Here is a 115,343-nt window from a genome sequence, read left to right as displayed (position 1 = left end):
TTGACCGACACGTTATGGGATTTCAAAGGCTCCTCTCATTGTTATTGGTCTGATCGCATCCTTGCCTTACGCGATCTGGGTGAACAAAAGTCAGCCATTTGATCCACCAAACTTGCCTATCTCTATATACGATTTAAAGGCAATATCTTTAAAGGTGAGCAACAACACTATTGCTATGCCGGGCAGCCTTATTCATCGTCTTGCCTATTTTGAGCCTATTCATGTAGGCGTTGTGTTGAGTGGGATATTTGCTGCGCAGGGTTGAGGCTATGAATGGAATGCACTGCCACACCCCAGATTTGCACGTCACCGAAGCAGGCCAGATCCAGCGGTGGGTAATTGGAATGGGCGGCCTCTAGACGCAGTACACCACGGTGGCGGACAAGTTGTTTGAGTGTGAAGGCACCATCAAGAATCGCCACCACGATGTGACCGGGGCGTGCATCTAGGCTGCGGTCGACAACCAAGAGGTCGCCATTGTGGATGCCAACACCTGTCATTGAGTGGCCGCTAACACGCAGGAAGAAGGTGCTAGCCGGATGACGAATCAACTGTTCGTTGAGGTCGATACCGATCTCGATATAGTCCTCAGCAGGGGAGGGGAAGCCTGCCGCCACGTGCTCACTCGCTAATGGCAGGATCTGCTGCTTCCGCTCGGAGCGCAAATGAAGAAGAGGCTCGCTGAACTCCATCGCGACATCGGACGTCAACCCGATAGTACACCCGTTCCAGCAGGGTGATTTTCTGATTTGGCTTGATAGGGGTGTGTCCCCAGGCGGTAGCAACCTCTTTACAGGATCGCTCGTGCCTGATCGAGCTGCTCTGTAGAACCTGCCAGCATTTAAGTTTTAAGCGCTGCCTAGGGAACCTTTCTCAAAGGGCTTTCGTTTTCACCTGAACAGTCCTCGGAAGATGCTTGCTGCCTGCATAAAAAACGAGAACAACAGTGTCTTTTGGACCAAGACTTTTTCCGGTATGAACTGTATTCACTGTCTCAATCAGCGCAGCTCCCTGATTGAAAAGGCGTGTCGTTCCATCTTGAAGAGTTAGCTGAAGCGTGCCTTGAAGGATTACTCCTGCACTGATGACTGGGTGGGTATGCAATGGCAGGGTGACTCCGGCTGGAATCGTGATACGCAGAACTGTGATTTCAGCGTTGCTGGTTGGGTAATCGGGAAGAAAGTTTCCATCCCATTGCTTAGTGCTTTGCACAAGTGTTTCAATCTTAGTACCAAGATCCTTGCCATACTTAGCATTATCATGTGCATTTAAGGACTTTGATGAAATGGTCGAAACCACAATAATTGCCAGTGGTGCAAGCAATAGTCTTTGCATGATCAATTAAAAAAGTGTAGACGCAAGAAGATTAGGGACTTAGCGTCATAGGCTACATCAATGAAACACATTTGACAGTCATTAGCTGGTCAGAGAAAGATTTAGACCGCAGAAGCATTTAGGTCTTGATATTCCTCAGATCATAACTCACTTATCATTCTGTGTATTCACTTAACTGAAACCAATTGAAAAAGATAGGTGTATAAAATAGTATTGATTTAAATCAACTGCGGCGCATCTCTGCCTCAATCTCTTCTGTGCTGAAGTCTCTCTCTGGATGAGCAAGCTTCCAAGACTGAACAGAAAGAGAAATGCCCCATCCAAAAATAGGCCAAATGGGCCAGAAGTAGCCCATGCCAGTTACCAACCAAATCACAATCAGAGCAAGGTTAACAGTGAAATAGGTTTGAGCCTGTCTCTTCAGTACCCTTTTCTTCCTGAGTTGTGATAATGCTTTTCTGCGCAAAATTTCGTCATCAGGCATATCGAAAGACCTCTATTGATCATTTAGTGGACAATGACCAGCTTAAAGTCAACTGTAAGCTTGGTCAGCTTAAAGTAAATATTAGTGACATGAACTTGAACAGCATCCTATTTTGAGGTTCTAATATTAGTTCGTTAACTAAGAATTAACAGACGCCGAGGCTGGCAACTGATAAAGATTGGAAGGATGGTTGGATTTCATTCTGGAGAGAGTGTTGTGGCATATATTGCTGAAGCAATCTGACATTTGAGCATCATCATTATCTTAAACTGATTTCCTTTTCAGTGTGCTCAAGAGTTATCGCATTAATCGAATGCAGCTGTTTTATCAGTGATCGCAATTCAGATCTGCAGAATCGTTAGCTCCTGTGGTATTTACCTCCTTGCGTGATGGTCTGTGCTCGGTAGAGCTGCTCCACAAGCAACAAGCGAGCAAGTTCATGAGGAAGCGTCATCGCAGACAAACTGAGCTGCCATTGGGTTGAGTTTTTCAGCTCTGCTGATAGGCCATCAGCGCCACCAATCACAAAGGCAAGACGTTGAGAGCCATATTTTTCAAGGCGTTTAGCAAAGGACACTGAAGTCAGCGCTTCCCCTTCTTCGCTAAGAGGAACCAGCACTTCGTTGCTATTGAGTGCGGCCCTGATCGCTTCCGCTTCTCGCGGCATAGATGCATCACGAACCTCTGTGATAATCAAGCCTGGTAGGCGTTTTTGATACATCGCTAGGCCGTCTTGGATCCAGCCTTTGCGTACCTTGCCAACGGCGATGATTCTAAACGCACAGTTTCTCAAGAACCGTTGCAGCAACATCACTCTCCATGATGCTCGGTTATAAGCACTGTTCAACAGATCCCCAGAAGAGAATGTTACTTGAAGTGCTTCAGGCGCTATCCCGCAGAGCGAAGCAGCGCATAGAAGGCCGTCAATGGCGCGATCGATTAGGACCAGTCAGAACAGCATATAATGGTTTGCTAAAAGGTCGATATCGTCTACGGGGAGAAGGGTGAGAAAGCTCTGGGTGCAGTGGCAGGAGCTGTATGCGAAGGAGTGGTCACAATGGTTAGCTTGGCCTTTATTTGCACTTGGGATCTGGGTGATGCTCGCCGGAGGCAGCAGTGGCTGGTTTTTGCCTGGTTTTTTAATCTGGTGGGTCGCTTGTGATCACACAGTCCCTCCCTGGAGGAAATGGCGAAAGAAACAACTGGCAAAGAAGGAAAGGAAGTAGACAGCCACATCAAGCGCTCTCCATTCGCAAGCGGAGTATTCCCTGGAGTTAGAGATCGATGAGCTAGGTCACACTTTCATTTGAACGAGATCACCTCCAGAGCGAGTGATCAGCGAGAAGCTAAATGCATCGAAGGCAAACAACCTTCTCAACCAGAGTAAAACAATGTCCATGGAACGCCACGATCAAGAACTAAGCCTTGATCAACTGAAAGCCATCTGTGCAGGCATTATTCTTAATAATTATATTGGCTTAGATATGGATCTACGTGTAGACAGATGCAATATGGGAAGGCCTTCGTGGCATAAGTTGACCAGCACATGGAAGCATCCTCGGTACAATATTCAAGGCAAAGTACATGGGCGATATGAAGAGTGGACGGCAATTAATATGAATTAGCGATTGGTTATTGAGATGATTAAAAAGGATTCATCTTAAGCAAATAAAAAACTAAAGGGAGTAGAGTTCAAAGCAAGTAGCGAGTAAATCCAATTAGATTTAAAAATAAAAGGAGCCAATCCTTAGCAACANTAATTGAATAGATTCATGAAGAATTGATGCACCAATACAGTTGTAAAATACAGACATTTGGGCATAAACGCCTGATATCAATTAAGCTCAACAGACAATTGGATAAAAATTAACATGAATGATTCAACTGTCTCTAAACTAATTATTCTTATTTTAGCTTGATAAGAGTAATATTGATGTCGATAGGCGATGAACTGGTTAGAATCAGCATCGACCAAATTAATTGCCTGCATAAAGATAAAAAAGCTAATGGTAATAGAAGTATTTACAAGCAAGGCCATTCACATAGTTCTCAAACATTTTCTCAACTTCAGTGGTAGAAGCTGTAATCTATTGTCAAGCCAAAAGGCACCTATGACAGCAAGCATCATGAAGCAAGAAGACTTCCTGTTTGACCACTTCAGACTTAGTCAACAACAATTAATCTCTTATAAGATTTTCTGGGTTGATCGTTGGTTAAATTACTGTTGGGATGATGTGCTGGGAAGGATCGGTGGACTTGACCTTCCTTCGATTGGCAGAGCCTATAAATCTCCCCCTCCAGCACAACTACTTCTGTTGTCGAATGGCCAGAAAATAGAACTTTTTGACCGAAATAAAGACTACCTCTTGAGATCTATTCTTGAGGATAGCAGAGGAGATGTTGGCGCTAGTGATTTCAATAGGCAGTGGCTTTCTGAAAACTCTAATAATAAGGAATTGGAAGCGATTGCAAAGCAATGGCATGCTTTTCTAAAAGAAGAGTGTAATGACGTGACAGAAGCACAAGAAAATGAGGGTATCAGACTAATCACATCCTCATTACCTTTAACAGTAAGAAATTTAGAATTTGCCAAGCAAGAAAAAGAACAACACTGGGATTGGGAAATAAGCAACGGAATGATCATGCTTACTTGTAGCGAAGATCATTTTAACAACACAATCAAGCCTTATTTAGATAGTGGTCAGGCAGACTACCTGGATTCTAATTCAGGTCCTGTACTAGGTTGATTCGACTGATCTGGCAAGCAAAACCAACAGCATTAGTATTTATCATTATATCAAGTCAATAAAAAAGCAGGGATCAAAACCAGGAAGCGTTACTGAAAGTCTAAAAGAGTGGTTAAAAGTGAAGATCATCATGCCAAAATAAGGAATGGGTCAACAAAGAAAGGTTTGGCATATGGGTTCAATATGTAGTCGTACCATTAAAAAAGCCTTTTGAATAATTAAAACTGATCTCGTTTGCCAAATTAGACGGGAATAAGAATAAAATTAATATTAAGAGATTCATGTTTATAGTGCCTAAACTTGCCGTGATAGAGTTGATCATCAGGCAGAATAAGACAACTTTAAATTAAAAATTAAATGTTTGAGACTTTTAAGGATAGAGGTGCTAATAAGGCAGGCTGATGTTGTCGTTAAAGCTATTGGATAGTTGCTATTCAGCAAAGCTATATAAGCTTTTATTTAACCTGACCAGACAAAAGAGAGTTATTATTATGAATAATAGATGAAAACAAAAAAGCTATACTTTAATGTTTATCAGCAAAATTATCTTTCGATGAATTTTGGTCTAGTCAAGGCTAGAGTAAGGCCACCAGTCAAACCAAGATTCATAAATAATGCTTTAGGCTGAAAGGGGAATGCATGGAAGATGACTGTCGTAGGCACAAGAAAAATAAGTAATAGTGATGCTCCAAGTTTTTGACTCTTGCCAAATAGAAGAAGTACTGAGCCAACAATAAGGCAGGCAATTGCTGCCAACAACAAGAAGGGTGCTAATGATTCAGGGATCCCTTGCCCTGAGATTGCTTCAACTACTGATGAGAACTTGGTAATCTTTGACGGAACTGCGACAACAAAAACAGCGGATAAACAAAGCCTGCCGATGAAATCAACTAACTTCCATACATGTGGTTGAGGCATTGGTCTGATTGGTTCTTTGCTAATTATCTACGAATGATGTTGTACTGGCCCAATTGGTGTGGATTCCTTACAAAAAGGCATTCATGAAAGCAATCCTGATGGATTGAGAGCTATCTGCAATGAACATGAGCGAGTTCAAGACTAGACGCGTCTACTGATTTGATCATTCAACGCGTTTGGTCATCAGAGACAGCTAAAGGCTTGGATGAAGCACACACTAGATCCAATCTCTGCAATTACAATGGTCTGATAGCAGCCAGAGCAGTGGAAGGAGTACTCTTCAGCAAAAGATGAACAACCTACAGGCTGCTAAGAGGCACAGTAATGTCATGAATATGATCTTCTTAGACTTGACTGTGAGACACTGATATAATTCCCTCTAAGGGTTGGCCATGGTCTCAGTGGTAAACCTTGGTAAGGCAGATTAATAGTGATTGCATTACATCAAACTGCAATACAGGATCATCCGTACCAATGGCGATCAAAGTGGAACGAGATGAACGAAACTCACATCGAAGCCAATCATTTAACAATGAATCAGCCCACTCCAACCCCTATTTCTGCAAAGGATCTGCATCGCTGGTTGAGCGACTCCTCCTCTCTACCAATCTGTGTGGATGTGAGAGAAGACCAGGAGCTTGAGTTAGCCCCATTCCCAGCCGATGTACTGCATTTACCGCTGAGTCGATCTTCTGATTGGATGGAAACTCTGCCTCAACTATTACCAAACGACCGTCCTGTCGTCGTGATTTGCCATGCTGGCATACGCAGTTGGAACTTCGGGACCTGGCTTTTAGAGCAGGAGATTAGTTATCAGGTCTGGAATCTAGAAGGCGGAATCGACGCGTGGAGCATCAATGTCGACTCAAGCGTGCCCCGCTATTAAGCAAGGGTTCAAAACAAATGCAAAGCTCCAGATTGATATAGAACTACGCTGACATTTATTCTAACGGAGGAATTAACTAAAGAATTGTCAGCTTACTCGATCTGTACAGAGGTTGAACAGTTAAAAAAACAGATCTGATCTCTATCTATGCTAAGAATAGCCATGCAAAAAGACGAAATATTATAATAGCTAATCTAGAAAGATGGGCAGTCATCAATTGCAAATGTTGGCAGGTGAAGACCATCTCATATTGACAATCAGGATGGAAAAACCATTTTTGAGCTCAAAGAGAAGTCTAATTTGCGGGTGAAGCGGTTGATTGAACAAGATTTGGGATACAAAAAGGATCCGACCTATTCATAAAAACTTAACCAGAAGAGACTGAAAGGATTATATCTAAATGAAGAGCCTTAGAAAACGATAGGCTGAATCATTCTTGGCATGTCTGCACAAGAAATTATTGATTTATCACACAAAAAATTTGTCATTAGTGATTCAAAGAAAATCTACCTGCCCTCTATAATCTTTATAGGCTAAGATCATAGTTTTAGGAACTTAGTCATCAACATCATGCAGCGACATTATTATTAGTGAATGGGCTTTCAAATCGATCTATTGCATTGTCTGCTTGCCTAGCATTAACAGCAACGGCAAAAGGTGACCGCCTTTCAGATTGGCATCTCCACAGGCAAGTGTTATTGCTTTGACGATGGAAGCAGCTGAAAGACTTAAAGAAACTAGAATGAGTCTTGATTCCAATTCTTAATCAGACTGTCGAAAAACTCCCTTTGGCCTGTAGTGAGTTCAAATTGTTTCTTTACGGGGGTTGCTAGGGACATCCGCATTGATGGAATTACTGTTACCGCTAAAACTGCAGCAAGAAAGACACGAAACAATCCAGTGGAAACGAAAACAATCAAACCAGTCTTTGACTTCATCGGTTAGGGTTCAAATGAAAAGAGGTAAAAGAAAATCTCAAAGCAAAGGTTCTGGAGTTAACAATTTAGATCTAAACCCTTTTCTGCTCTAGATCAACCCTTCAGATGAAGGGTTCTATCGTTGAATGTTGCCTTCTCTCGTTAATGAGACTTTTACCTAAGCCCTCTTTGAAGATGCCCTTTGCATCGATCATTGTCTTAAGAAAAGATATGCAGGCTAAGCACTTTCTTCACGGGACTTGATCAAGCCGGATTGAGTTCTAAGACGATCAAATCTCGTCTTCGTCTTCGTCTTCGAGAAGCAGCTGCCCGAAAGCAACATAAAGACTCTCCTCTGTGCTGCCAGGCGTCAGCGGGGGTGTCTTGGCAACGGTCGTTTTACCTTTTCTGGCGGAGGAGGATCTGTCGAAGGGGTTCATTTCGCCTTGTTGTTGGCGGACTCCTTCAGCCGACTCCTGAGTCTGTCGTTTGGCTTCGGCGGCCTTAAGGCGGGCCATCAAGTGAGGAGGAACTGTGCCATCAGGGCTCACCTGCATCAATTCCTGGAAGAGGGCCTGGGGATCGTCTTCGGTTTCGATGCGATGACGACGTTTGCTTGCTCGAGGCTCTGCTGTACTTGAAGCAACTGGTGTTGGCAAGGGCCGGGGTAACTGGCGACCCAGTTCACGTAGACGTTCAAGACTGCGGGGATCAAAACTCATCGGAGTGGTTGGCGTGGAGTATTTAGCTGCAGCCCAGGGTGTCTGCCGTATTGCGACCTGTGATCGGGTTGGTTCCCTCCGCCACCTCACAAAGCGTTGTGAGAGCATCGCCTCGCAGGGGCACATTGGTGAAGTCGGCACCTGTAATGGTCACGTTTTTGAAGCGGGTGTTGAAGGCGAAGGCGTCCTCAAGCACTGCATTGGTGAGATCAGTTCCATCAAATATGGCGGAATCAAGGGTGGAGTCTCGCAAGTTGGTGTTGCTGAGGTTGGCATCGTGAAGCTTGGCTCCAAAAAGGGTGGATCCTTCTAGATCACTCCCAGATAGATTGGCCTCTCGCAGGTTGGCAAGATTAAATGTGTCACCTCGCAGATCTTGGTTCGAGAAATCTGCATTGACCAACACCTGTTGGGAATGATTCATGATTGCCCAACTGGGTTGCAATGGCAATAGAAGTAGAAGGGCAGCAGCAGAAAAGCCAAGTAGTCGGGCGAACATTGGGTTAGGGGTTAAATAGTTAAACCATAGGTCCATAGGTAGAGGAATGATGGCTCTTGAGAAAGAAGTTTGCTGAGCTACGCATCCGCATCCCCATAAAAGCTTCTACGAGTGCTATCAACATTTACCCATGAATCATCCAAGTAGATAATTTATCAGGTTAATCGAATAAAATAAATCCTATAGCCAATACAAGAAAATAAAAGACTGTTTAAGGATTTACTATTGAGATTATTGCCTACCTACTAATTTACGAGTTGGCTTCCACTCACTCGCAAAGACTGCAAGCGCTAGAATCAACAGAGAAGCATAGGCACTTGCTGAAAGCTTATTCTGCAGGAAAACAACACCTAGAAAAACTCCTACTAAAGGAACTAGATAGTTAACGAAGCCGGCAAATGTAGCTCCAGCAAGACCAACAAGACGAACATACAACACATAAACCAGACCTCCAGCAAAAGCACCCTGAGCAACCATTGCTAGTACCACATTACTCTCTATAGGGTGATGTGTTAAAGGTTGGCCAAGCAAAAGCAGTAAAGCTCCTAACTCGATGGCACCACAAAGAAGTATATCTCTTGCTATTTTTATCGGAGTACCCATCTCTGGCAGGGTTCTAATCAATACAAGACTAATGGAAAAGCTCAGCGCAGCGGTTAAAATTGCTGCACTTCCAAGTAGGCTGTTGCCTTGTTGAGACTGGCTAACCTGAGGCCATAACAACACAACAACACCTGCAAAACCAAGGGCAATACCAATAAACTTTCCTCTCGTAACTGGCTCACTGCGAACAAAAAGAACAACTAAAATAAGAGTAAAGATTGCTACGAGTGACATCAGGATCGCGGCAATAGCACTGTTGACATGTTGCTGACCCCAGGCAACAAGGAAGAAAGGAAGAGTTGCTTCAAAGAAGCCAATCATAATGATTTGACGCCAATAACTTATCTTTGAAACCGGATTATCATGAGCTTCAGGCAAGATCAACAAGAATCCACTCAGTGTTAAGAAGCCAATCGTCGCTCTAAGCCATGAAACTGCTTGAGGAGTAAAGACTTCTAGAGCAAGATCATTAAGTAAGAACTGAGATCCCCAGATTAGAGCAATTAAGATGAGAAGTACATATCGAAATCGAGATCCCTGGATTTGATTTGTCTGTCCCATCGAATTTCTCTCTATCTATTTTATCATTCTACTGCCATAAGAAGCATCCCAGTTCATGTGCTTAAGGCTTCTTAGCTCAATCACTTGAGCATGATCAATAGGGTCATCTGCAAACCATTTCCTTATTAGCCAAAGCTGTAATAACAACAAGCATAAGAATACCATTATTCAACTTATCTTATTTACAAATTTAGCATTGAGGTTCATTCATGCTGCGTTGCATTAGGACTTTACTCTGCACTGTTGCCAGCAAAATCCCTCAATCTCTTCAATTTAGAAATCCCCAAGTGGAGATAACTCTTCAAAAACATATCGTTCAATCAATTCACTGAAAAATATTTTTTTCAAATAGTCTCAAAGATGCAATTCTATCAAACAAGGCAATCACCCGGCGAATCATAAAGTGTATTGAATAGATTTTAAATGCAGCACAATATAAACCTTGTCAGCAATGAAAAATCACTGGTCTTGCCTGTCATATTGAGTTTAGCTTTAAAGCAATGAATCTACCGATCACTTTAATAAGCAATAATTGGGGCATCATTCTCTTGAACTTTTCGCGTTGAATTCATACGTGCTGCTTTGTGTATTGGTACAGCATCGATGCATGGGTGGAATTCTCATGTGAATGCAGCAGCAAATGATGGATTCAACCGGGATGGGGTGTTGGGGCGAAGAGCGGGTGTTACGCCTCCTACAAAAACGCGGATGGCAGTTGGTGAGCCAACGTTGGTCATGTCGCTATGGCGAGTTAGATCTTGTAGTTGAGAAGCAGCAACGGGTGCTGGTTGTGGAAGTGAAGTCTCGTCGTTCTCGTGGATTAGATCATTGGGGATTGTGTGCCTTTAACAAAGGAAAGCAGCTGCGATTGATGCGTGCGATTGGATGTTGGCTGGCAACTCATCCTTACTTCGCTGAACACAGCTTGGAGTTGGTGATGGCTTTGGTGCCCTTACCGCCGAGTCAAAACACACTCGATTGGATTCGAATTGACGACCTTGACATTGATGCTGCTGATTAAAGCAACTGTATTCTTCATCTCTTGAAGACAGATTGCTGACAGTTCCTTAAATTCCTCAACTGTTTGCTATGCGGATAAAATGCATCATAAAACTGGATCAGGCTGTTGTCTGTTTATTGCCAAGTTTTTCATGATTCCTGAGAATGCATTGGTCATACTTTTAAGCTGATCTGGATAATATTCTGTATTAAAGTCACTTTAGGCGCTTGCCATGAAATCATACTAAATGACTTCTTGAGAAAGGACAGCTGATGTCTGATGCTACTAGCCATGAGATAGATCATTTCATGAAAGGTCTGATGAAGAGAAATCCTGGAGAGCCTGAGTTTCATCAAGCCGTCCATGAAGTTGTTGAAACTCTAATACCTTTTATTCTTTCCAACCGTGTTTACAAAGATGCACAGATTCTGGAGCGGATGACGGAACCTGACCGCGTCGTTATCTTCAGAGTCTGCTGGGAAGATGATTCAGGCAATATCCGCACAAATCGAGCATGGCGTGTACAGTTTAATAATTCCATTGGCCCTTATAAAGGTGGAATACGTTTCCATCCCAATGTCACCTTGAGTGTCCTGAAATTTTTAGGTTTTGAACAGACCTTTAAAAACAGTCTTACTGGTCTGCCGATGGGTGGAGGGAAGGGTGGATCTAACTTTAATCCTAAAGGTAAAAGTGACCGGGAGATAATGCGATTTTGTCAATCTCTGATGATTGAACTTCATAGACATATTGGTGAAGACACAGATGTACCTGCAGGTGATATCGGAGTCGGTTCTCGTGAAATTAGTTATATGTTCGGTCAGTACAAGCGCCTTGAAAATCGGTTTAGTGGAATCTTGACTGGCAAGGGGCTGTCATTCGGTGGAAGTCTTGTTCGTACTGAAGCGACGGGTTACGGATGTGCTTATTTCTGTGAAAATATGCTCAATCATATAGAGGACTCTCTCGTTGACAAAATATGTTCCATCTCCGGTTCTGGAAACGTAGCCCTCTACGCAGTTGAAAAGGCCATTGAACTAGGAGCCAAAGTTGTTACTCTTTCTGACTCAGATGGTTTTGTACACGTCCCAAACGGCATTAATCTCGAGATGCTTGCGTTTATCAAAGAGCTAAAGACTGTTCGCCGTGGGCGAATCCATGAATTTGCTAATCACTACAAAGGCGTAGATTTTTACGCAGGAAAGCGTCCATGGAATGTTCCCTGTGATATTGCCTTCCCTTGTGCTACTCAAAATGAGATTAACCGTGCAGATTCACAGGAACTGATCAACAATGGTGTCAAAGCAGTTGTTGAAGGTGCGAACATGCCAACCAATCTTGACGGCATTCATGAATTTCGTCATGCAAAAGTAATACTTGCTCCTGCCAAGGCTGCAAATGCTGGGGGTGTCGCAGTCTCTGGCCTTGAGCAGAGTCAGAATGCATTGCGTCTATCTTGGAGTCGTGAAGAGGTCGATCAACGCTTAAAGTCAATTATGTTGGAAATTCACTCCAAATGTGTTCAGCATAGTCATAAATACGAAGACTACACTGATTACATTACAGGAGCCAATATTGCAGGATTTACGAAAGTTGCTGATGCAATGCTGGCTTATGGAATTGTTTGATTTTATATCAGTGAATACATATGATTATGTTCGGCTGAGATCGAATCAAAAGGGACAAGCAAAGTTTCATGATTTTTACACTCTGTGTATCGGGTTGATGATGATAGAACTTTAATAATCTCTCTTTTTCATTGTGCCTGCATAGATTGCAAAAAACCAATAAAAATACAGATTTCCTTGAAGTCGTTATTAGATTTGACCGTCAATATCGAAACACACTCGATTGGATTCAAATTGACGACCTTGACATTGATGCTGCTAATAAAAGCAACTCAATGGATCAACAGGGTTGTGTTGATTTTTTTAGCTTGAATCAGAATTGGACGGTAAAACCAGCAGAAGCTCTCCAATCGATGTTTCGGTTGGATGAATCCCAGATTTCAACGCCACCCCGTGCATAGACCTTGAATCATGTGGAGCCAATGTTGTTAGTGGTGTAATCGAGCCCGAATTCCAAAAGCACTCCATTTTGATTGTCTTGGTGGGATGAGCAGGAAAGGGTGTTGTCGGTCTATAGATGAAGCCAATTGTTTGAGCTGAGTTGTTTTGATGCCAATCAAGAATCCATGCAGTGCGCAGACTTGGAACAATCAGGGATCTATCGCCGCTTTTGATTGGAACAGCGAGTTTGACTCCGAGTTTTGTCTGCAGCTTTTTTTGATCTTCAATCAATTGCGTCGCCCTCTATACAGATTGGTGCAAAGTTGAGGGATGGCCTTTTCCGGACATCACGCTCGCAAGCGCTTTGCTCAACACTGGCTAATCGATGCCGCTGTGTTGACTCAGATTCTCGATGCAGCTGATGTTCAACCAGATGATCGTCTGCTGGAGGTAGGTCCTGGTCGTGGAGCACTCACTGAAAGGTTGCTGGCCTCTTCTGCCTCTGCTGTTCATGCTGTTGAACTTGATCGCGATCTGGTCTCTGGGTTGAAGCAGCGTTTTGCGGATCAAGCCCGCTTCAGCTTGCAAGAAGGTGATGTGTTGTCTGTTCCATTGACTCTTGCTGATGGCCGTGCTGCGACCAAAGTGGTGGCCAATATTCCCTATAACATCACCGGTCCTCTGCTTGAGCGTCTTCTCGGTCGCTTGGATCGACCTGTTGATCATCCCTATCAACGCCTTGTGCTTCTTTTGCAAAAGGAAGTCGCTCAACGGATTCGTGCCTTGCCCGGGCAGAGCTGTTTTAGTGCTCTAAGCGTGCGCCTGCAGTTGCTCGCTCGTTGCACAACTGTTTGCCCAGTGCCGCCGCGCTCTTTTAAACCGCCGCCGAAAGTTCATTCTGAGGTCATCTTGATTGAACCTCTTGCTCCTGAACAGCGCCTTGAGCCACTGCTCGCCAAACGTGTTGAGTCTTTGCTGCGTCAGGCTTTTTTGGCCAGGCGCAAGATGCTGCGCAACACTCTTGCCAAGGTTCTTCCTGCTGCTGAACTGAATGCTCTTGCTGATGATCTTGGCATCAGCCTTCAGCAACGCCCCCAAGAACTGTCCCCTGCCACTTGGGTGGAATTGGCGAGGGGTTTGAATCGGGCGGATCTAGTAGACCCTGAGCCATGAGCATATCTAACCCTTCAGCTGCTTCAGAGCATCTGGTTAGCGTCTCGGCGCCAGCCAAGATCAATCTCCATCTTGAGGTGCTTGGCCTGAGGTCTGATGGTTTTCATGAGCTAGCGATGGTGATGCAGAGCATCGAACTCGCTGATCAACTTCATTTCCGCAATACGGCTGATGGCAGCATCAGCCTTCGCTGCGATGATTCCAGCCTCAGCACTGCTGGCGACAATTTGATCGTGCGAGCTGCGCATTTATTACGCGAGCGCTCAGGGTTCTCTGACCTTGGTGCCGCGATTGAATTGCAAAAACGCATCCCAATTGGAGCTGGTCTTGCGGGCGGCTCAAGTGATGGTGCAGCAACACTGGTGGGGTTAAACGGTCTCTGGAATCTCAATTTTTCTCAGGGTCAACTTGAAGGTTTTGCGGCTGAGCTTGGCTCCGACATGCCCTTTTGCCTGGCAGGTGGAAGCCAATTGTGTTTCGGCCGTGGGGAAAGGTTGGAATCGCTACAAGCGATGAAAGCATCAATGGCCGTGGTGTTGGTGAAGGATCCATCAGTGAGCGTTTCAACCCCCTGGGCTTATGGACGCTGTAAGGAACTTTTCAGTAGTCGTTATCTTTCAAAGGAATCTGATTTTGAGCAACGTCGTCAGCAGCTCAGAGAATCTTCTTGGCTGAATCCTTTACGGGCTGATGATCCGCCACCTCTGCGCAACGACCTTCAGGAGGTTGTTGCACCCGAAGTTTCGGCTGTGCAAACCACATTGAAGTTGCTCACTGATTTGCCTGGTTCTCTTGCAGTATCGATGAGTGGATCTGGTCCAAGCTGTTTTGCCCTTTTTGCTGACGTTGCTTCAGCTCAGGCTGCACTTCAGCTCCAACAGCCTGCCTTCGCCGCAGCTGGTTTAAGCAGTTGGTGCTGCGCGTTCCGCTGTGAAGGCATCAAACTGGAAGCATGAGCGATTCCAAAAACAGCTCTTTCGAGAAGGCAGATGCAGAGTCATCCAACACCTTGGCAGAGACGCCTGCGACACCACGTAAGGGCCCGCTCAGTTTTCTTTCTGGGGCGATCACCAGTGGACTTTTTGCCTGGCTTTGCCTGATTTTGAGCCAGAAGACAGTGACTTATTTCGCTCTTCATTCGCCTAATTACAGCTCTGCGATTGCCCAAAGCATTGCTTCGGGGTTTAAAACCCTGATCATCGGCATGTGTTTTCTAGCCACATTCAGCTTTGCCTTCATTGGTTTTGGACTAACCCTTGTGTTTATTCGCAGTTTGTTTGCTGGCAAGGAGCCAGATGCTGCCTAGCTTTTGTGGGTTGACAGCCTGATTGCCGATTCAGGACTTCTACAGATGACGCCTCACGATCTTGGTCAGTTGGTGCTGTTGCTCTCTCCTGGTCTGTTGCTGTCCGTTTTGCTGCTTTCAGCATTTGCCGCAGGAGGCTAATGCTGCTCAGGCTGAGATAGCTTGGCCTCTTCCACCGGCATGGCCGGGATTGCAACGAAAACGTGTCAGGGACGCTTCTCTTTAATGCTCTTCGAGATGCCATCGATGAAGAGATGGCCAGAGATTCGCATGTTTGTGTGATGGGAGAGGACGTCGGCCAATACGGCGGCTCCTACAAGGTCACCAAAGATCTCTACGAGAAATATGGCGAGTTGCGGGTGTTGGATACACCGATTGCCGAGAACAGTTTTACGGGTATGGCCGTTGGCGCCGCCATGACTGGCCTACGCCCGATTGTGGAGGGCATGAACATGGGTTTTCTGCTGCTTGCTTTCAACCAGATCTCCAACAACATGGGAATGCTTCGTTACACCAGTGGCGGAAATTTCACAATTCCCACCGTGGTGCGTGGGCCTGGTGGTGTGGGGCGCCAACTCGGTGCTGAACATAGTCAGCGACTTGAGGCCTATTTTCACGCTGTGCCTGGGATCAAAATCGTTGCTTGCAGCACGCCAACCAATGCCAAGGGCTTGATGAAAGCCGCGATCCGAGACAACAATCCAGTTCTCTTTTTCGAGCATGTGCTGCTCTACAACCTGATTGAGGAGCTCCCAGACGGTGATTATGTCTGTGCCCTAGATCAAGCAGATCTGGTTCGTGAGGGTAAAGACGTCACGATCCTCACCTATTCCCGTATGCGTCATCACTGTCTCAAGGCTGTTGAACAGTTGGAGGCAGACGGCATCGATGTGGAATTGATCGATTTGATTAGTCTCAAGCCCTTCGATATGGAGACCATTGTTCGCTCCATCCGTAAAACCCATCGGGTGATTGTGGTTGAAGAGTGTATGAAAACTGGTGGGATTGGTGCTGAGTTGATTGCGCTGATTACTGAGCAGTGTTTTGACGAACTCGATGCTCGCCCAATTCGCCTCTCCAGTCAGGACATTCCCACTCCATATAACGGCAAATTGGAGAATTTCACGATCATTCAGCCTCATCAGATTGTTGAAGCGGCTAAGCAGATTGTTCTTAAGGGGCTTTGATTGATGGCACGTCAACAAGGCTGGTTTGCGCTCATTCTTGCTCTTGCCATTGCGGCAGGTTCTGTCACTGCAAGCTTTCCGCTTGAGTTGGGCCTTGATCTTCGTGGTGGCAGTCAGCTCACTCTTGAAGTGCAGCCCGCTGGTGAGATCACTCGCGTGAAATCGGAGCAGCTAGAGGCGGTCAAAGCTGTTTTGGATCGTCGCGTCAATGGCTTGGGTGTTGCCGAATCCACCCTGCAGACCATTGGTGACAATCAACTGGTGTTGCAGCTTCCAGGAGAACAGGATCCCACCAGGGCTGCCAAGGTGCTTGGCGAGACGGCCTTACTTGAGTTTCGAGCTCAAAAACCTGGCACAGAACAGGAGGTTCGCGGCCTTCAGCGCCTAAAACGACAGGTAGAGAGCATTCTCAAGTCCAAGCAGGAGCGTGCGATATCCGGAGAGTCTCCCTCTGATGATGAACTCGACAAACAGCAACTTGTTGAAGCGCAGCAGGCCTTTGGTTTGCAAGGCAGTGTTGGCAGTGAGGTCGAGCAGCTGGAACAGTTGAATGAGAAAGTCAGCATCAAGATCGCTGAACTCTTCGAGCCCACGTCATTAACCGGGAAGGATCTGGTCACAGCTGGGCGTCAGCAACAGCAGAACGTTCCTGACAGCTGGGAGGTGACACTTAGCTTCAACCGAGAAGGCGGAGATCAATTCGCCGAGCTAACACAATCAATTGCTGGCACAGGTCGTCTACTTGGCATCGTTCTTGATGGAAGGTCGATCAGTGAAGCCAGCGTCGGGGAACAGTTCAGAGCCGCTGGCATTACTGGTGGTGCGGCCACGATCAGCGGTAATTTCAATGCTGAAGATGCCCGCGACCTGGAAGTTCAGTTACGAGGTGGTTCGTTGCCATTACCAGTAGAAATTCTCGAGGTTCGAACCATTGGTCCCACCCTTGGTGCTGAAAACATTCGCCGCAGCTTGATCGCAGCGCTCTCTGGTCTCGCCTTGGTGGCTGTTTTCATGGTGGTTGCTTATCGCCTTGCGGGCTTGGTGGCGGTGTTGGCATTGAGTCTTTATGCCCTGTTCAATCTCGCTATGTATGCTCTGATTCCTGTCATCCTTACCCTGCCTGGGATTGCGGGTTTCATCCTCAGTATTGGCATGGCAGTGGATGCCAATGTGCTGATCTTTGAGCGTGTCAAAGATGAATTGCGGCGTGGAAACACCTTGATTCGCTCGATCGAGACTGGATTTTCCCAGGCTTTGTCGTCGATCGTTGACGGCCATCTCACCACTCTGATTAGTTGCGCAGCGCTCTTTTTTCTGGGTACGGGTTTGGTTAAAGGTTTTGCCGCCACCCTCGGCATCGGTGTTGTGCTCAGTTTGTTTACGGCATTGAGCTGCACTCGCACTCTGCTGCGTTTTTTGATGGGCTATCAGGCTTTGAGGCGACCTACCAACTTTTTGCCTGCCAAACAGTTGCCTTCTTCTCTCGCCTGATCCATGGCTGTTTCATCATCTTCAGGAACTCGTCAACGCCCACTGAGATTTGAACTTTGTCGTCAACGACGACGAGTTTGGGGAATCTCAGGCCTGTTTGTGGTTTTGAGTTTGGTGGGATTGATCCTCTGTTGGCTGAACCCTTCGATTGGTGCTCCCCTTCGTCCAGGACTTGACTTCACTGGTGGAACTCAAATCCAGCTGGAGCGGAGCTGTAGCAAGAGCTGTCAGTCGCTGAAAACCACAAGTGTTGAAGAGCTTTTGGGGGCTCTTGAGTTACCCGCTGACAAAGACAAGGTTGCTCCAAACCTCTCACGAGCCAGGGTTCAGCTTCTTGATGGGGGTCAGTCTCTAGTCTTGAGGTTGCCCTTCCTCTCTGCTGCTCAGGGGCAAGCTGTCATCAAGGCAATGGATCCTGTAGCGGGTCCGTTTCAGAGTGGTGGTCAATCGGTCGACACCATTGGCCCAAGTCTGGGAGGCCAATTGCTGCGCAGCAGCTTGATTTCTCTTTTGGTGGCGTTCACGGGAATCGCTATCTACATCAGCCTCCGTTACGACCGTCGATATGCCCTTCTGGCCCTTGTGGCCCTTGCCCATGACGTGATCATTGTTTGTGGGATATTCGCTTGGCTGGGCCTGTTGATAACGCTTGAGGTGGATAGCCTCTTCGCGGTAGCGCTGCTCACCATTGCCGGCTACTCGGTCAATGACACTGTGGTGGTCTTTGACCGGATTCGTGAGCGCAGTCGTGAAGACAACTCACTGCCACTGACGGAACAGGTTGATCGTGCCGTATCCGCGACCCTCACAAGGACCCTCTACACCAGCGGTACGACCCTGCTGCCTCTGCTCGCTCTGATCCTCTTTGGCGGTGCAACGCTCTACTGGTTTGCGGTTGCACTTGCTCTTGGAGTGGTGGTTGGTAGCTGGTCGAGTATTGCTCTAGCCCCTTCATTGTTGAGCCTCTGGCAAGGCAGTGGTCCTCCGGCAGGGCCTTTATCAGCCCCTGCTGCTGCTCCACAACCGCCGTTGTCTTCCTCCCAGCCTCCGATTGAGGGAGGAGATGTGATTTCAGATGGCTGAAAGGGCCCGCTCCCGTGGCTTATCTGGCGATCGTTGGTTGCCCGTTCTTCTTTTGGGTCTGTCTCTCTGGGATTTACGAACAGAGTTTCTCTTGCTCTGGGAGCATTTCACCTTTACACAGTTGATTTTTGCTGTTCGCCATCACTGCCTTGCTGTGATTGTGCTGTTTTGCAGTCCTTCGCTTTGGCGCCGATATGGGGTCTCGCGGCGGCGTTCAGATGCCGGCGGCAACATTAAAGGGCCAATTGAGTGATGCAAAGATTAAGGCTTGGATGATCTCTTCGCGAGGTTATTGATACTACTTAGAATTCGTGTTGGCGAGTCAAGAAAAGGAATAATGTCCTCAATCAAAAGACTGATTTTGCAACCTTTCATCTCACTATGAAGGCTCCACTGTTGGCAACTGTTTTTCAATCATTATGCTCGTTGTCCAATTGAGTTGGGCCGGCAGTATTACCGCTGAATCAATTGGAGTCGGAACAACGCCATCGAGCGAAACTGGCTGCAAATACATGCAGATGCAACGATCAGTGGGGAGAAGTGCACCACAATCGAAGCCGGGCTTGGCAACACTCGTTATCGCTGCAGAGTGCACTTTACCGATCCTCAATGAAGAGAAACTAATGTTATCTGAAGTCACGGTGATTAGTTCGGGTTGAGATTATTAAGTTGAGCAGGAAGAAGGCATAGATAGCAATGGCATTTTCAGCCTATGCCGCTGCATTCATCGTTGCGCAAGGCAGCTAAAAGGTTCCCTTCGATGATTTCTATTTCGGCTTAGCAGCTCAAGTAGGTTTTGATCCCCAAAGGTATTAGCCAGTCAACTGCCGATCTGACTTGCCAGCTTGATCCATGGGGCCCGTGGGATGCCCCTCTGCAAGAGATGGCCTCTCTCATGAAATCAGCAAGGGGGGCGTCTGCACTGACGGGCTTGTGTAGCCATTCAGATCTGGCTTGAAAGCAAAGTGATGACTGGAGTTGACAAGGCGACACTGGCACGCTAGTACATGTGTACCGCTTTTAATTCATGGCGCCTGTTTCGTCTCCATATGCCACCTTCAAAGCTGAAGATTGGTCGGATGCATCACCTCAGCCAATTTCTCAATGCGCGAGAATGGTTAGCCACAAGATCCACAAGCGCCTAACTGCAAACGTTTCTCATACAACCACCAGAATAGGAAATCAGCCCCAATGGTGTTCTTTCATTCAAGGAGACCTATTTCAGGACAGTCTTCAACATTGAAAAAGGTATGAACTCCACAGAAGCTCAATGAAAGAGCTTCGCAGGAAGCTAAGCAAAGCAGGTTTGCACTATTTCTAAGCACATCGGCCAGCCAAGCAAGATATCAATAGCAAAATTCTCTGTAAACATGAACAACTTATATGATTCTCTTCGAGAGTATTTCCCATTTATAGTAAAATCATTTCTTCTTCATTCATTGATCAGCATGCCAGAGGAGGATCTTAAAGCGTTGCTTTCCAAAGTTGCATCAGATCCGGTGCTTCAGCAGAAGCTTGAAGCACAACGTGTTGACACTCATTGGTTTGTGGTGCTTGCCAAAGAAGCTGGATTCTCTATCACAGTGGACAACCTCAAAAAACAAGCTCAGGCTTTAGAAAGTAAAGACCTTCAGCAGGCTGATGGAGTGCTCAATAATCAAACTGCAGATGAGCGTCCCTGGCTATAAAATTGTGGACGAGTAGCAATTTAAACTGATCTAGCCAAAGAACCTTTCGCGATTTGGCTCATCACTTCATTCCTTCTAATATCAACCGAATGCTCTATATAAGCTTACAAAGCTATTCACTGCAATGCATCACAGACATTATTGATATAGCCTTTGACTTGCATTATTCTTTAATATCAAGACCTGTGCCTTTAAGATGCGTTTAGATCGCCAATCTTCTTTCTAATAGCATCAATCACAAAGGCCAATTGATTAGCAAAAAAAATCAATAGATGCTTCCAATGATTAATACGAAACATCCTTACGATTAGGCCTTTAGCCATTAGTCATTCTTCGTAACTGGATCCTGATCTGTTGGATTAATCAACAAGAAATTAGGCTTAAAGCAATCACAAGCGAAAGCTTCGCGAAGCATTTCATATGCATTGTCATAGATCCTTAATTGAATAGGCAAGGCTTATAATCTGAGATCTCAGCAATTGCAAGGCTGATCCGCTGACATAGAGCACACCCAAATCAGGTTCATGGCGCAGCCAAGCCTCACCAAGTTCGCTTATCAAACCCTGCAGCAGAGCAAGACTCTTGCGGGCCTGGCCCACAAGGAATTGAGCACCAAGCTGATGGAATTGCTGGCACCTGATGCGATGCCAAGCATTGAACCGATTCCGCGAGAATTGCTGATGGAGCTGCGCAGCTCAATGTCAGCTCTCGAGCAACTTGACTGGCATGAAGCTGAACAAGGCATTTATCCAAAAACGCAGCTCTTTGAAGCTCCGTGGTTGGAATGGGCGAGCCGTTACCCCTTGGTCTGGTTAGATCTTCCCTCGACATGGCAGCGGCGCAAGGCACGCAATATTCATGATCTGCCAAACGATGTCGATTCAGAGATCTATCCCGATTACTACCTGCAAAACTTTCATCACCAAACCGATGGCTATCTAAGCGACCACTCTGCAGAACTTTATGACCTGCAGGTAGAGATTCTCTTTAATGGCACTGCAGACTCCATGCGGCGCAGGGTTTTAGCGCCTCTCAAGCGCGGGCTGAAACGCTTCCAAAGCCGCAGCTCCGCCAGTCTTCGGGTGTTGGATGTCGCAACCGGAACCGGTCGAACCCTGCAACAGATTCGCAGCGCCCTACCCAAAGTTGAACTGCTGGGGTTGGATCTATCAGCAGCTTATTTACGTCAGGCCAGCCGCTCGCTCAACAGCCGCAATGGAGAACTCGCGCAACTGGTGCGCGGTAATGCTGAACAGCTGCCGTTTGCTGATCAAAGTGTGCAAGGCATCACGTGCGTTTTCCTGTTTCACGAATTACCGAGCTCGGCCCGGCAAAATGTTCTTGACGAATGCTGGCGCGTGCTCGAACCAGGCGGAGTTTTGGTCCTAGCAGATTCTGTACAAATGGAAGACTCGCCCAAGTTCATCCCTGCCATGGAGAACTTCCGGCGGATATTTCATGAGCCGTACTACCGCGATTACATCTCCGACAACATTGAGGCACGTTTCCAAGCAAGCGGTTTTGAGGGCATTGCTGCCGAGTCTCACTTCATGACACGAGTTTGGACTGCTTTCAAACCGCTCCAAAACAACGCTTAAGCGGGTTTCCTGACACTCGGTAGTTCAATCGAGTCTCACAAATAGGGTGCTCTTGTTAGATGCAAAATCCGGTGTATTTTTTCCTGAAGGGACAACGTGAGTAATCCCTTTCAACTGCGATGGTTACAGGGCTGGACCTTCCAAATTGTCTTAATGGAAGGCAAAGTGCAAGTCGAGGCTCAAGGGTTTGGAATTTGCCTGCGAACGGCATTACTTCACGGTGAAAGCCCATCAGCCGCTGCAGACCGACTGGTCCTTGCAGAAGATCAACGACGGCAATCTCTTCGTAATGCTTGGATGCGCGGTCAACAGACGTCAAACCCTAGCGAGATGCCACTGCCTCCTCTGGAGCATGCCATTCCAGATATCTCTAAGTCACTTGTAGTAGTCGAGCAGGATCTACTAACAGCCGTTTGATCTGAATTTAAACGCAATTACCCGCTCTGGCTGAGCCACCAGCCAAGGGCAACTCCAGGTCCACCCCAACGCAAGGCCCGCCAAATCCACTCGCCAGACCACTTAGGCCGCAACCATTGCTCTGAAGGTATTTCCAGTATCTGACGCGCGAGCTGACTCCTCTGTTTGCTCCGTCTTGCTGCCAGCATCTTGGAAGATCGTTTCAGTCTGTCCTGGCGCTGCCCCAAAAGCACCAACCTTGACAGCCCATGCAGCCAACGGAGTTGAACCTGACGTGGCCGTGTCACCATTCAGACGGCTTTTACTATCACAAGCAAAATAGACCAAGTGAACCGCTGATAAAGATGGGAATCAAACAAGCTGAGTGGCCAATTGAGGTGCAACGCCAGGCCATGGATCTTCATGCTCAATTAAGCCTCAATGATCACAACTGGCATCAACAAAAAGGAGATGCCGACCGCAGAGCTGCAGAGCTTCTTGCTGGAGCCTTAGTCCAGCTGCTTCAAGGTGGAGAACGCTCTGATGTTGAGGCCCTTACCGATCAAAGCCTGCGTTGGCTAAGGCGCGAACTGAAAGCTCCTGGTTGCGGCAGGGATTAAGACGGTTCTTGCAACAGGAATGGCCTTTGCAGCAATGGTTCGGCTTCACCCTCAAACTTTCATCAGCAATTCCCATTCAGGCCGATGGCTGGGCCTGCGGCAATCGAAGCAACCCGCAATCACTCAACCAGGCAAAGCGCGATAGCCATCGCTAGAACAGATGCATCAGCATGGAGCAGGTTGGCGTCGCTAGCGAGGGCCGCAGAAGTAGGACCAGGCTTTTTGCCAGAGGAATCAATCTTCCTTGCAGTTACCTGTGGAGATGTGGTGATTGTTCAAGACAATCAACGGCATGCGCCTGAGAGTTGGTGGATGGGAGAAGTGATTCATATTGTCTCTGGAGCTAGAGGTCCTGACCCGTCTCTATTTCAGGTCGCTTGCATTGATACTGGTGTAATCAAAACCGTCAATGCTGATCAAGTCACGAAGGTGGTCCGATCAGTGAGATCTCAACATCAACAAAACGAATGCATCAGCGAGAGGTGAGCACCTTGATAAAACAGCAGGCATGATGCCTTTATCTCTTTTAAAAAGAAGAAAACAAGATGAAACAAGCTTTGATCAATTTGCTCATGTTATGGAGGGGAACATTTTGATGAACTTTGACAGATTGAATCATGAAGGCCATATTTCATGCTGAATGATAAAAATTTTGCTTAGGCTCTTTTTGCATTCATACGACTCTATGGAAATGATCATAGAAGAGATAATTGCTTTACTTTTTGCCGATTAAGCCTAACAAAAGCAAGGCCTGCTTCAAGTAGCAGTGGTCTATCGATGAATGAAGCTGTTCAAGCGCTGAAATACTGATTAAAAAGCGAGAATCATGTCGACACTACTTTCACTGTCAATTGAAACAATGAATTGATCCGCTTTCTTGTTAAATTAAAAGGCAAATGCACCTCAAAATGCACCTCGCTTCGCTTCTAATCATTAGCTCTTATGATTAATAGTATTCAAGTTTTTACGCTGTCAGCAGTCTCAACTGCTTTTGGGACGTCGACAGGCTAGTTGTAAGCGATTGCCGCGCTGGCTCCAGCGCACATCATCAAAACACTGATAAATCAGAAACATTCCACGTCCACTATTGGCCTCGAGTTGAGCTGGAAGGCAACCAACTCGAGCTTTGAGTGGTACACCGATCCCTTCATCCTGGATCTGCCAAATCATCCAGTTAGGCGTAAAGATTCGACGAACTCGCAGGGATTTGCCTGGATCTCCGCAATTACCATGTTGCACTGCGTTCACCAAGGCCTCCTGCAATCCCAGCTGTAGGCGATAGCTGGTGTCCTGACAGGCAACAGGTTCAAGCAGGATCTCCAGCAAAGGAGTGAGCTGCAAGGTTGAAGGAAGAATGAAATCAGCCCAACGAAACAGCGGGGCCACCCCCTGGGGGCTAACGCTGAATAAAAGCCTAGAAGCTGCCCGTGACCAGGAAGGCATCAGGACCATTCAGACCTGTTTTGACCATAACCGTTCGCGTGCTCTAGGCCGGTGCCTCAAGCTGAAATCTGCTCTAACGGCGGGCTGCAAGTGATGGATGATGCAGCACCGCATCCATTAAGCGCACACCCCGTAACTGATTAATTAAAGGCATATGCCCCTCAGGGGCAGAGAGAGACCAGGTAAAGGAGCCTGGATAACGTGTCCATGTTCCATCCTGTTTCCATCCAATACGAGCCCAAAGGCTGTGATACCTGCCATCGAGAGCGTTCAGCAAGCGCGCTTGGGTCGTAAACCCAAACCTTCCTTGTGAATAGGCAGTCCAGAGACGATCGATTGTGACCAGGTCGAGGCCATTGATCGCATGCACCTCACTGAAGTACACATAACCGCGCTGCTCGGCTCCAGGTCCTGCGAGCTTGCGCAGCGTTGCACTGGTGAAGCGATCAGCCTCCTCAAAGTTTTCGGCTAGTAGGTCACGTTGCAAAGGCTCATAGTCGATCCCCACTGCTGATGGGGTCGAGAACCAGCCACTCGACTCACTGCTCAACAGGCTGGGTAAAACCTGCGGCTGATGACGCTGAAAAACTTGCAGAATCCATCCTGCAGCCCAGTCGTCTCCGTCTGGGTCAAAAGAGGCAAGAGCTGCTTGAGCTAATGCAGCCAGCTCTTCTGCCCGTTCTTCAATCGTTGGCACCAAGCTGAGCCGTTGACGCTTTGAACCACTGGTGAATCGTTCCAGTAGTTCTTCAACGCTCTGGTTGGTGGAGGGGGGGGGACCGGAGATCATGGATCGAAACCGGCTCTTCTGGCTCGCCGCTGGCCCACTATGTCAGGAATGGGTACCCATACTCCTTACTCGATCGAAAGATTCCGTCAGGCCAATGGTCCTGTTGTTGACGTTCGCAGCCCAGCTGAATTCAATAAGGGACATTGGCCAGGTGCGATCAACCTTGCTCTCTTCAGCGATGAGCAACGGGCAGCGGTCGGCATCACTTACAAAAAAAAAGGTCGTCAGCAAGCGATCAAGCTGGGTCTTGAGTTCACAGGCCCAAAACTGTCAGGTCTTGCTGAAGCCCTGGTGAATCTCAGCAGAGATCCAACCACTGAATCAGAAGACACCTCTGCATCTGATCTACGCATTTACTGCTGGCGAGGAGGCATGCGCTCTGCGAGTGTTGCTTGGCTAGCGGGTCTTGTGGATCTCAAGCCTTTGCTTCTGGAGGGTGGATACAAGAGCTATCGGCGATGGGTGCTGCAACAATTTGAGCAAACCTGGCCTTTGCGATTACTCGGTGGACGAACAGGCACGGGCAAGACTGATCTACTCATTGCCATGGCACAACGAGGGGTCGCTGTCGTCAACCTTGAAGGTTTGGCGAACCATCGGGGCAGCAGCTTTGGTGGGTTGGGCTTACCCCCACAACCAAGCACTGAACATTACGAAAATCTCCTTGCCGAATGTTTACAGCGCTGTCAAAACAGTTCTGCAGATGAAATCTGGCTGGAAGCGGAAAGTTCACAGGTGGGTCGCTGCAGAATCCCCCGAGCACTTTTCCATCAGATGCAAATGGCACCAGTGCTGGAGATCAACCGTTCACTTGATGAACGGGTTGCTCAACTGGTTGATGTGTATGGCCAGCATGGCCGTGAGTCTTTGCAGGAAGCGACCCAACGCATCAGCCGCCGTTTAGGCCCACAGCGCACACGACAGGCCCTGGATGCAATCGCTCTTGGGGACTGGGACCAAGCCTGTCGAGCCATGTTGGATTACTACGACCGTTGCTATGACTACGAACTAAGCAGGACCCTTCAAAGACAAAGCGTGGATCTTTGCGGACTGAACACAACCAAAGCCGCTGAGATGTTGATTGAACGAGAGCTTGTGAGATCAAGCCCAAAGCCACAGCTGGTTATGGACTCAACGTAAGATCCATATCTTGTCGTAGAGATCAATGGCTAACGCGAACAAAACTGCGGCAATTCAGTTCACACGTGGTGTTGATGAACCTGTCGTTCCTGACATCAAACTGACACGCAGTAGTGACGGCCGTACCGGCAGAGCTCTTTTTGTCTTTGATCAGCCAGAGATCATGGCCCCGGAAACATGGGCAGGTATCACCGGCATGTTCATGATCGACGAAGAAGGCGAACTCGTGACACGTGAGGTGAATGCACGTTTTGTTAATGGCAAACCAAGCGCACTTGAAGTCACCTACATCTGGAAATCAGAAGCGGATTTTGAACGCTTCATGCGATTTGCTAAACGCTATGCAGCTTGCAACGGTCTGGGCTACTCCCAAAACTAAGGGGAGAATGCAAAGGCTGGCTGCCTGAACACGGGTGAAATTCTCCCAATGGCTCGCTCTGGCTGCACTGATGGCCACGAGTGTGCTGTTTTGGAGCCTTAGAGAGGTGCTGATCCACCTCTTTGCAGGCATTGTTCTTGCCATGGCTCTCTGCACTCTGGTGGGTGAGCTGCGCACAAGGAAACCCATGCCTCGCAGCATGGCTTTACTGATCTGCTTGGTCGCTCTTGCCCTTGTTGTTGGCACTGCCACAGCAATTGTGGTTCCTCCTTTTACAGAGCAATTCCACCAATTGCTTTTACAACTTCCTTCAGCAGCGAAGGAACTCTGGAAGCTGGCCATCGGCGCCATCAACCAAACCTCTGCAATGGTCTACGGAGTTGACAACAACAAGGGTGGCTGGGAAGAACAGCTGTTTGCAAATGGGTTAAACGCATTGCCAGATGGTGCAAGCTTGGCCTCAGGAGTGAGGGAAGGCCTGCAAGGCCTTCTAGGCCTTGCAGGCAACCTCGGCAGCGGCTTGGTGCAACTCCTGTTTGTGTTGGCAATGAGCTTGATGGTGGCGGTGCAACCGACGGCATACAGAGATGTAGCCATCTCGTTATTGCCTTCGTTTTATAGGCGACGAGCCCGCTCGATCCTGAGCCAATGCGGAGATGCGCTGAGCAGCTGGATGGTGGGTGTACTGATCAGTTCCTTTTGTGTGGCCCTGCTTGCCGCAATCGGCCTTTCACTACTTGGGATCAAGCTGGTGATGGCGAATGCCTTGCTTGCTGGGATGCTCAACGTGATCCCAAATGTAGGGCCTACCTTGAGCACGATCTTTCCGATGTCGGTAGCGCTGCTTGATGCACCCTGGAAAGCAGTCGCTGTGCTTGGGCTCTATGTGGTGATTCAGAACCTGGAAAGTTATGTGATCACTCCATCAGTGATGCATCACCAGGTGAAATTGTTGCCCGGGCTGACTCTCACAGCCCAGTTTGTCTTCACAGTGGTGTTTGGTCCTCTTGGCCTGCTGTTGGCGCTGCCACTCGCTGTCGTGCTGCAAGTGTTGATTCGCGAGGTGGTCATCCACGATTTGCTTGATCCCTGGAAGAAAAAGCGATTGGCGCCATGAATGCCCGCACCCTTCTTGTCGCACTCACTCTGGTGGTGCTGGCTTTGCTCACCTGGCAGCTGCGTTGGGTGTTGTTAGTGCTCTTTGGAGCAGTGGTATTAGCAGTAGCACTTGATGTGCTAATTGAGAAACTTCAGGACCGCCTCTCCTGGCCTCGTCCCCTTTCGCTAGCAGTGGTGCTGGTGGTGCTGCTGCTTGGCGGTGCCTTGGTTTTCCAGCTGCTGGTGCCTGAGTTGATCACCCAGGTTCAAGAGTTGGGCAACCTCGTACCCACCCTGGTGAGCAAGCTGAAATCGATGCTGGTCAGCAACCCGCGACTGATGAATCTGGAAGAGTCTTTTGCCGAACAGTTCAGCTGGGATCGGATCCAACCCTTGGGCTCGCAATTGCTTGGCGTGGCAGGCGGGGCCGCCAACAGCCTGATTCAGTTGTTGTTGATGAGCCTGCTGGCTGTCTTGCTAGCGCTAGACCCTGTATCCCATCGCCAAATGGTGATTGCTGCAACGCCTCGGCCTGCGCGACAGGAGATGGCTGAATTGCTTGATCAATGCCGTTTGGCTCTTGGTGGCTGGCTTGCTGGGATGACGATCTCAGCCAGCAGCGTGTTTGTGCTCACTTGGGCAGGGCTTGCACTGCTCAAGGTTCCTCTGGCCCTATTGAGTGCATTGGTCTGTGGCTTGCTGACCTTCGTCCCCACCATTGGGCCAACGGCCGCCTCACTGCTGCCATTGGCCATGGCCCTGCTTGTTTCACCCCTACTAATGCTGCAAGTTCTGCTATTGCGGCTGATTTTGCAGAATCTTGAGGCGTTTTTGCTCACCCCGCTGTTATTGCGGCGTACGGTCAACCTGCTTCCCACCGTGGCGTTAATGGCTCAACTGAGCTTGGGCGCCTTATTGGGTCTACCAGGGGTGTTGTTGGCTTTGCCACTTGTGGTGGTTTTGCAGGTAGGAATGGAGCAGGTGGTTGTTAAACAGATCATGGATCGTTGGGCGTAATCATCCAACAATATTCGCTTGATATGAGGCTGTCATTTATTGATGATTGGCAACAAATCAATCACGACTGCAACTTCATGCTGGACGATTTTATGTCCATGAGCTTTTTGGATTTATAGATGTATTTGGTTTTGCATCTAGAATTAACCACTTGCACATCCCACTTGCACATCCCTGAGCCAGGTAGGTGAATAACAACAACGGACCCTTTCTCTCTTGAATCGAAAAAGTCTTTTTGTTGGATTGCTTCAAGGAAATAGGCGTAAGCAGGCACAGAATAGACATACAACTACCTTTTTAGACTAGGCAGCTTGATACATTTGAAGTTTGAATGTAGCAATTCAAAAGCTCAGCAAAGCCAAAATCTACTTGAAGCCGTAAAGTTGTTCACATAAACAACCGCATACGCAGTATTGGATGATTTATTAGCAGTTTCTGCCATTGACTACGAAGACATTTATTCTGAAGCCTGGCCATTACTTAATGGCTGCAAATCATAAGAGATCATGGTATTCCACTTAGCCGTTTAGCTTGAGCTAAAGGAATGAGCACTCAATCCAATCTTCTACTGCAAGATGCAGTTGATATTAATTTTAGATAGCTTGCTATTTACACACTAATGCTAGCAATTAAGTATCACAATATACTGTTAATACATATCCCACGAATAAACATTCACAGCCATTAGATTCTAATTCCTTTCCATAGTCAAAGCGCCTCGGAGGAAATTTCTATACAACAAGCCATATTTTCCTGAAGGCTAAGTCATTAAAAAGTCCCCGCTTAGGTGCGGGGACTTGAAAATTAGTTTAAATGAATAACTTTCCCTATTTTTTCAAACAGATGGTGATCTTTTCACCCAACCTCATGCGTCGTAATACATGGTGAACTCATGGGGATGAGGCCGTTGACGCAATTGCTGCACCTCTTCGTATTTGATGTCAATCCAGTTGTCAATGAAGTCTTCAGTGAAGACTCCCCCTTCCATGAGGTAGTTCTTGTCTGCATTTAACGCTTCGAGTGCACCATTAAGTGAAGCTGGCACTGTGGGGATGCTGGCAAGGCGTTCTTCTGGTAGTTCAAATAGATCCTCATCGAAACCATCGCCAGGGTCAATTTGGTTTTTAATGCCGTCAACGCCCGCCATCATCATTGCGCTGAAAGCTAGATAAGGATTGGCCAAGGCATCGCCTGGGCGGAATTCAAGACGCTTAGCTTTCGGGTTTGGGCCAGTGAGCGGAATGCGAACAGCTGCAGACCTATTGCCCTGAGAATAAACAAGGTTTACAGGAGCTTCAAAACCTGGCACCAAACGCTTGTAGCTATTGGTTGTGGGGTTTGTGAAAGCCAGGAAGGAGGGAGCATGCTTAAGGATGCCGCCGATATACCAGCGAGCCGTCTGTGACAAGTTGGCGTAGGTGCCTTCTCCAAAGAACAGGGGTTGGCCTCCTTTAAAGAGGCTCTGGTGAACATGCATCCCGGTGCCGTTGTCGTTGAACACCGGCTTGGGCATAAATGTTGCCGTTTTGCCGTATTTACGTGCAACATTCCTGACGATGTACTTGTAAATCATCACGTTGTCCGCAGCTTCAATCAGCTCAGCGAACTTCATCCCCAATTCATGTTGGCCAGCACCTGCAACTTCATGGTGGTGCTTCTCCATCGGGATTCCTAATTGCCCCATCAGCAGCAGCATTTCGGAACGGATGTCCTGGGCGGTGTCGTTGGGTGGAACCGGAAAGTAGCCCTCTTTCAGTTGGATCTTGTAGGCAAGGTTGCCGCCTTCTTCAATGCGACCGCTATTCCAAGGGGCCTCAATCGTGTCAACGCTGTAGAAGCAACCACCTTCGCCAGAGTTGTAGCGGACGTCGTCAAAGATGAAAAACTCTGGCTCAGGGCCGAAAAAAGCAGTATCGGCCAGGCCGGTGCCGGCTAAGTAACCGAGGGCTTTTTGGGCAAGCGCCCTGGGGCATCTGGCATAGGGCTCACCACTACGAGGTTCCCGAATGGAACAGATCAAGCTAAGAGTCTTGTGGCGATAAAAGGGGTCGATCCAGGCCGTACTGGCGTCGGGCACCATATCCATATCTGATTCGTTAATGGCCTTCCATCCACGGATGGAAGATCCATCGAAAGCCAAGCCATTCGCAAAGGCTTCCTCATCAATCAAATCCGAACAAACGGTGAGATGCTGCCACTTGCCGTGCAGATCAGTGAACTTGAGGTCAATCAGTTCAATGCCCTCGTCCTTGATCTGGCGGAGGACGTCTTGGGGTGATTTGCCCATGGCGAAGATGAGGCCGAGCCGGCGATAAGAGAGCGACCGTAATCAGCCGCATGGCCCCCTTTTTGTAGCAACAGGTACCTTCTACTGAAGCCTTGTTTCCTTTCTGGGTGGATTCCGTAACCGTTTCTGTCAGCTTGAGCTGATCTAAGTCTGGGTGAACTTTATGGCTGGATCACTGATTTTGATTGTTTAGTCTTCTATATCCCTCAACTCGTCCAAGTCGTCCATTCGTCCTCAATGGCTGATCTCATCACAGGGTTGATTGGTTGCTACAACCATTTTCTTTCAGCCTTCGCTCGATCTGCATGAACGGTTTTGAAGCCTGCTTTCAGTCAATGGGAATCAGGCTTCAAAGGGACTTTGCCAGACGAGCTAGCGTTTTTTTACTTACTTCCCTTCTGCTGCCAAAAGACGCAAAAAAAATAATCAGTATTTTTTAATTGCCCTCGCTATTGATTGACCTGCTTGGTTGCCGTTGCAATCCCTCAAAAAAGTCCCGGGGATGAAGGGTGACTGCTTAGGCTCTAGATAATTGAACTAACCAAGGGCCTTGGCGACGACGCAAACCCTTCCCCAGGTTGACCAATCTCATAAGACGGTTCTCGAACCGATTGCCACGCCTAGCCGCTTGCTATTTGGGCCTGGACCCTCAAATGCCGATCCCAAGGTGCTTCAGGCACTTGCGCGCTCTCCGATTGGCCATCTTGATCCCCTTTATCTGGAATTGATGGGTGAGGTTCAGGAGTTGCTCCGCTACACCTGGCAGACCGACAACCGTTTCACACTGCCGATGAGCGGTACTGGTAGTGCCGCCATGGAGGCGACCTTGGCCAATACCGTTGAACCTGGTGACACGGTATTGGTTGCTGTAAACGGTTATTTCGGCAATCGCCTTGCCGATATGGCTGCTCGCTATCGAGCCAATGTTCAGTTGATTGAAAAACCCTGGGGAGAAGCCTTTTCCCTTGCAGAGCTAGAAGCAGCTTTGAGCGAGCATCGTCCAGCAATTCTGGCTCTAGTGCATGCAGAAACATCCACTGGCGTTTGTCAGCCAATGGATGGGGTCGGCGATCTTTGCCATAAGCACGATTGCCTCTTACTGCTTGATACGGTCACCTCCTTAGGCGCTGTACCGGTTTTTCTGGATCAATGGAAGGTTGATCTGTCTTACAGCTGCAGCCAGAAGGGGCTCAGCTGCCCTCCTGGTCTTGGCCCTTTCACCATGGGACCCCGCGCCGAAGAGAAGCTTGTGGCCCGTAGTAGCAAGGTGCCCAATTGGTATCTAGACGTGTCGCTGCTGAATCAGTATTGGGGAAGCGACAGGGTTTATCACCACACTGCGCCGGTGAATATGAACTTTGGGATGCGTGAAGCGCTGCGATTACTTGCGGATGAGGGCCTTGAAAACGCTTGGGATCGTCATCGCTGCAATGCCGAAGTGCTCTGGGCAGGGCTCGAGAGTCTTGGTTTGGAGTTGCATGTACCTGAAGCCTTGCGTTTGCCCACACTCACAACTGTTTGCATTCCTAATGGAGTTGATGGCAATGCCTTCCGTCTGCATTTGCTGAATGAGCACGGCATTGAAATCGGCGGCGGCTTAGGAAGCTTGGCTGGCAAGATCTGGAGGATTGGCTTGATGGGATACAACTCCACCCCTAAAAACGTTGAGCTGTTGCTCAATCTGTTCGAGTCAGAGTTACCTCGTTTTCGTGAAAACGTTGCCGTTGCTGCTTGAACCAGGCTTCTAGCTGCTGCCTAGCTTCAACTTCCATCACACCGCCAAGAACACGCATTTTATGATGTGCACTGGGGTGTTCCCCCAGATGGATTGTGCTACCAAGCCCGCCTCGTTTGGGGTCATGTGCAGCAAAGATCACCTGGCCCATGCGCGCTTGTGTTAGTGCTCCTGCGCACATCGGGCAGGGTTCCAGAGTGACAATCAGGGTGCAGTCATTAAATCGCCAATCACTTCTGAGCCAGGCAGCCTGTCGGAGTGCAATCAGTTCTGCATGGCCTAATGGATCACGTCTTCGATGCCTTTGGTTGCTGCCATGTCCGATACAGCGGCCATCGGCATCCAGCACTACGGCACTCACAGGAACTTCTCCAAAATCGCCAAGTTGTTTTGCTCGAGTCAGTAGCCGCAACATCCAACAGCGGCATTGCATGTTGGTTAGTTCAAGAGGTTGCGCTAAAGGCACCGCTAAGTGGCAGCTCCTGATCAAACAATGCCATCAGGAGGGAGAATGGAACTTGTATGACGAGCGTTATTGGCTGGCACTCCCCAGATAAGGCCGACTGCGACCTTGGCGCCCTTTGCCAAGCCTGACCGTTTCGATCCAGAACTGCAGACTTTTCTGGAGCAGGCCAGTGCTCGACTTTGTCAATGGTTCGCAACAGCAAGCAATCGAGGCCCCTTACCAGCGCTTAGTGCTTTGCCTGATGTAGCGCCGCAGCCTCAAGGTCTTTCAGTTGATGCCTTGCTGGACGATTTGCAGTTGGTGATGGAAGGGGCTTATCAGCCTTCCCATCCAGGTGCTTTGGCTCATCTCGATCCGCCTCCTCTAACGGCATCCATCGCTGCCGATTTGATCTGCGCAGGGCTAAACAACAATCTTTTGGCCGAGGAGTTGTCACCCAGTCTTTCGCGTTTAGAGCGAGAGATGTGCCGCTGGTTTGCTGAGCGCTTGGGGCTGCCGTTGACGGCTGGTGGTGTGGCAGCCAGTGGTGGCAGCCTCAGCAACCTCATGGCGATGGTGATAGCTCGCCAACAGGCAGATCTTCAAGATGATCCCAGGGCAGTGGTGCTTGCAAGTGTCGACGCCCATGTGTCACTCGCTAAGGCCATTCGGGTCATGGGATTGGCTAGCGATGCCTTGCAGACGGTGCCTGTCGATCAAAAGGGCTGCATGAATCTCGATGCCCTAGAGCATCAACTGAAAGCTCTCCGCGCAGAAGGGAGACCATGCTTAGCCGTTGTGGCGACAGCAGGCACGACTGTCCAGGGAGCTGTAGATCCCTTGGTAGCGGTAGCAGAGCTATGCAGACGCGAGCAGGTCTGGTTGCATGTCGATGGAGCCATTGGAGGGGTCTTTGCTCTAACAGCAGCCACTGCTTCTGTGGTTGAAGGAATCTCTCTAGCCGATTCGATCACAGTGAATCCTCAAAAGTTGCTTGGGATCACTAAGACATCATCCCTATTGCTAGTCGCGAACCAATCCCATCTTGCTTCAGCCTTCTCGACTGGCTTGCCCTATATGGAACCAGCCTGGGGAGACGGTCATGGAAGTGAAATTGGCCTTCAAGGAACTCGGCCAGCAGAGGTGCTCAAGCTTTGGTTGGGTCTGCGTCAACTCGGGGAGCAGGGAATTCAGTGCTTGCTGGAGGGGGCCATTCAGCGTCGTCAGTCGCTCGCGCGTCAACTCGATGCATCCAGGTTCATTCTTCTCAGCGGACCATTGCATCTGATTGCCTGTACCCCTAAGAACGCCGATGCATATCAAGCATCAGTCTGGTCATTAGCAACTCGGCAAAGCTTGCTGGAACAGCAGTTGATGGTGTCAAGACCCTTGCATCATGGTCGTCATTTCCTCAAGGTGGTCTTGGGCAACCCCCATACGCAATCGATTCATCTCAATCGGTTGGCAACTCTGATGAATCAATCTTTGCTGGGTTTGCGCTAATGGCTTCATCACCCCCACGAGGCCGCTGGGTGGCGATTATCACGACTGTTTTATCAGTAGCGATTGGATTGTTCTACCTGGCTTTGATCACAGTTCTGGATGCTCGTGGTCCGATGCGTCCGCCACCCCCCGAGGCCCTGGGCGTGGCGGGAGCTGTCGCCGTTTCTCCCGCTGAAGAGGCTCAACCACCCGCCGCAGGGCTGTCGTGAGAAAACGTTCCAGCGAAGATTCCCGTCGGTTGAGATCGTAGTGACGTTGCACCACTTCCTGCATACCGCCATCCCCCCAGTCTTGATCCTGCTGGAAGTAGGTAATGAAACTGGCTCCAGCAACGCGTGTGAGCCAAGCAGCAGCGACCCCTTGTACCGCTCGGCCCAGCAACAGGGTGGGCAAGTTGACACTGAGAGCTGTGCCGATGATCGCCACTCCACCTTTAACAATGCCAAGTCCTGCCAAAGTGCGACCTACTGATACCGCCAGTTCTTGTGCTCGGTTGCGAGTGAGTTGAACTCCATAGACCCTGGCCACCTCCATCACCATTTGGGCATTAACCGCTGCCGTCCCCAATAGATCCACTCCTGGGAGGGGGGTTGCAGCGACAACACCACCACTAATCCAGCTGTAACGATCAACACACTGACGCGCTTCATGCTGGCGTTGTCGATCCAGCAGCTGGCGACCGGCATCTCCCAGATGGCGACATTGCAGCAGAATGTTGTCTGCAAGCAGTTCTTCACCATCGGCATGTAGCACTGACGCAAGGCGACGCAGCAGGTTGTCGACCTCAGCAGGAGGCTGCAAAGGTCGTTTACCGGGCCGCGGCAGTGACTGCGGTGCAGCGCTACAGGAGATCACATCCTCAGTTTCAAGCAAGCCCTTGCATCGCCCTCTCAACTGCGCCAAAAGCCGTCGCTCCTCTTCTTCACCACGAAGATCGCATTTATTCAGAACTAGGAGCAATCGTTTGCCGAGATTGGCGAGGTTACTGATGACCTCCAGCTCTGAAGCGCGTAGATCACAATCCACAACCACCACCATCAGATCAGCTCTACTGGCTCGTTGCCTTGCTTCTTTCTCTCGGCTTAAACCGGCTCTGCCTGCTTCAAGAATTCCTGGGGTGTCAGCCAATTGAAGGCCTCGATCAAGTCCCTTTAAACGCAGTCGATAAATCTGGCTACTGGTTGTGGATCCCATGGGTGCACCAACCTCACCCACCATTTCGTTCAGGAGTGCTCGGATCAGAGATGTCTTGCCGCTGGAACCAGTACCGAACACCACCACCATCAGATCACCACGGGCCAGTTCATCAGCCACCCTTTCTCTCTCTTGCTTAAGCCCTTCTCGAGTGACCTCGTCTTTGAGGCGTTCAAGCAGGCGATCAATGTTTTCAAGACTTTGCTTGGCTGCTTGATGACGGCTACTTGGAGGGGAAAGGGGCCGTTGATTGTTTTGAGCAGTTTCTAAGTTCTGACGCTTAAAAGCCTTCCACCAAGGCCATCCAACCTGATAGATCATCAAGATGATGAGGCCTGCTGTTAGTAACAACACCGGGCCTAGCAACCAGGGAGGTAGTAGGTAACTCAAATCCCAGAGCAGGTTCCTCACCACTTGCACTAGAGCTCCGATGACGAGCAAGACCACCAGCGCGCAGGCGGTCCATAGGAGCAGCCGCTGACGGGAGATCATTTGTTTGTCATGCTTCCGCTGGCCTGCAGGTTCAATGATCTTTGACCAGAAAAACAGCGTCTGGGATCTGGAGCTGTTGGCATCATTGCTGAGCCAGAGACCAAGAATTTGTATCCGCAAGGCTCATGGCCGATCATTAGCAGATCTATGGCATTAATGGTTGTGCCGGTCTTGCCATCTTGCATATCGCCAAGAGACCTATTGCACTGGTCCAGTTCATCACCACCATTTAAGGCATGCTCTGAATCTGCCCAGACCAGCAATTTTGATGCTTTCGCTGGCTGTATGCAGGAATGAGGCGAATAGGTCATTCGATCCTTGAGGATCGTGAAATCTTGATTTGATCGGCGTCGCATCATTCCAGCTCTCGCCCCCTCCTCCAACGCCAACAACGTGCATCGGTGGGTTTGAGATCATCTAGAGACCAAATGTTTGTCTTGATGATCAAGTAAGGGCAAACTCCATCCTTACGTTTCCACTAAAGCGGCAGCTATCGCTTTAAAGAACAACTTTTCGATCGGGTTGACTGATCTAATTGATGATCACTCCAGCCATGGCACAAGGCTTAGGTGTGTTGTTGTCCATGGCGTCTTATCAGGGCATCGATTCCGAAGCAGATCACGGCCAAATTGATCGCCACATCGGCTCCATTGAAAATCGGAAAGTCCACCGGTACAAGTTGCAGAAAGTCGGTGACATGCCCTAGACGCCATCGGTCCAAGCCATTGCCGATCGTTCCGCCGAGCAGAAAGGACATTGCAAGGCCTTGCCATATCGGCATCTGTCCTGCTCTCCAAATCCAGACCATCAAACCAATGGTCACAGCCAGGCTGAGCAGCCCTAAGAGGAATGTTGCTCCATTGAAAAGATTAAAAGCTGCGCCTGTATTGCTGATCAGACGCAACTGCAATAGCCCAGGAACAAAAGGGAGCACCAAGCCTGAGCTGAGTTGTTGACGGGCCCAGCTTTTGCTGATCTGATCAATCAGCATCAGCAGGATGCTGATTAGCAGCATTGCCCTACGTGATAGTTGACGTTGCTTCAGTATTTGAGGTTGATTCATTCAACAAACAGCAGATTTCGCAATGGCAAGGCAAGTACGCCAACGCCTGCACAGAGGACTAGTTGAGCGGGTAGGGGCCCAAAGGTATAGCTAAATAGCAGTTCTGGAATGCGATCAGGCCATTGGTATAGGGCAGATCCGATAAGCAGATTGAGTACGCCGCAAAGTTGCAGCATGATCAGCCCCGCGATTGCTGCAATCGTCAGGCTCAGTACATCATTCATGCCTGGTTGCTGGGCCAGACGACCACTGAGCCAAGCAGCTGGAACGAATCCAGCCAGGTAGCCAAAACCTGGTGTCAGCACATAATTGAGGCCTCCACCACCATGAAATACGGGTAGGTCAACGAGGCCAATGGTGAGATAGGCAACTGCAGCGATGACTCCAGCACGCGGACCGCATACGAGTGCACACAGCAATAGAGCTGGCACCTGCCAAGTACTTGGAAGCGTTAACACGTGCGGTTGTAAGTCAAGGCCAGGCAAGAGCAGCGCAGCAGGGATCAACCCTCCTACAAGGATCATCATCAGGCCGGCGAGGGCGCCGCTCCAGGTAGCCAGGGCTCGCAAAAAGGGTTTTCAGCTAGCTCCATCCTGCAGTAGGAGAGAGGCATTGCTCATTTCTGATGGAACCGGTTATTGGTCAACAGGTCCGTTTAAAGGTGCCCTTGCCTTATCTAAAGACCGCGGATCCCATGCCAATGCTACGGCCACCGGATTTGGTCTCCCCAGAAGAGCTTGGCGAGATCGTTGGCCTGCGAGCCAAGGACATGGCTGTTGTGCGATTTCGTCATGGCAGCTTTCTGATCCCACTGGATCGCCTGATCTTTGACCTTTCAGATGTTGATGGCGCAAAGGGGGATTAAGAGCTTTGAACCACTTGCTGTTGCCAATCCTTGGCAAGGATTTGAAGGCTGTTTTCAGGGCCACAGAGACTTAGCAAGGGCATTCTTAGATGTCGTTGAGCTGCCTTTTGCAGAGCGCTTCCATCAAGATTTTTGATTGCCTCCAAGCTGTGCTGGTCATAGTTGGCTGGCAGCCCTAGTCCCCGCAATTGGGCTCGGCGTTCTGCCCGTTGTCCAGTGGTTTGAGCTCCATGGGCGAGTTGACCATGGAATTTTGCGCGTGCCAGTTCAATGTCTTCTTCTGATATCTGTTGCTGGCTGAGTTCCCACCAGCTATCTAGAAGCAATTGAAGGGTGAGTTTTGCCTTGTCTTCGCTTGTTGAGGCATGGAATACAAATGGAGCGGCACACTTACGTACCGGGTGATGAGTGCCTACGTCGTAGGCCACCCCGTGTTGCTCTCGTAGACGCCTGAACAGCAAGCTCGACATGCCTAAACCCAGGTGGCAGTTCAGTAGACGCAGTGCTAGATCGTCTTCATGGCCATGCGCAAGGGTTGGCTGTCCAAGCATCATGACCACCTGACTTGTAGGTTCAGGCTGAAGACAAATGTTGGATTCGAGCTGAATGTTCTCTGTTGAGATCTTGCTCGATCCAGACGTTCTCGCTTGCTGAGGTGGCTGATTGGGCCAGCGCTGGAAAGATTCCATTGCCTCCAGCCGCTGTTCAAGATCCTCTGGAAGGGTCCCAGAGAGAGCAAGCACAGGTGATTGTGCTGTTAGCCCGTCGATTAGCGAAATTAATTGCTGACGACCAAGTTGGTTGAGGTCCTCGCTAAGGCCAAGGGGATCGTGGCCGTAGGGGCCACTGCCGTAAGCCATCTGCCGCCAGCCGTCAAAAGCCACGTGAAATGGGTCTTCTCTTTGTCTTTGCAAGGCCTGAAGACTGAGATCCCTTTCCAGCGTTACTTGACTTGAATCCAGATGCGGATCGATCAGCATCCAGCCAAGTAAATCAAGGAGTCGTTCGGCATCACGATCTGCACATTTGAGGCTAATTAGCAATCCGTCTTCGTGGGTATCGCAGCGCAAACCTGCCCCACAGCCTTCAACGAGATCGGCCAGAGCAAGGTGGTCATAGGGTCCACAGCCCCTGGTCAAGAGGGCTCCGAGCAGTTGATGAACTCCCCGTTGCCCTTTTGGGTCAGCACCACTGCCGCCTCTAACCCAGAGCTTGGCGGCGATAACTCCCGGTGCGGCGATTGGATCTAAAACCACATCGAGAGGATTCATTCTTCTGCTTCCATCGGTCTGGCAACAAGGGTGAAGCTCCTCTCTGGTTGCAGTAATGGAAGCATTTGCTCGAGAAGTCGAGTCGGCGTCCATGCAGACAGGTGATCAAGTGGTGCCAACAAGGATTGAGGACGATTCCAAAGAGCTTGATTCCCTGCCAGGCCGGCTACTTGACTGGGAGCTTCAAGGCTGAAACACAGTCCATTTGAAACCAGTTGGCTAGCTCGTTCGATCTCCTGATTCTTGGGTGTTGATTCGAGGCTCGTCTGCAGTAAATGGTGGATTTCCTTTTCCACCCTGTCCAGCTGCGTCTCGTTGCAGCATGCTTCTAGCAATACAAGGCTGCCTTGTTCCAACACGGTTACATCCATATCGATCGATTCCACGATTTGCATTTCCTCTCTGAGGTGATGCACCAGTCGACTGCGACGTCCTTCCGCAAGCAGGGTGGTCGCCAGGTCAGCTCCCATCACCATCTCTTGGTTTGAGGCAGGGGGCATCGGCCAGGTCATCAATAGCCGGGTGGATTCCAGCCTGGGGACTTGAATTTCTCGTCGCCCTTTTTGAAAGCTGAGCGTTGGAGAAATGGCAGGATCAATGTCCTCCATCGTTTGGTGATTCAACTCAGCCAGACGGCTGTTGTTCAAGATTTCTTCCAGGCCTATCGGAATGGCACCCGCAATTGCTAGGCAACAATTCGGGCCTCGATAGCGGCGGCTGTGGAACTCCCTCATTTGCTCGGGAGTACTTGTTTTTAGGCTTGCTTCACAGCCAAGGATGGCTCGGCCGTAGGGATGATCTTCGCAGCATGCTTCGAGAAGCTGTTGGAGGACTTGATCATCCGGTTGATCTCGATATTGGGCAATTTCCTCCAATACGACGTCTCGCTCCATGGCATAGGCCTCTGAACGCAGAGCTGGAGTCAGAACGAGGTTGAGCAGTAGATCAAGTGCTGCCCTAGCTGCCGTTGGTGGTACAAGAACGTGAAAGTGGACGTCATCGAAACCTGTGGCGGCATTGCTGCTGCCTCCAAGCGCTTCGATTTTGCGATCGAATTCTCCCGCCTCCATCTGTGAGCTTCCCTTGAACACCATGTGTTCAAGAAAGTGGGCTAGTCCTTCCTCTCCTTTTTGTTCGCTTGAACTACCTGCTTTGCACCAGAGGTCTAAACAAGTCAGTGGTGCATCTGGCATGGATGCCAACACGCAGCGGGTCTTGTTCTTTAGAGCCCAGTGTTGAAGACTGGGTTTAGGGGTGGAGCGTGTCAGAGGTGCATGTCAAAGTCCCATTCTGATCCTTCTTGCCATCGTGCTGCCTTTTCCCTCCACAAGCGGCCCGGCAATTCATCCGTTAATCGAGTCTTTGGCAGCGCGGATCAGGCAGCGCAGAGCGCAGTTACCTGAGCTCAGTCCATTTGCACTGGATTCAGTGATGGAGTCAATCAGCGGCCAGCTTGATGGAGAGGAGCTGCTGATTAGCAATGAATTGCATCGTTGTAGGGGGATGCGCAAGTTGCATTTGGAGATAGCAAGGCTGGGAGGGGGACTGCAAGTACTCCATTGCGTCTTCTTTCCCGATCCTCGCTTTGATCTACCAATTTTTGGAGCCGATATTGTTGCTGGTCCTGCCGGTATTTCGGCGGCCATCGTGGATCTTTCGCCTGTAGGCCTAACAATGCCAGAGGCCCTACTCCATGGCCTTGAGTCACTGCCCATTCCTGCGTTTCAACAGGTGAGGGAATTGCCTGAATGGGGATCCATCTTCTCGCCGTTTGTCCAGTTCATCCGTCCAGCTAGTAGCCAAGAGGAAAGCTGGTTCGTGGATTTGGCAGATGGCTATCTCAAAGCTCTTATCTCTAGCGTCATTGACGCGACTCCCGATGCTTCTGATGCGGCATCTACGATCCAAAGGCATAAGAGCCAACTCTCCTATTGCATCCAACAGAAACGCAACGACAAGACACGTGGAGTGCTGGAGAAGGCCTTCAATCCTCAATGGGCGGATCGATACATCGAGGAGATCTTGTTCGAGGATCCACCTCCCCTTTAAGCAGCAAAACCTGGAGATGGTTGATAACCGGAGGAATCTGCCTTGTTGTAGCTATTGGTGTCTGGAGCCTTACGCGTCGGCCTGAGACACCTCAAGAAAGTGCTGTGCTAGTTCCAGCTGCCAGACCAATTGAAGCTGTTGCAGCCTTGGGGCAACTTGAGCCCGCTGGTGATGTCCGTCGCTTGGCCGCCCCTGCTAGCGGGTTTGGTGGCACTCCACGGGTTGCCAAGCTCAGTGTTCGTGAAGGTGATGCGGTTAAGCGTGGTCAGGTTCTAGCAGAGTTCGACAACCGACCTAAAACTTTTGCTGATCTGGCAGCTGTCCAAGCTCGACTGGAGACCCTCGAGGTTCAGTTGCGAATGCAACAGCGGGAGGTCACTCGTTATCAAAAAGCTGCCCTGGTTGGAGCTTCATCTCTGGTGGATTTGGAGGAAAAACAGGAAGAACTCGTCAAAATCGATGGCCAACGTCGGGAGGCTTTGGCTGAAATCAGCGGACTTGAGGCTGATCTCGCTGATAGTCAATTGAAGTCTCCCCTCGATGGTGTGGTGTTAAGGGTGCACACTCGCGTCGGGGAGCGTCCAGGTAGTGATGGCGTGATGGAAGTTGGCGCCAATCAGACCATGGAAGCCTTGATCGAAGTTTATGAGTCAGATGTGAATCGAGTGAATGTTGGACAAGTTGTTCGCTTAACCAGTGAAAACGGTGGATTCGATGGAACTTTGATGGGTCGTGTGGAACGCATTAGCCCCCAGGTTCGTCAGCGCAATGTGCTCTCAACTGATCCAACTGGTGATGCAGATGCCCGCGTAGTTGAAGTTCGGGTCAGTCTTGACCAGAACTCAGCTGCTCGGGTGAGAAGTCTCGCGGGGATGAAGGTGATCGCTCGCTTTCAGCCCTCGTGATGTCTGGCTTTTGGCAACGGCGGAGGATCCCTCTGGCTTGGTTGCTACTGAGTCGTCAACCTTTACGGCTTTTGGTTGCTCTGGCAGGAATCTGCTTCGCCGGAATCCTGATGTTCATGCAATTGGGTTTCCGAGATGGTTTGTTCGATGCCAGTGTCACCGTGCATCGTCTCTTTGATGCTGACCTGGTGTTGATGAGCCCTCGCTCGATGAGCTCGATCAGCATGAGTGGATTCCCAAGGCGTCGGTTGGTGCAATCCATGGCACATCCAGATGTCCAGGGCATCACGCCTGTGAACTGGAATTTTTTGCTTTGGAGAAATCCGCAAACCCTCACGACCCGACAGATTCTTGCCTTAGGTTTTGAACCGGGGGATTCGCTGTTCACAGATCCTGAGCTTGCGGCCAAGGCAAAAGCGCTCACAAGTCGTGGTCGTGTTTTGTTTGATCAGCGTTCTCGAAATGAATTCGGACCTATTGCCAAGTGGTTTGATGAGGGCCGAACTGTTGAGACTGAGCTCGCCGGAAAAAGGGTTCGGGTAGCGGGATTAGTCAGCCTGGGGCCATCGTTTGGAGCTGACGGCAATCTGCTCACCAGCAGGGAAACATTCCTTGAGCTGTTACCCAGCAATCCGCCTGGAAGCATTGAAATCGGTTTGCTAAGGCTGCGACCAGGAGCAGATCCAGATGCTGTGGTTCGATCTCTCACGGCGAGCTTGCCCAACGATGTGAAGGTCTTTACCAAACAGGCTTTCATTGAGTTTGAGAAGAATTACTGGCGAAGCAGTACTTCCATTGGCTTCATTTTCAGCCTCGGTGCAGCAATGGGTTTTGTTGTGGGGTGTGTGATTGTCTATCAAATCCTCTACACCGATGTCAGCGATCATCTGCCTGAGTACGCCACTCTGATGGCGATGGGTTATCGCTTGAAGACTCTTCTAGGCGTGGTAGCTCGCGAAGGGATCTTCCTGGCAGTGATGGGATATGTGCCGGCCTATGCCGCCGGCCAGGCCCTATACGCCTTGGTACGCAGTTCGACAAAACTGCCTGTGGCAATGGATCTTCCGCGTGCCGTGCTTGTTTTCAGCCTGATCCTGGCGATGTGCATGGGCTCAGCGGTGCTGGCGATGCGCCGATTGGTCGATGCCGACCCTGCAGAGATTTTCTGATGGGTCTGTTCTCTTTCAATCATTCGATCAGAAGACATCGCCATGAATGAAAAGCTCATGGTTGAAGTTCAGGGTCTCAGCCACTGGTTTGGCATTGGTGCAATGCGACGTCAGGTGTTGCAGTCCATTTCTCTGCAAATAGCGCCTGGAGAGGTGGTGTTGCTCAGCGGGCCTTCAGGCTGTGGCAAAACCACCCTGCTCACTTTGATCGGAGCGCTCCGCACAGTTCAAGAAGGAGATGTATGCGTGTTCGGCCATCAGTTACGGGGATCAGATCGTCGCCTTCGCCAACAGCTTCGCTGTCATATCGGCATGATTATTCAAGGCCACAATCTTTTGCGGTGTCTCACAGCTGAACAGAACGTGCAGATGGGAGCTGATTTGTTGCCAGGTCTGTCTTATCGGGCTCGCCGTGATCAGGCTCGCTATTGGTTGCGGGCTGTGGGGCTAGACGATCACCTCAGCAAACTGCCCCATGATCTTTCTGGCGGCCAAAAACAACGAGTCGCAATTGCACGTGCGCTGGCGGCTCAACCTCAGCTATTGCTAGCCGATGAACCCACAGCAGCCCTCGATAGCGTCACAGGAAGGGAAGTAGTAGAGCTGCTTCAACGATTGGCCCGAGAACAGTCTTGTGCGGTGTTAATGGTGACCCATGATCCCCGCATTGTTGATATCGCGGATCGATTGGTGCAGATGGAAGATGGTCGCCTGATCTCCTCTCTTGGTTAGGTTGGTTACAGATCTCTAGTTTGGAAGTTTTAACAGCATGGCCAAGCGCAGAAACCTCAAGAAAGAAAAGCAAGAGCGGAATCGCTCCTATGCCCGCAAATTCAAGAAGCGCAAGCTACGCAATGACGGCCGAGGTGAGGGAGCTGGTAATGGTGTAACCGGAACTGCCAACAACGGTGGTGCTGCCGACTAATCCCATCGACAGACTTTTTAAATCAAGAGATGGGGGCATTGATGGGCCCCCTTTTTTCATGTCTCTAGGCTGTTGCTTGCCAGCAGCAGATGTGGTTGCGAATGTTCGCAAGCGTCGTGATACCCACCTACAACCGTCGATCGATCCTTGAGAAGTGTCTGTTGGCTCTCGAGCAACAGATCCTTTTCTCTGAGCTAGATGGTTATGAGGTGGTCGTTGTGGATGACGGCTCCACGGATGGCACACCGAGCTGGCTGAGGGATGAGGCGTCTCGCTTTCCACATGTGCGCGTGGTGGAGCAAGAGCATGGGGGCCCGGCAGAGGGGCGTAATCGCGGGGTAGATAATTCCCGAGGTGATCTAATTGTTTTTATCGATAGTGATCTCGTTGTCACCGAGTCGTTTCTCGCCTGTCATGCGAGAGCTTTGCAAAAAAGTTGGCAGCAACGCGGTGATCGACTTTCTTTCACCTATGGCGCGGTGATCAACACGGCAAATTTCGAGCAGCCCACTACAGAACCTCACAAATTCCAGGACAACTCATGGGCTTACTTCGCGACAGGCAATGTGGCCATTGATCGAGAGGTACTTGAACGTTCTGGACTATTCGATACCAATTTCCGTCTGTATGGCTGGGAGGATCTAGAGCTGGGGGAACGACTTCGACAGATGGGTGTTGAGTTGGTGAAATGTCCCGAAGCAATTGGTTATCACTGGCATCCTGCCCTGCGTCTTGAGCAAGTTCCTGACCTGATCAGAGTTGAGCGGGAGCGGGCCAAAATGGGCCTGATCTTTTATCGCAAGCACCCGACTCGACGGGTGCGTTTCATCATCCAATTCACCTGGCTTCATCGGTTGTTATGGGAGTTGCTTACGCTCGGTGGATTACTTAATGAGCGCAGCCTCAGGCCTTTACTTGGCTGGTTGATTCGCAACGGTCATCAAGGTTTAGCAATGGAGCTCTTGCGTTTACCCCTAAACCGAATCGGGGTACGCGCTCTCTTCAAAGAAGCAGCACTAACAGGGCTGCGCTGAGCTGTCGCTTTGATAAATTTCAATGGTTCTTTCATTCCGCACACCTGTCCGTTTCGGGTGATGAATGAGTCGACCCATGCCTTTTGGCTGAATCGTCTCGCATACCTGGCAGGTGGAGGCGAACCCGAAACCTAAAACCTATGGCTGTTGTCACGCTTTCAGAAATGATGGAGGCGGGCGCCCACTTTGGGCATCAAACCCGTCGCTGGAATCCCAAGATGTCGCGCTACATCTATTGTGCGCGTAATGGAGTCCATATCATTGACCTAGTGCAGACCGCGATCTGCATGAACAATGCCTACAAATGGACTCGTTCTTCCGCCCGAAGTGGAAAGCGATTCCTTTTTGTTGGTACCAAAAAGCAGGCCTCTGAAGTGGTGGCGTTGGAAGCCACTCGCTGCGGAGCTTCCTATGTGAATCAACGTTGGCTTGGTGGCATGCTCACCAACTGGACCACGATGAAGGCTCGAATTGATCGATTGAAGGATCTGGAGCGGATGGAATCCAGTGGTGCTATTGCCATGCGACCCAAGAAAGAAGCTTCCGTTTTGCGTCGCGAACTTGAGCGACTGCAGAAGTACCTCGGTGGTCTCAAAGGGATGAGACGGTTGCCTGATGTCGTGGTGCTAGTTGATCAACGCCGTGAAACCAACGCTGTGCTTGAAGCCCGCAAGTTGGACATTCCCTTGGTGTCCATGCTTGACACCAATTGCGATCCTGACCTTTGCGAGGTCCCGATCCCTTGTAATGACGATGCCGTTCGTTCTGTGCAGCTTGTGCTGGGCCGACTGGCTGATGCCATCAACGAAGGCCGTCATGGCACTAATGACCAAAGAGGTGCTGACGACAGCGACGATTGAGTCCATTTACAGCGCTAAGTTCTCGCCGCCGTCCTCCTCATCTGGTCGGCTGCATCCCTAATACTCCTCACCCCGATTACCAATGGCGGACGTATCAGCCAAAATTGTCAAGGACCTGCGCGACAAGACCGGCGCGGGAATGATGGACTGCAAGAAAGCCCTTGCAGAGAGTGACGGAGATATGGTCAAGGCGAGCGAATGGCTGCGTCAGAAGGGTATTGCCAGTGCAGAGAAGAAATCTTCTCGCATTGCTGCTGAAGGTGCCATTGGTACTTACATCCACACCGGAGCCAGGGTCGGGGTACTTCTTGAGTTGAACTGCGAAACTGATTTTGTTGCTCGTGGTGATTTGTTCCAAGGGCTTTTAAAGGATGTCGCTATGCAAGTGGCGGCCTGCCCGAATGTTGAATACGTGAGCACAGAAGAGATTCCTGTTGATGTCGTTGAAAAGGAAAAATCTATTGAGATGGGTCGCGATGATCTTTCTGGCAAGCCTGAACAGATCAAGGCAAAGATCGTTGAAGGACGAATTGGCAAGCGCCTTAAGGAACTGGTCTTGCTTGAGCAACCCTTTATCCGTGACAGCTCCATGACGGTTGCGGAACTCGTCAAGCAAGTTGCTGGCAAGATTGGAGAGAACATCAAGGTTCGCCGCTTCACCCGCTACACCCTTGGGGAGGGGATTGAAGTCGACCAGACTGATTTCGCTACAGAAGTAGCGTCCATGAAGACTGCTTAATTTTGGCTGCGGAGAAGTAGAGATTGCAACGCTTCGAGCCCGATCAGCAGATTGCCTCACTAAAAAAGCAGAGTCAGCGCTTGTCGCTGACTCTGTACCACGATTTAGCTCTCTACCTGCAATTATTACGGAGGGAACTGCTTAATGTTGTCCGTCAAGCCCTGTTCCTGTTGATAACTGATCGGGATCAGAATCGTCTGAGTGGGCTTTCGGACAAAACAAGGGCAGCTTTTCAAGATCAGGTTGAGCAATTGGTCTGTCATTGCTGTTCCTTATTGACTGTCGAGCAGTTGATGGATCTGGTTCGCCAGATGGAACGTGAACGCCAGAGAAAGAGCGATCAAAACAGGCGTGAGCTGTTGTTGGCTTTTCGTTCTGAACAGGACTCCATGCAAGAAGCTGAGGGGTCCATTCACCTAAGCCTTGATCCTCCACTCGAGCATCCTGATCGTCTCGGCAGCATGTTGACTTTTGATCATGATCCCCAAAACGCAGGCTTAAGCGCAGGGTTGGCTAGTCATGAGGATGTCGTTGAGCCTGATTTAGGCAAGGATGATCAGGCTCAACTTGACTCTCAGGAGTTGGAGTTGGCCTCAGAGGACTCAGAACCGATTGGCGGGCAGAAGGGTGATCTTGATGTGCTTCGCTCTCTCTTTGTCATGGCTGGAGAGACCATGGCTACAGAGAATGTCTTGACTAGTGAATTCAGCGATTTGCAGCCTGGTGACAACACCCTGCTTCACAGTGGTCTTGATGAGGAGCAGGTTTTTTTGCCCGTTAGCCCCCTTGAACTAGCACGTTGGCTGGAATCTCTTGATCGTGCCCTCGCTCGTAGATTGCGCAATCTTTCCCATGCTCTCAACGTGGAAATGTTGCGAGCCGGAATTGTCAACAGCCTCTTACCAATCAGCTTGCTTGATGCTGTGTTGAATGGTCAGTTGGAATCTGAACCTGTGGCATCCAATTTGCTGAGATTACGCGTACCGGTATCAACTAATCCAATGGTCTTAGAGGGCATGGAGATCATTTGCGTTCTTCTGCGCCCATCCGAAATGGAGTTTGACGACCCGCGTTTGCGACGTTGTCGGGCTCAACTCAAGCGACATCGCCATACCTTGCTCAAAATGGTTCGACAACAGCGGCACTGGCAACGTCGCGCCATGGCTCAGGAGGTAAAGCAACAGTGGTGGCAGAGCCCTTCCGCCAATCCTCCAACCAGTCCACCCAAGGTCTGAGTAGGGATCAGTTGCAGCATCTACTCAGCTGGATGCGCATCCTGCAGCAAGCATTAACCCTGGAGGCTGAGAACGGTTTTAAGAATCTTGAGGGGCGTCAGGAGAATTTTCATGCATTCTTGGTGCGTCAGTTAGCAGAACCACCCTCTGGATTGCTGCCGACTAAAAGTCAGGCTCGTCTCAGCCAACTAGCTGAAGCCTTTGCGAGTTATCCAGACAGCTCTGAATCGGCGCGACGTCGATTGGTGACGGACTCAAGACAGCTTCTACATGGCATACGCCAGGGATTGGAACCACCAACGCCAATAGGCCCTCCAAGACTCAAGAAGAGGGGAGCTGAAAGGCAACGACAGATGCCTTTACCTAGTGGGAACCGCTCTCTGACGTTGGAAAGCCCACTGTCAGAGGTGAAAGGAATCGGCCCAAAACTTGCTGAACGCTTGGCCGGGCTTGGATTACTGCTCGTCAAAGATTTGCTGCAGTACTACCCCAGGGACTATGTGGATTATTCCTCGCTGCGGCGTATCCAGGCCCTAGAGGCAGGGGAGGCGGCCACGATTGTGGCCACAGTGAGGCGTTGTCATGGCTTCACCAGTCCACGCAACCCAAATTTGTCCATTCTTGAGCTGCAGCTTCAAGACCCAACTGGTCGGCTCAAAGTGAGGAGATTTTTCGCTGGTCGGCGTTTCAGCAGCCCTGCTTACCTCAAAAGCCAGTCACGCCTTTACCCGCCTGGAGTCACTGTGGCCGTAAGTGGATTGGTCAAAGGGGGGCCTTACGGCATGAGTTTTCAAGACCCTTTGATTGAGGTCATGGAGAGTCCGCATTCGCCGTTGCGATCGCAAAGCATTGGCCGGTTGTTGCCTGTGTATGCCCTCACTGAAGGCCTTACGGCTGACCGTTTTCGTGATCTTGTACTGCAGATTTTACCTTTGGCAGCAAGTTGGCCTGAATCCCTGCCTGAACAACGTCGTCAGGTATTGCGTTTACCCAGAAGAAGCGATGCCTTGGTCGCAATTCATCATCCAGACGATCAGCAGACATTGCAGTCTGCTCGACGTCGATTGGTCTTTGACGAGTTTCTTCTATTGCAGTTGGGGTTGTTGAAACGGCGAGCAGAGCTGCGCAGATGTTCTGCTCCTGTATTGCAGACGGCAGGGCGGCGAGATGGCCTTGTGGCTCGCTTCCTGGAGCTTTTGCCATTCCCTCTCACAGCAGCTCAACAGCGTGTGTTGACGGAGATCGAAGCTGACCTGGTGCTCTCGGAACCAATGGCTCGCCTCATTCAGGGAGATGTTGGTAGTGGCAAGACGGTTGTCGCCATAGCAGCCCTGCTCACAGCAGTAGAGGCCGGCTGGCAAGGCGCTTTCATGGCACCCACTGAGGTCCTTGCCGAGCAGCACTACCGCACATTGTGTTGTTGGTTGCCTCAGTTGCATGTCAGCGTCGAGTTACTTACGGGGGCAACCACTCGTATACGTCGCCGTCAGATCCTTGATGATCTCGTCAATGGATCCTTGAAAATACTGGTAGGCACCCATGCCTTAATCGAAGATCCTGTTGCCTTTTCAAGACTGGGTCTGGTGGTGGTTGACGAACAGCATCGCTTTGGAGTGAAGCAGCGCAACAGATTGTTGAACAAGGGGCTTCAGCCTCATCTTTTGACGATGACAGCAACACCCATTCCTCGCACACTGGCACTTTCGCTGCATGGGGATTTGGATGTGAGTCAGATCGATGAATTACCTCCCGGTCGTACCCCCATTCAAACTCAGATGATTAGGGGCTGCGACCGCGATCAGGCCTATCAACTCATCCGTGATCAAGTGTCTCGTGGCCAGCGCGCTTATGTGGTGTTACCGCTGATCGAGGACTCCGAGAAACTTGATTTGCGTTCAGCAGTTAAGGTTCACGCCCATTTATCAGAGCAAGTGTTTGAGGAGTTCACGGTTGGATTACTGCATGGACGTTTGAGTAGCTCAGAGAAGCAGGGCGTGATTCAATCCTTCGCAGCGGGTGATTGCCAGGTGCTGGTCTCTACCACTGTGGTGGAGGTAGGCGTGGATGTACCTCAAGCAAGTGTGATGGTGATCGACCACGCGGATCGCTTTGGGCTAGCCCAATTGCATCAACTGCGAGGTCGTGTGGGACGTGGCGCAGCGGCGTCCCATTGCGTACTGATCAATGACAGCACAAACCCATTAGCAAGGCAGCGACTTGAAGTCCTTGTGCGCTCCAGTGATGGCTTTGAGATTGCTGAGATTGACTTACGCTTGCGAGGGCCAGGGCAGGTGCTTGGCACCAAACAGTCTGGATTGCCTGATTTGGCCCTGGCCAGCCTGGCGGATGATGGGGCCGTGCTTGAAGAGGCTCGTGATGAGGCTCAAAGACTGCTCAGCGAAGATCCAAACCTGACTGACCACTCTCGGCTCAAGGAGTTGCTGGAGGCACAGTGGCAGCATCTGAGCGGAACAGCCCATCTGAATTGAGTCCATTGATTTTTCCACACACTTGAGACTCGTTTGAGTCTTAATACTCAGAAATCACGAGTCGATGTGCTTTCTGCTACATCGGTTGCCGGCCTAGCTTCTGCTGCAGTCATTGTCGTTAGTGCCTAATTTTTGGGGCTAGTGCCGCAAAGGCACTGTGCTGAAGGCGATCTCACTGAATAGCTGGCAATAATTTTTTTGATTGTTTGATTTTCAACTGTTTGTCAAGGTTTTACTTGCTTGATGTTCGTTCGCTGTACCAATTTCCAATCTCGGAGCATCAACGAGATTTGCTTTGTGGAAAACTAGGTTGTCGCTGTGGAAATGTTGTCGGCGCGAACTTTTTTCCGGCTGCGCCCTTGGAGTGATTGGCCCATTCGTGATTGCGGGGAATCCCTTAATCAAATACCTCTTTCGTTGCCCCGATTGGAGCCACATCCCTATGCATCCTTAGGTGCCCCCTATGGTGTAGATGCTGATCCCTTTCGGCTGCGTCAGGGTGTGATTGATCGGCTGCTGAGGGCTCAAGATGAGCTGCAGCAAGAGCATCCAGAACTTTGTCTTGCCATTTTTGATGCCTGGCGACCGATTCCTGTTCAAGCTTTTATGGTCGAACATGCCATCGCTAAGGAGTGCCGCAAACGCAAACTGAAGCGCGACGACCTTAGTCAGGCCGAGGAGCTGCAAAGGGTCATTGATGATGTTGGCAGGTTTTGGGCTCCGCCCAGCCTCGATCCTTGTACTCCACCTCCTCATAGCACTGGAGCTGCCGTGGATCTCACCCTTGCTGATTGCCACGGAACAGCTCTGAATATGGGTGGCGAGATCGATGCTATTGGCAACATTTCAGAACCGGATCACTACCGCGAAGCTGCGCTCGATCAACCTCAATCAGAGGCTTACCTCTGGCACCACAGGCGCCAATCTTTAGCAGAGGCCATGGGTAAAGCTGGGTTTTCTCAGCACCCGAATGAATGGTGGCATTTCAGCTATGGAGATCAACTCTGGGCGTGGAGAACGGGTGTCGCAGAAGCAATCTATGGAGCCTGTCCATTACCAGACAGCAAACCAAGGACGGCTTGATCGCCAAGTTTGTTGACATGATCTCCGAGGCTGCGTCGACCACCAGCTTGCTTCCAGCTCAGCAATAGGGGCTCAAGCGTGCTCTCGAGTTGATCGAGGGGCATCCGCTGTAAATAGGGTTTGGCAAGACGTTGCAGATTTGGGGTGCCTCCCAGCCAGAGTTGATATTGATCGACACCACTTCCCACTAGAGCAAGCTCAGCCATATAGGGCCGAGCGCATCCATTAGGACAACCTGTCATGCGGATCAGGATTGATTTAGTAATTTCAAGACGTCGCAGCTGAGCATCAATTCGCTCAAGCAAGGCAGGCAGCGTTCTCTCTGCTTCGGTTACCGCCAGACCACATAAGGGCAACGCAGGGCAAGCCATTGCATGCCGTGCCAGCATCGCAGGAGCCTCTGGGGCGCGGATGCCTAGAGCGGCTAGACCTTTGCGCACACTAGATCGTTGTGACGTCCCGATATTGCAGAGCAATAGATCCTGATTCGGTGTTAGCCGAATTTCAAGTTGAAAGGTCTCTACCAGTTGGCGGAGTCCTTTCTTTAGATCTCCTTCCAAGCGACCAGAGAGCAGTGGCAAACCAACAAACCATTGGCCAACGCTTTGCTGATGCCAGCCCAGATAGTCCTCAAGTTTGCTCTTTGGTTCAGGCCTTAACGCTTTGATTGGATGAAGGAAGTATTTGCTCTTGAGTTCCTGTTTAAACCAGCTGATCCCATGATCATTGAGAAGATATTTCATGCGGGCATGACGCCTTGTCTTTCGGTCTCCGTAGTCGCGTTGCAAGGCCAAAATCGACTGCACCAAATCCAATACATGCTCTGCAGCCACATAGCCAAGAGGATCAGCTGTGCGGGCGAATGTCTGTTCATTGTTGTGGGTTCGACCCATGCCGCCACCCACATAGACATTGCAACCCTTGATTTCACCGTTTGCAGCAGTAAAGACAACTAGACCGATGTCATTGGTAAGTAAATCAACTGAGTTATCGCCTGGCACGGTGACGGCGCACTTAAATTTGCGCGGCAAGTAGGTCGTGCCATAGAGAGGTTCCTTGGCATCTCCACTGAAGACGTTGCCCTGATGCTGGCGGGTACGAACTTTTTTCACTCGCCTGGAGGGGCGGATGCGGTAGGTCGCATTTCCATTCACCCATAGGTCCAGATAGGACCCCTCCGCTGCCGTTGGGCTGAGAACATCGGCGATTTCATTGGCAAGTTGTCGGGCAGCTGGATAACCACCTTTCTCATAGGGAGCTGCTGGTGCCATAACGTTGCGAGTGATATCACCACAAGCCGCCAGGGTTGATCCCATTGATCGGATGATTGTGCTGATAACTTCCCGCAGGTCCTCCTTGCGGACCCCATGAATCTGGAACGCCTGGCGGGTAGTGGCCCGCAGGCTCCCATTGCCAAGGCGATTGGACAGATCATCTAAGGCTAAAAACAATGCTGGTGGAATACGTCCGCCAGGGCTGCGCAGACGCAGCATCATTTGCCAGTCCTTACCCGCACCTTTCTGGCGGTTATCTCGGTTGTCCTGTTGATAGCTTCCGTGGAATTTGAGCAGCTGTACGGCGTCGTTGCTGAAGTGATCACTGCTGTTCTCAAGTTCAGCAGCCAGGGGGTCTAGTAAGTAGCAGCTGTCAGCCTTGAATTGTTCAAATTTGCTCTGCTCTGCTCCACTGGCGAGACAAGCTGCGAACTTGAGATCTGCCGCTTGGCCAGATGTTGTCTGCCCTTCGGTCACGGCGTCAAAATTTTCCTAATACACCGTAGCGAAATGCACACGACCTGTTGAGCTGCTCCCTTCAATACAGTTGGGCGGTCTTGATTGCTCGCCTCCGTGTCGACCCTTCTAGTGGAGATTGGGACTGAGGAGCTGCCAGCTGATTTTGCCCGGCTTGCCTTACCCCAACTGGAGCAGATGGTAAGTCGTGACTTGCAAGGTCTACGTCTTAGCTACGGCATGCTCCAATGCACGAGTACGCCAAGGCGACTTGTCGTGCTGGTTGAAAACTTGGCCAGCGCTACTGCTGATCTAGAAGAAGTACGCAAGGGTCCACCGGCTGGCCAAGCTTTCAAAAATGGTGTGCCAACCCAGGCAGCCGCTGGCTTTGCCAAACGCTGTGGGCTGAAAGCAGAGGATCTCGAGATTCGGGAGACCCCGAAGGGACCTTTTGTGTTTGCAACCGTGCTTGAGCATGGGCGTTCTGCAATGGAACTACTAACAGACCAGATCCCTGAGTGGATAGGTAGCCTTCAAGGCCGACGTTTCATGCGCTGGGGCGAAGGTGAAAGGCGTTTCTCTCGTCCGATTCGTTGGCTTGTGGCCCTGCTCGATGAGCAGATCATCCCTGTTTGCCTTGACGGCAGCGACCCAGAGATTTGTGCAGCGAACCTGAGTCGAGGCCATCGACTTCACGATCAAGCTGTCATCATTCCTTCTGCAGAAAGTTACGTACAAACCCTCGCCAAGGTTGGTGTAGAGGTCGATCGGCAAAAACGTGGCACCTTGATCCGTCATGCAATTGATACGGCTGCTGCTGGTCTTGAAGCATGCCCTAATTGTCCTGATGATCTTTTCGAAGAGCTCACCGACCTAGTGGAAGCACCTCTGCTTTTAGAGGGAACCTTCGCCAAGTCATATCTAGATCTACCCGCTGAAGTGCTCAGCACCGTAATGAGAGTGCATCAGCGCTATGTGCCCCTTTACCGTCTTGATGCTGTCAATGACCCTCTTGCTCTCGATGCCAAGAGCAGTCTTCTGCCCAGATTCCTTTGCATCAGCAATGGGCTCGCGAAGGCAAGCGATCCTGTAAGACGAGGCAATGAGCGGGTGCTCAAAGCCAGGCTGGCTGATGCAGAATTCTTTGTCGAAGCCGATCGCTCTTTAGCCAGCATCGAGCGGCGCAAAAAGCTAGCGCATGTGACCTTTGCCGAGGGCCTTGGTTCTCTGCTCGATCGAGTTGAGCGCATGGAATGGCTCACTGATGTGCTTGTTGAGCTGCTGGATCTTTCTGCTGAAATTTCTGTACAAGTGCGTCGAGCCGTCCATCTCTGTAAACACGATCTGGTTAGTCAGATGGTGGGCGAATTTCCAGAGCTACAGGGCGTGATGGGAGCGAAATATTTGTTAGCGGAAGGAGAGCCTCGAGAAGTAGCCCTTGCCGTTTTGGAGCATTACCTGCCACGTGGGGCAGGGGATGCTTTGCCCGAGTCAGAGTCGGGAGCAGTGCTTGCCCTGGCCGATCGCCTGGAATTGCTGCTCAGCATCTATGCCAAGGGTGACCGTCCTAGTGGCTCCTCAGACCCCTATGCCTTGCGCAGGGCCGGCAACGGTCTTTTGCAAATCCTTTGGTCGAAGGGTTGGCGACTGAATCTGCTCGCCTTATTGCAACGAGCGACGAACCATTGGAGCAAGCTCCTACCGCATCTCAATGTCACACCATCCGCCTTGGCGGCAGAGCTTGGTGAGTTTCTTCGCCAGCGGATGCTCAGCCTGCTGGAGGAGGCAGGAACCGATATTGATCTGGCCCAAGCGGTTGCTGGCGAAACAGTTTTGATCGATCGTCTTCTTTCTGACCCTGCAGATGCGCGACTGCGAGTGGATCTGCTCGTGAGGATGCGCCGCACGGGTAAGTTGCTGGCGGTTCAGGCTGTTGTTACCAGAGCAGCACGCTTAGCAGAGAAAGGGGACCTACCAGCAACCGTACTGAGTGCGGCTGAGGTCGTTGATCCTGGTTTGTTTGAAAAGCCTAGTGAGTTGGAGATGTTGAAAGTGCTCAATGCTCTTGAACCAATCACCAAGGATTCCTCAAGTGAACGCTACCGCCATTTAGCAGATGGCCTGATTGCTGGCTCGGAAGCTCTCGCAGCTTTTTTTGATGGTGATCAGAGTGTGATGGTCATGAGTGAAGATCTCGCTGTACGCGCAAACCGTCTCAATCTGCTTAGCCTTTTGCGCAACCAAGCTGGTGTGCTGGCCGATTTCAGCCAAATCAGCGGCTAAAAGTGGTTATTTCAGGCTTAGGATTTGTTTGAAACAGCAGGGTCACGTTCTTCTTGTTCTGATGCCAAATTTTGCTTGGAGGCATCTTTGTTGTTGTCTACCTTGATACCGCCGGTGATGGTTTTGATCTCCAGCATGGCATTCACTTCTTCGTCGCTACGCACAGCACTGGGAACAGGTTTATAGCTTGTTTGATTACGGAAAATTCCCCGTGCGAGTGCATCCACAGTTAGCAGTGTGAGTTTGATCTGTTGCCATGGATTCATCGCAACAACTTTTTTGTAGAGGTAACTATCAAAGGTGAGGCGTTGCACATCCATGTCATCGCACATGGCGACAAAGGCTTCTCTGGCAGTGTCATTCGAGTAAAAGATGGCTTGGAGTATTGACAGAACGATGTAAGTAGAACCGTATTTACGATCCCATTTTTTCAGATATTTCTTGAGATCAGCTTCTGAGGGGATTAATTCACCAGACCGACTCGATTCCACGATCTGTTCAGCACACATGCGGCCACTTTTGGCAGCAAAGTAGATGCCTTCGCCAGAGCTTTTGGTGACGTAGCCCGCTGCATCTCCAACAAGGGCCATGCGGCCAACAACCCTGCGTGGACGAGGATGCTCAGGAATCGGGTGGGCTTCAACTTTGATCACTTCTCCATGAACAAGTCGTTTCTTAGCCCGTTCGCGTACTCCTTTTTGCAAGCTTTTTATTAAGGTCTGATTTTTCTGCATGGTGCCCGTGCCAACGGCAACGTGGTCGTACTTGGGGAACACCCAACCGTAGAAGTCTGGTGACACATCAGTGCCTACATACATTTCAGCAAGATCTTCGTAGTAAGCCATTTCTTCATTTGGCAGCTTGATGCGCTCTTGGAATGCAATGGCCACGTTGTAGTCACCGGCATCCATGGCTGTTGCTACACGGCTGTTGGCTCCATCAGCGCCAATAATGAGGTCAACCTCGAGGCTTTTGGCTTCACCAGTGGATTTACCAGTTGAATAGTCGGAATAGGTGATTGTGTATGGACCTTGACGATTAGAGCCAGTGTCGATTTTGGTAACGAGTCCATTAATCAAGTTAGTTCCGAGGCTGGCGGCGCGATCTCGCATAAAGGCATCCATGACCTCTCTGCGGCACATGCCGATGTATTCACTCTTGTCGTCTGGGCTGTAAACCTTGTCCAGAGTGATATCCACCTCACGGTTTGATGGAGAGATCATTCTCATGTTGCGAACCTTGCGGTCGATGATCGACTCGGGCAGGTCGAATTCATCCACCATGCAAAGAGGAATCGCTCCACCACAAGGCTTGGCGTTATCGAGTTTGCGTTCGAATAGCCAGGTCTGGATACCTGCTTTGGCAAGAACTTCTGCGGCGCAGGATCCACTGGGACCACCACCGACAACGGCAACACGCAGCATGTTCAGATCCGCTCCGCGGAATCACTTAAGTAAAACTTACTTCCCTGAAAGAGATTTTGGGGCCCCCTGGCGCCCCCCCTTACGATCTATATAACTCTGCATCAACTTCGTGGCTCGAGCAATCAACGCTCGACGCATCAGCCGAGATGACATTCCCGTTGCTCGTCGGTCGCGTCCTCAGAGACGGGCAAGGGGTGGTTCATTGGGATTATTGGTGGCTTGTTTGATGGTGTTTGGAGGTTCCATCACAGCTGTGTTGTTCGGCCCGTGGCTATTTGCTGGGCTTATGGGTCCAGCTCCTGTTGAGGGCATCCAGGATCGTCCTACTGCTGACGGACGTCTGCTCGGACATTTCCCTTATCCAGAAGCCTCAGTACAGGATCGAATTCTCATGCAGCCTGGGATTGAGCTTCATCACGAAGCCGCTGATGCATTGAGTTCCATGCGTGCTGCGGCTTCAGCAGATGGTGTTGATTTGAGGCTGTTGAGTGGCTACCGCTCTCACGACCTACAAGAGCGAATCTTTTTTGATATCAAATCAGACCGGAACCAGACAGCAGCCGAACGGGCCAAGGTCTCTGCACCTCCAGGGTATTCCGAACACAGCACTGGCTATGCCATTGATCTTGGTGACGGGACGCTTCCTGAAGCGAATCTGTCTGAAAGCTTCGAAGCCACGAGGGCGTTCCGCTGGCTACAGGATCATGCTGCTAGTTATCACTTTGTCCTTTCCTTTCCCCTTGATAACCCACAGGGTGTGACTTATGAGCCTTGGCATTGGCGATTTGAGGGTTCAGCTTCTGCTCTGAGACTCTTTGAATCGGCTCATCAACTGGAATGAATGAACTGAAGAAGTTTTTTTCGGTCTTAGAAGTTTTGATTAGCTAGCGGAAGGGGCCTAGAAGTTAAGTCGAATCTCAAATTGAGATATCCTTCCGCCACTACGCCTGTGTGCGTTTCCTTTTCCGTTTGAAAGTCTCTGACCCATGAGTGCCCAGGCCAAGGCGATCCGCAACATTGCAATTATCGCTCACGTGGATCACGGCAAAACAACCTTGGTGGATGCCCTGCTCTCTCAGTCCGGGATCTTCCGAGACAACGAGGCTGTACCTACATGTGTCATGGACTCCAATGATTTGGAAAGGGAACGAGGCATTACGATCCTTTCAAAGAACACGGCCGTTACCTACGACGATACGCGGATCAACATTGTTGATACCCCTGGGCATGCCGATTTTGGCGGTGAAGTTGAGCGGGTGCTTGGCATGGTTGATGGCTGTTTGCTGATCGTTGACGCCAACGAGGGGCCTATGCCACAGACGCGTTTCGTGCTCAAGAAGGCGCTTGAGCAGGGATTGCGTCCGATTGTGTTCGTAAACAAGATTGATCGTGCGCGGGTGGATCCTGAAACCGCTGTCAACAAGGTGCTCGATCTGTTTGTTGAACTCGGTGCAGATGATGACCAATGTGATTTCCCGTACTTATTCGGCAGTGGAATGGGTGGTTTTGCCAAGCCGGATATGGCAACTGAAAGTCAAACAATGAAGCCACTATTTGATGCCATCCTGCGTCATGTTCCACCACCTGTTGGAGATGAGAACAAGCCTCTTCAGCTACAGATAACTACTCTCGATTATTCAGACTTCCTGGGCAGGATTGTGATTGGTCGGGTCCATAACGGGGTTATCCGTAATGGTCAGAGTGCTTCGTTGATTAAGGATGATGGCAGCATTAAACGTGGCCGAATTAGCAAACTACTCGGTTTCGAAGGATTGCAACGGATTGAGATACAAGAAGCCGGAGCTGGAGATCTTGTTGCTTTAGCCGGTTTCGATCAAGTCAATATTGGCGAGACCATTGCCTGTCCAGATGAACCAAAGGCTTTACCTCTAATCAAGGTGGATGAACCCACTTTGCAGATGACATTTGTCGTCAATGATTCACCCTTTGCTGGCAAAGAAGGCAAATTCGTCACGAGCCGGCAGCTGCGAGATCGTTTACGCAAGGAATTACTCACCAATGTTGCCCTACGGGTTGAGGACACTGATTCCCCTGACCGTTTTGCGGTTAGCGGACGTGGTGAGCTACACCTGGGCATCCTGATTGAGACCATGCGCCGCGAGGGTTTTGAGTTTCAGGTAACCCAGCCTCAGGTGATCTTCCGAACGATTGACGGCACTCCTTGTGAGCCCGTTGAGACCTTGGTCATGGATGTACCAGAGGCAGCAGTTGGCTCCTGCATTGAGAAGTTGGGTGTGCGTCGGGGTGAAATGCAGAATATGGAAACCGGTAACGACGGTCGCACCCAGCTTGAATTTGTTGTTCCTTCTCGAGGGTTGATCGGTTTTCGTGGTGAGTTTGTACGTGCTACCAGGGGGGAAGGAATTATGAGCCACTCTTTTTTTGAATATCGCCCAATGTTGGGTGAGTTTGATGCTCGTCGGAATGGTGTTCTGATTGCTTTTGAGCAGGGCACTGCGACCTTCTACGCACTCAAGAATGCTGAGGGTCGAGGTCAGTTCTTCATCTCTCCAGGTGTCAAGGTTTATAAGGGGATGATCGTTGGCGAAAACAATCGACCTCAGGATCTGGAGTTAAACGTTTGCAAGGCCAAACAACTCACAAATATGCGCTCTGCTGGTGCAGAAGAACTCGACACCTTGCAGACACCTGTTCAGATGACCCTTGAACGTGCTCTTGAGTACATCGGTCCAGACGAGATGCTTGAGGTCACTCCAGAGTCCATTCGTTTGCGCAAGTTGCCTGCCAAGAAGATGGCCAAACGCTAAAGCCCTTGATGGAGAGATTCCAGCCTACTGATCTGATCAATGATCCACGTTTTCAACTAGCCGTGGAGCTTTTTAATCAGGCCGATTGGTACCCCGCTCATGACGCCTTTGAGGAGCTTTGGCATGAGACATCCGGTCAAGCACGCCAGACCATCCAAGGGGTACTTCAGGTTGCTGTTGCCCAACTTCACTTGCAGCGCGGAAATCGTCGCGGGGCAACCCTTCTTTATGGTGAAGGCCTCGGGCGGCTAAAAGCTCTAGGAACTCCAAACCTGGGTCTTGACCTTGATCAACTCTGCATCTGTGTGGAGAATCGCTTGCAACGGCTTCAGCAGGGACAGGATCCCGACGATTGCACTGTCCCAGGCCTGATCTATGACAGCTCAGTTCCTGAGTAAATTAACTAACAACATTTGAATTGTTCCGCTTTGGCTGCTCTTGTTCAAGTCATGACAAGGAGTTTGCAAGTTCATCTCGCCATAGCGACAGCGGTGGTTGGAATGTCTACCCCTGCGGCTTTAAGCCAGGAGGGCAGCCCTTCTGCTCCGGTAGAAGATGGCGGATTGATCACGATCGAATCAGATATCCAAAACGCAGACAGCGTCACAGGAGTTTTCACCGCCATCGGCAACGTTCGCATCGTTTATCCAGCCCGAGGCATCGTTGCTACCTCTAGACAGGCTCAGTACTTCAGCAAAGAAGATCGTGTGGTCCTTACCGGAGATGTTGATGTGATTCGGGACGGGAAAAATTCCATGCAGGCTGAGCGAGTTGTTTATCTACTCGAAGAGGAGCAAGCGGTAGCAGACCCAAGCACTGGTGCTCAAGTGTTCACTTCTGTGCAACTTAATTCCAACAAACAGGCAGAGGCACCTTTGGCCCAATGAGTCTTTGTTTAGAGCAGGTGGCGCTCACCGTGGCAGGGCGTCACCTGGTAAAAGATGTCTCCTTGCGCCTTGATCCAGGCGAGGTTGTTGGCTTACTCGGTCCCAATGGTGCCGGCAAGACAACAACGTTCAATCTTGTAATCGGTTTGTTGCGTCCTGATTATGGGCAGGTGCAACTTGATGGGCAGCCAGTGGCGGATTTACCGATGCCCAATCGAGTTCGTCTAGGTATCGGTTATCTCCCTCAGGAACCAAGTGTGTTCCGACAGCTCAGCGTGCGACAAAACCTTGAGCTTGCGCTCTCTCAAAGTCATTTAACAACTCATCAGCGTCGGGAGCGTCTCGAGCAATTGGTTGAAGACTTTCATCTCAACTTGTTCTTGGACCGTCGTGGCTATCAGCTTTCCGGTGGCGAACGACGTCGCTGCGAGGTAGCACGTGCCTTGGCGGTAGGTCTAGAAGGTCCTACCTACCTCTTGCTTGATGAACCCTTCGCAGGTGTTGACCCCATGGCAGTGGCGGACCTCCAGCTTTTGATTCATACCCTCCGTGAGCGTGGCATGGGCATCCTGATCACTGATCACAATGTCCGTGAAACCCTTGCCATCACTGACCGCTCCTACATTCTTACGGAAGGCAGCATTCTTGCTTCAGGCCGTTCTGAAGAAGTGGCAAACAACCTCTTGGTGCGGCGTCACTATCTCGGGGAGGGTTTTCAGCTTTGAGCAAATGGCGCCTTGGAAAGTTGAAAGACGTTGATTCTTGGCCTTGGAAGTGGTGGCGCTGGGCTTCATCCAAGTGGAGGCTTATCCCGCTGCTGGATCGATGGCTTTTAGGTGAGTTGATACCCGTATTGCTGTTTGCCATAGCGGCCTTCACGGTGGTTTCCGTCTCAGTGGGGGTGATGTTTGATTTGGTGCGCAAGATTGTTGAGTTTGGATTGCCTCTACATTTTGCATTGCAGGTTTTTAGCTTGAAATTACCTTTCTTTCTGGTGATTTCTTTTCCGATGGCCACATTGTTGGCCACCTTGTTGGCTTATAGCCGTCTTTCTTCTAACAGCGAATTCACGGCTTTGCGCAGCCTCGGTGTAAGCACCAGACGAATCGTTGCTCCAGCATTGGCATTGGCATTATTGATGACAGGGCTAACTTTTATCTTCAATGATGTCATTGTTCCAAGAACAAATAGTAGTGCTGAGGTGACAATAAAGCGTGCTCTTGGCAAAGCTATTGCTACAGAGAAAGGTAAACATGTTGTTTATTCCCGATTTGGAACGATTACTGGTGCAGAAGCTGAAGATTGGAATCAAGGGCTTTCTCAGTTGTTTTATGCAAGGGAATTCCTTAAGGGAGAAATGGAGGATGTCACAGTGCTTGATTTGTCTCGTCTTGGTTTTACTCAGATGTTGAAGGCCGAGCGGGCTATTTGGAATGAGCAGGAGGCGATGTGGGAATTTTTTAACGGAAATATTCTTACTCTCACACCAAGGGGTAGTACCACTTCGGTTGAATTTGATCGCTATCTCTACCCCCTAACATCAGGCCCAATTCGTGTGGCCAAACTCCCTAAAGATGCCAACAACATGACTGTTGCACAGGCCATGGAGGCTGCAAGTATTTATACCGATGCTGGTAACCGTAAAGAGGCAAGGCGTTTGAAGGTGCGTATCCAAGAAAAATTCACTTTCCCGATGTCCTGCCTGGTGTTTGGCCTGATTGGCAGCAGCCTTGGTGCAAAACCTAATTCTCGGACCAGCCGGACCCAGGGATTTGGCATCAGTCTCTTATTAATTCTTGCTTATTACACGCTTAGCTTCAGCTTCAGTTCTCTTGGAGTTACGGGCACTTTGACACCGATGTTGGCCGCGTGGATCCCTGTTTTTATCTCTTTGGCAGGTGGCGGTCTGTTGCTGCGTCAGGCCAGTCGTTGAACTGCAGCGGCAGAATAAGAGAGTTGTCGCAGGGACCTGGTGTTTGGAGTGACGTTGGCTGAGCTTTCCGCCTCGCTAGGGGATCCTGTTTTGGCTCTTGGTTTGGCTGCATTTGCCCTACTTCTGTTGGCCATACCAATCTCTTTTTGGATGGTTTCAGGAGGTAGCAATTCTGCTGTTGTGACACTTCTGGTGGCTCTTGCCAATTTGGTTCTTACCGCTCAATTGGTTTTGCGGTGGTGGCAGTCGGGTCACTTCCCGATCAGCAACCTTTATGAATCCCTCTGTTTTCTGGCCTGGGCTTGCACACTTGCGCAGCTATTGGTGGAGCGTTCCTTGTCTTCTCCGATTGTTTCAGCTGCTGCTACACCAATGGCTTTGCTTTGTGTGGCTTTTGCCAGCTTTGCATTACCAGAAACTCTTCAGGAGGCCTCTCCTCTAGTACCAGCTCTTCGCTCCAGTTGGCTTGTGATGCACGTGAGCGTGATTATGTGCAGTTACGCTGCCCTGCTTGTTGGTTCTTTCTTATCAATGGCGGTTCTATTTACTGATCGCCAGCAAACTTTGGAGCTACGCAGCAGTTCAATTGGAACAGGAGGCTTTCGTCAGGCAAAGCTAGCCACATCTTCTATGGATCAGAGTGATGGCCTGCGCCTGAGTTCAATCAACTTGAGCCGCACTGAACAATTGGACAGTCTTAGTTATCGCACGATTACGGTTGGCTTTTTGTTGCTCACGCTTGGCTTGATCAGTGGTGCCGTTTGGGCCAATGAGGCCTGGGGGAGCTGGTGGAGTTGGGATCCAAAGGAAACCTGGGCTCTAATTTGTTGGATGGTTTATGCGGCCTATCTGCATACACGTTTCAGTCGTGGGTGGAGCGGGAGACGTCCGGCTTTAGTTGCCGTGGCAGGCATCGTTGTGATCGTTGTTTGTTATATCGGTGTGAATCTGTTAGGGATTGGTTTGCACAGCTACGGCTGGTTCTTTGAAGCCTAATCTTGTGATATTGATCTGTTCTTATTAGCAACAATCCCCACAAGACTAATAGGCAATAGATGCAGTTATTGCTGCATCTATTACTTCAGACCACAACACCTTCAGGACGTTTGCTATTACGGATGCCTCGGATAGCTTCGGCGTAGTCGGGCTGATTGAACACGCCAGACCCGCTCACAATCGCATTGGCGCCAGCTTCGATCACTTTCCAGGCATTGTCGGCCTTGATACCTCCATCGACTTCGATCCAGGGATCGAGACCCTGTTCGTCGCAAATACGACGCAGCTCGCGGATCTTTTGCACTTGATTGTCGATGAAGCTTTGCCCACCAAAGCCTGGGTTGACGCTCATAATCAGGACTAGATCACATAGCTCCAGGCAGTACTCAAGGGTGTCCAGAGGTGTGCTTGGGTTGAGTACTGCACCTGCTTTCTTACCGAGATCCTTGATTTGCGCAAGGTTGCGGTGAAGGTGTGGACAGGCTTCAACCTGCACATAGATGTGATCTGCACCTGCTTTTGCGAAATCTCCTACATACCTTTCTGGTTCCACGATCATCAAGTGGACATCTAGGGGCTTACTGGTCACAGGCCTTAGTGCTTCAACGATCAGAGGACCAATCGTGATATTTGGCACGAATCGGCCGTCCATGACATCCACATGAATCCAGTCTGCGCCGGCTTGATCTACAGCCTGCACGTCTTCTCCTAGGCGGGAGAAATCGGCAGAGAGGATCGAGGGGGCGATTACCAGGGGCTTCGTGCTCATCGATCGGGGTTAGGGAGTGGGCGATTCTAGGAATCGGCTGTATGGGCATTCTCGTTGTTGCCGGCACTGATACAGTGAGCAGCGCTTTAGAGCCGAGAACCCCTGCGGCATCGGGTCCTTTCACATGATCAGCGTATAACGCTGACCCGTGAATTCAGTCCAGCCCTGCTCGTTTCTTTGGTCGTCACACCCATCCCCACCGCCGCATACCAGTGGATCGCACTCTTATTCAGGAAATTCTCGAGGTCGTTGAGCAAGCTGCCATTGCGTCGGCACATCTGACTGGTCTCGGCAAGAAAGACGAAGCCGATGCAGCAGCTGTTGAAGCCATGCGCAAGCGGATGGGGCAAATCCAAATGCAGGGTCGCATCGTCATCGGTGAGGGGGAGCGCGACGAAGCCCCGATGCTTTATATCGGCGAAGAGGTTGGCAGCGGCAGCGGCCCAGGCGTTGACTTTGCCGTCGATCCCTGCGAAGGCACCAATCTTTGCGCCAACAACCAGCGAGGTTCGATGGCTGTACTGGCCGCATCTGATCGCGGTGGCCTTTTCAATGCTCCTGACTTTTACATGAAAAAGTTAGCGGCCCCCCCGTCAGCGAAAGGCAAGGTGGACATTCGCAAATCTGCCACCGAGAACATCAACATCCTTAGCCAGTGTCTTGGGCTTGCCGTGAGTGAACTCACCATTGTCGTGATGGATCGAGCTCGTCACAAAGGCCTGATTTCTGAGATACGAGCCACTGGTGCACGTGTTCAACCCATCTCAGATGGAGATGTTCAAGCTGCCATTGCCTGTGGGTTTGCCGGCACCGGCACCCACTGTCTAATGGGCATCGGTGCTGCTCCTGAGGGTGTGATTTCAGCTGCCGCAATGCGTGCTCTCGGTGGTCACTTTCAGGGCCAGCTGGTGTATGACCCCGCCATTGCTCAAACCAGTGAATGGGCCGATTACACAAAGGAAGGCAACATTGCCCGCCTCAATGAGATGGGCATTACTGATGTTGACAAGATCTATGAAGCCGAAGAACTGGCTTCCGGCAAAAATGTTGTTTTTGCGGGTAGTGGGATCACTGATGGACTGTTGTTCCATGGAGTTAAGTTCGAGCCTGACTGCACACGCACTAGCAGCTTGGTGATCAGCACTCTTGACAACACAGCTCGGTTTACCAATACCGTGCATATCAAGGATGGAGCTAAGAGCATCGCTCTGAGCTAACCATCCAAGACAAGATCTAAGGGACGTCTCCATGCACATTGCCGTCGTCGGCTTAAGTCATCGCACGGCGCCGGTGGAAATCCGTGAAAAGCTCAGCATCCCTGAGCAAACCATGGAGACCTCCCTGCAAACTCTTCGCGGCAACGATCAAATCCTTGAGGTTTCGATCCTTAGCACCTGCAATCGGCTTGAGATTTACACCTTGGTTCGTCACCCTGAACGAGGTATCTCCGCCATCAGTGATTTTCTAGGCCAACATTCAGGTTTGGCAACGGAAGATCTTTCCCCCCATCTGTTCAACTTTCATCACGATGAAGCAGTAGCCCACTTGATGAGGGTGGCTGCGGGTCTGGACAGTCTGGTTTTAGGAGAAGGGCAGATCCTTTCCCAGGTGAAGAAGATGGTGCGATTGGGGCAGGAGCACAAATCCATGGGCCCGATTCTTAACCGTCTGCTCACTCAGGCAGTCAGTACTGGCAAACGAGTTCGCAGTGAAACCAATCTGGGTACGGGGGCTGTCTCAATTAGTTCTGCGGCTGTGGAGTTAGCCCAACTGAAACTTGGCCAGGCGCAAGGGGAAGATCAGTTGATGACTCTGGAATCTGAGTTGGTCGCAGTAGTGGGTGCGGGGCGGATGAGCCGACTACTGCTTCAACATCTTCAGGCGAAAGGTTGTTCTGGGGTGATGTTGCTGAACCGCACGCGGCAACGAGCTGAGGATCTATCGGCTGATTTCCCTGAGCTCCCCGTTGAGTGTCGCCCCCTTGATGATTTGAACCATTGTCTAAGTACCTGTTCATTGGTATTTACCAGTACGGCTGCTGACGATCCGATTGTTGATGCATCTCTGCTCAAGCAGCTCAAGCGCCGCAGTTTTCTTCGTCTGATTGACATCGGCGTGCCGCGCAACATCGCCTCAGATGTGGTCGATGTACCCGGTGTTGAGTCCCATGATGTGGATGATTTGCATGAGGTAGTGTCTCGTAATCAGGAGGCCCGCCAACAGATGGCCAAAGAAGCAGAGGTTGTGCTCCAAGAAGAGACGCGTCTGTTTTTAGAGTGGTGGGACAGTCTTGAAGCTGTGCCAACCATTAATCGCTTAAGGGCGACCCTTGAGGCTATTCGTGCAGAGGAATTACAAAAAGCGCTCAGTCGTATGGGGCCTGATTTCTCTGCTCGAGAGCGCAAAGTCGTTGAGGCTTTAAGCAAAGGAATCATTAACAAAATTCTCCATACCCCAGTCACTCAGCTACGGGCTCCTCAGGCTCGTCCAGAGCGGCAACAGGCTCTGCGTGTGGTGGCGAGTTTGTTTGAGTTAGATCCACCACTAGAGAATGGGTAGTTCTATGCCAAATTCTGGTTGCGTCTTGATTTGCAGAAGTCTTGTTGGATCTTCGCAGCAGACAGCTTTAGATGGCCAACCGTCCGGTAAGTTTGCTGCGCAACGCCGATTTGCGGGGGCGGCATGAAGCGTGTTTTGGCCATCATTCTCGGGGGAGGAGCTGGAACGCGCCTCTACCCCCTCACCAAGATGCGGGCCAAGCCGGCCGTACCTCTTGCAGGCAAATATCGTCTGATTGACATCCCAATCAGCAACTGCATTAACTCCAGCATCAACAAGATGTATGTGTTGACGCAGTTCAACAGCGCTTCTCTGAATCGGCACCTTGGACAGAGCTACAACCTCAGTGCTGCCTTTGGTCAAGGTTTTGTAGAAGTTCTTGCCGCACAGCAGACCCCAGAAAGTCCTTCATGGTTTGAGGGGACTGCGGATGCAGTTCGTAAATATCAGTGGTTGTTTCAGGAATGGGATGTCGATGAATATCTGATCCTCTCTGGTGATCAGCTCTACCGTATGGATTACAGCCTTTTTGTGGAGCACCATCGTCGCTCAGGTGCTGATCTCACAGTGGCGGCTCTTCCCGTTGATGCAGAACAGGCTGAGGGATTTGGTCTCATGCGAACGGATAGCGATGGCAACATCCAAGAGTTCCGTGAAAAGCCCAAGGGTGAATCCCTCAAGGCCATGGCCGTCGATACCTCTCGATTTGGCTTGTCAGCTGAGTCAGCAAGGAACAAGCCCTATCTCGCCTCAATGGGGATCTATGTGTTCAGTCGCGCCACTCTCTTCGATTTGCTGCATAAGAACCCTTCTCACAAGGATTTCGGCAAGGAGGTGATTCCTGAGGCCCTAGCTCGAGGTGACCGGCTTCAAAGCTATGTGTTCGATGAGTACTGGGAAGACATCGGCACGATAGGAGCTTTTTATGAGGCAAATTTGGCTCTCACCCAGCAGCCCAATCCACCTTTCAGTTTCTATGACGAGAAGTTCCCGATCTATACAAGACCCCGTTATCTACCGCCAACAAAACTGGTCGATGCGCAAATCACGGAATCAATTATTGGAGAGGGATCCATCCTCAAATCCTGCAGTATTCATCATTGCGTCCTTGGTGTGCGAAGCCGAGTTGAGAGCGATGTGGTCCTGCAAGATTCCCTGGTGATGGGCTCTGATTTCTATGAATCATCCGAGGAACGCACTCTTCTAAGGCAAGGAGGAGGCATCCCGCTCGGCGTTGGCCAAGGCACCACCGTGAAGGGTGCGATCCTCGACAAGAACACACGCATCGGCAACAACGTCACGATCGTCAACAAGGATCACGTTGAGGAAGCCGATCGTGCTGATGAGGGCTTCTACATCCGCAATGGGATCGTGGTAGTGGTCAAAAATGCCACCATTTCTGATGGCACCGTGATTTGATCCTGCCCGAGGCTGAATCAACACAAGATCCAAGTAGTTTTTTGGGAAATTTTGGTAATGATCTCTACGGTTTCTTATCTACAGCGAGGATGGTTCAACCCTGACATAGCCGTACAGATCACAGCAGATTGGAGTTGCTGTGGTCACACTGACGCCAGTTGATCGTTTCACTGGCGATGTCCAAGGCACATTTCGGTTTGATCGGTCTTGGCGTGATGGGCGAAAACCTTGTGCTCAATGCAGAGCGCAATGGTTTTTCTAGTGTCGTTTACAACCGCACCTACGCCAAAACAGAGGAGTTCCTTAAAGGGCTTGGGTCTGATAAAGCCATTCAGGGTGCCAAGGACCTTCAAGATTTCGTCGACAAGCTCGAACGACCCCGTCGAATTCTGATGATGATCAAGGCAGGTTCGGCTATTGATGCTGTTATTGAACAGATCTCCCCTTATCTGCAGGAAGGTGATCTACTCATCGATGGTGGAAATTCCGAATTTCGTGATACCGAGCGACGTGTCGCCGAGTTAGAGAGCAAAAGCTTTGGATATATCGGGATGGGTGTCTCCGGTGGGGCTAAGGGTGCACTTGAAGGGCCGAGCATGATGCCAGGCGGAACAAAAACCTCCTATGAGGCGATTGAGAGCCTTGTTTGCAAGATGGCTGCCCAAGTTGAGGATGGTCCCTGTGTGACCTACATCGGTCCTGGAGGTTCTGGGCATTTCGTTAAAACCGTCCACAACGGGATCGAGTACGGCATTGAGCAGATTCTTGCTGAGGCCTATGACCTGATGAAGCGTGTTGGTGGCATGACCGGTACCCAGATGGCTGATGTCTTGGCGCAATGGAATGCCACAGAAGAGCTCTCTTCTTATCTGGTTGAGATCACCGAAGTATGTTTGCGCACCAAGGATCCTGACGATGGAAGTGACCTTGTTGAGAAAATTATGGATCAGGCAGGCCAGAAGGGAACTGGTCTATGGACCGTTGTCAGTGCCTTGGAGTTAGGAGCTTCAGTGCCAACCATTTACGCCTCTCTAAATGGCCGTGTGATGAGCTCAATGAAGCCTCAAAGAATTACCGCTGAGCAGATTTTGCATGGGTCAGCGATCAAACCATTTGATCTTGGTAGTTCCGCAGATGGCATGGCACCGCTCATGGACGCCGTCGTGTTGTCTTGCATGGCTAGTTACGCGCAGGGCATGGAGCTACTGCGTATAGCTTCTGCTGAATACAACTACAACTTGCATTTGCCCTCCATCGCGCAGATTTGGAAGGGTGGCTGCATCATCAGGTCCCGTCTGCTGAAGCGCATCCAGGATGCCTTTAATGCTGACCCTCAGCTTTCCAACTTGTTGATCGATCCTTGGTTCGCTGAGCAAGTGAACCGTCGCCTGCCGGGCCTAGCAAAGGTGGTAGCCGGCGCAGCTGAAGCCGGTATCCCAGTGCCTTGCTTCAGCAGCACGCTCGATTACATCAATAGCTATCGCACGGCACGATTACCACAGAATTTGGTGCAGGCCATGCGCGATTGCTTCGGCTCACATACCTACCAGCGGGTTGACAAAGAAGGAACCTTCCATACTGAGTGGCTGGACTGAGGAGATCGTGATGACGACCTACAAAGTTGAGCGAGCGAGCGACCCTGAGGATCTGGCACGTCGCGCCGCCCAGAAGCTCGCATCTCATATTGATCTGGTACTTGATCAGCGTGATCGCGTTCAGATCGCTCTCTCGGGAGGGAGCACTCCCGCTATTGCTTATAGGTTGCTTGGTCAGGAGCGACTGCCCTGGGATCGTGTTGATGTTTTTCTGGGGGATGAGCGCTGGGTTGATGCCAGGGATGACGCCAGTAACGCCCGCATGCTTCGTACGACACTTCTTGCTGAAGGCCCAGGATCGCAGGCTGCGTTTCATCCCGTGCCAACGGTGGAGCTGCCAAACCCTGAGGCCAGTGCCGAGGCCTACGCGAAGCTCGTGCAGGAAACCTGTGCAGGTGATCCGCCGGTGTTTGATCTAATGGTTTTAGGACTTGGTGAAGATGGCCATACAGCCTCTCTTTTTCCAGGAACGGATGCCCCCGCCGTTGTTGATCGCTGGGCTACTGTCGGTAAAGGGAAAGGTTTAGAAAGAATCACTCTCACCGCACCGGTGCTCAGCTCTGCACGCGAAGTGATCTTTCTTGTGAGTGGTGTAGGGAAGCAGGTTGCCCTGAAGCGCTTATTAGATTCTGCTGAATCAGCTGAACGCACGCCTGCCCGCTTGGTTCAACCTCGTTCACCGATTTTGGTCTTGGCAGATGAGGCCGCCTTACTCGGATAATGATGCACTCTTGAGAAGTGTTCTTGTTCATTATTGCTTGCATTATCTTCCAATATCTACAAATATAAATTCAGCATTAATTGCAGATCAATGACTTTACTTACATCTAAAAATGTTAAAGACATCAAGGTCAGTATTCTTAAGGCTTTATTGCAACTTGGTTGCAACAATGATTTCTTACAGTTGTAGCTACTTTAGCCAGCCTTTGACTGGCGCAATTGATCCGTGAGCAGGTGAAATATCTCATCTACGCAATCAGTCCAGCCTAGGGTGTTTCGCAAGGAGTTCAACTAAATATTCAACTAAAATAACCACTTAAAGTATTAATTTCATTCTTTAGAGTTATCCTAGATATCGTGATTAACCTCAAAAGAGACAATGAATTTAGATATCGTATGGACCAACTTTTTAGAAATGGTGTGTTTGCTGAAGGAATCAACAACCTCGCTACCACTTGAAACCAATAACAAACAAATTACGAACTCTTGATCAGTTTTCCCAAATTTCTGGAGGCGCAAAAGCAGACCGACCAGCACAGCGTGAAGCCCATAAAGAACGCCGTGCTCAGCGGAAGCACGATCACCAGTGTCCTGATGGGATGTTCTCAGGTCCAGATTGCCCTCTCGGCCCAGACAGTCAAACCGGAGGGGATAATCACGAATTCGATACACAGCCTGGTTGTACATCATTGGGTCCTTGCTATTAAGAAACCTCCGCTAATCAGCCAAAGCCCGCCTTAGAGCAGTTTTTTTAAGAAGTATTTAATGCTCAGGCATTTCATCGATATCTCAATAATGCAATTCTCTCAAGGATCAATGTCTAACCTTAAAGAAATGAATGATGAGCCAAGAGAAAAACTATAAGGTAAATAGATTGTTGGCAAATCATGGATCTAATGCCCGAAGCCTCTGTTCAGGTTCAACTGAACGACTTCAACTCCTGGTCTAGCTTGAACGACACAATTATGGGCGGATCCAGCCAAGCTGCCTGTCGAGTGACCTCCGAGGGCCTGATCCTAGAAGGAGAACTTGTTGAACAGGATGGTGGCTTTGTCAGTTGCCGTTCACCCCTTTTGACCCCCCCTCTTGATCTTTCCAGCTATCGAGCCTTACAGGTGGAGGTGAATGGAGACGGTCGCACCCTAAAGCTTGCACTCGGCTCTCGTAGTGGGCTCTTTGGCCTCACTGAGCGTTTTTATGGTGGTTTGCGATGGGTCGCTCAGTTGCCGACTAAGACTTCTGGTACTACATCCATTGAGATCCCATTCAGCACACTGAAACCTACGGTGCTTGCCCAGCCTTTGGCTATGCCTCTGCGCTTGATTCGCTTTGATGCATCAAGTATCAACCAAGTGCAATTATTGCATTCTAAATTTGGTCAGCCAGGAGAACTAAACCCAGAATTCCGCCCTGGCCCAATTCGAGTTTTACTGCGCTCGATCAAAGCAATTCACTGATTCATTGCAAATTTTTTAGTCTTCAAAATGGCCATATACATTCAGAGGATTTGGTATTTATTTACCTAATCAAATTCAGGCCCTAATCAAATGTATTATTGAATCCATTAGGGATAGATCATCAATTCAGCATAGTGATTGACTTCCTTTCAATCGTCAAATCTTGCTTAGAAATAGCCTAAGATTTTTTCACCTCCTAGATTCAGCTAAGAGCCTTGACAGGCAATGAAATCCAACAGACTGCGCAAAATTGGTCGGTCCTCGTGGCCTCAGCGGCTGATGTCTGTTTAAAGCCCTGGCTTCATGCTGTTGTGCTCACAGATGTTGCTGATGTCGATGATCAGAAGCCTGGATCTACGCTCGATCTAATATCGGCTCAATCTGTTGATCTCATTGTTCGTATTGAATGCCGAAACCGAGAAGGTGACCGCCTTCCAGAGCATGACCTTGAACTTGAGATCTATCGCAGCGGCAACGATCTAAATCTGATGTTGACTTGGTGTGAATTGCCTGACCGTCCAATGCTTTGGCAAGGACAGCATCCCGTGTGGATGGATGGCAACAGTGGCCAACGCTGTCAGCCGCCTGAGGATGGAGCACCATTGGAAGCGTTCGCTCGTAGGTTGAGAGCACTGCTGGTTTTGCCTGAGCAGAGCTAGTTGATCAGAGTTCAGGGCTGGTCGGTGACAGCACCATTGCTGGCGCTACTCACCATTCGGGCGTATTTACCGAGAACTCCTGTTTGATAACGCGGCTGTGTTTTTTCCCATGCGCTGGAGCGACGCTCCAATTCATCCTTCTCGACATTGAGTTGGATCAGCAGTTGATTGGCATCGATGGTGATGCTGTCGCCTTCCTGCACAAGGCCAATCATGCCGCCTACGGCTGCTTCCGGTGCCACATGGCCCACCACCAAACCATAGGTACCTCCGCTGAAGCGTCCATCTGTGATTAAGGCCACCTTGTCGCCAAGGTCTTCACCGACGATGGCAGATGTAGGAGCAAGCATCTCTCGCATTCCAGGCCCGCCAACCGGGCCTTCGTTACGTATGACGACGACATCTCCCGCCTTCACCTTGTTGTTGAGAATGGCAGCAAGGCAGGCCTCCTCGCTTTCAAAAACCCTTGCAGGTCCAGTAAGTACTGGGGTTTTGATCCCGCTTATCTTGGCCACGCATCCTTCGCTGGCCAGATTGCCTTTAAGGATCGCCAGGTGCCCCTTGGCATAGACCGGTTTCGAGAGGGGATGAATGACGTCTTGCTCTGCTGAAGGCTCGGATGGCACATCCTTGAGCAGTTCTCTCAAGGTTTTACCTTCCACATTGCGGCAGTCTCCATGAAGTAAGCCTGCATCAAGCAACTGTTTCATCACTTGGGGAATGCCGCCTGCGTTATGCAAATCAACAGTCACGTAACGGCCGCTGGGTTTTAGATCACAAATCACCGGTACACGCTGGCGGATGCGCTCGAAGTCATCGATGCAAAGGTCTACGCCTGCGCTACGGGCAATCGCAAGCAGATGCAGAACTGCATTGGTGGAGCCGCCCACTGCCATGACAACGCTAATCGCGTTTTCAAATGCGTTCTTGGTGAGTAGATCGCGGGGACAGATATTTGCCTTAATGGCATCCACAAGCACTTCAGCACTACGGGCTGCGCTATTTGCTTTTTCCTCATCCTCTGCAGCCATCGTTGAGCTGTAAGGCAAACTCAATCCCAATGTTTCAATAGCGGCTGACATCGTGTTGGCTGTAAACATGCCACCGCAACTTCCTGCTCCTGGGCAAGCGTTCTTCTCGATAGCGGTGAGTTGCTCCTCATTTATCTTGCCACTGGCATGCTGACCAACAGCTTCAAAGGCGCTGACTACAGTGAGGTCGCGGTCAGCCAATTTTCCTGGTTTGATCGTTCCGCCATAGACAAAGACACCTGGGATGTTCATTCGGGCCAGGGCGATCATCGCTCCAGGCATGTTTTTGTCACAGCCACCGATTGCTAGTACGCCGTCCATGCTTTGGGCGTTGCAGGCTGTCTCGATCGAATCAGCAATCACCTCGCGACTTACCAGGGAATATTTCATCCCTTCGGTGCCCATAGAGATGCCATCACTGACAGTGATGGTGCCGAACATCTGGGGCATTGCACCGGCCTGGCGGGCTGCTTCTTCTGAACGTCGCGCCAGGTCATTAAGACCGATGTTGCAAGGAGTGATCGTGCTGTAGCCGTTGGCTATACCGATGATTGGTTTATTGAAGTCTTCGTCGCCAAAGCCCACTGCGCGAAGCATGGCTCGGTTGGGAGAGCGTTGAGTTCCCTTTGTGATGGCGGCGGATCTGAGCATGGTGGCGACTGGGGCACTCAGTCGCCAACTTACCGAGCTCTTAGGTCCGCGCCCCTAGATCTTCAAGCTGTCTGCGCACATCTGCAATGGCGGCATTGAGTTGTTCGACTCGATGTTCCAGGTGCTGGCTGTTGTTCTGGGGATGCGAGATGGCCTCCAGGGCCTCTGATCCGTCCTGCATGCGAGGAGCGTGAAGCATGGCGCGTTGGTGGCGACTGCGTTGCCGACGCTCTGCCTCAGAAAAAAGCCACCAGGCAAGTCCTGCAGCGCCGAGTACGGCTCCGCTGATCAATGAGGTGAGGCTGCCGGTTGCCGGCTCACGATGCTGGCCCATAGATGCTGGATCAGTTTTGAAAGTCTAGGTCGTACCTGCAGTTCTGGTGTTTAGTCGCAAAACCGGATTACCAATGCCTGGACTGATCTCACCATCTTCTGTGAGGTCGGGGTCAATGCAAGCGGTGTGAATCGTGAGATTGGGCATCATTTCGCCAAGTTGTTTGAGGCCTGGACTTGATGCCAGAACAGTAATCACCCTTAGCCGGCGAGCCTCGATTTCTTGTGTCTGCAGAAGCTTCAGGATGCCTAGTAAACGCTCACCACTAGCAATCTGATCCACAAAAACAATCACCCCAGCATTGGTTTCGATGTTATCGGGCACCCCGCCAAGACATAGCTGTGAACTGGGCAATACCCGTCGTGCTCCTTGCCAAAGATCAAGGCCCCCGGGTAACAAGGGAATGCTCAGCAATGGCACATTGGACTCGACCAGCGTGCCTTCTGTTTCTGCTTGGGATGTGGTTACCATTTCACGGCGGTGGGGCAACCAATCCCGCAGGGCTTCATAGGTAAGCCAGCGACCAAGTTCCTCCAAGCCTGTGGCATAGAGGGCTGGCGGTGTTGTGGTGTTGCGCAGCAATGTGAGCCAGTGGGCAATCAGTGGATGGGGGGGGACCACTACCCTTAGGGTCATTGGCATGACGCGTGAATTGGCCGGCAATTGCCATAACGTGACTGCTCAAACTACTGGCTCATTGCAATTTTCTAGTTTCATGAATCTCTCTCCCTGTTGGTGGAACCGTTGTCGAGCAGTGTTGCTTAGTGGCCTTGTGATTCTTGTGTTGGGTTTAACAGAGTCACCTGTAATGGCAATCATCCCTCCTGAATTCAGAGGAGGCCAGGCCATTGAAGAGATCTCCAAAGACATGCACGGACGTGACCTCAAGGAGCAAAACTTTCTCAAGGCTGACCTGCGCGGCGTTGATCTCAGTGAGGCCGATCTGCGTGGTGCGGTGTTTAACAGCAGCCAGCTGCAAGAAGCTGATCTGCAAGGAGCTGATTTGGAAAATGTGGTGGCTTTTGCTAGTCGTTTCGATGGAGCCGATCTCAGGGGAGCCAACTTCACCAACGCCATGCTGATGCAGAGTCAATTTAAAGATGCCCTGATTGAAGGAGCTGATTTCAGCAATGCTGTGCTTGATCGTCGCCAGCAGAATGAGCTTTGCGCCAGAGCAGACGGCACCAATGCCGCTAGCGGGTCTCAAACTCTTGACAGCCTTGGCTGTCGTTCTTAATTCCCAACCTGCATAAACCTGCCTTGATTTCAAAGCGTCTACCAGTCACTGTTTTGACTGGTTTCCTTGGAGCTGGAAAGACCACCTTGCTACGTCATCTGCTCACTCATGGGGGGCAGCGTTTAGCGGTCATGGTCAATGAATTTGGCACGATTGGTCTTGATGGCGATTTAATCCGTAGCTGTGGCTTTTGTCCGGAGGAGGAATTGGATGGTCGAGTCGTTGAACTCAATAACGGTTGTCTCTGCTGCACGGTGCAGGAAGACTTTTTACCCACCATGGAGACCTTGCTGAAACAGGCGGATAAGTTGGATGGAATTATCGTTGAAACCAGTGGCCTTGCTCTTCCTCGCCCCCTCTTAAAAGCGCTCGACTGGCCTGCCGTACGCACTCGAGTTTATGTGAATGGAGTGGTCACAATGGTGGATGGTGAAGCCCTCGCAGCGGGTAGCCCCGTTGGTGATCCTGCCGGGTTAGAACGGCAGCGACAGGAGGATCCAAGCCTTGATCATCTCAGTGCTGTTGAAGACTTGTTCACTGATCAGTTGGAAGCTGCTGATTTGGTGTTGATCAGTCGAGCGGATGTTGTCTCCAATGTCGACCTCCGCAAGCTCAAAAGCGAACTTGCTGAAAAGGTACGCCTTGGCACGTCAATGATGCCCATCAGTCATGGCCAAGTTGATCCAGCTGTGGTGCTAGGCCTCAGTACGACAGAGAATAGTGACCAACAAAAGAGCTTGCCTAAACAATTTGGCGACGACCTAATCGACGATGCTTCCATTGATGTCGATCATCATGAAGATGATCATCATCATGACCACAACCATGTGGAGATGGTGAGTGGTGTGGTGCGCTTTGAAGGTTCTGTTGATCGGGCTACGGTTGAAGCACTTCTGCCTGAGTTGGCAACACTTCATCAGGTTGTACGCCTAAAAGGTCGCTTATGGCTACCGGGCAAAGCTTTACCCCTTCAGCTGCAGATGGTTGGCCCAAGGCTTAGCAGTTGGTTTGAGGCTGCTCCAAAGAACGCCTGGCATCCTGAGGAGGCGGGCGTTGATCTGGTGGTGCTTAGTTTTGAAAAGCAAGCAGCTGAAGCGATTCGCTTTGATCTTGAAAGCTCCTTGATGTCAGATATTCTCTAAGGGAAGTCAACTGATTAAGCAGCTCAAGAGCTGAGCGGGTGGTTATGGTTTGGCTTCTCTATCTTTCGGCTCTTGCATCGTGCCGTTCATCCAGTAGTCGATTTGATTGCGGTTGTTGGCTATGTAATTATTAACGGCTTCCTCTGTTGAGGTGTTCTGAGCATCCAATAACATGGTGTCCAGCTGACCATCGGAAAGCTTGAAGCGGGTGAAAAAGGCGACCACTTTGGGATGGTCTTTGTCCAGCCCTAGGCGTGCAATGGCATGGATGCCTTCTTGGCCACCAAAGACACTCTTGGGATCCTTCAAAAAGCGGAGTTTATAGCGGGCAAACATCCAGTGAGGGGTCCAACCAGTTACCACGACCCATCGATCGTCATTGATAGCCCGATCGAGAACGGCTGTCATTGCAGCACCACTAGCTGAAATCAGTTTCAGATCCGATAGGTCATAAGCAGTTAGCGCTTGCTCAGATGCCTGCATCAGCCCTGATCCCGGGTCTATCCCTTGAACTGTGTTGTTGAAGTCGTTAGCAATTTTCGGGTCGCTCAGATCGCCAATGGAGCCAATCCGTTGTTTTGGCACATAGTCAGGGACTACCCAGCCAATGCGACCTGAGTACATCGTGCCAAGATCTACAACTCGATCGCTTACTTTTTGCCAGTATTTATCGTGTGTTTTTGGCAGCCATGCCATTAACATCAGATCGAGCTTTCCGCGAGCAACAGAGTCGTACTGAATACCGATATCTGCCATAACTCGTTCGACAGGCTGCTCATAGTGGCTTTCGATTAGTTTTTCAGCCATCAGGCTTACTACGTCAGCATCAGCCCAGGCAGTCCAGCCGATGCGCAATTGATCTGGTTTGGCATTCGAACATCCCGACAACCCAGTCATCAGCACTCCAGCGATAACAAGGCTTAGATTTCGCAACTTGTTAGACATTTTCATGAGGAAGTCCAGAGGTTAATAAAGGCTTTAAAGCGCTGCGGCAATGACTTTCTCGAAAAGTTTGAGGCAGCCAGGCTTTGTGTGAGTCGATCCAGGATTACAGCCAGAATTACCACGGCGAGCCCTCCCTCGAAGCCAAGGCCTACATCAAGTTGTTGGATGCCTCTGAGCACCACATCACCTAGGCCGCCCCCACCAATCATTGATGCGATCACAACCATCGATAGCGCGAGCATGATGGTTTGATTAACACCAGCCATCAAGGTTGGTAAGGCGTTTGGAAGTTGCACTTTCCAGAGCAATTGTCGTTCTGAGCAACCGAAGGCGCGCCCGGCTTCGATTAGATCAACAGGGACTTGTCGTATGCCCAGGTACGTCAGGCGTACTACGGGTGGCATCGAGAAGATCAGCGTTGCGATAGTGGATGGGACAAGCCCTGTGCCGAAAAACATCACTGCCGGAATGAGATAAACGAATGCCGGCATGGTTTGCATCAGATCCAATACTGGGCGGGTAATCGCCCAGATGTGTTGGCGACGGGCAGAAAAAATGCCGATCGGGATGCCAATGATTAGTGCCAGTAATGAGGCTGCAATAACTAGGGCCAGGGTTGAGATCATTGGCGGCCAAAGCCCCATGAACAAAACGAGGTTCAGACCAAGAAGGCTGAGAATGGCGAAGCTAAAACTCACTCGCCAAGCTGCGAGTATGGCGATAAGGGGAGCTAGCAGCCAGGGCGCTGGTACGGAGAGGATCTGTTCGATGGCTCCGGCTAACCCATTAATTGCAGAATCAATTACTAGGAAAATTGGTTGCGCATGATTGAGCAACCAGTCCACGAATCTGCTCATGCCCTCGCCGACAGGGCCGGTACTGACGGTTGCAAAAACTTGGTCGTTCACATCCATCATCTCAGGATCATCGAGCGCAAAAGTCGACGTGGACTCATCACGCCAATGAGGCGCTGATCTGATCCAATCACTGGAACTGGATACGGGGCGTTGGCCACAGATTTCATGGCATCGCGAATGGTGGTCTCGGCGATGAGAGCTGGACCAGTTTCAGCTGGAATGATTTTGCCGTTCTTTTGAAGAACACCTTTGAAGATTTTTCGATCGTCCACGATGTACGTCGGTGCTTCTATTGCTGTAACTCCTTCTATCTGCAGCTGCCGCAAATCTGATTGATTGATTAGGCGAGCGGGTGATTCGGCAACGGTATCAACAGTGATCACAGAGGCAGCATCAACATCTTGGAAGAAATGACGAACTTGCTCATTGGCGGGTTTGCAGAGCAGCTCACGTGGCGTTCCACATTGCAGAACTTTGCCTTCTTTCATTAGAGCGATGCGATCACCAAGCCTTACAGCTTCGTCTAGATCATGGGAAATAAAGACGATCGTGCGGGGACTCTCTGCCTGAAGTTCCAGCAGTTGTTCTTGCATCTCGCGCCGAATCAGAGGATCAAGAGCAGAGAAGGCCTCATCCATGAGCAGGATTGGAGGATCAAGTGCCAGGGCTCTGGCCAGGCCAACTCTCTGTTGCATGCCGCCAGAGAGCTGTTGAGGCAGCCTGTCGAGATCCTTACCAAGACCAACACGCTCAAGTGCTTCCCTGGCCTTTTCCAGCCTTTTTTGTCGAGGAACTCCCGCAACCTCAAGGCCGAAGGCCGCATTCTCAAGTGCGGTTCGCTGGGGGAAGAGCGCAAAAGATTGGAAAACCATGGCCATTTTGTTGCTGCGAAGCTTTTGCAGTTCAGCAGCTGCCAACTGAGTGATCGGCTTGCCGTCAACGGAAACCTGACCGCCAGTTGGAAGGATTAGGCCATTGATCATGCGTAGCAGCGTGGACTTTCCTGAACCCGAAAGGCCCATCACCACAAAAATCTCGCCACTAGAGATCGACAGCGTTACATCGCGTACGGCAGCCTTAAGACCGGTTTGATTATGGAGTTGCTCCGCATCCATGCTTTGACAGTGATCGTCAAACGCACGTTCAGGATGCTCACCAAACACCTTCCAGACTTGGTCGATGCTGATCCGGGGCGTCATGTCTGACATCGACTGTATTTACAGACTATGACTGCTTGCAGGCCGTACCATGGCACCTATGAAGTCAAATGAATTGTCTATCTTGAATCATCGGCTGAAAGCACTTATTGCCAAAGGGATTTGATGAATTTTTAGGCGTTAAGGGAACTGATGTGATGTCAGTAGATTTTGATTAACAGACATCCATAGAATCATTCGCTATGATTGCGAATGGGAATTGCATAAGCTGTAACGCAGCCATGCTCAGACCAATGCCTTTCTAGCTGATTCGGGCCTTTCCCGACCTCAAAGATATGGCGCATCAAAAAAATCTTCGGGAAGTTTGAATCTGCATGACTTTGACTCAACATTCGCAAAAACCCTGCCAAGACGATCTGCAAAACTTTGGTGATAAACCGGAGCAAGTACGTGATACAGACCATTATCAGCAGGAATATGTTGAGGATTTCACAGACAGATGGGATCGACTGATTGATTGGAAGGCGAGGTCCGAAGCTGAAGGGGATTTTTATATTCGAATCCTTCGTGAACATGGCGCACGTTCCGTGCTCGACGTTGCTACCGGAACGGGATTTCATTCGGTTAGTTTGTTGAAGGAAGGGTTTGATGTCATCAGTGCAGACGGAAGCCCTAATATGTTGGCGAGGGCCTTTCAGAATGCTCGTGATCATGGTCAGTTATTACGCACTGCTCAGGCTGATTGGCGCTTTCTAAATAGAGATATTCATGGCGAATTTGATGCTGTCATCTGTCTGGGCAATTCCTTTACCCACCTATTTCGAGAGCATGATCGACGCAAGGCTCTAGCTGAATATTACGCAGTACTTAAGCATAATGGAATCCTGATTCTTGACCACCGAAACTATGACCGACTTCTCGATCAAGGTGTAGCGATACGTTCTGGGAAGGGAAATGTTTATTGCGGGAAGGATGTCAATGTCAGCCCTGAGCATGTTGATGAAGGGTTAGCGCGTTTGCAATATTCCTTCAGTGATGGCAGCACTTATCACTTGAATATGTTCCCCCTAAGGCAAAGCTACGTAAACCGACTTATGACCGAAGTTGGATTCCAGAAGATTACATCTTTTGGAGATTATTTACCTGGCCATCAAGACCCAGATTTTTATGTACATGTCGCTGAGAAGGAATACAAAGCAGACATTAAACAAAACTGATACGTGATATTAAAGACTTCAGCAAAATACAATCCTAATCAATCATGAATTCATCATCATCAACTGTTGCTGCTACTTATTACGACAGCAGCGATGCAGATCGGTTTTATGCCGAGATTTGGGGAGGTGAAGATATCCATATCGGCCTATACGAGACTGCCGACCAAGCCATCGCTTCCGCGAGCGAGAGAACCGTGCAAGCACTTATGGAGCTTGCAACTCAACCTCCAGCTAAAGGTTGCGTCGTTGACCTTGGCTCTGGGTATGGGGGAGCGGCACGACGTATCGCCAAGCAATGGCAGGTCAATGTGCATGCTGTCAATATCTCTGCCGTTGAGAATATGCGCCATCGAGATCTCAACAATGCTGCTGGATTAGCCAAGCTCATCGAAGTACATGATGCATCATTCGAAGAAGTGCCATTGCCCGATGGCATAGCAGATGTGGTTTGGAGTCAAGACGCCATACTTCATTCCGGCAATCGTCTCCAGGTAATGAATGAAGTGTCAAGGCTTCTTAAGCCGGGGGGTGTATTTGTCTTAACAGATCCAATGGCATGCGACGGCATCGAAGCCAACGCCCTTCAACCGATTCTTGATCGTATCCACCTATCAGATTTGGCATCTCCTGATCGTTACCGAACCTGGGCAGAGGCTTCAGGGATGACTAGAGATGTATGGCAAGAACGCACAGAAATGCTTGTGAGGCATTACACGCGGGTTCGAGAGGAACTACGTCGACGTCATCAAGAACTTGCGAGTGTAATTAGTACGGATTATTTGAGTCGCATGGATGCAGGCCTTGGTCATTGGATTGAAGGTGGGAGTCAGGGAAGACTTTGCTGGGGCCTAATGCGTTTTACAAAGCACTAACTTATGACTTAACATCAATTCTTCTTTTGTTTTATAGTGAATCATATCAAGAATCTATCTTGGTGATTAATCGACAGGCAAGACGATCCTCCTCAACTGGCATTAATTCCATCATTGATTTGCCAGAAGTATCCCTTTAAATTGTCCAGATAGTTAAAAATATGTGGATTCAATTTTGTAGTCGGATCAGATCATTATGGGAAGGTCGAAGCGGTCCAGGCGATGAAGCAAGCAGATCTTTTTAAGTAGCAACCTCTTTTTGAGTACCAATCTCGATTGTCGAGCTCGGAGAGTGATGTTAAATGGTTGTTGATCGTCTATGGATCCTTCTCTAGGTCTAGCGATGCATTGGAAGAACTAGATTTTCCTGAATGGGACGACGAGTAATGCCATCCTCTCCACACCCTATCGAGTTGGCCATTGTGGTTGTCAATGGTTTGATAGTGCCCATACAACGCTTCTCGAGGGTTATCAAGCCCTTGCTAATCTTCCTTCGTCCAGCTTGGTTAGGCTTACAACCTCTGCTCTTGATTCTGCACCTACTCCTGGTGTATTCGATGGCTCTGGTTATAGCCCTGGCCGAATGGCTGCTTGGATTTTCATTCACAGTCGAAAGCAGTAATGGTCAAAGCGTTGATTCGACAGCCAAGCAGACAGATAATTCACAATCAATGGTGCTTGGCATTCATCCATCAGAGTTAAAGACAGAAGATGCATCTCAACACGAGATCGATCGGGCTAACTATCCTGATGAAAATGAATTCACATCAAATTCTTTTCAGCCAGAAAGAAAACCCTTCTTCTTAAACCTAGAAATCAAGAGAAGAGAACAAACGGTAATGATTATCAGAAGTTAATTATCACCAGCCGTCAAGCATGGAATCTCCTCTACGCAAGAGTGAGCAGAGAAATGTAACCCCTTAACTAAGAAAAGCAAGTCTCTAAAGCCAGCTTCAGCTCTAGCAAGAAACGAAACTCCAGGCTTCAAACACTTAAAAGGTTAAAACTTTTAAAAGAATAAGACCAGGGCTGTCACAAAAACCTGGCCTGGACTTTAATCGAGCCAGCATCCTGCTGCTCTTTGGTAAAACATCTAGGACATGAGTATTCTATTATTGATTAAATCTTATTCCAAATACCAACAGATTCCCTCTTACTCATTGATCGTTTTAAAAATATCCAACTTCGACCTTCGGGCCAAGTTTGAGTGCGTATTCTGATGATTCTCAATTACTCCTGAAGAATTAGCTTTATATGATTTCTTCAGGTCAGGGCCATGAATCCTAGATATATTGAGTTGACACCAATATGCATACGAACTAGAAGTTAACAATGGAACTTTCAATTAAACAGAGTGGTGTTCTTCATGGAATGCTCACTGGCACAGCAATTTCGATAGGGATCATTATTTTCGGAATTTTGCTAAATCCGTTTAATTTCCATTCCAATCTTACACTCTTAGAAAAAAGTTCTGTTCTGTTTAAATCACTAATCATTCTTGCTCTCTGCCTTACTATTTCGATTGGCCGTCTTGCAAAGCATCGCTTCTTTAGCCCAGACGAGCTAGATGGAAAAGGTCTTAGAACAGATTCTGATCGAGCCATCCTGCTCCAGTCTCTTCTTCAAAATACCCTTGAACAGTCTGTCCTAGCAGCATTCGTTTATGGCACTTGGACATTCGTTATGCCCTCAGCATGGTTGTCTGTCGTACCGCTAGCAGCATTGTCTTTTGCACTAGGGAGAGTTCTCTTCTTTGCAGGCTATCGGCGTGGTGCGGTAGGACGAGCGCTTGGTTTCACGATGGCTTTCTATCCTTCGGTTTTGATGTTGATCTGCACTGTCTGTTTTATTCCCCTCTCTGCCGTTACTGGTGGTTGCTAAGGTGAAACTGTCACTACCTTCAGCCTCGGTAAAATGAACTAGTGTGATTCCGATATGATGCTCTTGATTCGTTAGCCGATAAACATACGTAGCACTTTTATCATTTCTGATTCTGCATCGAGTTACTACATGTAAGAATCTTCTTAAGTTGAATTTCGCCATCTCGTCATTAGAGGAAAGTGAAGCTTTTGACTCAACCCTTAACTCTGGGTTAAAAGTTAAAACTCTTAGTCATTAGAATCGATTGATCTAGCCGACTCCCGGTAGCATCAAAACCTTTCAAAATCAGATCAGCTGATCACTCCCTAGTTGAGTTGGCTTTTTACTCAGTATTGTTAAAGGAGAAGAGAAACTAATGAACAACCAACTTCTGCGATTCTCACGTTTTGGACTTCGGGCATTAGCCATCACCGCAAGCACGCTTGCGCTTATCGACCTGATTAAACAACAATGGATCCCCGCGACCGCTTGCTCCGTTGCATGGGCTTTGATTGTCTGGGTGGAGCGGGATTTCATCAAAAGGTTTTCAGATTCTGCAGAGTTATGAGAATCACGAGAACTCCCAGCAATAATGTTTTTGGATTTACGACCATTCAGAAATGATGCGCACCATCTTGATCAGTGGTGCCAGTCGAGGTATCGGCCGAGCAATTGCCGAACGAATGTTGGCTGATGGCCATCGTCTTAGCCTTGGCCTACGGGACCCTAAATGCCTAATTGGCAGCTCACTTGACCCGGCAATCGCTGGTTCTGAACAAGTGTTCCTACATCCCTATGAAGCTCAGGACGTTAACGCTGCCGAAAGCTGGGTATCGGCAAGCTTGGCTCATTTCAGTGGTTTCGATAGTTTGATTCACTGTGCAGGCATATTTCATCGCACGCCCATACGGTTTAATGATAACCAGCAGCATGAGATTGATCAGCTCTGGCAGGTGAATGTCATGGGCCCATGGATGCTCAGCCGCGCTGCTTGGTCTCAGCTTGAATGTCATGCTGAGGCGCGCATCATTGTGTTGGTGTCAATGAGTGGCAAGCGCTCCAAGGGCCGCTTGGCTGGCTACACCGTTAGTAAGTTTGCTCTGATGGGCCTTTGTCAGACCATGCGTAACGAAGGATGGGAGCAAGGCATCCGCGTGACAGCGATTTGTCCAGGTTGGGTCAATACCGATATGGCTGCCAGGGTTAAGTCTTTGCCCAAAGAGGCGATGACTCAGCCTGATGACATCGCCTCTTTGAGCTCAAATTTGCTACAGCTACCGAACAGTTGTGTACCGTTTGAACTGAGCATGAACTGCACACATGAGATCTAAACCCTTAGTAGAGTTGATGAGACTTTGTTATTGGCAAAGAAATGACGAGCAAAACTTTCCAAACCTCTTAAATAATATGGATTCTTTGCGATAAGAATCGCAGACATAAGGATAAGAACAGGAATATACTCTCACTAATTGGCAACAATCAAAGATAACAAAGTGGGCAAACAAGAAAATCTTTACTTGAGTTTGACTTTTTTATTGATACTAGTCTGTTTCTATTTAAAAATCACTCGTACTGAAGAAGTTCAGGCTGTCGCGGTCTAGATATGGCGGTGAGCGAAAGATCAATGCGACTAACGAACTTTCCTTCATTGGAGATGTCTAGACAGGAGGTTCATGAGGGTGAGGCTTTTGCAGAAGCCCAGACAAATGAAAGCTTGCGTAGAAGTCCTCGTTTTGATTTAAAAAAATTGAACATCAGGCTGATCACCATTCAGAAAGCGACGTAGATTCACTCCGGCTTCCATTGATGCAGCATGAAGCTCAGCTCGCTGCATTGCATCAAGACCATCCCAGAACGCGTTGAACAATTCAATAGAGGCAACACCCATGCCGACCATCCCCATGATTGAGAGTGGGAGGCTCAACCAAGGGAACACCAGTAGCAATACACCCAACAAGACACTGACTGCGGCACCCTGTTTAACGGATTCCCAGACAGTTGTACTTATCATTTGGATTTGTACGGTGCGGCTGATCGCACCCCTCTTGCGCAATGCTTCGGTTCTTAATCCGCTCAGAAGAGTTTGGTAGATGGCATAGACGGCCATCCCGCCGAGCGTTGACTCGGCAACGATTTCGCCACCATTGATGGCTCCTCCATTGAGGTTGATATCAATCGATGTAAGGCCTGCAATCGCCGCGATCTCTAGTCCTGCTCGTGGGATGCGGAAGGGATCTCGTTCGCGGGTCATGGCCGTAGCAATAAGGTAGTTATGCTCATCATCAGTGTAGGTAACTGATGATGCACCCAATCATCATTGGGATTGATTCATCCTGCTCAATATTGTTGTGTAATTGCATTATCTTTAGCATTGAATTCAATAAAATTCCCTAAAACTGGCTGGGGTGAAGGCTGAGGACGATCGTTCAAGACTATTGGCAATTGCCTGGCAATGGTTGCCCTGCATTGAATAGATTCTCTTTTCAATTCTAGATCATTAGAAAAAAACATTGCGAATGATGCTCATATTTACTAGCTAGTACTGGATCATTTAGCAAGTATGCAATCAAATTCTTGACAATCCCTATCCTGATCATGCAATGTAATGTTTTGGCTCAAGCAATACAGAACTTTAAACAAGACTCTTCGTTTCGAATCAGGCTATCAATGAAAAAGAATAAAAAATCACTGGCAATGTATTAGCACAATCCATGGAATTACTCATTTTAGTATAATCAGCAATCGTATTATTAATAAGATAAAACCTCAACTCTATAGACTTATTCAGTCTTCATTCAACCCTAAATGTTACCCCCATAACCGCGGTGATGTCTTTTTTGATTGTGCTGGTGTCGTATGATCCATAACTACTCATTTGTGTAGAGTTAGGCACTGTGATCTGGAATGTGCCGGTATCGGCGTTGGTAATTGCGCCAATACTCGAGCCTGCTTCCTGGGCAATAGCCTTTGCACGTTTCCGTGCATCACGAGTAGCTTTTGCGAGCATGTCAACTCGCTTGGCTGCAAGCTTTGTAAAAGTGTAGGAGGGTCGATTAATTGAAAGAGGTACCCCTTCACCAATTAGGGCACTGATCTTTCCTGAAATCATGTGGATTTTTTTAACATCCCAACTTCCGATCAGAACAGCTTGAGTTGTCGTCCAAGTTGTTGATAGAAGTTCTCCCGTTTTTGGGTTGCGAACTTGATCTTTATTAGACCTAACAGTTCCTAATTCTATCTCATCAGGCTTGACCCCATTAGCTTTTAGAAAGACAATCGTTTTTTCTAACGATGGTTTTAGCAGCTGATAGGAAGTCTGCTGGTTGTACCCAGTTTGTTTAACATTTACAGACCAATCGACATAGTCGCTCGTAATCCGCTCCGTACTGGCTCCGGTGACAGTAATTGTGTCATTACTACTGCGAATTCCTTTCACTAAGATTGAAGATGCCGCGACGATGCCGCAAACGAAAACAGCAGTTGCAAAGACCATTGGTGGAGTGCGTCGCAGCAGCTGCCAAGTATTATCAGTACACTTGCTTAGCAAGCTTCGACTTTGCGGTGAGGTCATGACTGGCTGACTCTATTGAGGAATTCTAGTGATTTTCGTGCCAATGGCTAGTCAATTTTCTGTTAAATTAACCTTGTTAGACTTGCACGAGAATGTTGATAGTCACAACAACCTGATTCGCTTGTTGATATTTTTCTTTCTGTAATCCCATCCACTCCAACGCCCCTCTTCTTTCTTTTGAAATTTGATGCATGAAAAGCGACCGTTAGATCTTTCATTCCATTTTATGGGTGCACAGTTCAGTACTCATTTTTTATTGGTTTGTTCAATTTATTTATACGTTACTATGCTTATGACTCTTGATATTTAGACTTTTGGTAGTCCCAAAACTTGAAAATAAATACCTAACTCAGGGGAATAGTGAATACTGATCAGGATGATCGATACATTCGGCACGTTCGCTTGGTGCCTTGATTACAGCTTCTTCCCCAAGCAGATGCGAAGTTAGCCATGGACGGCGTCCAATCCCCTGGGTCCGGAAACCAAGGGGATTTTTTATTGTGATTCTCAGTTTTTCTCGTCTCATTTAGGAGAGGTGTTCATTAGGACTGAGCTGAATGCCGGCCCGCTGAGGGAGGCCAGCAGAGCCTGCTGCCTTACTGACGATTTCAAGTATTTCTACTGTTGAATCTTGTCACTAATTCTTTGGTTGAAATATGCCCAGTTCTCATTCACTCTGATTAGCTCCCTTTTAAGGACCAACACTCATTCGATCAAGAAATCAATAGCGAAACTTGCTGTAAGTTCTGCAAGGATACTTACCCGCATTCATCCATACCCGTAAAGATTTGTTGCGGCCACGGCCCGATAAAAGTCATGAATGGTCACTTCGGTAACGACAGCTTTAGAGAGAATTCAGACCGAATCTAGATTTCCAGAACAGCTTCACAGTTGTAATCCAAAGCGAAGAGGCGCCATCCATGCACGATTTTGTATCCGCATGAACAACCAACCCTGCCGCGCAGAGTGCATAATTGATTTGTAGCGATAGCTACCAAAACGTTCACCCTGATCATTGCAGGGCGCAGTTCGAGCCAAGCCATGGAACGGGGACTTGGACGTCATTTCGGACTCTGAATCATGACCACGCTTCTTTATCGCGGCCAGCAGTATGCCCAGCACAAAGAAGTTGCACCTAAGCAACTCGTAGAACTGACATACCGCCGCACTGTCTACGCAAACAACAAGCTGAAAGCAGCCCAGACCCATCCTGTGCTCACCTATCGCGGACAGGAGTACCAGAAGTAATTCATTTGGCAATCACTTCTGAAAAACCCTTTGACCTCGCCCCGCTCGTCGGGGCTTTTTTGTGGTCTGAGCTTGTCTAGCGCCTCTCAACTGTTTGCAGCTTTATTGCAAAGCTTTTTCGCGATCATCAAGTCATCTTGTTTCTACTTCTCAGTACGGGACTTATGGATGCCAGGATTGCTTGACTTGGTTTTCCACCAAGTCACTGCGAGTGTCATCAGAACCTGCTATCTCCAGGGGGTGTTCCAACGAAGCCATGAGTCGTCAACTCGCCGCAGGTCTAACCGTCATATTCCTGCTAGCACTACTGGCCACTAACCCCTCATTGAGCGGTATCCCCATCTATGGAGATACGTCTCTGCTTGAGTTCTGGGTGAAGAACATCGCTTTGGCGATGCCCCCAGCATTCACCCTTGGCATGTGCACAGTTCTTCTCTACAAAGGCTTCCGCTACCCCAGAGGAACAGTTTTTACCATCCTTGGTCTGCTTCAGCTTGTATTTGTTGGATGGCTTATTTGGCTAACGTTTCAAGCAGGAGTTGTCTGGGTGTCTTTACCAATCCTTCTTTTAGCTGCCTTTATGGGGCCAAAGTCAGCTAGAGCAACTTGGAAATGGCTCGGCGTTGATCGCTATTACAGAATCAAAGCGGAACCAGATGCCGATTGATTGAGCTTCTTTTTTATCTTGTATGTTGGCAAGCCTCTCCAATTATCACTGGGACCATGCCCAGAGCTGGCCGCCCTCACATATCCCAGTATGCGAGGTTGGTTTCTCGTCCTGCAAACCAGCTGACTCGAGATACAGCAATGAGTATTACTTACGAGAGCGCAAGGCTATTGAGCGCGTTTTGATTTGAATTGAGCAAGGTATGCAGGCCTCCAGACCGACAGCTGGGGGCTCTTTTTTGACTAACCACTACAGCTGGTAGCTAACAGACCGCTTGGTGGGCTATGAATGGTAATGACTAAGGTCTTGTCAAAATGCTGTTTGGCTTTACTAAAAAGCAGCTCTTGGGCTGGTGGCTTTTAACAACTGGAGCCAAGGTCACCTTAGGAATTTGGCTATTTGGTCGAATGGGCTGGGATTTGCCCTGGTGAAAAACCATAGATAGGCCTACCAAGGCTTTTCAGATCTGTTGATTCAACAAGATAGTCCTGAGCTGTATGGATTTAGATTTGTTTGTCAACTTTCTGCATAGTGAATTAATTTCCAGAATCTTTTTTTTTCATTCACATCGACTGAATAAACAAGAATGAAGTAATTAGTTTGTCGCTTAAAACAAAGTGCTGTTTCCGCCTTTCATCAAGCATTTCCCCTTAGTTACTTCTCAGTTTTGATAAGATCAACAAGGAAGATGGGATGCTGAATTTCCTTTCTTGTTTTAGGTAAATACTTCCATTTGAAATAATGATAAGGGGTGGCTTAGGCATCATCCCTTAGCTATTTACCTCAACAATGTCATAGTATTCTCTTTCATCCTCATCGCAACAGCTGAGATCAGCATAATATCTTTCCAAGACAGTATGTGCCTCGTCATAGCTGGAAAAATGCCTACCAGCGATCTCATCTGATTGGCCGTCACTTCGTATTATTTGAAAAGTGTTGGCCAGCTTGTTGTTGTTACCCATCTCGGCCACAAGTGCTCGACATTCAGCATCAACTCCCTTTTTTGTTGCCCACTCTGCAATTGCGCTTTTTTTCTCGTGAAGTTGCAACAATTGCATTGCGATGCCACGTAGGGTGTCAACATCCTGACACTCCTGGATTGTTCTACGCAATTTCTCGGTCTGAAACTGCATCACAGTGCTTGGCTCAATGGGCTTCTCGACTGACAATGCGGGACACCCTGCGCAAAGGAACCTCAGCCATTGTGGCACCTACTTGTACTTGCATGCATAGAAACATCGGCATATAGGCAAGCTCGTAAAAAATCGGCTTTGATTATTACCAACAAAGAATTTACGAGCAAATACACCTAATATTAGAAAATTGCATTTTGCTTTTGCAAATAAAAGCTATCAGCAAACATGGATTAGTAAGTCTTATTAAGGCAATCTCAGTTCCTCGCCTTAACTTCGTTATGCAGTCTTTCAAAGGGAAGGCCTGCAGTATTTGAGTTGGTATTCAACTGCGCATTGACTTCTGCAAAAGCTGATGTGGCAACAGTTGTTACAAAGCCAATCGCAATGCAGAGTGTGATGATCTTTTCGATCTCTAATTCGAATTTATTTGTTGTCATGGGTTTGACCAAATGATGATCATTACTTCATTGATACAATGATTATCCATGACTTTTATCAATTAGTTAGTGACTGTGCTCATGGCGACCTGTGATTTTGATTACAGGGTTAACTGGTCATTCCAGCTTTCACCGCAAATGCCTATGGAACTGATTTCCGCGATTACTCCTTGAGATGATTTGATAGAAGGACTTTTTAGGGAAACAATTTTGTTGATCCTTACTTGGATCTTGATTGTCTTTGCTGCAGGAGCAGCACTCGGCTTATTACTGCTGCTGTTCAGTCTTGTACGTGTGTTCCAAAATGCTCCAACCTTAAATTCCAAGCAGTTTCAGCCTGGGCAGCCACCTACTAGCAAGGGGGAAACCCTCAAGAGAACGGAGCTCACAGTGGTTGTTCCTGCTTATAACGAGGCCACCAACATCAAGGTGTGCCTGAGCAGCATTTTGGCCAGTGATCCACCCTGCAATAACTGGAGAGTGTTGTTGGTTGATGACGGGAGTACTGATGAAACCGTTCAAGTTGCAAGCGCTGTTGCCTCAGTCTTAAAGCTCGAGGAAGGTCGCTTTACAATTTTGAACGCCGGACCAAGACCCTTGGCGCAGCGTTGGGTAGGCAAGAACTGGGCCTGCTCACGTGCAATGGAGCTTGTAAGTAGCACCTGGGTGCTGTTTGTAGATGCAGATGTGGAGCTTCACCCAGAAACCCTCAAGCGTGCACTGAATCAGGCAATTGAGGAAGAAGTAGATCTGCTGAGCCTGGTACCACGTATTAACTGCAGCTGCTCTGCTGAATGGATGGTGCAACCGATCATGGCCTGTCTTTTGGCTGTAGGTTTTCCGATTAAAGCCGCCAATGATCCAGCTGAATCAACAGCATTTGCCGCTGGACCATTTATGTTATTTCGCCGATCAACATATGAGGAGATTGGTGGTCATCGTGCACTGGCTGAGGTGGTGATAGAGGATCTGGCTCTAGCTCGTAGAGTGAAAAGCGGGGGCTTTCGACTGCGTTATCTGCTTGGGTTAGATGCATTGCAATTGCGGATGTACGACAATTTTCCTGCGCTTTGGGAAGGCTGGAGCAAGAATTGGTTTCTTGGCCTAGATAGCAGTGTCGTCAAAGCAATCGGAGCATCAGCACTAGTATTCTGGATGTTCACAGGCCCCTGGCTAGTATTGTTGCTGATCATAGTTTGCCTGCTCTGGATTCCTTTTTATGGGGCACTATTAATTGCCTTTACTTTTTCAGTAATTGGTGTATTACTTCAATTCATTCTACGTCTTTGGACACGTCAAAAATTCGAGGTGCCATTAACGAATTGGTGGTTGATGAGTGCAGGTGGCATCCTTATTGGCTTGCTTGGACCAACTTCAGTTTGGAGAACACTGACTGGACGCGATTGGACCTGGAAAGGCCGTTCCTTGGCTTAAGAAGTGTTAGCTAGACATTAGTCAAGCAAGTCGCATTAACTATTAATTATTACTAGAATTAAATTCATTCATCTTCCAGCAGAACACTTAATAGGCTCATATTTCTATCATTCATTATCTTTGACAATTCCAAGCACTAATGATATTGACAGGCATGTCATTCAACCATCTCCAGCCCTAATCCTGAGCATCATTACTGTAGATACTTTCATTTCAATATATCGTTCATTTAACTAGCTTGTCCTTTTGGGCTTTCGTCTTTTTTGTTTAGTCTTTATAAACTCAGTCTTCTTTACTTCAGCCTGCATGGCTTCTTTCCCAACGGCCGTAGAACATCGAAAACCGGTTAGCTGTAATGCCATGGGCAATCACACTCAAAACAATAGTGACCGTTGTGGTGGTAAGAATCGCTTGTGCGCTTGGAAGCGCCGCGTCTACCACCATCACAACAAACACAATGCTGGCTAAACCTCTTGGCCCAAACCAACCAACGAAGAGTTTCGTCCAGTGATCAAGTCCAAGGCCGCTGGTTACTAAGGCAACGGGAAGAACGCGCACTAGTGTCAGGCTTAAAGCCCCATAGACCACACTTGCGACTGTGATGTGGCTCCAGGCATCGGGCACCATGGCACTGCCAAATAAAACCCAGGTCAGTAGGGCCAACATGTCCCCCATTGCCAGGGAAGCCACCATCTCACCGTCCTTGAGTTCTTTGCGACTGCAGATCCCATAAAAAAGACCAGCGATGAAACAGGAAATGAATCCGCTCCCATGAAGGGTTTGGGCGAGGGTGTAGGCACTCAGGGCCAGGGCCACTGTGATCAAAGGCCTCCAATCCTCAGCAATCCATTTGCGTTGTTCTGCCTGATCCCTTAACCAACTACCCAATAATCCAACAAAGGCTCCTATCACGAGGCCGAGACCTATTTCACTGAAAAGCAGCTGGGCAAAGCTCTGCAATGCATCCTTCGGTCCATTGATCTGGTCAAGATGACCAGTTGATATACCAAGAAAGCACAACAACATAGGAACACAAATTCCGTCATTGAGGCCACTTTCAACATTGAGGTCTTCGCGGATAGCTTCTGGTACTTCGAGGTTGGTGGTCACCGCTTCGCCAAGTGCCGCATCTGTTGGAGCGAGCACCACAGCAAGTAGGGCTGCTTCAATCAGGCTTAGTTCAGGCAATATCAATCGGGCCACCACGAAACCCATCAGAATGCTGAGTGGCAGTCCGAGCAGCAGCAGACGCATTGGCAGGCGGGCACTGTTGCGTAACACTGTCCAGTCCAATGCTGCTGCATCGGTAAACAACACGAGACCCAATGTGATCTCTGCCAGACGCCTTAGCAGTGCTGAATCCAATGAGATGTTGAGCCAGCCCAGGTTGGCAGGGCCAAGAACTAAGCCCAGCGCAACAAAGACCAGTGGTCCAGAGACTGCTGTCCTGGACAATCGTCTTGAAAGCAGGCAATAGGCGAAGATCACTAAACTGATCACTGCCAGGTCAAGGTCGCTGTGGAGCACGGCTAGTGGTGAGTTTGAGTCCCCTTGATGCTGCCCTTAATTCGGGTGTAGATCTCGAAATCCACCATCCATGTTCAGATCTTGTTGATGGAATTTCTGTAAAACCGATTCAGGCCCCTTGAGCGGTTTGCCTCGATGCTTTGCTACTGACCTTCAAAAGAGGTGGTCTGTTTCAACCAATCATTCAATAGGCCTTGATGAGGGCGCTATTGCGAAGGCAAGGAACGACAGAAATGTTGATAGCTATGGGTTTTGTTGAGCTGCAAGCAAGCACAAGACTTTGTACTTTTACATGCAAAATAGGACTATTCCCTAGTCATACCAGGGGGTCTCATGGTGTGGTGTACTTGAAAACAACAGAGTCAGTACCTGAGAACCTCTAAAAACTGAATGAGGCAATATCCCCTGTTCTCCCAGGTTATGCAGCCAGGAAGAACAGTTCAGTATCTTTAGGGGTTGATAGCAGAAACCCCAGCTCTTGAAAAAATCAAGGCAAGCCTCAAGACTGACATTGGCAAAACGGGCGAGGCTTAAGCTTTTTTAGAATCGACTCGTTGGGGCCTGGGCTTCGGTGTTCTTTCCCTCTCTTTGATCAAGTGCTGCAATCTGTTCACAGATTTCAGTAGATTTTACGCACACAGCAGATGTTCCTTCGTTGATTTCTACGTATGGCAGATCAAACCGTAGAACAGGAGATGGTTCCAGCAGTACTGGGGGGTGATAACCCCAAGTATCCAGGAATTCCGGTGACGTGTAATGGCAATCATCTTGTCACCAAGTGGGTAGAAACGCGCATTACAGAAGGAGGTGTCTATTACCCAATTACACCCTCAACAGAGGGGGGTGAAATATATCAACAGTCTTTTGCAGAAGGGGCTCTTGATGTATGGGGAAACCAAAAGTTATCTGTTGAGGCAGAAGGTGAACATGCAGCGCAAGGCGGTGCTACTGCGGTAGCGATGACTGGCAAGCGCACAGTTAACTTCACATCTGGACAGGGAATTGTATATGCAATGGAGCAGTATTACCACGCACCAGGAAAGCTCTCGACGATGGTTTTGGAGGTTGGAGCTCGAGCCCTGACCAAGCATGCACTTAATGTTCACTGTGGCCATGATGATTTCAATGCAGCTCTAGATACTGGATGGACGATGTTAATTGCTAGAGATGCCCAGCAAGCTGCAGATCAGGCAATTATTCTTCGTAAATGCAATGAATTAGCCTTAAATCCAGGAATGAATATTCAAGATGGGATGTTGACCACCCATTCTGAGCGTACTTATCGAGCCCCAGAAGCGGATCTACTACGTGAATATCTGGGTGCACCAGATGACCAAATAGATTGCCCTTCACAAGCACAAAGAGAACTGTTCGGAGTTCGGCGTCGCCGAGTCCCCGAAATGTTGGATTTAAAGAATCCGGTGCTTTTAGGTCCTGTTCAAAATCAAGAGCACCATATGAATGGTGTCATAGCACGTCGTAATAATTTCAATGAACCAATTCTTAAATTCCTTGAGCAATGCTATCTAGAGTTTGCTCAGTTAACAGGCCGCAACTACGGGCTTATTCAAGAATATAAAACCGAGGGAGCGGATACAGTCTTTATTTCTCTTGGTTGTGCAGCTGAAAATATTGAAGCGGCATGCGATTACCTAAGTGAGCACCGCAATGCCAAGGTTGGTTCTATTCATATAAATGTTTTACGTCCCTTCCCTGAAGCGGCATTAATTAATGCTTTGCGTGGCAAAAAGAATGTCATTATTTTAGAACGAACAGATGAAGGCTTGGCTGGTGATAATCCATTAGGTCGAGACATCCGCACTGCTCTAAGTAAAGGACAGGAGTCTGCACAGTATGGAGGCATGATGCCTGCAATAACACTTGAGCAAACACCAAGAATTTTTCGCGGAAGTTATGGGCTTGGCTCTAGAGATTTTCGACCAGAACATATCATCGGAGCTTTTGAATATGCCACTGGGGGGATTGCCCGGAAAGACGGCAAAAGTGCAGCTGATGGCGAAGCTTATTTCACACTAGGTATTGATCACCCCTATAGCGTGGTTTCTAAAGACACACCATCGCTATTACCGAATGGAGCGATTGCTGTTCGATTCCATTCGATTGGAGGCTGGGGAATGATCACCACGGGTAAAAACCTTGGTGAAATTATCGGTAAGTTTGGGCAAATGATTTCCGAACGTGATCCAACCTATGATCAACATGGCCAATTAGAAGAGAAGCTCTTCATTATGGCCAACCCCAAGTATGGATCCGAAAAGAAAGGAGCCCCTACGAATTATTTCCTAACAGTTGCGGCTGAAAAGATACAAGTGAATTGTGAGCTCAATCATGTTGATGTAGTGCTCTGCTGTGACCCCAAAGCATTCACACATACTAATCCGCTTGCGGGTTTAAATAAAGGCGGTTGCCTTGTATGGGAATCAAGTGAGCCCGCGGCTGAAGCCTGGGAGCGAATTCCCTCAAAGTATCGCAAATTCATCAAGGATAACGGCATTCGTGTATTTATTCTGCCTGGATTCGATATCGCTCGAGAAGCAACAACTCGAACTGATCTGCAATTAAGGATGCAAGGAAACTCCTTCCTTGGTGCATTCTTCAAAGTTTCAACCTTTTTGCAGGATCACGAGATTAGTGAGGCCGCGTATAAAGAGGTTGTTCGCAACCAATATCAAAAGAAGTTCGGGCGCTTTGGTGACGCGGTAGTTGATTCAAACATGAAGGTTATGGCTGGTGGCTTTGAACGGGTTGAGGAAATTGCTTATGGAAAAAATAAGGATGTAGACACTTCAAGCATGCGCAACCCCATGCTTGCACCAAAGGATGCTGCTCTCATTGAGATTCCAGCAACTGCAGGTTGTGCTGCTAGTGGTTGTTCGTCTTGTTCGATGCCTGATGGACAAGCCAATAGGTCACCATTCCAAACACTGCAGAAATTTGATTCAGAATTCCGAAACGACTTGGGCTATCACCAACCATCAGGTGCTTTTGCAAGCTTATCTGTTATGGGACCTGCCAGTGGGGCGACACAAAGTAAATATGTAGCCAGGCGCGAAACCCCAATTTACATCGCAGAGAATTGTACTCAATGCATGGAATGTATCGCCGCCTGTCCTGATACTGCCTTGCCTAATACAGCACAGGATGTAAGTACAATTCTTGTCACTGCCATACGCAATTATGTCACTGACGAGAATGCATCGAAGCAACTTTTGAAGGAGGTGCCTGGATTAGATCAACGTTGCCACGAAAAAATGAATGACAATGTTGCATCCAAAACCAAACAGCCTTTTAAAACTATTCTAAGTAATGAGTTAGATGAGCTTACATCAATCGATGAAGCCTCACGTAGGCAGCTAATTGATATTGTTGACAAGTTACCCCTTGCATATAACAACACCCCTAGTATTTACAAAAGTCTTGAGAAGAAGAATCCTGGTAGTGGGGGTATCTTTTCTATTTTTGTTAGCGACCTCTGCAAAGGATGTGGGGAGTGTGTTCAGGTTTGTGGAGAACATGATGCCTTGCGAATGAAACAGGATACGCCTGAACTTAATGCCGATCTTACAACTGCCCAAGTTTTTAGCCGCTTATTACCAGATACCAGTCAAAAGTTTCTTGGGCAATATCAGTCTGAATCACCAGAGTCTTCACTTGAATCAGCCCTGCGGAAGCACTTGATGGTACGGAGTAATTACGAGTCTCTTGTCTCTGGAGACGGTGCTTGTGCAGGTTGTGGTGAAAAAAGTGTGCTGAGGGCTGCTGCTTCTATCACAGAGGCATACATGCGACCCATTTATCACCAAAAAGCAGAGCGTTTACGCAAAAAAGCAAAACTATTAGAAAAATGTGGTGTCACAAGGTTGGCAACTCTAAAGACTCAAGATGATGATGAATATAGTTGGTTTAAGCGTTCTGTAGCCCATGCAGTAATGGGTCTTGGTGGTGAAAACGAACATGATACAACTCTTCGGCTCAATAGATTTGGTGAGATCACTGACCAAGAAGTCATCACAGCACTGGTAACAGTCCTCAATCAGGATGCCTTTAATCACTGTGATCTACAGGCAGTTGATGGACGTATGGCAAATGGAATGTGCACGATGTATATGGGTGCTCACACTGGCTGCAATACGGTTTACGGCTCTACTCCTCCCTCCAATCCTCATCCATACCCCTGGATGAATTCCTTATTTCAGGATGGCGCAACCATTAGTTGGCTGATAGGAGAATCTGCTGTCCTCAATCATGCACGTCGATCTGTAACTCCGGAACGACTTGCTACAGCACTTCTTGATCGTGACATCAATGTTTGTAGTGAGCGTGAATACTTCGAGCTAACTCATCTTGATGACTCACTCATGACTGATCAGGAAATACGTGAGTTACCTAAAGTTTGGGCGATTGGTGGAGATGGAGCTATGGGCGATATAGGCTTCCAAAACGTTTCAAAGGTCGTCTTGCAAAACCGTCCCAATGTGAAATTACTGATGCTTGATACGCAGGTCTATTCCAACACCGGTGGTCAAAACTCCGACAGCTCTAACATGTTGGGTGGATATGACATGAACCAATTTGGTGTTGCTTCGCAAGGTAAGCTCGTAGAGAAGAAAAGTGTTGCAGAAGCATTTACAACTGGCCATGGTTCGCCATTTATTGCCCAGGTTTCTATGGCAAATTCAGGAAAAATGTATAAGGCCATGCTTGATGGACTTGAATATCGTGGTACAGCCTTTTTCCAATGCTATACATCTTGTCAGCCAGAGCATGGTATTGGTGACGACATGAGTGCCTATCAGGCTCGTATGATTCGAGATAGTCGTGGAATGCCTGAGTTTATCTATAATCCTCGCGCTGGCGAGACCATCCAGGAAACTTTTGAGCTCAAGGGTAACCCTTCAATCAATCGAGACTGGAGGGCAGCTAAATATCAATCAGATGGAAAGCCATATAATCTCACTGTTGCTCACTGGGCTCTTACCGAAGCACGTTTTCGCAGACACCTCAAAGAGATTCCTGAAGCACAAGTCGACGAGTTTATACATATCGACAATATGCTTACTCTGATTAGGCAGCAAGATGTTATTTATAGAAATGTATTCAATGAGAATCATCATGCTTATGTACCTGATTGGGGTGTGTATTTCAAGGCTGAAATCAATGGCAAGTTTAAGTATTATGCGGTTAGTCGTCAGATGGTTCTCTTCCATATAGAGCGACGTAAATCATGGCGGATGATGCAAAGCCGTGCTGGGCTGCACAACGAAGACTATGCAGCACAGAAGATCATATTGCAGAGGCTGGATTCTGGTGAGTTCACTCGAGATGACTTAATTAATCGAGGCAGAGAGTTGATGAATGAACAAATTCAACAAGCCATCCACTAGCCAAACTCCCTACAGCCAATTCTTATCTATATTATTGATGCAATAGAGCTACGGAGAGTATTTCTGGAACATTACTTTGGCAAGGAGTTGTCTCATATTTAGAAACATAATCTATATCCTCTTGTAAGTTAAGATTTCATCAGAGAGTCTTACTTGCCATCAGCCAGGCAACTAACAACCAGGGTCAGTACAGTCCATTCAGCTCATCTTGACTTTGGCTGCATAGTCATGCTCAGATAACTATGATTTTTGCGTTGTATTTCTCCTGCACCTGCATTGTTTTGATCGTTGAATCAATCATCACCATTCACCACGCAAGCAGTGCGGGCCTAGTGGCCTAGGTTTTAAACACACTTTCATCCTTTAAAAAGGGTGCCTTGAGCTGCGAAGATTTAACAATCCACTTCCTACAGACCGTGCCGCGATTTCATGCCCGCGTTCTTGTCAGTCTGCGTCCTTCAGTGCTTGACCCGGCTGGGGAGGCTGCTCGATCTGCTGCCAATCGCCTTGGGGTGGAAGGCATCAGCAAACTGCGGATCGGAAAGGTTGTTGATCTTGAGCTCGAGGCTGATAATGAAGCGGAAGCACGCAAGCAGCTGGAACTGCTCAGTGATCGCCTGTTTGCCAATCCCGTGATTGAAGATTGGAGTCTTGAGCTTCAGCCGATTCCTACAACCACCGCTTAATGCAGCCATGAGTATTGGTGTTGTTGTCTTCCCTGGCTCAAATTGTGATCGCGATGTGCGCTGGGCAGCGCAAGGATGCTTGAACATCCCAACGCGCTTTCTCTGGCATGAGACCCGTGATTTAAATGGTCTTGATGCTGTTGTGCTTCCAGGCGGGTTTAGTTATGGCGACTACCTCCGTTGTGGTGCAATTGCCCGTTTTGCGCCGGTGCTTGAGTCGCTGGTGGAATTTGTTGCACGTGGCGGCAGGGTGCTCGGCATCTGCAATGGCTTTCAGGTTCTGACTGAACTAGGTCTGCTCCCTGGAGCTCTAACCCGCAATCGAAGCCTTCATTTCATCTGTGAGGATGCTTTGCTCACTGTGGAAAGCAACCGCACGCCTTGGCTAATGGGTCATCAACGAAAAGATTCTCTCACCCTGCCCATTGCCCATGGTGAGGGTCGATATCAGTGCAGTGACGAAACCCTTTGCCAGCTACAAGACGATGACGCTATCGCCTTGCGCTATGTCAATAATCCCAATGGTTCAGTGGCTGATATCGCTGGAATTACAAACAAGACTGGCAATGTACTTGGCTTAATGCCCCATCCTGAACGGGCTTGTGATCCTGTGATTGGTGGTGTGGATGGCAGAGGATTATTGCAATCACTGCTTGGCTGATTCACGATGCGACGGCGCTCGCTGCTGATGGGGCTTCCGGCTGCCATAGCAGCAACCTTTGCTTGGCCAAAGCTAGGGCGAACATTGACCCCAGCCTTTCATGCATCGACACCTTTGGCGGCGCCAACACCACTTCGTGATGGTTCACGAATTCGGGCGGTCAATACTGGTACGTGGATCGATCCTCAAACAGACTTTTCTTTTTTAGTTGAGCGTTGCAAGGCGCAGGGGTGGCTCCTTGAATTGCCTCCATCGTTGCATCGCCAATGGCATTGGTTTTCTGGCACAGATGCCCAGCGCCGCGCTGAACTAGAGGCCGCGTGGAGGGATCCTCATGTTGATGGAATTGTCTACATCGGCTCTGGTTGGGGTAGCGCAAGGGTTTTGGAGGACGGGTTCCATTTCCCACGACGCTCCCTTTGGAGCCTCGGCTTCTCAGACTCCAGTTCTCTGTTATTGGCCCAGTGGGGTGTGGGATCTCGCGGCGCCATCCATGGGTCGATGACTGGGTCTGACGAACAATGGCAACGAACGGTTGGTCTGTTGTCTTGTCAATCTGTAGCCCCGATATCAGGCATTGGGGTCATTCCAGGCATTGCTGTAGGCCCTTTAGTGGTAACCAATCTCACCGTGGCCACACATCTAATCGGAACACCCTGGTTCCCTGATTTGCGTGGTGCCGTATTAGTGCTCGAGGATGTAGGTGAAGCACCCTATCGGGTGGATCGCATGCTCACACAATGGCGCAGCGCAGGGCTGCTACGAGATGTTGCGGCCGTAGCTACAGGCCGTTTCAGCTGGAAAGGGGAGATTGTCCCGGGAGACTTCTCAATGGTCGGCATCCTTGAGGAGCGTCTTTCTTCTCTTGGCGTGCCAATTGTCAGTGATCTTCCTGTTGGTCATGGCCAACCGAATCTTGCCTTGCCTCTTGGAGCAATAGCGCGCCTCGACGGACGCAATGGATCTCTAATGTTGTTGTCCTAAGCCATATTCATTAAAAAGGGAGGCCTCGCAGCCCCCCTCAGCGATTCATTTGGCCTTAATCATGCAGCAACAGCGTTTTTTGGATCAAGCTGCCCTTTCTCATAAAGGGCTGAGTAATAGTTGATATCACGTTGCTTAATTTTACTGGCATTGCCGGCACACCAAAACTGCTGATAGCGATCAAGACAGACCTGCTTCATATATTTACGCGCAGGTTTGTTGAAGTGGCGTGGATCAAAGTTGGCAGGATCAGCGACAGAAGCTTCACGCACAGCAGCGGTGAAAGCCAGGCGATTGTCGGTGTCGATATTGACCTTACGCACGCCATTGCGAATCCCTTCTTGGATCTCTTCGACAGGAACGCCATAGGTCTCAGGGATTGCACCTCCGTATTTATTGATCATTTGCAGCCATTCCTGGGGAACGGAAGAGGAACCGTGCATCACTAAATGAGTGTTAGGGATGGCCTTATGGATTTCTGCAATTCGACTGATCGCTAATACTTCACCAGTGGGTTTGCGCGTGAATTTGTAGGCGCCGTGGCTGGTTCCAATCGCGATTGCTAAAGCGTCAACTTTGGTTTTAGCGACGAAGTCGGAGGCCTCAGCTGGGTCGGTGAGCAGTTGGCTGTGGTCGAGCTTGCCTTCAAATCCGTGGCCGTCTTCGGCTTCACCCATACCTGTTTCCAAGGAGCCCAGGCAGCCCAGTTCACCCTCCACGCTTACGCCAATGGCATGGGCCACGCCTACGACTTCTTTTGTGACAGCAACGTTGTACTCGTAGCTGGCAGGTGTCTTGGCGTCTGCCTCAAGAGAACCATCCATCATCACAGAGGTGAACCCGTTGGCTGCAGCACCAAAGCATGTTGAGGGGCTATTCCCGTGGTCTTGATGCATCACAACCGGGATGTCTGGATAAGTCTCAACGGCGGCGATGATCAGATGTCTTAAAAAGATTTCACCTGCGTAGCTTCGAGCACCGCGGGAGGCCTGCAGGATCACGGGGCTATCAGTCTCGTAAGCCGCTTCCATGATGGACTGCACCTGCTCGAGGTTGTTCACATTGAAAGCAGGGATGCCATAGCCGTTTTCTGCGGCATGGTCAAGCAGAAGCCTTAGCGGAACGAGGGCCATAGAGATCTCCGTAGTGTCAGTAGGGGCCAGTTCTCAAGCAAAGAGTCCTGGACCTGCGGCCCCGGACTTTATAAGACGATGGTCAGAACTGTCACCTATCCCTATCAGGCTTATTTATTTTCAGAGTGTCGATTGGATTTCAAGTCGCTGTCCTGATCTAGCTGAATCCCTTATTTTGTCGCATACGTGTTGGCTGGCCCATCCTTCCGCAAGGCCTGGCAGCATTGGCTGGCCACTGCGCATGCTCTCGGCCCACCAGCCTTGAAGCCTCGCTACAGGGGCGATGCGACCATCAGTCCATGTGGTAGGGAACGCTAGATCCAAATCAGCGCTAATGCTGCGAAGTGGCTCACCGGCAGCTGCTGCCCAGAGGCCAAAGCCATGCACATAGTCTTTCTGGTTGTCACTGCCAAGCAAGAGGCTGCCGTTGCTGCCGTAGATCTCCAGCCAGCACCCTCTTCCCTGGAGGGCAATTGCCGTGAGGCTCACCTGTGCAGGTATTTCAGGCCTCTCATTTCCACCCAGCTTTAACTGAGCCAGGGTGACGTCTTCACTGCTCACATCACGCAGTTCGCCACTAAATGGATCAGGCCTTGTTTGAATCGAGGTGGATAGCAGAGCACTCACCTGGCGAGTTGGCCCACACAACCAATGCAGCATGTCCATGGCATGAGTGCCTAGCGCCCCAATCACGCCGCCACCTGCCTCGGATTGGGAATACCAGTTCCATGGTCTTGAAGCATTGGCGCGACTACTCATTAACCAGTCAAGTTTCACCAGCCATGGCGTTCCCACGATCCCTTGATCAAGCAAACGCTTGGCTTGCATAAACAACGGCACAGCACGGTATTCAAAGTCCACGGCCACGCTCAATCTTTGCTTGATGGCCAGTCGTTGCAGTTCAGCGACTTGATCGGCATGCAACGCCACGGGTTTCTCCAGAAGCAAATGTTTTCCAGCTTTCAATGCTTCGAGCGCCAATTCAAAACGCGGGCCTGGTGGTGTTGCCAGAATCACGGCCTCGATCTTTGGATCAGTCAATAGGGCTGACCAATCGCTATAGCCGATAAGTTCATGCTGGTTAGAAGCTTTTTCTAGTCGCTCTCTGCGTGGATGCCATAGGGCAACAGGCTGTAGGTCTGGATTGGCTTTTAGTGCCGGAAGATGAACGCTTTCACCGAAGCCAAGGCCGGCAATAGCAACACCAATTGGTGGACGAATTGGATTCATGATTGATTTTTACGTCACCTCTGCAGTGCAAACCTCATCGATGACTGCATCGATGAGCTCATCGCCATCAGAGGGTTTCCATTCTGCGCGGAAACGATGCAAACCATTCACCGAGGTATCCCTGAAGAGCTTTTGATCGCAATCCACATGCATCAAATAGAGGCTGCCATTTTGTTGCTTCTCGCCTTCTCTGAGCGCTGGAGTAAAGCGACTAAGCACGCTGAGATTGCCATCCTTGTCGTAATGAAGGCTGCCTATATCCCACCATTGCTGTCCAGCTTCAGTAGCGGGGACTTCCTTCCATTCGACTGGGCCAGCGCTTGCGATTTCTACTTCGAGAAAGCCGTAAGGAATAAAAAGGGTTAGCAGCAGGAGCATGAAACCCTGACCTAGCCAGAGGCAGAATCGGAATAGAGATTTGCTCATTTACCCGCGGCCTTTTTCGCTTTACAGCCATGCAGCAGCAAGAGTGAGGCCAGCGTTTTACGAAGTTGCGTTCGAGGCACGATCGTGTCTACGAAGCCATGCTCTTGCAGATATTCGGCAGTCTGAAAATTGTCGGGTAGTTTTTCCCGCAAGGTCTGCTCAATGACCCGGCGTCCAGCAAAGCCAATCAGAGCCTTCGGTTCCGCCAGAATTAGATCACCAAGCATGGCAAAACTTGCAGTCACACCACCGGTAGTTGGATGAGTGAGTAGTGGCATGTAGAGCAATTCAGCCTCTCGATGTCGTTCAAGAGCACCGGAAATCTTGGCCATTTGCATCAGGCTGAGCATACCTTCTTGCATTCGAGCTCCGCCTGAAGCGCAGACAATCAAGAGGGGTAGACCTTGGGCTGTTGCCCGCTCCACCAGTCGGGTGATCTTTTCGCCAACAACTGATCCCATAGAACCGCCCATGAAGCGGAAATCCATCACCGCCATGGCCATCGGCATTCCTTCGACTTGGCAAAGACCTGTGACGACCCCGTCCTTCATGCCTGTTGAGGCCTGGCTTTCTCTAAGTCGATCGGCATAGGCACGGCGATCTTTAAATCCGAGTGGATCTGTAGGGCTGAGGTTGCGATCCAGTGATTTAAAACTTCCTTGATCAGCAATCAGGACGATCCTTTCGTCGCTATCGATGCGGTGGTGGTAACCGCAGTTGGAACAAACACTTGCATTGGCATGAAGATCCTTGCGATAAACCACCTGACCGCATTCGGGGCATTTGACCCAAAGGCCATCGCTTTCTTCAGTTTCCTGGCTCACCTTGCCAACGAACTGACCCTTGCGACGATCAGCAAACCAGTCGAATAAACTCATCCTTTTAAATCAGTGTGAGGACGGGTGACTTCTCAACTGGCACAAGGCTTCTCGGGCAGTCATAAGGATGGATCAAGTGTCCATGCTTATGTCCAATACCGCAAATTAAGAAGTGGTGATTCATCCAAATCTAAAGCGCGCTTGATTCACTGACAGTTGGCATTTTTTTCTAGCAGCAGTTGGTCTATTAAAGACCCATTAGGTTGAGCCAATGTTGCCACCACCAATCTGATCCACAAAGCCATACACCCCAGACCCCAAAGGCAATGAAAGGCCCGAAGGGAAAAGGCTGGCGAGGTTGTAGCTGACCAGCAAGCCGACCGATGAGACCAACCGCTGCGCCGCTGATGATGGCCAGGGTCATGGCCATAGCCACCCCATTCAGTCCTAACCATGCTCCAGCCATGGCCGCCAATTTGGCATCACCAAGCCCAAGGGCCGGCTGACCAATCAGCTTTTTGGCAAGGAAGCTAAGCCCTTCCATCGCAATTAAGGCTGCTGCTGCTGCTAGTAAATGGTCGAGTAGCAGGGTTGATCCCTTACTCCAGCCGAGTGAAACTGCCGCTGTCGCGGTGAACGCCAGGCCTAACAAAAGGCCAGCCCGACAAAGTGGTTCAGGCAACCACATGTGATCGAGGTCGATGAGGACCAGTGGCAACAGCACACTGACAAGCACGACTCCAGCAAAGAGATTGAACAAGGAAGACAACTCGCCCATGCTGGTTGGAGCTGCCAAGGCAGCCGATACCCAAAGCCCGGCGCTGAGACTCTCCACCGCTGGATAACGCACTGGAATGGTGGTTCTGCAATCACGACAGCGACCGCCCAGTTGAATCCATGCGAGTACTGGGATGTTGTCGTGCCAACGCACACCACATCCACAACGTGGGCAATGGCTACCAGGCCAAATCAATGATTCCTTTCGTGGAAGCCGCCAAGCCATCACATTGATGAAGCTGCCCATACAAGCTCCGATGATCGCTAGATAGATCCAGAGCATTAGCTGCGCCTAGAGATGGCGATGGTTCTTGCACGGGTTTGACGGGAGCGCATCGGGAGGGTGCGCAGGAGCTCTAGCTTGAGAAATTTTTCTTTTGGAAGCAGAACCGGAAGATCAAAGACAACGCGTCCTTTCCCATTGTTTTCATTCAGAACAACACCAATGGGTTCCGTACCAGTGATGGTGTTGGAGAGATAGTTGAAATAAATTTGTCGTGCTTTCTCAATCAGTTGGCCGCTGTTGAACCGATCGCAGCGTGCTGCCTCGGTTGATCGGGAAGCGGCTGTTGCAATTACAAATGAGAGGTTGGAAATAGAAATAGGATTAACTGATTACTCAGATAATCCCATCATAGTTGCTTCTTGAGGTAACTAAATTATTTTGTTTATGAGAGTTTGTGTTTGTCTTCAATCAGGCGATGAATGATCGGGGTCAAAATTAATTCCATTGCAAAACCCATCTTGCCTCCGTTCACCACGATGCTTGTCGGACTCGACATAAACGAGTCATTAATCATGTTGAGCAGATCTCCAAAGTCGATGCCCCATTTTTCGCGAGCACCTTTGCGGAAGTGAATGATCACAAAGCTTTCATCCGGCGTAGGGATGTTCCTACAAATGAATGGGTTCGAGGTGTCCACAGTGGGCACTCTCTGGAAATTGATGTCTGTACGGCTGAATTGTGGACAGATGTGGTTGATGTAATCAGGCATGCGTCGCAGAATCGTATCCACAATTGCTTCTGCGGAATAGCCTCGCTCGGCATTGTCGCGGTGGATTTTTTGTATCCACTCAAGGTTGGTGATTGGTACCACCCCAACCAGTAGGTCGGCGCAGGCTGCTACGTCGTAGCCATCACCAACGACACCACCATGCAGTCCTTCATAGAAGAGAACATCCGTGTTGGTTGGAATTTCCTCCCAAGGGGTGAACTGACCGGGGTCAAGTTTCGTGCCTAGGCGGCTGTTATGTTCTGCTGCCTCTTCAGTGCTATGCAAGTAATAACGCTTCTTGCCACCCCCTGTTTGACCGTAGGTGCGGAAGAGCTCTTCCAGCTTGTCGAATAAGTTCGCTTCTGGGCCGAAGTGGGAGAAGTTTTCACCCTTGGCCAAGGCGTCAGCCATGGCTTCCTTCATGGCCATCCGCTCGAAGCGGTGGTAGCTATCGCCCTCCACAACGGCGGGCGTGATTTTCTCTCGGGAAAAAATGTGTTCGAAGGCCCGCTTTACGGTGCTGGTTCCGGCTCCAGAGGACCCTGTAACGGCGACAACCGGGTGACGCTTCGACATCGACGCAGACAGGACAGGCCCAGAGATTTTGGCAGGTCATGGAGCAAACAGCTCAATTTGGCAACATCAGCATTTGCTTATCAGAGTTCTCGATCCTTTAAAGCGCTTGCAGCAATTGCTCACCCATCTCTGCGCAGCCCAGTTGGGTACAACCCTCACTCATGAGGTCACCTGTACGGAAACCTGCCGCGAGAACACGCTCTACTGATCCTTCAAGAGCCCTGGCGGCATCGTTTTCCTTTAAGCCAATTCTCAGCATCATTGCTGCGCAAAGCACCATTGCCATTGGATTGGCCAGGTCTTGTCCTGCAATATCGGGTGCGGAGCCATGCACCGGTTCAAACAGTCCTGGTCCTTCGCTGCCGAGCGAAGCTGAGGGCAGCATGCCAATCGAACCGGTAAGCATCGCTGCTTCGTCACTAAGGATGTCTCCGAATAGGTTGCCGGTAAGCAGCACGTCAAATTGCCTGGGGTTGCGCACCAATTGCATCGCGGCATTGTCCACATACATGTGGCTGAGCTCTACATCTCCATAGTTGGCAGCCAAAGCATCGACACGATCACGCCACAGTTGACTGACATCAAGCACGTTTGCCTTATCTACTGAACAAAGCTTTCCGCTGCGATCGCGGGCGAGCTCGAAAGCGACCTTGGCGATTCGATCCACCTCAGTTCTGGAGTAGGTCATTGTGTTGAAAGCGCGCTCATCCCCATCGGCCTCAATCCGCCCTTTCGGTTGGCCGAAATAAATCCCACCTGTGAGCTCACGCACCACCATTAGATCAACGCCTTTGATCACATTTGCTTTCAGGCTGCTGGCATCGATCAGGGCCGGCAGGATCGTCACCGGCCTGAGGTTCGCAAATAGTTTCAGTCCTGCCCGAAGGGATAGCAAGCCTGTTTCCGGCCGTTGCTCCCTGGGCAGGGCGTCAAAGCGAGGGCTACCAATTGCTGCAAGGAGCACCGCATCACTGGCTTGACATGCCTCAAGGGTGCTGGCGGGCAAGGGCGATCCGCTTGCGTCTATGGCAACCCCACCGATGGGGTGTTGCTCGAAATTCAGCTTGAAACCGTGTTGGTGGCCTAATGCATCAAGTAAAAGCTTTGCTACAGCAGTGATTTCAGGACCGATACCATCACCAGGCAGCAGAACGATGCGGTGCTGGCGCATGTGGAGAACTCCAAAATGGCTTGTGCCTCCTGTGAGGTTACTGAGGTGTATCTCTTGTCAGCTTCCTCAACATTTTGGCCATCTCCGGTAATTTGCTGAAGGTGGCGGAACAGCGCAACCAGAGGCGATTTGGAATCGCGGGATAGCCGCTGACAACTTCCCCCGCTTCAACTTCGCCATGAATACCGCTCTTCGAGCTAGCGATGGCACGATCGCCGATTACAGCGCGATTAGCGACTCCAACCTGACCGGCGAGGATTACACCTTCACCCAGGCGAGCACCGCCGGCAATCCCCACCTGTGAGGCAAGGGCACATCCTTGGCCTGTAACCACCCCGTGGCCGATTTGCACGAGGTTGTCAATTTTGGTCCCAGCGCCGATGCGAGTCTCACCCACCGATGGACGGTCGATGGTCGACCCGCAGCCCACTTCTACACCGTCTTCAAGAACCACCAAACCGGTTTGGGGCATCTTTCTCCATCCATTGGCGGTAGGTACGAAGCCGAAACCCTCTGATCCCACAACGGCATTGGAGTGCACAACGCAGTTCAGACCTAGCCTGGAACCAGGCTGAAGAACAGCATTGGCATGAAGTTCATTAGCTTCCCCCACCACCACATCTTCGTAAATCACTACGCCTGGATGGACCACGCTATAGGCACCGATACGGCTGCCATCACCGATGACGACGTGCGCACCGATTGAGATCCCTTGGCCAAGATGCACTTGATCTCCGATCACGGCTGTGGGGTGAACACCTGCCTTGGGCCGCGAGCGTGGATGCAATTGTTCCAAGGCTTCAGCGAATGCCAGGCGAGGATCTCGCAACACCGCAAAGGCCAGCCCTCTTTGTTCAGCGATGACACGTAGATCATCCTGAGGTGGAATCAATACGGCCCCAACCTTGCTGTGGCTTAGCTGAGTGGTTAGTGCATTGCCCTGTTCCAGAAAACTGAGCTGATTGGCCTTTGCTTGATCGAGAGATGCGCCGCTAAGCAGTTCAGGATCTTCAGCTAGCTGGTGGTCCTGCAGCCCAGCGCTTCCTTGTTGGAGGGAGGCGATCAACTGGCTGAAGCGCATGTCAAATCACTTTTCGGCGGATCGTAGGCGTGATGTGTTGGTGATGTTCAATCAAGTCACGCGTTGCGGAGAACCAACACGTCCCTATGCACCACGACCGGTGAACGATTCGTGCTCATTTGGGTCTCAATGGCCTCGCGCAGTTCTTTGCTACTCAAGGAACACAGGCCTCGAGCGAGCTCGTTACCTTCGGGATTAATTAGTCTTACCGGCTGGTTGGCTTCAAAGTTTCCTTCCACCTCTTTAACCCCCACCAAGAGCAGGGAGGCGCCACGATGTTGAAGGGCATCGCAGGCGCCTTCATCCAGCTGAAGGGTCCCTAAGGGCTTCAGAGCATGGGCCAGCCAGCTCTTGCGATTGCCGAGAGGTTGAGGGTGAGGATGAAACACCGTGCCGCTCCGTCTTCCTTGCAGCAACCCATCAAGCACTTGAGGATCGCGGCCATCAGCAAGAAGAACGGTGATGCCACTTGCGGTAGCGATGCGAGCTGCCGCAAGTTTTGTAGTCATGCCCCCAGTGCCCCAGGCACCTCCCTCCCCTGCCGCGACTTCCAGGGCAGTCAGTTCATGGGGATGGTAAACATCTGAGATCGGTTCGGCAGAGGCATTAATGCGGGGGTCTGAGGAATAAAGGCGATCCACGTCGGTGAGCATGATGAGCTGATCAGCCTCCACTGCGGTTGCAACGAGAGCTGAAAGGGTGTCGTTGTCGCCGTATCGCAATTCTTCCGGAGAGAGGGCGTCGTTCTCATTCACCACCGGCAGAACGCCCCAGTCGAGCAATTGCTTCAAGGTGCTAGAAGCATTGCGGTATCGCTGCCTGGAGCCAAGATCTGAGCGGGTAAGCAATACCTGAGCCACGGTGTGACCCCTTCGGCTCATGGCAGCCTCATAAAGAGCCATGAGTTGTCCTTGACCGATCGCCGCCGTCCCTTGGAGAGCCACCACATCGACCGGCCGTTGGCTTAGCCCTAGACGATTACAACCAAGACCTACGGCGCCACTTGTTACGAGGACAACATGATCCCCCCGCTTGAGGCTTGCTGAAAGGCAGGCGCTGTAGCTCTCAATCACTTCGGCGGTGGATTGCTTCTCATTGCCTCTCAGCAGGCTGGTTCCCACCTTCACCACCCACAGACTCATGTCTGTGGGGCCCCTAGCCATGCGGCAAGTTTTTGTTCAAGACGCTGAACTCTGTTGTTTTTGCAGGGGTAGCCATCGGCGCGTAGTGGTCGAACTAGAACGGTATAGAGATCAAGACGGTTTCCGGCTAGCACGTCAGTGAAGATTCGATCTCCCACAATGGCAATCTCTGTAGGTTTGCACTGGATCTGATTGAGTACCTTTCGCAGTCGGGCTCTGCGAGGTTTCGCTGCACTGCAGGTGAAGGTGAGATCTAGTTGCTCAGCTACCGAACCGATACGTTTTCGAGAGGGATTGTTGCTGAAGAGGTGAAGTAATAGATGGCGTTGGGCCTCCTTAACCCAGCTTGTAACGGATAGCGGTAATTCAATCTCACGCCCGGGCAGCAAGGTGCGATCAACGTCAAGGATCAGGGCCTGCAGGCCCTGATCCAGCAAGTGCTGGATCGGCAGATGGGGGAGGGTCAGGCCGGGTGCCCAGTTTGGCTGAAGCCAGTGTTGGCTCATCTGATCTACAGCTCCCTATCTTCGAGCTCGACTTCAATACGTGGCTGAACTTGATCGAATTCCTCTCCTTCGACAAGCTTTGCTTGACCGTCGGTCATGCGAGCCACAACGAAGAAGGGATCCAGAGGGATATAAAGGCCATACTCCTGCTCTTGAACCATAAAACTAACGAGTAATTCATATGTCTCGGAGTCGTCATCGGTTTCCTCATCTTCCAATTCCTCTGGATCGGGTTCATCTAGTTCACCGTTCACAGTGAGTGTTACAGCTGAACGAACAAGAGTGAGGTCGTGTTCTTGCAGCACGACATCGGCCACTGAAAGGATTGGTTCACTGCTGGCAATCGTTTCGATCAGTTCAGGATCGTTGCCTTCGCTGAGGCGGAAGAGGGAGACGGGGGTGTCGACCGGTGTGAGTAGGGCGTAATCCTTGTCATCAAGGGGAATGAGTTGCTCGAGAAAACAGAGCAGATCCCGCCCTTCATCATCTCTTACTAAGACCGTTGGCACCTCGCCATTGATGTTTGGACCCGGGGCAGTCATTGGAGCTGAGGTTGATTTGCTCAGGATCCACTATCGCTGTTCACCTGACTCACTGGATGGGCCGCCACGTGGACCGGTTTCAGTTCGGGACCTTCTCGCAACCACTGCTCGAGCAGAAGTGCTGCCGCAGCGCTATCAAGCTGGCCACTTCGATCGCCTTGCAAGTTGTAGCGTTCAGCAGCAGCCCAACTACTGCTGTGTTCATTAACCAAAGCGAGAGGCAGCTTGAGAGCTCTCGCCAAGCGTTGTCCATAACGCTCATAGTGTCGTGCTTGATCTGTGGGCAGACCTTTGGCATCTAGCGGCAAACCCACGACCAAGCCTTCTACTTTGCGACTAGTGCAGTGCCACTGCAACACTTTTAGGTCTCGTTCGAAGCTTTTTCTCTGCAGAGGTGGTAGAGGACTCACCGTGATTCCAAGTGGATCGCATCCTGCTAGGCCGATGCGTCTTTTCCCCAAATCCAGACTAAGCATGGATTTGGGACTGGGTTTTGTTGCCGTCATTAATGTCAGCCCAGGATTGGAGTAGGCAGAGGTGGTTGCTGGGGTTGCAGTCGCCCCAGCATCGATTGCAGTGGTCGAGCTCCAAGAAGCAACTTGTTACTTACCTGGCGACGCCAAAGACTGCGACCAAGCAGCAACTCTTCTCCCGCACGCTTCCATCTAAGTTGTTCGAGAAGAGTATTGAGCGGCTCGTCTTCGCTGGTGGTGATCAGTCGGAATGTTTTGGACATGCTCGTGAGGTCAGCTAAAACTTTTGGCAGAGCTTGTGACAGTCGAGGGTCCCAACCGACATCGCGCATCAGTTCAAGCACTGTTTCTGAGTTTGTTCCAGGATGGCTAACCAGACCTGCAATGGCCGTACTCGTTGCGCCGCCCTGGGCAAGCAGCACGCCACTGCCCGTTTGGTTTTGGTCAAGTAGGTCGATCCATTGTCGATCGACGATCTGGCGGAGATGGCCAGATCCTCCGGCTTTTTCCAGTGGCCAAAGCAAGGAGGCTGTTCGACGGCTCAGCTGTTGCCAGCTGAGCTCAGCTGGCCAAGTTGGTATCGACTGGGCCATCAGTGAGGGTGATGTCCAACACTGGAAGAGCTTGAGAGGTTGAAAGCCGAGCACTCTGGCTAGTGCCAGCTGATCGGTGTCATTGGCGGGGCAGCGCAAGATCCAGCTCTGTGCCCGCTTACTGCCTTGCTGGATGGCATTTGTTAAAAGGTCACGGCTCACGCTTTGGTTGCTGCATTGCCGCGGCGACGTTATGAGCTCCGGTGAGGTCACTGACCAGCACGTGCCACGTCGGTTGTAGGGCCTAATCACAACAAAGCCGACCAGATTTTTCTGCTCAAGAGCAACTAGGCAACTTGGCTGCCTAGTTGGAAACAAGCTTGGAAGTTGTTGTTCAGCTCTTGCCAGCCAACCGCGCCAAAGCATGGTCTCTAGCCAGTGCATCCGACCAGCGTGTTCGCTGGCATTCAGCATGGGGAAGTGGCTCGCTCTGAGGGACATCACCTGAAGGGGGCTGCTGTATGCCTCGATCACGCCTCGACCAATGCCTTCATTTGAATCTTATCCAGCTTGACCATGTCTTCCATTGTGGTCAATTGGGTCGGACCAAGACCAGAGGCGTGCGTTCATTGGCATTACCGGCTGGGTTCGGACGCAGAGCTTTCTTGAGAAGGGTTTCATCGCAACCATCACTAGAGGCCAGAACCTTGACCCGGCCGAGATCATTGACATCAACGATGGCAACGCCAACTCCCAACTCAGCGGCTGCTTGTCTGCAGAGCTTTGTTGGCGCGAGGGGCCCAAGCACGATCGTTTGATCGTATGGAGGAGTGGTTCCTGTGATGTCATCAATTAGACGTGCCTGTTCGCCAGCAAGTCGATAGAAGCCTCCTTTGATACCTAGCGTTTTCAGAATTAGGCCAACTATCCATGCCAGTAGCACTCTGGTTGGCCCTACCAGATTAATTAAGCTCTGTAGCCCACAAGCAGTAGCAAGACTGCTTGTGGGATGAAAGGCTCGGCAAAGGAACCGGGCGAGCCATCCAGGGTTGACTGTGCTCGGGTGGTGATAGCGCCCTTGCATAATCGCCACCGGGGTTTCCCCGATCGTGAGGACATCTCCGGGGCGTAGATGCGGCTTGGCGTAGTCACGCAAGATCTCAACAGTGTTATCGAGGGTGCCAAGCAAATGGGTTTTCAGAGGTAACACCTCACAGCAATCGCCAGC

The 115,343-nt window shown here is 49.8% G+C and carries 113 protein-coding genes (2 of these 113 cut by a window edge); 66 read left to right on the top strand and 47 right to left on the bottom strand.

Annotation, left to right across the window (positions count from 1 at the left end):
• Positions 1–102 carry the 3' portion of a hypothetical protein gene (locus AKG35_RS03335; protein ID WP_011130015.1) on the top strand. The gene continues 537 nt to the left of window position 1, outside the view, so 102 of the gene's 639 nt are visible here — the last part of the coding sequence; its start codon lies beyond the left edge, outside the window; the stop codon is at positions 100–102.
• Between the two features lie 113 nt (positions 103–215).
• On the opposite strand, the gene AKG35_RS03330 is transcribed toward AKG35_RS03335, so the two are convergent.
• The 4 genes from AKG35_RS03330 to AKG35_RS03315 form a co-directional block, all read right to left on the bottom strand.
• The gene (locus tag AKG35_RS03330; protein ID WP_041384955.1) at positions 216–692 is read right to left on the bottom strand and encodes a LexA family protein; all 477 of its coding nucleotides are present in this window, start codon (positions 690–692) and stop codon (positions 216–218) included.
• A gap of 181 nt (positions 693–873) precedes the next feature.
• Positions 874–1,212, bottom strand: a complete 339-nt coding sequence (locus AKG35_RS03325) for a cupin domain-containing protein (protein WP_236069646.1) — start codon at positions 1,210–1,212, stop codon at positions 874–876.
• 346 nt (positions 1,213–1,558) lie between these two features.
• Positions 1,559–1,819 (bottom strand): 2TM domain-containing protein, encoded by a 261-nt coding sequence (locus tag AKG35_RS03320; protein ID WP_011130012.1) that lies wholly within the window; start codon positions 1,817–1,819, stop codon positions 1,559–1,561.
• Between the two features lie 358 nt (positions 1,820–2,177).
• A complete protein-coding gene (locus AKG35_RS03315; protein ID WP_052646167.1) occupies positions 2,178–2,630 on the bottom strand; it encodes a 23S rRNA (pseudouridine(1915)-N(3))-methyltransferase RlmH in 453 nt (150 codons plus the stop codon).
• Between the two features lie 1,135 nt (positions 2,631–3,765).
• On the opposite strand from AKG35_RS03315, the gene AKG35_RS03305 reads away from it, so the two are divergent.
• Positions 3,766–4,566 carry a hypothetical protein gene (locus AKG35_RS03305; protein WP_011130009.1) on the top strand — a complete coding sequence of 267 codons (801 nt, stop codon included), beginning with the start codon at positions 3,766–3,768 and terminating at the stop codon, positions 4,564–4,566.
• Between the two features lie 543 nt (positions 4,567–5,109).
• Here the strand turns inward: AKG35_RS03305 and AKG35_RS03300 are convergent.
• Positions 5,110–5,484, bottom strand: coding sequence for a DoxX family protein (locus tag AKG35_RS03300; RefSeq protein ID WP_011130008.1), 375 nt, complete (start codon positions 5,482–5,484; stop codon positions 5,110–5,112).
• Between the two features lie 532 nt (positions 5,485–6,016).
• Between AKG35_RS03300 and AKG35_RS03295 the strand changes: the two genes are divergently transcribed.
• A complete protein-coding gene (locus tag AKG35_RS03295; protein WP_041384953.1) occupies positions 6,017–6,370 on the top strand; it encodes a rhodanese-like domain-containing protein in 354 nt (117 codons plus the stop codon).
• Between the two features lie 1,207 nt (positions 6,371–7,577).
• On the opposite strand, the gene AKG35_RS03290 is transcribed toward AKG35_RS03295, so the two are convergent.
• The 3 genes from AKG35_RS03290 to AKG35_RS03280 form a co-directional block, all read right to left on the bottom strand.
• Positions 7,578–8,009: a hypothetical protein gene (locus tag AKG35_RS03290; RefSeq protein WP_011130006.1), complete on the bottom strand. Its 432-nt coding sequence runs from the start codon at positions 8,007–8,009 to the stop codon at positions 7,578–7,580.
• A gap of 22 nt (positions 8,010–8,031) precedes the next feature.
• Positions 8,032–8,508, bottom strand: a complete 477-nt coding sequence (locus tag AKG35_RS03285) for a pentapeptide repeat-containing protein (protein WP_011130005.1) — start codon at positions 8,506–8,508, stop codon at positions 8,032–8,034.
• A gap of 231 nt (positions 8,509–8,739) precedes the next feature.
• Positions 8,740–9,672 carry a DMT family transporter gene (locus AKG35_RS03280; protein WP_011130004.1) on the bottom strand — a complete coding sequence of 311 codons (933 nt, stop codon included), beginning with the start codon at positions 9,670–9,672 and terminating at the stop codon, positions 8,740–8,742.
• A 640-nt stretch (positions 9,673–10,312) separates the two neighbouring features.
• On the opposite strand from AKG35_RS03280, the gene AKG35_RS03275 reads away from it, so the two are divergent.
• The 13 genes from AKG35_RS03275 (at position 10,313) to AKG35_RS03205 (ending at position 22,624) form a co-directional block, all read left to right on the top strand.
• Complete coding sequence (locus AKG35_RS03275) at positions 10,313–10,693, top strand: YraN family protein (protein ID WP_011130003.1); 381 nt, start codon at positions 10,313–10,315, stop codon at positions 10,691–10,693.
• A 251-nt stretch (positions 10,694–10,944) separates the two neighbouring features.
• Positions 10,945–12,300: an NADP-specific glutamate dehydrogenase gene (gene gdhA, locus AKG35_RS03270; RefSeq protein ID WP_011130002.1), complete on the top strand. Its 1,356-nt coding sequence runs from the start codon at positions 10,945–10,947 to the stop codon at positions 12,298–12,300.
• A 146-nt stretch (positions 12,301–12,446) separates the two neighbouring features.
• Positions 12,447–12,701: a hypothetical protein gene (locus tag AKG35_RS03265; protein WP_157859799.1), complete on the top strand. Its 255-nt coding sequence runs from the start codon at positions 12,447–12,449 to the stop codon at positions 12,699–12,701.
• Between the two features lie 310 nt (positions 12,702–13,011).
• Positions 13,012–13,854 (top strand): 16S rRNA (adenine(1518)-N(6)/adenine(1519)-N(6))-dimethyltransferase RsmA, encoded by an 843-nt coding sequence (rsmA, locus tag AKG35_RS03255; protein ID WP_011130000.1) that lies wholly within the window; start codon positions 13,012–13,014, stop codon positions 13,852–13,854.
• Positions 13,851–14,810, top strand: coding sequence for a 4-(cytidine 5'-diphospho)-2-C-methyl-D-erythritol kinase (ispE, locus tag AKG35_RS03250; RefSeq protein WP_011129999.1), 960 nt, complete (start codon positions 13,851–13,853; stop codon positions 14,808–14,810). Before rsmA ends, ispE begins: the two co-directional genes overlap by 4 nt.
• Positions 14,807–15,160, top strand: coding sequence for a DUF3082 domain-containing protein (locus tag AKG35_RS03245; protein WP_011129998.1), 354 nt, complete (start codon positions 14,807–14,809; stop codon positions 15,158–15,160). Before ispE ends, AKG35_RS03245 begins: the two co-directional genes overlap by 4 nt.
• 203 nt (positions 15,161–15,363) lie before the next feature.
• Entirely contained in the window at positions 15,364–16,347 is a 984-nt protein-coding gene (locus tag AKG35_RS03240; protein ID WP_011129997.1) for a pyruvate dehydrogenase complex E1 component subunit beta, read from the top strand.
• Between the two features lie 3 nt (positions 16,348–16,350).
• The gene (gene secD, locus AKG35_RS03235; RefSeq protein WP_011129996.1) at positions 16,351–17,838 is read left to right on the top strand and encodes a protein translocase subunit SecD; all 1,488 of its coding nucleotides are present in this window, start codon (positions 16,351–16,353) and stop codon (positions 17,836–17,838) included.
• 3 nt (positions 17,839–17,841) lie between these two features.
• Positions 17,842–18,921 carry a protein translocase subunit SecF gene (gene secF / locus AKG35_RS03230; RefSeq protein ID WP_011129995.1) on the top strand — a complete coding sequence of 360 codons (1,080 nt, stop codon included), beginning with the start codon at positions 17,842–17,844 and terminating at the stop codon, positions 18,919–18,921.
• Positions 18,914–19,174: a hypothetical protein gene (locus AKG35_RS03225; RefSeq protein ID WP_011129994.1), complete on the top strand. Its 261-nt coding sequence runs from the start codon at positions 18,914–18,916 to the stop codon at positions 19,172–19,174. Before secF ends, AKG35_RS03225 begins: the two co-directional genes overlap by 8 nt.
• Positions 19,175–20,369: 1,195 nt before the next feature.
• Positions 20,370–20,609 (top strand): Nif11-like leader peptide family natural product precursor, encoded by a 240-nt coding sequence (locus AKG35_RS03215; RefSeq protein WP_041384951.1) that lies wholly within the window; start codon positions 20,370–20,372, stop codon positions 20,607–20,609.
• A 524-nt stretch (positions 20,610–21,133) separates the two neighbouring features.
• Positions 21,134–22,207, top strand: a complete 1,074-nt coding sequence (locus tag AKG35_RS03210; protein WP_011129991.1) for a class I SAM-dependent methyltransferase — start codon at positions 21,134–21,136, stop codon at positions 22,205–22,207.
• Between the two features lie 96 nt (positions 22,208–22,303).
• Positions 22,304–22,624, top strand: coding sequence for a hypothetical protein (locus AKG35_RS03205; protein ID WP_011129990.1), 321 nt, complete (start codon positions 22,304–22,306; stop codon positions 22,622–22,624).
• A 17-nt stretch (positions 22,625–22,641) separates the two neighbouring features.
• Here the strand turns inward: AKG35_RS03205 and AKG35_RS03200 are convergent, their stop codons facing one another.
• On the bottom strand, positions 22,642–22,914 hold the full coding sequence (locus AKG35_RS03200; RefSeq protein ID WP_011129989.1) for a hypothetical protein: 273 nt from the start codon (positions 22,912–22,914) through the stop codon (positions 22,642–22,644).
• 54 nt (positions 22,915–22,968) lie between these two features.
• On the opposite strand from AKG35_RS03200, the gene AKG35_RS03195 reads away from it, so the two are divergent.
• Positions 22,969–23,223: a DUF6439 family protein gene (locus tag AKG35_RS03195; RefSeq protein ID WP_011129988.1), complete on the top strand. Its 255-nt coding sequence runs from the start codon at positions 22,969–22,971 to the stop codon at positions 23,221–23,223.
• Between the two features lie 84 nt (positions 23,224–23,307).
• The gene (locus AKG35_RS03190) at positions 23,308–23,709 is read left to right on the top strand and encodes a DUF3104 domain-containing protein (RefSeq protein WP_236069645.1); all 402 of its coding nucleotides are present in this window, start codon (positions 23,308–23,310) and stop codon (positions 23,707–23,709) included.
• 495 nt (positions 23,710–24,204) lie between these two features.
• Here AKG35_RS03190 and AKG35_RS03185 read toward each other — a convergent pair whose 3' ends face one another.
• Both AKG35_RS03185 and AKG35_RS03180 read right to left on the bottom strand, forming a co-directional pair.
• Positions 24,205–24,675, bottom strand: coding sequence for an ATP-binding protein (locus tag AKG35_RS03185; RefSeq protein ID WP_011129986.1), 471 nt, complete (start codon positions 24,673–24,675; stop codon positions 24,205–24,207).
• A gap of 64 nt (positions 24,676–24,739) precedes the next feature.
• Complete coding sequence (locus AKG35_RS03180) at positions 24,740–25,456, bottom strand: GUN4 domain-containing protein (RefSeq protein WP_011129985.1); 717 nt, start codon at positions 25,454–25,456, stop codon at positions 24,740–24,742.
• 39 nt (positions 25,457–25,495) lie between these two features.
• Here AKG35_RS03180 and mnmH point away from each other — a divergent pair, with 39 nt between their 5' ends.
• Genes mnmH through AKG35_RS03160 form a run of 4 tightly spaced genes read left to right on the top strand, consistent with a single transcriptional unit; the run spans position 25,496 to position 29,090 of the window.
• Positions 25,496–26,596, top strand: coding sequence for a tRNA 2-selenouridine(34) synthase MnmH (gene mnmH, locus AKG35_RS03175; protein WP_011129984.1), 1,101 nt, complete (start codon positions 25,496–25,498; stop codon positions 26,594–26,596).
• 25 nt (positions 26,597–26,621) lie between these two features.
• A complete protein-coding gene (gene psb28, locus AKG35_RS03170; protein ID WP_011129983.1) occupies positions 26,622–26,975 on the top strand; it encodes a photosystem II reaction center protein Psb28 in 354 nt (117 codons plus the stop codon).
• Between the two features lie 34 nt (positions 26,976–27,009).
• Positions 27,010–28,092 carry an AI-2E family transporter gene (locus AKG35_RS03165; protein ID WP_041384315.1) on the top strand — a complete coding sequence of 361 codons (1,083 nt, stop codon included), beginning with the start codon at positions 27,010–27,012 and terminating at the stop codon, positions 28,090–28,092.
• Positions 28,089–29,090, top strand: coding sequence for an AI-2E family transporter (locus tag AKG35_RS03160; protein WP_011129981.1), 1,002 nt, complete (start codon positions 28,089–28,091; stop codon positions 29,088–29,090). The genes AKG35_RS03165 and AKG35_RS03160 overlap by 4 nt, the downstream gene beginning before the upstream one ends.
• 865 nt (positions 29,091–29,955) lie before the next feature.
• Here the strand turns inward: AKG35_RS03160 and glnA are convergent.
• The gene (gene glnA / locus AKG35_RS03150) at positions 29,956–31,377 is read right to left on the bottom strand and encodes a type I glutamate--ammonia ligase (RefSeq protein WP_011129980.1); all 1,422 of its coding nucleotides are present in this window, start codon (positions 31,375–31,377) and stop codon (positions 29,956–29,958) included.
• Positions 31,378–31,927: 550 nt separating this feature from the next.
• On the opposite strand from glnA, the gene AKG35_RS03145 reads away from it, so the two are divergent.
• Positions 31,928–33,112: a pyridoxal-phosphate-dependent aminotransferase family protein gene (locus tag AKG35_RS03145; protein ID WP_011129979.1), complete on the top strand. Its 1,185-nt coding sequence runs from the start codon at positions 31,928–31,930 to the stop codon at positions 33,110–33,112.
• Here the strand turns inward: AKG35_RS03145 and AKG35_RS03140 are convergent.
• Complete coding sequence (locus AKG35_RS03140) at positions 33,054–33,545, bottom strand: nucleoside deaminase (RefSeq protein ID WP_011129978.1); 492 nt, start codon at positions 33,543–33,545, stop codon at positions 33,054–33,056. The genes AKG35_RS03145 and AKG35_RS03140 overlap by 59 nt on opposite strands.
• Positions 33,546–33,647: 102 nt before the next feature.
• Here AKG35_RS03140 and AKG35_RS03135 point away from each other — a divergent pair, with 102 nt between their 5' ends.
• Positions 33,648–35,060: a pyridoxal phosphate-dependent decarboxylase family protein gene (locus AKG35_RS03135; RefSeq protein WP_011129977.1), complete on the top strand. Its 1,413-nt coding sequence runs from the start codon at positions 33,648–33,650 to the stop codon at positions 35,058–35,060.
• 87 nt (positions 35,061–35,147) lie between these two features.
• On the opposite strand, the gene AKG35_RS03130 is transcribed toward AKG35_RS03135, so the two are convergent.
• The 4 genes from AKG35_RS03130 to AKG35_RS03115 form a co-directional block, all read right to left on the bottom strand.
• Positions 35,148–36,746 carry a YcjF family protein gene (locus AKG35_RS03130; RefSeq protein ID WP_011129976.1) on the bottom strand — a complete coding sequence of 533 codons (1,599 nt, stop codon included), beginning with the start codon at positions 36,744–36,746 and terminating at the stop codon, positions 35,148–35,150.
• The gene (locus tag AKG35_RS03125) at positions 36,743–37,135 is read right to left on the bottom strand and encodes a carbamoyl-phosphate synthase subunit L (protein WP_236069644.1); all 393 of its coding nucleotides are present in this window, start codon (positions 37,133–37,135) and stop codon (positions 36,743–36,745) included. The genes AKG35_RS03130 and AKG35_RS03125 overlap by 4 nt, the downstream gene beginning before the upstream one ends.
• Before the next feature lie 176 nt (positions 37,136–37,311).
• Positions 37,312–37,809, bottom strand: coding sequence for a signal peptidase II (lspA, locus tag AKG35_RS03120; protein WP_011129974.1), 498 nt, complete (start codon positions 37,807–37,809; stop codon positions 37,312–37,314).
• The gene (locus AKG35_RS03115; protein ID WP_011129973.1) at positions 37,806–38,378 is read right to left on the bottom strand and encodes a biotin transporter BioY; all 573 of its coding nucleotides are present in this window, start codon (positions 38,376–38,378) and stop codon (positions 37,806–37,808) included. Before AKG35_RS03115 ends, lspA begins: the two co-directional genes overlap by 4 nt.
• A 56-nt stretch (positions 38,379–38,434) precedes the next feature.
• On the opposite strand from AKG35_RS03115, the gene AKG35_RS03110 reads away from it, so the two are divergent.
• On the top strand, positions 38,435–38,674 hold the full coding sequence (locus tag AKG35_RS03110; protein WP_041384313.1) for a DUF3148 domain-containing protein: 240 nt from the start codon (positions 38,435–38,437) through the stop codon (positions 38,672–38,674).
• On the opposite strand, the gene AKG35_RS03105 is transcribed toward AKG35_RS03110, so the two are convergent.
• Positions 38,671–40,038 carry a M16 family metallopeptidase gene (locus AKG35_RS03105; RefSeq protein WP_011129971.1) on the bottom strand — a complete coding sequence of 456 codons (1,368 nt, stop codon included), beginning with the start codon at positions 40,036–40,038 and terminating at the stop codon, positions 38,671–38,673. The genes AKG35_RS03110 and AKG35_RS03105 overlap by 4 nt on opposite strands.
• Positions 39,942–41,138 carry a M16 family metallopeptidase gene (locus AKG35_RS03100; RefSeq protein ID WP_041384312.1) on the bottom strand — a complete coding sequence of 399 codons (1,197 nt, stop codon included), beginning with the start codon at positions 41,136–41,138 and terminating at the stop codon, positions 39,942–39,944. Before AKG35_RS03100 ends, AKG35_RS03105 begins: the two co-directional genes overlap by 97 nt.
• Before the next feature lie 61 nt (positions 41,139–41,199).
• Between AKG35_RS03100 and AKG35_RS03095 the strand changes: the two genes are divergently transcribed.
• The 11 genes from AKG35_RS03095 to AKG35_RS03050 all read left to right on the top strand — a co-directional run bounded on the left by AKG35_RS03095 (position 41,200) and on the right by AKG35_RS03050 (position 52,433).
• Complete coding sequence (locus AKG35_RS03095; protein WP_011129969.1) at positions 41,200–41,994, top strand: phycocyanobilin:ferredoxin oxidoreductase; 795 nt, start codon at positions 41,200–41,202, stop codon at positions 41,992–41,994.
• Positions 41,995–42,014: 20 nt separating this feature from the next.
• Positions 42,015–42,899, top strand: coding sequence for an HlyD family efflux transporter periplasmic adaptor subunit (locus AKG35_RS03090; RefSeq protein WP_011129968.1), 885 nt, complete (start codon positions 42,015–42,017; stop codon positions 42,897–42,899).
• A complete protein-coding gene (gene devC, locus AKG35_RS03085) occupies positions 42,899–44,068 on the top strand; it encodes an ABC transporter permease DevC (RefSeq protein ID WP_011129967.1) in 1,170 nt (389 codons plus the stop codon). The genes AKG35_RS03090 and devC overlap by 1 nt, the downstream gene beginning before the upstream one ends.
• Before the next feature lie 42 nt (positions 44,069–44,110).
• Positions 44,111–44,800, top strand: a complete 690-nt coding sequence (locus AKG35_RS03080) for a DevA family ABC transporter ATP-binding protein (RefSeq protein ID WP_011129966.1) — start codon at positions 44,111–44,113, stop codon at positions 44,798–44,800.
• A gap of 37 nt (positions 44,801–44,837) precedes the next feature.
• Positions 44,838–44,993: a hypothetical protein gene (locus tag AKG35_RS13290; protein WP_011129965.1), complete on the top strand. Its 156-nt coding sequence runs from the start codon at positions 44,838–44,840 to the stop codon at positions 44,991–44,993.
• A 101-nt stretch (positions 44,994–45,094) separates the two neighbouring features.
• Positions 45,095–46,027, top strand: coding sequence for a glycosyltransferase family 2 protein (locus AKG35_RS03075; protein WP_197524596.1), 933 nt, complete (start codon positions 45,095–45,097; stop codon positions 46,025–46,027).
• A 140-nt stretch (positions 46,028–46,167) separates the two neighbouring features.
• Positions 46,168–46,887, top strand: a complete 720-nt coding sequence (rpsB, locus tag AKG35_RS03070) for a 30S ribosomal protein S2 (RefSeq protein ID WP_011129963.1) — start codon at positions 46,168–46,170, stop codon at positions 46,885–46,887.
• Between the two features lie 82 nt (positions 46,888–46,969).
• The gene (tsf, locus tag AKG35_RS03065; RefSeq protein ID WP_011129962.1) at positions 46,970–47,626 is read left to right on the top strand and encodes a translation elongation factor Ts; all 657 of its coding nucleotides are present in this window, start codon (positions 46,970–46,972) and stop codon (positions 47,624–47,626) included.
• A gap of 23 nt (positions 47,627–47,649) precedes the next feature.
• Positions 47,650–48,861 (top strand): hypothetical protein, encoded by a 1,212-nt coding sequence (locus AKG35_RS03060; protein ID WP_011129961.1) that lies wholly within the window; start codon positions 47,650–47,652, stop codon positions 48,859–48,861.
• Positions 48,810–51,350, top strand: coding sequence for an ATP-dependent DNA helicase RecG (gene recG, locus AKG35_RS03055; RefSeq protein WP_011129960.1), 2,541 nt, complete (start codon positions 48,810–48,812; stop codon positions 51,348–51,350). Before AKG35_RS03060 ends, recG begins: the two co-directional genes overlap by 52 nt.
• Before the next feature lie 324 nt (positions 51,351–51,674).
• Positions 51,675–52,433 carry a M15 family metallopeptidase gene (locus tag AKG35_RS03050; RefSeq protein WP_197524595.1) on the top strand — a complete coding sequence of 253 codons (759 nt, stop codon included), beginning with the start codon at positions 51,675–51,677 and terminating at the stop codon, positions 52,431–52,433.
• On the opposite strand, the gene AKG35_RS03045 is transcribed toward AKG35_RS03050, so the two are convergent.
• Positions 52,388–54,184 carry an NADPH-dependent assimilatory sulfite reductase hemoprotein subunit gene (locus AKG35_RS03045; protein WP_011129958.1) on the bottom strand — a complete coding sequence of 599 codons (1,797 nt, stop codon included), beginning with the start codon at positions 54,182–54,184 and terminating at the stop codon, positions 52,388–52,390. The genes AKG35_RS03050 and AKG35_RS03045 overlap by 46 nt on opposite strands.
• A 96-nt stretch (positions 54,185–54,280) precedes the next feature.
• Between AKG35_RS03045 and glyS the strand changes: the two genes are divergently transcribed.
• A complete protein-coding gene (glyS, locus tag AKG35_RS03040) occupies positions 54,281–56,446 on the top strand; it encodes a glycine--tRNA ligase subunit beta (RefSeq protein ID WP_011129957.1) in 2,166 nt (721 codons plus the stop codon).
• A 17-nt stretch (positions 56,447–56,463) separates the two neighbouring features.
• Here the strand turns inward: glyS and chlP are convergent, their stop codons facing one another.
• Positions 56,464–57,870 (bottom strand): geranylgeranyl reductase, encoded by a 1,407-nt coding sequence (gene chlP / locus AKG35_RS03035; RefSeq protein ID WP_011129956.1) that lies wholly within the window; start codon positions 57,868–57,870, stop codon positions 56,464–56,466.
• 109 nt (positions 57,871–57,979) lie between these two features.
• On the opposite strand from chlP, the gene AKG35_RS03030 reads away from it, so the two are divergent.
• From AKG35_RS03030 to ccsB, 7 genes are all read left to right on the top strand, one after another.
• On the top strand, positions 57,980–58,711 hold the full coding sequence (locus AKG35_RS03030; RefSeq protein WP_041384311.1) for a M15 family metallopeptidase: 732 nt from the start codon (positions 57,980–57,982) through the stop codon (positions 58,709–58,711).
• Between the two features lie 145 nt (positions 58,712–58,856).
• Entirely contained in the window at positions 58,857–60,659 is a 1,803-nt protein-coding gene (gene typA / locus AKG35_RS03025; protein WP_011129954.1) for a translational GTPase TypA, read from the top strand.
• Between the two features lie 8 nt (positions 60,660–60,667).
• Entirely contained in the window at positions 60,668–61,057 is a 390-nt protein-coding gene (locus tag AKG35_RS03020; protein ID WP_041384310.1) for a DUF309 domain-containing protein, read from the top strand.
• 51 nt (positions 61,058–61,108) lie between these two features.
• Positions 61,109–61,546, top strand: coding sequence for an LptA/OstA family protein (locus AKG35_RS03015; RefSeq protein ID WP_011129952.1), 438 nt, complete (start codon positions 61,109–61,111; stop codon positions 61,544–61,546).
• Positions 61,543–62,271: an LPS export ABC transporter ATP-binding protein gene (gene lptB, locus AKG35_RS03010; protein ID WP_011129951.1), complete on the top strand. Its 729-nt coding sequence runs from the start codon at positions 61,543–61,545 to the stop codon at positions 62,269–62,271. Before AKG35_RS03015 ends, lptB begins: the two co-directional genes overlap by 4 nt.
• Positions 62,268–63,479, top strand: a complete 1,212-nt coding sequence (locus tag AKG35_RS03005; RefSeq protein WP_011129950.1) for an LptF/LptG family permease — start codon at positions 62,268–62,270, stop codon at positions 63,477–63,479. The genes lptB and AKG35_RS03005 overlap by 4 nt, the downstream gene beginning before the upstream one ends.
• 39 nt (positions 63,480–63,518) lie before the next feature.
• Positions 63,519–64,475, top strand: coding sequence for a c-type cytochrome biogenesis protein CcsB (gene ccsB / locus AKG35_RS03000; protein ID WP_011129949.1), 957 nt, complete (start codon positions 63,519–63,521; stop codon positions 64,473–64,475).
• Positions 64,476–64,560: 85 nt separating this feature from the next.
• Here ccsB and rpe read toward each other — a convergent pair whose 3' ends face one another.
• Positions 64,561–65,244, bottom strand: coding sequence for a ribulose-phosphate 3-epimerase (gene rpe, locus AKG35_RS02995; RefSeq protein WP_011129948.1), 684 nt, complete (start codon positions 65,242–65,244; stop codon positions 64,561–64,563).
• Between the two features lie 212 nt (positions 65,245–65,456).
• Here rpe and glpX point away from each other — a divergent pair, with 212 nt between their 5' ends.
• The 7 genes from glpX (at position 65,457) to AKG35_RS02955 (ending at position 73,653) form a co-directional block, all read left to right on the top strand.
• A complete protein-coding gene (gene glpX, locus AKG35_RS02990; protein ID WP_011129947.1) occupies positions 65,457–66,461 on the top strand; it encodes a class II fructose-bisphosphatase in 1,005 nt (334 codons plus the stop codon).
• A 31-nt stretch (positions 66,462–66,492) separates the two neighbouring features.
• The gene (locus AKG35_RS02985) at positions 66,493–67,803 is read left to right on the top strand and encodes a glutamyl-tRNA reductase (protein ID WP_011129946.1); all 1,311 of its coding nucleotides are present in this window, start codon (positions 66,493–66,495) and stop codon (positions 67,801–67,803) included.
• A gap of 123 nt (positions 67,804–67,926) precedes the next feature.
• Positions 67,927–69,222 carry a glucose-1-phosphate adenylyltransferase gene (locus AKG35_RS02980; RefSeq protein ID WP_011129945.1) on the top strand — a complete coding sequence of 432 codons (1,296 nt, stop codon included), beginning with the start codon at positions 67,927–67,929 and terminating at the stop codon, positions 69,220–69,222.
• Between the two features lie 176 nt (positions 69,223–69,398).
• Positions 69,399–70,817 (top strand): NADP-dependent phosphogluconate dehydrogenase, encoded by a 1,419-nt coding sequence (gndA, locus tag AKG35_RS02975; RefSeq protein ID WP_011129944.1) that lies wholly within the window; start codon positions 69,399–69,401, stop codon positions 70,815–70,817.
• 10 nt (positions 70,818–70,827) lie between these two features.
• The gene (pgl, locus tag AKG35_RS02970) at positions 70,828–71,538 is read left to right on the top strand and encodes a 6-phosphogluconolactonase (RefSeq protein WP_011129943.1); all 711 of its coding nucleotides are present in this window, start codon (positions 70,828–70,830) and stop codon (positions 71,536–71,538) included.
• 886 nt (positions 71,539–72,424) lie between these two features.
• On the top strand, positions 72,425–72,994 hold the full coding sequence (locus AKG35_RS02960) for a CIA30 family protein (protein WP_011129941.1): 570 nt from the start codon (positions 72,425–72,427) through the stop codon (positions 72,992–72,994).
• A 263-nt stretch (positions 72,995–73,257) separates the two neighbouring features.
• Positions 73,258–73,653: a hypothetical protein gene (locus tag AKG35_RS02955; RefSeq protein WP_011129940.1), complete on the top strand. Its 396-nt coding sequence runs from the start codon at positions 73,258–73,260 to the stop codon at positions 73,651–73,653.
• An 11-nt stretch (positions 73,654–73,664) separates the two neighbouring features.
• Here AKG35_RS02955 and ilvD read toward each other — a convergent pair whose 3' ends face one another.
• The 3 genes from ilvD to AKG35_RS02940 are packed head-to-tail and all read right to left on the bottom strand — an operon-like array spanning position 73,665 to position 76,311.
• Positions 73,665–75,335 (bottom strand): dihydroxy-acid dehydratase, encoded by a 1,671-nt coding sequence (gene ilvD / locus AKG35_RS02950; RefSeq protein WP_011129939.1) that lies wholly within the window; start codon positions 75,333–75,335, stop codon positions 73,665–73,667.
• Between the two features lie 40 nt (positions 75,336–75,375).
• The gene (locus AKG35_RS02945) at positions 75,376–75,669 is read right to left on the bottom strand and encodes a hypothetical protein (protein WP_011129938.1); all 294 of its coding nucleotides are present in this window, start codon (positions 75,667–75,669) and stop codon (positions 75,376–75,378) included.
• A 24-nt stretch (positions 75,670–75,693) separates the two neighbouring features.
• Positions 75,694–76,311, bottom strand: coding sequence for a uracil phosphoribosyltransferase (locus AKG35_RS02940; protein WP_011129937.1), 618 nt, complete (start codon positions 76,309–76,311; stop codon positions 75,694–75,696).
• On the opposite strand from AKG35_RS02940, the gene AKG35_RS02935 reads away from it, so the two are divergent.
• Positions 76,310–76,906, top strand: a complete 597-nt coding sequence (locus AKG35_RS02935; protein WP_011129936.1) for a pentapeptide repeat-containing protein — start codon at positions 76,310–76,312, stop codon at positions 76,904–76,906. The two genes, AKG35_RS02940 and AKG35_RS02935, sit on opposite strands and share 2 nt — an antisense overlap.
• 26 nt (positions 76,907–76,932) lie before the next feature.
• Positions 76,933–78,048, top strand: a complete 1,116-nt coding sequence (locus AKG35_RS02930) for a GTP-binding protein (protein ID WP_041384942.1) — start codon at positions 76,933–76,935, stop codon at positions 78,046–78,048.
• Positions 78,049–78,090: 42 nt separating this feature from the next.
• On the opposite strand, the gene AKG35_RS02925 is transcribed toward AKG35_RS02930, so the two are convergent.
• The 3 genes from AKG35_RS02925 to AKG35_RS02915 are packed head-to-tail and all read right to left on the bottom strand — an operon-like array spanning position 78,091 to position 81,058.
• Positions 78,091–78,999 (bottom strand): glycine betaine ABC transporter substrate-binding protein, encoded by a 909-nt coding sequence (locus tag AKG35_RS02925; protein ID WP_011129934.1) that lies wholly within the window; start codon positions 78,997–78,999, stop codon positions 78,091–78,093.
• Positions 78,996–79,910: an ABC transporter permease gene (locus AKG35_RS02920; RefSeq protein ID WP_011129933.1), complete on the bottom strand. Its 915-nt coding sequence runs from the start codon at positions 79,908–79,910 to the stop codon at positions 78,996–78,998. The genes AKG35_RS02925 and AKG35_RS02920 overlap by 4 nt, the downstream gene beginning before the upstream one ends.
• Entirely contained in the window at positions 79,907–81,058 is a 1,152-nt protein-coding gene (locus tag AKG35_RS02915; RefSeq protein ID WP_011129932.1) for a quaternary amine ABC transporter ATP-binding protein, read from the bottom strand. Before AKG35_RS02915 ends, AKG35_RS02920 begins: the two co-directional genes overlap by 4 nt.
• Positions 81,059–81,381: 323 nt before the next feature.
• Between AKG35_RS02915 and AKG35_RS02910 the strand changes: the two genes are divergently transcribed.
• The 6 genes from AKG35_RS02910 to AKG35_RS02885 all read left to right on the top strand — a co-directional run bounded on the left by AKG35_RS02910 (position 81,382) and on the right by AKG35_RS02885 (position 86,287).
• A complete protein-coding gene (locus AKG35_RS02910; RefSeq protein WP_011129931.1) occupies positions 81,382–82,224 on the top strand; it encodes a class I SAM-dependent methyltransferase in 843 nt (280 codons plus the stop codon).
• A 44-nt stretch (positions 82,225–82,268) separates the two neighbouring features.
• Complete coding sequence (locus tag AKG35_RS02905; protein ID WP_011129930.1) at positions 82,269–83,096, top strand: methyltransferase domain-containing protein; 828 nt, start codon at positions 82,269–82,271, stop codon at positions 83,094–83,096.
• Between the two features lie 422 nt (positions 83,097–83,518).
• Positions 83,519–83,953 carry a hypothetical protein gene (locus AKG35_RS02900; RefSeq protein WP_236069694.1) on the top strand — a complete coding sequence of 145 codons (435 nt, stop codon included), beginning with the start codon at positions 83,519–83,521 and terminating at the stop codon, positions 83,951–83,953.
• 475 nt (positions 83,954–84,428) lie between these two features.
• On the top strand, positions 84,429–84,977 hold the full coding sequence (locus AKG35_RS13695) for an MAPEG family protein (protein WP_011129928.1): 549 nt from the start codon (positions 84,429–84,431) through the stop codon (positions 84,975–84,977).
• Between the two features lie 355 nt (positions 84,978–85,332).
• Entirely contained in the window at positions 85,333–85,524 is a 192-nt protein-coding gene (locus tag AKG35_RS02890) for a hypothetical protein (protein ID WP_041384308.1), read from the top strand.
• A gap of 52 nt (positions 85,525–85,576) precedes the next feature.
• Entirely contained in the window at positions 85,577–86,287 is a 711-nt protein-coding gene (locus AKG35_RS02885; protein WP_011129927.1) for an SDR family NAD(P)-dependent oxidoreductase, read from the top strand.
• 407 nt (positions 86,288–86,694) lie between these two features.
• Here AKG35_RS02885 and AKG35_RS02880 read toward each other — a convergent pair whose 3' ends face one another.
• The 3 genes from AKG35_RS02880 to AKG35_RS12710 form a co-directional block, all read right to left on the bottom strand.
• The gene (locus AKG35_RS02880; protein WP_011129926.1) at positions 86,695–87,207 is read right to left on the bottom strand and encodes a hypothetical protein; all 513 of its coding nucleotides are present in this window, start codon (positions 87,205–87,207) and stop codon (positions 86,695–86,697) included.
• Positions 87,208–87,747: 540 nt separating this feature from the next.
• Positions 87,748–88,527, bottom strand: coding sequence for an SIMPL domain-containing protein (locus AKG35_RS02875; protein WP_011129925.1), 780 nt, complete (start codon positions 88,525–88,527; stop codon positions 87,748–87,750).
• Positions 88,528–89,412: 885 nt separating this feature from the next.
• Entirely contained in the window at positions 89,413–89,592 is a 180-nt protein-coding gene (locus AKG35_RS12710; RefSeq protein ID WP_157859795.1) for a hypothetical protein, read from the bottom strand.
• A 15-nt stretch (positions 89,593–89,607) separates the two neighbouring features.
• On the opposite strand from AKG35_RS12710, the gene AKG35_RS12235 reads away from it, so the two are divergent.
• Positions 89,608–89,775, top strand: coding sequence for a DUF4278 domain-containing protein (locus AKG35_RS12235; RefSeq protein WP_071818067.1), 168 nt, complete (start codon positions 89,608–89,610; stop codon positions 89,773–89,775).
• A gap of 211 nt (positions 89,776–89,986) precedes the next feature.
• Entirely contained in the window at positions 89,987–90,442 is a 456-nt protein-coding gene (locus AKG35_RS02870) for a hypothetical protein (RefSeq protein WP_011129924.1), read from the top strand.
• 770 nt (positions 90,443–91,212) lie between these two features.
• Here AKG35_RS02870 and AKG35_RS13365 read toward each other — a convergent pair.
• The gene (locus AKG35_RS13365) at positions 91,213–91,575 is read right to left on the bottom strand and encodes a hypothetical protein (RefSeq protein WP_157859794.1); all 363 of its coding nucleotides are present in this window, start codon (positions 91,573–91,575) and stop codon (positions 91,213–91,215) included.
• A 650-nt stretch (positions 91,576–92,225) separates the two neighbouring features.
• Between AKG35_RS13365 and AKG35_RS02855 the strand changes: the two genes are divergently transcribed.
• Positions 92,226–93,449 carry a glycosyltransferase gene (locus tag AKG35_RS02855; protein ID WP_011129922.1) on the top strand — a complete coding sequence of 408 codons (1,224 nt, stop codon included), beginning with the start codon at positions 92,226–92,228 and terminating at the stop codon, positions 93,447–93,449.
• Positions 93,450–93,746: 297 nt separating this feature from the next.
• Here the strand turns inward: AKG35_RS02855 and AKG35_RS02850 are convergent, their stop codons facing one another.
• Positions 93,747–94,976, bottom strand: coding sequence for a cation:proton antiporter (locus tag AKG35_RS02850; RefSeq protein ID WP_236069642.1), 1,230 nt, complete (start codon positions 94,974–94,976; stop codon positions 93,747–93,749).
• Between the two features lie 668 nt (positions 94,977–95,644).
• On the opposite strand from AKG35_RS02850, the gene AKG35_RS02845 reads away from it, so the two are divergent.
• The 4 genes from AKG35_RS02845 (at position 95,645) to AKG35_RS02830 (ending at position 102,712) form a co-directional block, all read left to right on the top strand.
• Positions 95,645–100,381: a 2-oxoacid:acceptor oxidoreductase family protein gene (locus AKG35_RS02845; protein WP_011129920.1), complete on the top strand. Its 4,737-nt coding sequence runs from the start codon at positions 95,645–95,647 to the stop codon at positions 100,379–100,381.
• A gap of 416 nt (positions 100,382–100,797) precedes the next feature.
• Positions 100,798–101,067, top strand: coding sequence for a phosphoribosylformylglycinamidine synthase subunit PurS (gene purS, locus AKG35_RS02840; RefSeq protein WP_041384305.1), 270 nt, complete (start codon positions 100,798–100,800; stop codon positions 101,065–101,067).
• A gap of 7 nt (positions 101,068–101,074) precedes the next feature.
• On the top strand, positions 101,075–101,728 hold the full coding sequence (gene purQ / locus AKG35_RS02835; RefSeq protein WP_011129918.1) for a phosphoribosylformylglycinamidine synthase subunit PurQ: 654 nt from the start codon (positions 101,075–101,077) through the stop codon (positions 101,726–101,728).
• Positions 101,729–101,734: 6 nt separating this feature from the next.
• Positions 101,735–102,712, top strand: coding sequence for a S66 peptidase family protein (locus tag AKG35_RS02830; protein ID WP_011129917.1), 978 nt, complete (start codon positions 101,735–101,737; stop codon positions 102,710–102,712).
• Positions 102,713–102,771: 59 nt separating this feature from the next.
• Here the strand turns inward: AKG35_RS02830 and fba are convergent, their stop codons facing one another.
• The 14 genes from fba to AKG35_RS02760 all read right to left on the bottom strand — a co-directional run.
• A complete protein-coding gene (gene fba / locus AKG35_RS02825) occupies positions 102,772–103,845 on the bottom strand; it encodes a class II fructose-bisphosphate aldolase (protein WP_011129916.1) in 1,074 nt (357 codons plus the stop codon).
• Positions 103,846–103,965: 120 nt separating this feature from the next.
• Positions 103,966–105,075 carry a Gfo/Idh/MocA family protein gene (locus AKG35_RS02820; protein WP_011129915.1) on the bottom strand — a complete coding sequence of 370 codons (1,110 nt, stop codon included), beginning with the start codon at positions 105,073–105,075 and terminating at the stop codon, positions 103,966–103,968.
• A 9-nt stretch (positions 105,076–105,084) separates the two neighbouring features.
• Positions 105,085–105,453 (bottom strand): hypothetical protein, encoded by a 369-nt coding sequence (locus AKG35_RS02815; protein ID WP_011129914.1) that lies wholly within the window; start codon positions 105,451–105,453, stop codon positions 105,085–105,087.
• 44 nt (positions 105,454–105,497) lie between these two features.
• Complete coding sequence (accD, locus tag AKG35_RS02810) at positions 105,498–106,379, bottom strand: acetyl-CoA carboxylase, carboxyltransferase subunit beta (RefSeq protein WP_011129913.1); 882 nt, start codon at positions 106,377–106,379, stop codon at positions 105,498–105,500.
• 187 nt (positions 106,380–106,566) lie between these two features.
• Positions 106,567–107,379 carry a prepilin peptidase gene (locus AKG35_RS02805; RefSeq protein WP_011129912.1) on the bottom strand — a complete coding sequence of 271 codons (813 nt, stop codon included), beginning with the start codon at positions 107,377–107,379 and terminating at the stop codon, positions 106,567–106,569.
• A 385-nt stretch (positions 107,380–107,764) separates the two neighbouring features.
• On the bottom strand, positions 107,765–108,667 hold the full coding sequence (locus AKG35_RS02800; protein WP_011129911.1) for a phosphoribulokinase: 903 nt from the start codon (positions 108,665–108,667) through the stop codon (positions 107,765–107,767).
• Between the two features lie 97 nt (positions 108,668–108,764).
• A complete protein-coding gene (gene leuB, locus AKG35_RS02795; RefSeq protein ID WP_011129910.1) occupies positions 108,765–109,838 on the bottom strand; it encodes a 3-isopropylmalate dehydrogenase in 1,074 nt (357 codons plus the stop codon).
• A gap of 37 nt (positions 109,839–109,875) precedes the next feature.
• A complete protein-coding gene (lpxD, locus tag AKG35_RS02790; protein WP_011129909.1) occupies positions 109,876–110,919 on the bottom strand; it encodes a UDP-3-O-(3-hydroxymyristoyl)glucosamine N-acyltransferase in 1,044 nt (347 codons plus the stop codon).
• A 56-nt stretch (positions 110,920–110,975) separates the two neighbouring features.
• On the bottom strand, positions 110,976–112,061 hold the full coding sequence (proB, locus tag AKG35_RS02785; protein WP_011129908.1) for a glutamate 5-kinase: 1,086 nt from the start codon (positions 112,059–112,061) through the stop codon (positions 110,976–110,978).
• A complete protein-coding gene (locus tag AKG35_RS02780; protein ID WP_011129907.1) occupies positions 112,058–112,567 on the bottom strand; it encodes a YqeG family HAD IIIA-type phosphatase in 510 nt (169 codons plus the stop codon). Before AKG35_RS02780 ends, proB begins: the two co-directional genes overlap by 4 nt.
• Positions 112,568–112,572: 5 nt before the next feature.
• Complete coding sequence (locus tag AKG35_RS02775) at positions 112,573–113,109, bottom strand: DUF3727 domain-containing protein (protein WP_011129906.1); 537 nt, start codon at positions 113,107–113,109, stop codon at positions 112,573–112,575.
• Between the two features lie 20 nt (positions 113,110–113,129).
• Positions 113,130–113,615: a Holliday junction resolvase RuvX gene (gene ruvX / locus AKG35_RS02770; RefSeq protein ID WP_011129905.1), complete on the bottom strand. Its 486-nt coding sequence runs from the start codon at positions 113,613–113,615 to the stop codon at positions 113,130–113,132.
• A gap of 5 nt (positions 113,616–113,620) precedes the next feature.
• Positions 113,621–114,616, bottom strand: coding sequence for a hypothetical protein (locus AKG35_RS02765; protein ID WP_011129904.1), 996 nt, complete (start codon positions 114,614–114,616; stop codon positions 113,621–113,623).
• 91 nt (positions 114,617–114,707) lie between these two features.
• Positions 114,708–115,343, bottom strand: partial view of a hypothetical protein gene (locus AKG35_RS02760; RefSeq protein WP_011129903.1) — the 3' portion only. It continues 531 nt past the right edge of the window; the window shows 636 of its 1,167 coding nt (coding positions 532–1,167); its start codon lies beyond the right edge, outside the window; it ends in the stop codon at positions 114,708–114,710.

It is taken from the genome of Prochlorococcus marinus str. MIT 9313, from assembly GCF_000011485.1.
In the GTDB taxonomy this organism is placed as follows: Bacteria; Cyanobacteriota; Cyanobacteriia; order PCC-6307; family Cyanobiaceae; genus Prochlorococcus; species Prochlorococcus marinus_D.
This window is presented reverse-complemented; position numbering and strand designations above follow the sequence as displayed.

What these genes read in the sequence shown, in the direction of transcription:
- AKG35_RS03330 (WP_041384955.1), bottom strand. Translation starts at nt 692, where the DNA reads ATGGAGTTCAGCGAGCCTCTTCTTCATTTGCGCTCCGAGCGGAAGCAG.
- AKG35_RS03320 (WP_011130012.1), bottom strand. Translation starts at nt 1,819, where the DNA reads ATGCCTGATGACGAAATTTTGCGCAGAAAAGCATTATCACAACTCAGG.
- AKG35_RS03315 (WP_052646167.1), bottom strand. Translation starts at nt 2,630, where the DNA reads ATGTTGCTGCAACGGTTCTTGAGAAACTGTGCGTTTAGAATCATCGCC.
- AKG35_RS03305 (WP_011130009.1), top strand. Translation starts at nt 3,766, where the DNA reads ATGAACTGGTTAGAATCAGCATCGACCAAATTAATTGCCTGCATAAAG.
- AKG35_RS03300 (WP_011130008.1), bottom strand. Translation starts at nt 5,484, where the DNA reads ATGCCTCAACCACATGTATGGAAGTTAGTTGATTTCATCGGCAGGCTT.
- AKG35_RS03295 (WP_041384953.1), top strand. Translation starts at nt 6,017, where the DNA reads ATGAATCAGCCCACTCCAACCCCTATTTCTGCAAAGGATCTGCATCGC.
- AKG35_RS03290 (WP_011130006.1), bottom strand. Translation starts at nt 8,009, where the DNA reads ATGAGTTTTGATCCCCGCAGTCTTGAACGTCTACGTGAACTGGGTCGC.
- AKG35_RS03285 (WP_011130005.1), bottom strand. Translation starts at nt 8,508, where the DNA reads ATGTTCGCCCGACTACTTGGCTTTTCTGCTGCTGCCCTTCTACTTCTA.
- AKG35_RS03280 (WP_011130004.1), bottom strand. Translation starts at nt 9,672, where the DNA reads ATGGGACAGACAAATCAAATCCAGGGATCTCGATTTCGATATGTACTT.
- AKG35_RS03275 (WP_011130003.1), top strand. Translation starts at nt 10,313, where the DNA reads ATGATGGATTCAACCGGGATGGGGTGTTGGGGCGAAGAGCGGGTGTTA.
- gdhA (WP_011130002.1), top strand. Translation starts at nt 10,945, where the DNA reads ATGTCTGATGCTACTAGCCATGAGATAGATCATTTCATGAAAGGTCTG.
- rsmA (WP_011130000.1), top strand. Translation starts at nt 13,012, where the DNA reads ATGGCCTTTTCCGGACATCACGCTCGCAAGCGCTTTGCTCAACACTGG.
- ispE (WP_011129999.1), top strand. Translation starts at nt 13,851, where the DNA reads ATGAGCATATCTAACCCTTCAGCTGCTTCAGAGCATCTGGTTAGCGTC.
- AKG35_RS03245 (WP_011129998.1), top strand. Translation starts at nt 14,807, where the DNA reads ATGAGCGATTCCAAAAACAGCTCTTTCGAGAAGGCAGATGCAGAGTCA.
- secD (WP_011129996.1), top strand. Translation starts at nt 16,351, where the DNA reads ATGGCACGTCAACAAGGCTGGTTTGCGCTCATTCTTGCTCTTGCCATT.
- secF (WP_011129995.1), top strand. Translation starts at nt 17,842, where the DNA reads ATGGCTGTTTCATCATCTTCAGGAACTCGTCAACGCCCACTGAGATTT.
- AKG35_RS03225 (WP_011129994.1), top strand. Translation starts at nt 18,914, where the DNA reads ATGGCTGAAAGGGCCCGCTCCCGTGGCTTATCTGGCGATCGTTGGTTG.
- AKG35_RS03215 (WP_041384951.1), top strand. Translation starts at nt 20,370, where the DNA reads ATGCCAGAGGAGGATCTTAAAGCGTTGCTTTCCAAAGTTGCATCAGAT.
- AKG35_RS03210 (WP_011129991.1), top strand. Translation starts at nt 21,134, where the DNA reads ATGGCGCAGCCAAGCCTCACCAAGTTCGCTTATCAAACCCTGCAGCAG.
- AKG35_RS03200 (WP_011129989.1), bottom strand. Translation starts at nt 22,914, where the DNA reads ATGGTGACACGGCCACGTCAGGTTCAACTCCGTTGGCTGCATGGGCTG.
- AKG35_RS03195 (WP_011129988.1), top strand. Translation starts at nt 22,969, where the DNA reads ATGGGAATCAAACAAGCTGAGTGGCCAATTGAGGTGCAACGCCAGGCC.
- AKG35_RS03190 (WP_236069645.1), top strand. Translation starts at nt 23,308, where the DNA reads ATGGCTGGGCCTGCGGCAATCGAAGCAACCCGCAATCACTCAACCAGG.
- AKG35_RS03185 (WP_011129986.1), bottom strand. Translation starts at nt 24,675, where the DNA reads ATGGTCCTGATGCCTTCCTGGTCACGGGCAGCTTCTAGGCTTTTATTC.
- AKG35_RS03180 (WP_011129985.1), bottom strand. Translation starts at nt 25,456, where the DNA reads ATGATCTCCGGTCCCCCCCCCTCCACCAACCAGAGCGTTGAAGAACTA.
- mnmH (WP_011129984.1), top strand. Translation starts at nt 25,496, where the DNA reads ATGTCAGGAATGGGTACCCATACTCCTTACTCGATCGAAAGATTCCGT.
- psb28 (WP_011129983.1), top strand. Translation starts at nt 26,622, where the DNA reads ATGGCTAACGCGAACAAAACTGCGGCAATTCAGTTCACACGTGGTGTT.
- AKG35_RS03160 (WP_011129981.1), top strand. Translation starts at nt 28,089, where the DNA reads ATGAATGCCCGCACCCTTCTTGTCGCACTCACTCTGGTGGTGCTGGCT.
- glnA (WP_011129980.1), bottom strand. Translation starts at nt 31,377, where the DNA reads ATGGGCAAATCACCCCAAGACGTCCTCCGCCAGATCAAGGACGAGGGC.
- AKG35_RS03140 (WP_011129978.1), bottom strand. Translation starts at nt 33,545, where the DNA reads ATGCAATGCCGCTGTTGGATGTTGCGGCTACTGACTCGAGCAAAACAA.
- AKG35_RS03130 (WP_011129976.1), bottom strand. Translation starts at nt 36,746, where the DNA reads ATGATCTCCCGTCAGCGGCTGCTCCTATGGACCGCCTGCGCGCTGGTG.
- lspA (WP_011129974.1), bottom strand. Translation starts at nt 37,809, where the DNA reads ATGAATCAACCTCAAATACTGAAGCAACGTCAACTATCACGTAGGGCA.
- AKG35_RS03110 (WP_041384313.1), top strand. Translation starts at nt 38,435, where the DNA reads ATGGAACCGGTTATTGGTCAACAGGTCCGTTTAAAGGTGCCCTTGCCT.
- AKG35_RS03105 (WP_011129971.1), bottom strand. Translation starts at nt 40,038, where the DNA reads ATGGACGCCGACTCGACTTCTCGAGCAAATGCTTCCATTACTGCAACC.
- AKG35_RS03100 (WP_041384312.1), bottom strand. Translation starts at nt 41,138, where the DNA reads ATGCCAGATGCACCACTGACTTGTTTAGACCTCTGGTGCAAAGCAGGT.
- devC (WP_011129967.1), top strand. Translation starts at nt 42,899, where the DNA reads ATGTCTGGCTTTTGGCAACGGCGGAGGATCCCTCTGGCTTGGTTGCTA.
- AKG35_RS03080 (WP_011129966.1), top strand. Translation starts at nt 44,111, where the DNA reads ATGAATGAAAAGCTCATGGTTGAAGTTCAGGGTCTCAGCCACTGGTTT.
- AKG35_RS13290 (WP_011129965.1), top strand. Translation starts at nt 44,838, where the DNA reads ATGGCCAAGCGCAGAAACCTCAAGAAAGAAAAGCAAGAGCGGAATCGC.
- AKG35_RS03075 (WP_197524596.1), top strand. Translation starts at nt 45,095, where the DNA reads ATGTTCGCAAGCGTCGTGATACCCACCTACAACCGTCGATCGATCCTT.
- rpsB (WP_011129963.1), top strand. Translation starts at nt 46,168, where the DNA reads ATGGCTGTTGTCACGCTTTCAGAAATGATGGAGGCGGGCGCCCACTTT.
- tsf (WP_011129962.1), top strand. Translation starts at nt 46,970, where the DNA reads ATGGCGGACGTATCAGCCAAAATTGTCAAGGACCTGCGCGACAAGACC.
- AKG35_RS03050 (WP_197524595.1), top strand. Translation starts at nt 51,675, where the DNA reads ATGTTGTCGGCGCGAACTTTTTTCCGGCTGCGCCCTTGGAGTGATTGG.
- chlP (WP_011129956.1), bottom strand. Translation starts at nt 57,870, where the DNA reads ATGCTGCGTGTTGCCGTTGTCGGTGGTGGTCCCAGTGGATCCTGCGCC.
- typA (WP_011129954.1), top strand. Translation starts at nt 58,857, where the DNA reads ATGAGTGCCCAGGCCAAGGCGATCCGCAACATTGCAATTATCGCTCAC.
- AKG35_RS03020 (WP_041384310.1), top strand. Translation starts at nt 60,668, where the DNA reads ATGGAGAGATTCCAGCCTACTGATCTGATCAATGATCCACGTTTTCAA.
- AKG35_RS03015 (WP_011129952.1), top strand. Translation starts at nt 61,109, where the DNA reads ATGACAAGGAGTTTGCAAGTTCATCTCGCCATAGCGACAGCGGTGGTT.
- lptB (WP_011129951.1), top strand. Translation starts at nt 61,543, where the DNA reads ATGAGTCTTTGTTTAGAGCAGGTGGCGCTCACCGTGGCAGGGCGTCAC.
- rpe (WP_011129948.1), bottom strand. Translation starts at nt 65,244, where the DNA reads ATGAGCACGAAGCCCCTGGTAATCGCCCCCTCGATCCTCTCTGCCGAT.
- AKG35_RS02985 (WP_011129946.1), top strand. Translation starts at nt 66,493, where the DNA reads ATGCACATTGCCGTCGTCGGCTTAAGTCATCGCACGGCGCCGGTGGAA.
- AKG35_RS02980 (WP_011129945.1), top strand. Translation starts at nt 67,927, where the DNA reads ATGAAGCGTGTTTTGGCCATCATTCTCGGGGGAGGAGCTGGAACGCGC.
- gndA (WP_011129944.1), top strand. Translation starts at nt 69,399, where the DNA reads ATGTCCAAGGCACATTTCGGTTTGATCGGTCTTGGCGTGATGGGCGAA.
- pgl (WP_011129943.1), top strand. Translation starts at nt 70,828, where the DNA reads ATGACGACCTACAAAGTTGAGCGAGCGAGCGACCCTGAGGATCTGGCA.
- AKG35_RS02960 (WP_011129941.1), top strand. Translation starts at nt 72,425, where the DNA reads ATGGATCTAATGCCCGAAGCCTCTGTTCAGGTTCAACTGAACGACTTC.
- ilvD (WP_011129939.1), bottom strand. Translation starts at nt 75,335, where the DNA reads ATGCTCAGATCCGCCGCCATCACAAAGGGAACTCAACGCTCTCCCAAC.
- AKG35_RS02945 (WP_011129938.1), bottom strand. Translation starts at nt 75,669, where the DNA reads ATGGGCCAGCATCGTGAGCCGGCAACCGGCAGCCTCACCTCATTGATC.
- AKG35_RS02935 (WP_011129936.1), top strand. Translation starts at nt 76,310, where the DNA reads ATGACGCGTGAATTGGCCGGCAATTGCCATAACGTGACTGCTCAAACT.
- AKG35_RS02940 (WP_011129937.1), bottom strand. Translation starts at nt 76,311, where the DNA reads ATGCCAATGACCCTAAGGGTAGTGGTCCCCCCCCATCCACTGATTGCC.
- AKG35_RS02925 (WP_011129934.1), bottom strand. Translation starts at nt 78,999, where the DNA reads ATGAAAATGTCTAACAAGTTGCGAAATCTAAGCCTTGTTATCGCTGGA.
- AKG35_RS02920 (WP_011129933.1), bottom strand. Translation starts at nt 79,910, where the DNA reads ATGATGGATGTGAACGACCAAGTTTTTGCAACCGTCAGTACCGGCCCT.
- AKG35_RS02915 (WP_011129932.1), bottom strand. Translation starts at nt 81,058, where the DNA reads ATGTCAGACATGACGCCCCGGATCAGCATCGACCAAGTCTGGAAGGTG.
- AKG35_RS02910 (WP_011129931.1), top strand. Translation starts at nt 81,382, where the DNA reads ATGACTTTGACTCAACATTCGCAAAAACCCTGCCAAGACGATCTGCAA.
- AKG35_RS02905 (WP_011129930.1), top strand. Translation starts at nt 82,269, where the DNA reads ATGAATTCATCATCATCAACTGTTGCTGCTACTTATTACGACAGCAGC.
- AKG35_RS13695 (WP_011129928.1), top strand. Translation starts at nt 84,429, where the DNA reads ATGGAACTTTCAATTAAACAGAGTGGTGTTCTTCATGGAATGCTCACT.
- AKG35_RS02890 (WP_041384308.1), top strand. Translation starts at nt 85,333, where the DNA reads ATGAACAACCAACTTCTGCGATTCTCACGTTTTGGACTTCGGGCATTA.
- AKG35_RS02885 (WP_011129927.1), top strand. Translation starts at nt 85,577, where the DNA reads ATGATGCGCACCATCTTGATCAGTGGTGCCAGTCGAGGTATCGGCCGA.
- AKG35_RS02880 (WP_011129926.1), bottom strand. Translation starts at nt 87,207, where the DNA reads ATGACCCGCGAACGAGATCCCTTCCGCATCCCACGAGCAGGACTAGAG.
- AKG35_RS02875 (WP_011129925.1), bottom strand. Translation starts at nt 88,527, where the DNA reads ATGACCTCACCGCAAAGTCGAAGCTTGCTAAGCAAGTGTACTGATAAT.
- AKG35_RS12710 (WP_157859795.1), bottom strand. Translation starts at nt 89,592, where the DNA reads ATGACGTCCAAGTCCCCGTTCCATGGCTTGGCTCGAACTGCGCCCTGC.
- AKG35_RS12235 (WP_071818067.1), top strand. Translation starts at nt 89,608, where the DNA reads ATGACCACGCTTCTTTATCGCGGCCAGCAGTATGCCCAGCACAAAGAA.
- AKG35_RS13365 (WP_157859794.1), bottom strand. Translation starts at nt 91,575, where the DNA reads ATGCAGTTTCAGACCGAGAAATTGCGTAGAACAATCCAGGAGTGTCAG.
- AKG35_RS02845 (WP_011129920.1), top strand. Translation starts at nt 95,645, where the DNA reads ATGGCAGATCAAACCGTAGAACAGGAGATGGTTCCAGCAGTACTGGGG.
- purQ (WP_011129918.1), top strand. Translation starts at nt 101,075, where the DNA reads ATGAGTATTGGTGTTGTTGTCTTCCCTGGCTCAAATTGTGATCGCGAT.
- AKG35_RS02830 (WP_011129917.1), top strand. Translation starts at nt 101,735, where the DNA reads ATGCGACGGCGCTCGCTGCTGATGGGGCTTCCGGCTGCCATAGCAGCA.
- fba (WP_011129916.1), bottom strand. Translation starts at nt 103,845, where the DNA reads ATGGCCCTCGTTCCGCTAAGGCTTCTGCTTGACCATGCCGCAGAAAAC.
- AKG35_RS02820 (WP_011129915.1), bottom strand. Translation starts at nt 105,075, where the DNA reads ATGAATCCAATTCGTCCACCAATTGGTGTTGCTATTGCCGGCCTTGGC.
- AKG35_RS02815 (WP_011129914.1), bottom strand. Translation starts at nt 105,453, where the DNA reads ATGCTCCTGCTGCTAACCCTTTTTATTCCTTACGGCTTTCTCGAAGTA.
- accD (WP_011129913.1), bottom strand. Translation starts at nt 106,379, where the DNA reads ATGAGTTTATTCGACTGGTTTGCTGATCGTCGCAAGGGTCAGTTCGTT.
- AKG35_RS02805 (WP_011129912.1), bottom strand. Translation starts at nt 107,379, where the DNA reads ATGCTCTGGATCTATCTAGCGATCATCGGAGCTTGTATGGGCAGCTTC.
- AKG35_RS02800 (WP_011129911.1), bottom strand. Translation starts at nt 108,667, where the DNA reads ATGTCGAAGCGTCACCCGGTTGTCGCCGTTACAGGGTCCTCTGGAGCC.
- leuB (WP_011129910.1), bottom strand. Translation starts at nt 109,838, where the DNA reads ATGCGCCAGCACCGCATCGTTCTGCTGCCTGGTGATGGTATCGGTCCT.
- lpxD (WP_011129909.1), bottom strand. Translation starts at nt 110,919, where the DNA reads ATGCGCTTCAGCCAGTTGATCGCCTCCCTCCAACAAGGAAGCGCTGGG.
- proB (WP_011129908.1), bottom strand. Translation starts at nt 112,061, where the DNA reads ATGAGTCTGTGGGTGGTGAAGGTGGGAACCAGCCTGCTGAGAGGCAAT.
- AKG35_RS02780 (WP_011129907.1), bottom strand. Translation starts at nt 112,567, where the DNA reads ATGAGCCAACACTGGCTTCAGCCAAACTGGGCACCCGGCCTGACCCTC.
- AKG35_RS02775 (WP_011129906.1), bottom strand. Translation starts at nt 113,109, where the DNA reads ATGACTGCCCCGGGTCCAAACATCAATGGCGAGGTGCCAACGGTCTTA.
- ruvX (WP_011129905.1), bottom strand. Translation starts at nt 113,615, where the DNA reads ATGACGGCAACAAAACCCAGTCCCAAATCCATGCTTAGTCTGGATTTG.
- AKG35_RS02765 (WP_011129904.1), bottom strand. Translation starts at nt 114,616, where the DNA reads ATGTCCCTCAGAGCGAGCCACTTCCCCATGCTGAATGCCAGCGAACAC.